Raw genomic sequence first — 115,343 nt, 5'->3', positions numbered from 1 at the left:
GAAGGTGCCCGCACCGCTGCCTGAAAACGAGTGCGAAACCATACCCCCGGGTTCTGTTAGTCGAGGCGTGAGTACGTTTCCTCACCCCTTGACGACCTGTTGATGGCCCCAAGTCGGCCTAAATGGGACAAAAATACCGTCCCAACGGTCCAGTGATTCCGTACCGTCCGGTTTCTTATTGACATGCCGCGCGGTCTCTTTTCTAATCGTCCAGGGTCATCCCGCGCACAGACACTGAGGGGGCAAGGTGGACGTCCGGATCCTGGGGGGACTGTCGGTCAGCGAGAACGGGGTGTCGGTCACCCCGACCGCCGCCGCGCCACGACAGCTCCTCGCACTGCTCGCCGCCTGCGCCGACCAGGTCGTGCCGGTCTCCGTCCTGATGGACGAGATCTGGCCGTCCGGCGCGCCGCGCGGCGCGCGCGCCGAACTCCACTCGCACATCCTCGGGCTGCGCGCGCTGATCGCCGCCGCCCTGCCGGAGGCCCAGGACCGGACCGCCGGTGCCGCCGGGACCGCCGGTGCCGCCGGGACCGCCGGTGCCGCCGGGACCGCCGGTGCCGACGGGCCCGACGGGTCTGACGGGGGCGCCGGCCGTACGCCGGAGACCGTGCTCTCCGCCCAGTCCGGCGGCTACCGCCTGGACACCGGCGGCGGTTCCCACGACGTCTGGCAGTTCGAGCGGGCGGCCGGTGCCGGATACCGCGCCATGGAGGCGGGCGACCTCGCCCGCGCCGCGCTCCGGCTCGGCGAGGCGCTGGCGCTCTGGCGCGGCGAGCCCTACGCGGGCGTCGACGCCGGACCCCGGCTGCGCACCGAGGCCGAGCGTCTGGAGATTTCCCGGCTGAGCGTGCTCGACCAGTGGGTGGAGGCCCAACTGGGCCTCGGCCGCCATGCCGAGATGGTCCCCGAGCTGGCCGTGCTCGCCGCCCGGCACCCGCTCAACGAGTCGATCCACGCCCAGTTCATGGTGGCCCTGCTGCGCTGCGGCCGCACCGACGACGCGCTCCTCGCTCACCAGCGGCTCTGCGCCGCGCTGCGCGCGGACGGCGGCCGGGAGCCCTCGGCCCGGCTGCGCCGACTGCACCGTTCGCTGCTGACCGTACGGGACTCGGCGCGGCCCCGGGTTCCGGCGCAGGCGCAGGGCTCGCGGCCCCGTACCGCCCCCCGTCCGGCGTCCCACCCCCAGGCCCAGGCCCCGACCCAGATGCAGCCCCAGACCCAGGCCCAGGCTCAGCCGGTCTCGCTGCCTCCGGTGGCCCCGTACCGCCCGTCGGCGCCGAGGCCGGCCCTCGCGGGCGCGGCGGCCGTCGGTGCGGCGGTCTGAGCCGCCCGCCGGACGGCGGAGCGGCGACCGGACCGGGCACCCCGAGGTCGGCGCTCCCGGGGTACCCGGAAGCGGACACCGCGACCCGGTTCTGACGCACCGTCGGACGAGTCCCGGCCCACGCTCACGCCTCCACCCCGCGATGGGCAAGGTGCCCGCGGCACTGTGTGACCCGCTCCGGGCGGTGGCCCCGGCACACTGGCCGGGTACGGATGCGGCAGAAGGGGCGCGAAGGGTCATGAAGTGGTCGATCTCACCGTTGACCGCCGTGCCCGGCGGATCTAGGTTCGGCGTGCGGTCCGGATGCCCACGGCGGCGTCCGGCACTGCTCGGCAGCGGGGGTTGAGGCATGTCCAGGTACGGCGCGGACGAGAGCGACGGCGCGGACATGGACGCCCTCGCCGTCCTGGAACTGCTCGCCCGGCAGGCGCCGCCCGAGCACTTCGCCGAACTCCTCGCCGGTGCCGAGGCGGCCGGCCGGACCCCCGAGGCACTCGCGCGGCTCGCACGCGCGGTGCACCTCGCGACCGGTGTCAGCCAGTCGCTCGCCCGCCGCGAGCAGCGCGAGGCGGGACTCGACGCCCTCGCCGACACCGCCCGCGACCTCACCCACCCCTATGAACTCGACGACCTGCTCCGGCTGATCGTCCGCCGGGCCCGCCGCCTCCTCGATCTCGACCTGGCCTGCGTCACCCTGCGGGACGCCTTCGGCGTCCGGGTGCTGCACCACGCGGACGGCGGACTCGGCGTCTTCGACCCGCCCGAGCGCGCGGCCGAAGCCACCGGCATGGGCATCGACATGGGTACGGGCATGGGTACGGGTCCGGGTACGGGTCCGGGTACGGGTACGGGGACGGACCTCGGTACGGGGATGGACCTGGGCGCCGGTACGGGCATGGGGCGGCCGGAAGCCGCCCCGCACCCGGAGGGCCTGGGCGCCCTGGTGCACACCCTCGGCGGGCCGGTGTGGACCGAGGACTATCTGACCGACGAGCGCTTCCCGCACCTCGCCGACGTCGACGCGGCCGTCCGCGAGGAGGGGCTGCGCGGCGCGCTCGCCGTACCGCTGCGGGTCGGCGACACCGTCATCGGCCTGCTCTACGGCGCCGACCGCAGGACCCGCCGGTTCAGCGACGGCGAGGCGGGACTCCTCGCCTCGCTCGCCGATCTCGCGGCCGTCGCCACCGAGAAGGCCGGACTCCTCGACCAGACCAGGGCCGAGGTCACCGAACTCGAACAGGACAGTTCGCGCGCCCGCACCGCGCTCACCCGGATGCGGTACATCGGCGAGGCGCACCGCCGGATCATGAACCTGGTGCTGTCCGGCGGCGATCTGCTCGGCGTCGCCAAGGCCGCCGGGGACGCCCTGGACGCCTGCGTCGTCATCCGCGACCCGGGCGGCCGTACCCTCGCCGCCACCGGCACGCTGCCCGGACTCGACGAGGACGCGGTCGCGAAGGCATCGCTCGACGCCCACGCGGGCCGCCGCCCGGTCCGCACCCCCGCCGCCCCGGCGACCCGCCGGTACCAGGCGGGGGAACCGTACGAGGCGGGGGAACCGTACGGCACCGGAGGCATGGCGGGCACCGGCGACGCGTACCCGGCCGGTCTCGCCGGTGGTGTCGTCGGCGGTGTCGTCGGCGGTCTTACGCCCGGCCCCGGGTACGGGATCGGCGGTGCACTCGGCGGCGGGATCGGCAACGGGCCCGTCGGCGGACTCGACCGTGGCCCCGGGGACGAGGACCGGACCTGGGTCGCGCCCGTCATCGCGGGCCCCGAGGACCTCGGCGTGCTCGTGGTCCGCGCCGCGACCCCGCTCACCGGCGAGGACGAGCGACTGCTCGAACTCGCCGCCCAGTCCGTCGCCTTCCTGCTCCTGATGCAGCGTTCCACCGCCGTCGCCGAGGGCCCGGTCCGCGACGACCTGCTCGACGACCTGCTCGCCGAGCCGCAGCACGCCCCGCAGCAGATCGCCCAGCGCACCCGCCGCCTCGGCATCGATCTGCGCAAGCCGCACGTCCTGGTGGTGGCCCGGCCGGAGGGCGGCGAGCAGGGCCGGGCCGTGGTGTGGGCCTCCTCGTACGCGTACCGGCTGGGCGGTCTGAAGACCGTGCAGGGCGACTCCGTCGTCCTGCTGCTGCCGGGCGTCGAGGCGTCGGCCGCCGCCAAGGCGGTGTCCGGCGAACTCGCCCCGCTGCTCGGCCATCCCGTCTCGGTCGGCGCGGCCGGACCCGGCTGGAGTCCGGACAGTGTGAGCCGCCTCTACCAGGAGGCCATGCGCTGCCTGGACGCGATGAGCGCGCTCGGCGGCACGGGCGCGGCGGCGTCGGCCGAGGACCTGGGGTTCCTGGGGCTGCTGCTCTCCGACGACCATGACGTGGACGGCTTCATCGAGACGGCCATCGGGCCCGTACTGGACTACGACGCCGAGCGGTTCACCGATCTCACCCGCACCCTGGAGGCGTACTTCGCCTCCGGCGGCAGCCCCACGAACGCGGCCGAGGCGCTGCACGTCCACCCCAACACGGTCTCGCGCCGTCTTGAGCGGATCAGCGAACTCCTCGGTCCGGAATGGCAGAAGCCCGGCCAGGTCCTGGAGGTCCAGCTGGCGCTCCGGCTCCAGCGCACCCGGGAGGTCCTGGTCCGCCGCCGCGCCGCACTCGGCGCCGACCCGAAGGAAGCCCCCTGAAAGGAAGCTCCCTGAAGGGACGCTTCCTGAGGGTCGGCCCACCGGCTGATATGCGGCCGGTATCCGGCCAATGCGCCACCAGTGCGCCACCGATGCGCCGCCAGTACGTAGCCGGTACGCCGTCATCACGCGGGTACGCCGTCGGTACGCCTTCGGTACGTCGCCGATGCACAGTTCGTACGCACCCGATGCGTGGCCAGTACGACAGGCGGCAAAGGGCAGAAGTACGGGGTCCGGGAGCCCCAACTCCCAGACCCCGGTCCATGGGGCCCCGCCTCAGCCCGCCGCCGGCGGGCGGGGCGTCAGCTCGCCGAGCGGGCGATCGGCACCGTCGCCCCGGCGTACGGGACGATCTCCCGGTCCGCCGCGAGCACCGTCGCCGCGTGCGCGGCCGAGGCCAGCGTGATGTGCCGGTGCCAGCCGCGGAACGAGCGGCCCACGAAGTCCCGCAGGCCCGCGCCCTCGCCCACCGCGCGGAAGTCGCGCTCCACCCGCCGGGACAGCTTGGTCAGCCGCAGCAGCGGGCCGACCGCCGAACCGGTCAGGTCGGTGATCCACAGCCGGGAGGGGGAGCGGCGCGGGTCGTCCCACTCGCCGAGCAGCAGCAGCGGACGCTGCCGCTCGCCCGCCGGGACGGGCAGCGTGACCCGTACCGCCGTCGCGAGCGAGGTGCGCGACGTACGCATCCCGGCCGCCGAGTCCACCCAGCTGACCGGGCGGCGCAGCCCCTTGAGGGACTCCAGGATCTGCTGCGCGGTCAGCGGGCCCGAGCCGAAGCCGGGCAGCGAGCGGTCCGCGACCGTCAGCCGGCAGCCCGCGCCGATCCGCGCCACCACCGGGACCCCGGCGAGCGCGAGCCGGTGCAGGGCGGCCCGCCCGGCGCCGCCGCGGATGTCGAGGAGCAGCGGCTTGCGGGCCACGTCGGGCCAGCGGGCCGCGTCGAGCGCCGCGTTGACCGCGCACTCCTCCATGGTCTCCTCGGCCGCGCCCTCCGGCACCTCGGCGCGGTCGCGCCGGGTGCGGTCCTTGACCCACGGATCGGGCAGGAACAGCCGCCAGTTGACCGGGACGCTGGTCTCCTCCGACGCGAACCAGACACCGAACGCCTGCTGGCCGCGGAACACCTGGCCGCGCTCGGGGTCGAAGCGCCGGTCGACGCCGACCGAGTGCTGACCGGCCTTCGGTATCGGCATCGGGCGCACCACCCACGCCTGCGGCGTGCTGGTCCGCTGCAGATAGCGGGCCAGCTCGGCACGCATCGGCCGCCAGTCCCAGGTGGAGCTGGAGATGAAGTGGTGCAGGCTCTGCTCGGCGGCCGGGCCGCCGATCTGCGCGGCGATGTTCCGGATGGACTTGCGGCCCTGGGCGGTCAGCAGACCGCGCAGATACTGCTCTGCCTTCAGTCGCTGGTCGCGGCGCGGGAAGCCGGAGAACAGCGCGGCGCAGAGTTCGCCGTACACGTCCTCGCTGGCGGTGTCCCGGTGCTCGGCGACGGTCCTGAACCTGGTTGCGACGGATGTACTCACGACACTCACGACACTCCTGCCCTACGAGGTGCGCAGCTCCCTCCCGCTGCACCTCCACGGTCCCGCGTCGCGGCCGCCAGGAGGAGGTGTACCCGGCACCCGTCTGGGCCGAATGATGGTGGCCGGACCACACCCCTCCCCGCCGCGCGCCCCTGACATGCCCCAAAGGCGTTGCGGCGACCGGCTCGTGGCCGGTTCCGATATACCCCGAGGGGGGATCTGACAGACTCGCCGGACGGACTTTGACCGGTGCGTGGCGGCGATCGGAACATCAGGGCGAGGCAGCACGGGCCGGACTCCGGTTAATGCCCCAGGCCGGGGTCCGCGCCTGTGCGCCTCGTCCCGTCCGCCGCCCGGCCGGTTCCGTTCCGGGCGCGGCCCGACCTCGTACCCTGGGCGCATGTCCCAGCGGTCCCAGGCATTCCGCGCGCAGCTCCCCGTCGTCGGGGCGGTCGCCGCGGGCGGCGCCCTGGGTGCGGCGGCGCGCTACGCGGCGGTCCTCGCCTGGCCGACCCCGGCCGGTGCCTTCCCCTGGACGATCCTCACGGTCAACGCGGTGGGCTGCGCCCTGCTCGGCGCGCTGCTGGTGCCACTGACCGAGACCTGGCCCTGGCCCCGTTCCTGGCCCGGGCCGCCCTGGCCCCGGCCCGGTGCCCGTACCGCCGTGGAACCCGACGAGGGCGAGGGCGCCGCCCCGCACCCCCTGCTCCGCCCCTTCCTCGGCACCGGCGTCTGCGGCGGCTTCACCACCTTCTCCACCTACGCGCTCGACACCCAGCGGCTGCTCGCCGACGGCGAGACCGCCCGCGCGCTCCTCTACCTCGGCGGCACCGCCGTCACCGCCCTCGCCGCGGTGTGGACGGGCGTCGCCCTGGCCCGCCGCGCGGTCCGGGCCGCCACCGGCGCCGACGTACGGGACCGGGGGCCGCGCCGGTGAACTGGCTGCTCGTCGTCCTGGGCGCCGCCGTCGGCGCGCCGCTGCGCCACCTCACCGACCGGGCCGTCAAGGCCCGCCTCGGGGACGGCTTCCCCTGGGGCACCTTCACCGTCAACGTCGTCGGGTCGTTCGTGCTCGGGCTGCTCACCGGAGTGACCTCGGCCCGCGCCGGACTGCTGCTCGGCACCGGCCTGTGCGGCGCCCTCACCACGTACTCCACCTTCTCCTTCGAGACCCTGAAGCTGTACGAGTCGGGGGCCAGGGCCCGGGCGGTCGGCAACGTCCTGGGGAGCATCGCCGCCGGGCTCGGCGCGGTCTGGCTCGGCGTCGAGGCGGCGGGCCTGCTCTGACGGGGCCGGGCGTCGCCGCTCCACCCCTTCTCCACCCGTTCGTCCCGTCCCCCGTCAAGATCGCGTCAGGACGGCCGCTCTTTGCGTCAAGACGGCGGGAGGAACGCACGGCCCTGGCCGGATCCCACCCCACGCTGGGGCAGTCCTGCCGAGAACCGCCGTGAAAGGGACCGGAACACCCATGGCCGTCCACCACCTCACCCAGCGCGAACCCGCCGCCGAGGAGCCCCCGGAACCCTCGCGATCCCCGGAGCCCCCGGGCGCCGACGCCGCCGGGTCCCGGCACCGCCTCACCGCGCTCCAGGGGCTCGCCGCCCTCTCCCTCGACGCGATGGCGTCGGTCGCGTACGGGCCCGAGGCCATCGTCCTGGTCCTGGCCGCCGCCGGGGCGCACGGGCTCGGCTTCACGCTGCCCGTCACGCTCGCCATCGCGGGCCTGCTGGCCGTGCTCGTCGCCTCCTACCGCCAGGTCATCGCGGCCTTCCCGGACGGCGGCGGCTCCTACGCGGTGGCCAAGGCCCATCTCGGCCGCCGGGCCGGGCTGGTGGCCGCCGCCTCGCTCGTCCTCGACTACGTGCTGAACGTGGCCGTCGCCGTCACGGCCGGTGTCGCCGCGCTGACCTCGGCCTTCCCCGCGCTGTACGACGACCGGCTGGTGATCTGCCTGGGCGTGCTCGTCCTCGTCACGGCCGTGAACCTGCGCGGGATCGTCGACTCCGCCCGCGCCTTCCTGCTGCCGACCGCCGTGTTCGTGGGCGCGATCCTCGCCCTGGTCGTGGTCGGCCTGTTCCGGGACGCGCCGGTGTCCACCGCCGCCTCCGCCGGGCATGCCTCCGTCCTCGCCGACAACGCCACCACGGTCGGCGCGATGCTGCTGCTCAAGGCGTTCGCCTCCGGCTGCTCCGCGCTGACCGGGGTCGAGGCCATCGCCAACGCGGTGCCGTCGTTCCGCGCCCCGGCCGCCCGCCGCGCCCAGCGCGCGGAGCTCGCCCTCGGCGCGCTGCTCGGCGTCATGCTGATCGGCCTGTCCGTGCTCATCTCGCGCTTCGGCCTCCAGCCGGTCGAGGGCGTCACCGTCCTCGCCCAGCTCGCCGACGCGTCCTTCGGGCACAACGCGGCCTTCTACGTCGTCCAGTTCGCCACCATGGTGCTGCTCGCGCTGTCCGCCAACACGTCCTTCGGTGGACTCCCGGTGCTCCTGAAGCTGCTGGCCAGGGACAACTACGTGCCGCACGTCTTCGGGCTCAAGGCGGACCGGCAGGTGCACCGGCACGGGGTGCTCTGGCTGGCCGTCGTCTCCGCCGCGCTGCTGGTGTTCTCCGGCGGCGACACCAACGCGCTCGTGCCGCTGTTCGCGATCGGCGTGTTCGTCGGCTTCACCCTCGCCCAGACCGGCATGGTCCGGCACTGGGCGGTCCGCGGGCAGTGGGGCAGGGCCGCGCTGAACGGTTTCGGCGCGCTGCTCACCGGGGTGTCGGCGGTGGTCGTCACCGCCACGAAGTTCCACGACGGCGCCTGGCTGATCGTCCTCGCGCTGCCGCTGCTCGTCGCCCTGTTCGAGGCGGTCCACCGGGCGTACGGGCGGATCGGCGAGCGGCTCGGTGTCGGCCGGGTCCCGGAGCCCCCGCACCGCGCCCGCTCCCTCGTCCTGGTGCCGGTCTCCTCGCTGACGCGCGTCACCAGCGAGGCCCTGACCGCCGCCGTCTCGCTCGGCGACGAGGTCCGCGCGGTCACCGTCTGCCACCCCGACCCCGAGGACCTGGCCACGACCGAGGCCCTGGAACGCGACTGGGCCCTGTGGGACCCGGGCGTCCCGCTGGTCCGGCTCACCGCCGAGCGCCGCTCGCTGGGCCGTCCGATCACCGCGTACGTACGGGAGGTGGGCGCCGAACTGCCCGGCGTACGGGTCACCGTGCTCATCCCGGAGGCGGAGCCGGAGCGCCTGTGGCAGCGGCTGCTGCAGAACCAGCGGGGCGCGGTGGTCGCGCACGCGGTGCGCCGGGACACGGACGCGGCGGTGTGCCGGCTGCGGCTGCGGGTCTGAGACCGGGCGCGGGCCCGACACCGACGCCGACACCGACACCGAGGTGCCGCCCCTCCGGGAGGAGGAGCGGCACCTTTCCCGTGTCCGGGGCGGAGGGGAACTCAGAGGCCGGAGACCTTGAACACGTTCTCGGCGGTCTCCCGGTCGATGCGCTGCCGCACCTGCTTCAGGGCGGTGCCGCCGCAGAGCAGCGAGCCGCGCTCGTCCGAGACGCGGGCGGCGGCGTCGACGAGCCGCCACAGCGGCGGGTTGGCGACCAGGACCCGCGGGTCGAGCTCGACGTGCCCGCCGTCCGCGTCGCGCAGCACGAGGTGCTGCGCGACGCCGTTCGACCAGCGGACCGACACCAGCCGGTCGGTCCGTACCGAGCGCCGGGCCCACAGGCCGCGGACGGTGAGCCGGTCGGGACCGGCGCTGACCCGGGCGGGCAGCAGGATCACGAAGAGCAGCGCGGCGAGCCCGATCCAGCCCACGGCGCCGAGGGGGGTGGTGCCGCCGTCGGCCGTGTCCACCGCCAGGGCGACCGCCAACAGCAGCGCGGCGCAGCCGGCGGCGGCCCGCGCCTCGCCGGGCCAGGCCATGTCGTGGACTTCGGTGATTCCGGCTCCGGCTCGGGCTCCGGCTCCGGCACGGGCGTGACCGGCGTCCGGGGCGTCGGGGGGTTCGGCGGGCTCGTGGGTCTCGGCACGTTCCGTCATGCGCTTCATGCAACGGACGCTAGGACCGCGCGGGCTCCCCGACGTGCCCTCCATATGCACCGTTTACGCCGCGTACGGCAACCTTGACGCCCGGCTGACGGGCCCCGTCACGTAGTGCGTGTACTCACGGGCGAGCCGGAATCCGGCCGTCCAGGCGAGCAGCCTGCTGGGCCGGTTGTCGCGGGAGCAGCACCAGCTGGCGGTCCTGCCACGGGCCCGGATGTCGGCGGTGAGGCCGACGACGCAGGCGAGCGCGAGACGGCGGCGGCGCTCCGCGGGATGGGTCACGCAGGCCACGTCCTCGTACGCGCTGCCGGTGAACCGGCCGCAGGCGAGGGCGAGGACCCGCCCCTTGTGGAAGGCGCCCCAGGCGTGCCCGGACCCGGCGAGCCCGGCCGGGCCGCCCCAGCTGGCGTGGATCCAGGCCATGCCGGGGTCGAGGGCGCCGAGCGCGGGCGCGTCGGCGGCCTCGACGGGCCGTACGGTCACGCCCCACGGCGGGGCGGGCGCGGTGGCCTCGACCCGCTGCACGTACAGCATCCGTTCCCACGGGGTCAGCCGTGGGAACGCGGCGCCGAGCGCGGGCAGGAAACGGTCGGCGGCCTCCACGCACTGCCCGGCGAACGGGGCGAGCGCGCCGGGGACGATCGCCGTCGGGTCGCCCGCGAGCAGGGTGTGTCCCGCGCAGGAGACGGCGACGACGCGGGGGCGTTCGGCCCGGTCGCTCCACCAGTGGCCGTGCCCGGTGCCGAGCACGTGCTCGGCGAGGGCGGCGGTGCCGGCGGCGGCGGGGAACACCCGGGCGGGGGCGGGCGGTTGGTCGGCGGGGTGCTGGATCATCAGGGTCTCCGGGGCGACGGGGGTCTGGGCCGTGCTGGGCTCTCGGGACGGGTGGCTCAGGTGGTGGTGCCGACCAGGACGTCGGCGAGCCGGGCGAGGCGCCTGACCGTGCGCTCCTCGGTCGCCGCCGCGGCCGGGGCGACCCGCCGGTCGCGGTCGTAGTAGGCGCCGTTGACGATCTCGACGGCCGGGTCGCAGAGCCGTACGACGTGGGCGGCGCCCTCGGCCGGGGCGGTGCCCTCGTGCGCGTACAGCGGCAGCAGGCTGGTCGCGCAGATGCCGGGGTGCACGGAGACGGCGGTGACGCGCGGGTCGGCGGCGAACACGGTCAGGGCCAGCTGCGACTGGGCGTAGGCGGCGAGCCGCGAGTAGCGGCGGGCGCGCTGGGGGTCGGCCCACTGGATGGAACCGGACCGGTGCAGCGAGGAGGACACGTTGACGACCCGGCCGCCCCGGTCGCCGGAAAGGGCGGGCTCCAGGAGGTGGGTGAGCAGGTAGTGGGCGAGGAAGTTGACCTGGAAGGCGATCTCGTTGCCGTCGGCGGTGACCGTGTGCCGCTCGGGCGCGGCCATGCCCGCGTTGTTCACGAGCACGTCCAGGCGGGGGTGGTCGGCGATGACCCGGACGGCGAGCCGTTCGACCTCTTCCAGGCGGGTGAAGTCGGCCCCGTACCCGCACAGCCGCTCGGCGGGCACCCCGGCGAGCGTGACGAGCCGGTCGACGGCCGCGTGCGCCTCCTCGGTGGTGCGGCCGTGCACGAGGACGGTCGCCCCGCGCTCGGCGAGCAGCCGCGCGGTCTGGTGGCCGATGCCGGACGTGGCACCGGTGACGAGGACGGTACGGCCGCCCAGGTCCGACGCGGGCGGCAGCGGCGCGGACGCCGACGTGGACGCGGAAGCGGACGACGGCAGGGCGGACGGGAGTACGGACATGGCTCCTCCAGGGAGCGGTGGGGCGGTGGGAAGGCCGGGCCGAGGGCCGAGGCCGGAAGGTGGTGCGGAGAAGCCGAAGGGGCGCCGGACCTCGATGGTCACGGCGCCCCGTACGGCGGAGTGCGGGCGGACGTCAGCGCGGGGCGGACGCGCCCGGGCAGCGGGGCGTGCGACACGGCGACGCCTGATGAGGCGGCCGGTCGAGCAGGAGCCACGCGCTGTTCACATCGCTGATCGAACCCCGGTCCTGGGCCCCCGGCAAGATCCTCGGGCTTTCCCTGATGCCGCCCTGATGCCGCCCTGATGTCGTCCTGACACCGCTCTCACACCGCTCGCGCACCGCTCTGACACCGCTCTGACGACGGGGTGCGGCCCCGGTCGGCCGCCCGCTCCCGCCCCCCTCGCGGGGTCCCGGTCCCTCACTGGCCGGATCCGGCGTAGAGGAAGCGTCAAGACGGATCCCTCCGGCGTTAGGGGAGCGTCAACGGCGGCGGTGACCTGGCCGGAAAGCGGTTTGCTCGATCACGTCAGAGAATCCGCTCGTTGTCAGGAGCTCACGATGGCCGACGTGGCCTTCGTCGTCACCACGATCGCGATCTTCGCGCTGGTGGCCTTCATCGCCAAGGGGGTGGCGAAGCTGTGAACGCAGAGAACATCGTCGGCCTCGTCGTGGCCGTCGCCCTCCTCGGGTACCTCGTCCTCGCCCTCCTCAAGCCGGAGAGGTTCTGAGCCCCGACATGAGTCCCGTCCTCGCCGGCGCCCTTCAGCTCCTCGCCCTCGTCGTCGCCCTCGGCCTGTCGTACCGGCCGCTCGGTGACCACATGGCGAAGGTCTACTCCTCGGAGAAGCACTACAAGCCCGAGAAGTGGATCTACAAGGCGATCGGCGCCAACCCCGACACCGAGATGCGGTGGCCCGCCTATCTGCGCGGGGTGCTCGCCTTCTCCGTGGCCGGCGTCCTCTTCCTCTATCTGCTCCAGCGCGTCCAGGGTTCGCTGCCCGGCTCGCTCGGCTTCGTCTCGATCGACCCGGACCAGGCGTTCAACACCGCCGCGTCCTTCGTCGCCAACACCAACTGGCAGTCGTACTACGGCGAGCAGGCCATGGGCCACGTCGTGCAGACCGGCGGCCTCGCGGTGCAGAACTTCGTCTCGGCGGCCGTCGGCATCGCCGTCGCCGTCGCGCTCGTCCGCGGCTTCGCCCGGTCCCGTACCGGCGAACTCGGCAACTTCTGGGCCGACCTGGTCCGCGGCTGCCTGCGGATCCTGCTGCCGATCTCGGTGGTCGGCGCGCTCGTCCTGGTCGCCTGCGGCGCCATCCAGAACTTCGCCGGGATCCACGAGGTCGGCCAGTTCATGGGCGGCACCCAGCAGTGGAACGGCGGCGCCGTCGCCTCCCAGGAGGTCATCAAGGAGCTGGGCACCAACGGCGGCGGTTACTTCAACGCCAACTCGGCCCACCCCTTCGAGAACCCCAACGGGCTCTCCAACCTCTTCGAGATCTATCTGATCCTGGTCATCCCCTTCGCGCTCACCCGCACCTTCGGCCGCATGGTCGGCTCGCTCAAGCAGGGGTACGCGATCCTCGCCACGATGGTCACCATCTGGCTGGCCTTCACCGCCCTGATGATGTGGACCGAGTTCGCGGGCAAGGGCCCGGCGTTCGAGCTCGCGGGCGGCGCGATGGAGGGCAAGGAGACCCGCTTCGGCATCGGCGCGTCCGCGATCTTCTCGGTCGCCACCACGCTGACCTCGACCGGCGCGGTGAACTCCTTCCACTCCTCCAACACGGCCTTCGGCGGCGGCATCGACCTGCTCGGGATGCAGCTCGGCGAGATCGCGCCCGGCGGCGTCGGCTCCGGCCTCTACGGCATGCTGATCATGGCGGTCATCGCCGTGTTCATCGCCGGTCTGATGGTCGGCCGCACCCCGGAGTACCTGGGCAAGAAGATCGGCACGCGGGAGATCAAGTTCGCCGCCTGCTACATCCTGGTCACCCCGGCGCTCGTGCTCTGCTTCACCGCGGCCTCGTTCATGCTGGACACCCCGGCGCACTCGATGACCAACTCCGGCGCGCACGGCTTCTCCGAGATCCTGTACGCCTACACCTCGGGCGCCAACAACAACGGCTCCGCCTTCGCCGGGCTGAACGCCGACACCCAGTGGTTCAACTCGACGATCGGCATCGCGATGCTGCTCGGCCGGTTCCTGCCCATGGTGTTCGTGCTCGCGCTGGCCGGCTCGCTCGCCGAGCAGAAGCCCGTCCCCGAGACCGCGGGCACCCTGCGCACCGAGAAGCCGCTGTTCACCGGCCTCCTCGTCGGCACCATCCTGATCATCACCGGTCTCACCTACTTCCCGGCCCTGGCCCTTGGCCCGCTCGCCGAAGGACTCGCAGCATGAGCACCCTCACTCCCACCCGGGCGCCCCACCCGGACGCACCCACGGGGCACGAGCCCGAGGCGGCCACCCGCGTCGGCGGCGGACTGTTCGACCCGAAGCAGCTGGTCAAGTCGCTGCCGGACGCCCTGCGCAAGCTCGATCCGCGCGTGATGGTCAAGTCGCCGGTGATGTTCGTGGTGCTGGTGGGTTCGGTGGTCACCACCGGGCTCGCGATCAAGAACCCGGGCGACTGGTTCGGCTGGGCGATCACCGTCTGGCTGTGGCTCACCACGATCTTCGCCAACCTGGCGGAGGCCGTCGCCGAGGGCCGCGGCAAGGCGCAGGCCGACACCCTGCGCAAGGCCAAGACCGACACCGTCGCCCGCCGCCTCACGAAGGACGGCGAGGGCGAGGAGCAGGTGCCCGGCACCGAGCTGCGGATCGGCGACCTGGTGGTCTGCGAGGCCGGGGACGTCATCCCCGGCGACGGCGACGTCGTCGAGGGCGTGGCCTCCGTCGACGAGTCCGCCATCACCGGCGAGTCCGCGCCGGTCATCCGCGAGTCCGGCGGCGACCGTTCGGCCGTCACCGGCGGTACGAAGGTGCTGTCCGACCGGATCGTCATCAAGATCACGACGAAGCCCGGCGAGACCTTCATCGACCGGATGATCAACCTGGTCGAGGGCGCCGCCCGGCAGAAGACCCCCAACGAGATCGCCCTCAACATCCTGCTGGCGTCCCTCACCATCGTCTTCCTGCTGGCCGTCGTCACCCTGAAGCCCTTCGCGATCTACGCGGGCGCCGACAAGCAGACCTCGATGATCGTGCTGACCGCGCTGCTCGTCTGCCTGATCCCGACCACCATCGGCGCCCTGCTCTCCGCCATCGGCATCGCGGGCATGGACCGGCTGGTGCAGCGCAACGTCCTCGCGATGTCCGGCCGCGCCGTCGAGGCCGCCGGTGACGTCTCCACCCTGCTGCTCGACAAGACCGGCACCATCACCCTCGGCAACCGCCAGGCCGCCGAGTTCGTGCCGGTCAAGGGCACCACGGCGGCCGAACTCGCCGACGCCGCCCAGCTGTCCTCGCTGGCCGACGAGACCCCCGAGGGCCGCTCGGTCGTCGTCCTCGCCAAGGAGAAGTACGGGCTGCGCGAGCGCCACCAGGGCGAACTCGCCCACGCCCACTGGATCGAGTTCACCGCCCAGACCCGGATGTCGGGCGTGGACGTGGACGGCAAGCAGACCCGCAAGGGCGCCACCGGTTCCGTCATCACCTGGGTCGAGGAGCAGGGCGGCACGGTCGCCCCCGACGCCCGGGAGCTGACCGACACGATCTCCCAGGCGGGCGGCACCCCGCTGCTCGTCGCCGTCAAGGACGGCAAGGGGGCCCGGGTCCTCGGCGTCATCCACCTCAAGGACGTCGTCAAGGAGGGCATGCGCGAGCGGTTCGAGGAACTGCGCCGCATGGGCATCAGGACGGTCATGATCACGGGCGACAACCCGCTGACCGCCAAGGCCATCGCCGAGGAGGCGGGCGTCGACGACTTCCTCGCCGAGGCCACCCCCGAGGACAAGATGGCCCTCATCAAGCGCGAGCAGGCGGGCGGCAAGCTGGTCGCGATGACCGGCGACGGGACCAACGACGCCCCGGCGCTCGCCCAGGCCGACGTCGGCGTGGCGATGAACACGGGCACGTCGGCCGCCAAGGAGGCCGGCAACATGGTCGACCTCGACTCCAACCCGACCAAGCTCATCGAGATCGTCGAGATCGGCAAGCAACTCCTCATCACCCGAGGGGCCCTGACCACCTTCTCGATCGCCAACGACGTGGCGAAGTACTTCGCGATCATCCCCGCGATGTTCGCCGTCGCCTACCCGGGCCTGGACACCCTCAACATCATGCGGCTGGCCTCGCCCGAGTCCGCGATCCTGTCCGCCGTCGTCTTCAACGCGCTGATCATCGTCGCGCTCGTGCCGCTCGCCCTCAAGGGCGTGCGCTACCGCCCGAGCAGCGCCGACAAGATGCTCCGCCGCAACCTCGCGGTGTACGGCCTCGGCGGCCTGATCGCCCCGTTCGTCGGCATCAAGATCATCGACCTGCTCCTCTCCCTCATCCCCGGCCTGAGCTGACCCGGAAAGCTGCTGACGACCATGAACAACTCTGTGGGAAACGCCGGACGACTGCTCGGCGCCGGCCTGCGCGCCCTGCTCGTCCTCACCGTGGTGCTCGGCGTGCTCTACCCGCTCGCCGTCACCGGCCTCGCCCAACTCGCCTTCCCCGGCAGGGCCAACGGCTCCGAGGTCAAGGACGCGAGCGGCCAGGTCGTCGGCTCCGAGCTCATCGGCCAGCGCTACGACCTGCCCCTGAAGGACGGCCAGGAGACGCCGAGCCCGGACCTCAAGTGGTTCCAGCCGCGCCCCTCCAACGGCCTCGGCGCCAACTCGGTCAACACCCAGTACAAGATCATCCTGTCCGGCGCCACCAACCGCTCCGGCGACAACGCCGACCTGATCAAGTGGGTCACCGACGCCAAGGCCGCCGTCGTCAAGGACAACTCCACCGCCGGGTACACCGTGCGGCCGTCGGACGTCCCCGCCGACGCCGTCACCTCCTCCGGCTCCGGCCTCGACCCGCACATCTCCCCGGCGTACGCGAAGCTCCAGGTCCACCGGATCGCCGAGCGCAACGGGCTGACCGTCGCCCAGGTGGAGCAGCTGGTCGCCGACCACACCGACGGCCGGATCCTCGGCTTCGTCGGCGAGCCCCGGGTCAACGTCCTCCAGCTCAACCTCGCCCTGAAGAACCTCGTGGCGGCGAAGGGCTGATGGCCTTACGGCACCCGCTGGACGAGTCCAGGGGGCACGGGAGCCGGCGGACCGGGAACGCCCCGGCCGCCGGCTCCCGGCACGCACCCGACGCCATGCCCGCGACGGGCGACGAAGGAAGGAAGGCGGAAAGCCGATGACCCGGGTACTGGTCGTGGAGGACGACCCCCGACTGGCGCGGGCGCTGGTCATCAACCTCCAGGCACGGTCGTACGAGGTCGACGCCGCGCCCGACGGGGCGACCGCCCTGCGGCTGGCCGCCGACCGCCGCCCCGACGTCGTGCTGCTCGACCTCGGGCTGCCCGACATGGACGGCACCGACGTCATCACCGGACTGCGCGGCTGGAGCCGGGTCCCCGTCCTGGTGCTCTCCGCCCGCGCCGCCTCCGAGGAGAAGGTCCGGGCCCTCGACGCGGGCGCGGACGACTACATGACCAAGCCCTTCAGCATGGACGAACTCCTCGCCCGGCTCAGGGCCGCCGCCCGCCGCCGCGAGACCGGCACCGGCACCGGCACGGGTACGGGCACCGAGATCACCGTCGTCGAGACGCCGGACTTCACCGTCGACCTGGTCGCGAAGCGGGTCCGCCGCGACGGCCGCGACGTGCGCCTCACCCCGACCGAATGGCACCTCCTCGACATCCTGGTCCGCCACCCCGGACACCTCGTCGCCGGGCGCCACCTCCTGGCGGAGGTGTGGGGCCCGGGCTACCGCGGCAACAGCAACTACCTGCGCGTGTACATGGCCCAGCTGCGCCGCAAACTGGAGCCGGACCCCTCGCACCCGCGCTACCTCGTCACCGAACCCGGCATGGGCTACCGCTTCGAGCAGCCCGAGCAGCCCGAGCAGCCCGAGCAGCCGGAGCAGTCGGAGCGGTCGGAGCGGTCGGAGCAGCCTGATCGGCCTGATCGGCCTGATCGGCCTGATCGGCCTGATCGGCCCGAGGCCGCCCGTGGCTAGGCGCGGGACGCTCCGGATCTATCTCGGTGCCGCGCCCGGCGTCGGCAAGACGTACGCGATGCTCTCCGAGGGCCACCGCAGGGTCGAGCGGGGCACGGACGTCGTCGTCGCGTTCGTCGAGCACCACCACCGCCCCCGTACCGAGGTGATGCTGCACGGCCTGGAGGTCGTACCGCGCCGCGAGATCGCGTACCGGGACACCGTCTTCACCGAGATGGACGTCGACGCCGTTCTGGCCCGCCGCCCCGCCGTCGCCCTCGTGGACGAGCTCCCGCACACCAACGTGCCGGGCTCGCGGCACGCGAAGCGCTGGCAGGACGTGGAGGAGCTGCTCGCCGCCGGGATCGATGTCGTCTCGACCGTCAACATCCAGCACCTGGAGTCGCTCGGCGACGTCGTCGAGTCCATCACCGGCGTCCGGCAGCGCGAGACCGTGCCCGACGAAGTGGTGCGCCGCGCCGACCAGATCGAGCTCGTCGACATGTCGCCGCAGGCCCTGCGCCGCCGCATGGCGCACGGCAACATCTACCAGCCCGACAAGGTCGACGCCGCCCTCGCCAACTACTTCCGCCCCGGCAACCTCACCGCGCTGCGCGAGCTGGCGCTGCTGTGGACCGCCGACCGCGTCGACGACCACCTCAACGCCTACCGCAGCGAGCACCGGGTCTCGGCCATCTGGGCCTCGCGCGAGCGGATCGTCGTCGGCATCACCGGCGGCCCCGAGGGCCACACCCTGATCCGGCGGGCCGCCCGGCTCGCCGAGAAGGGCGCGGGCGGCGAGGTGCTCGCCGTGTACGTCTCCCGCAGCGACGGCCTCACCTCGGCCTCGCCCAAGGAACTCGCCGTCCAGCGCACCCTGGTGGAGGACCTCGGCGGCACCTTCCACCATGTCGTCGGCGACGACGTGCCCACCGCGCTGCTGTCGTTCGCGCGGGGCGTCAACGCCACCCAGATCGTGCTCGGCGTCAGCCGCCGCAGGACCTGGCAGTCGCTGCTCACCCCCGGCGTCAGCGCCACCGTGGCCCGCGAGTCGGGCCCCGACCTCGACGTCCACATCGTCACCCACGACGCCATGGCCAAGGGCCGCGGCCTGCCCGGCGTCCGGGGCGGTCGGCTCAGCCGGGTCCGGATCGCCTGGGGCTGGCTGATCGGCGTCGTCGGCCCGCTGCCGCTCGCGCTGCTGCTCGGCACGGTCGCCCCCGGCATGGGCCTCGCCAACGACATGCTGCTGTTCCTCGCCCTGACGGTGGCGGCGGCACTGGTCGGCGGACTCCTCCCGGCGCTCGCCTCGGCGGCCGTCGGCTCGCTCGTCCTCAACTGGTTCTTCACCCCGCCGATCGGGCGGCTCACCATCGCCGACCCGGAGAACGTGGTCGCCCTCGCCATATTCGCCGGCGTCGGCGCGTCCGTCGCCTCCGTGGTCAGCCTGGCCGCCCGCCGCACCCACCAGGCCGCCCGGCTGCGCGCGGAGGCGGAGACCCTGTCCTTCCTCGCGGGCAGCGTGCTGCGCGGCGAGACCGGGCTCGACGCCCTGCTCGAACGGGTCAGGGAGACCTTCGCGATGGACTCCGTCGCCCTCCTGGAGCGGGCCGCCGACGGCGGTCCGTGGAGCTGTACGGCGAGCGTGGGCGCCGCCGCCCCGGTGGCCAGGCCCGAGGACGCCGACGTCGGCCTGCCGGTCGGCGACCGGCTCGCGCTCGCCCTCACCGGCCGGGTGCTGCCCGCCGAGGACCGCCGGGTGCTCGGTGCCTTCGCCGCCCAGGCGGCCGTGGTCCTGGAGCGGCAACGCCTGGTCGGCGCGGCCGGGGAGGCCCGCAAGCTCGCCGAGGGCAACAAGATCCGCACCGCCCTGCTGGCCGCCGTCAGCCACGACCTGCGCACCCCGCTGGCCAGCATCAAGGCATCCGTCAGCTCGCTCCGCTCCGACGACGTCGAATGGTCCGACGAGGACCGGGAACTCCTCCTGGAGGGCATCGAGGAGGGCGCCGACCGGCTCGACCACCTGGTGGGCAACCTGCTCGACATGTCCCGGCTCGACACCGGCACGGTCACCCCGGTGATCCGTGAGACCGACCTGGACGAGGTGGTGCCGAGGGCGCTCGGCGGGGTGCCCGAGGGCAGCGTGGTCCTGGACATCCCGGAGACCCTGCCGATGGTCGCCGTCGACCGGGGCCTCCTGGAGCGGGCCGTCGCCAACATCGTCGAGAACGCGGTCAAGTACAGCCCCGCCGCCGTCCCGGTGCTCGTCTCGGCGGGCGCCCTCGCGGGCGAGGTGCAGATCCGGGTCGTCGACCGGGGCCCGGGCGTCCCCGACGAGGCGAAGGACCGCATCTTCGCGCCCTTCCAGCGGTACGGCGACGCCCCGCGCGGCGCGGGCGTGGGCCTCGGCCTCGCGGTCGCCCGCGGCTTCGTGGAGGCGATGGGCGGCACCATCACCGCCGAGGACACCCCCGGCGGCGGCCTCTCGATGGCGATCACCCTGCCCCGCACCCCGGCCCCTTCACCCGAGCCCCCGGCCCCGGACACGGCCACTTCGCCCCCGGCCCCGGACACGGCCACTTCGCCCACGGACACGGACACGGACACTTCGCCCACGGACACGGCCCCGGACCCCGCGCCGTCGAGCGCGTAGGGCCGGGGCCGTCGGGGGCGGTCGGCATGATCGGGGGCGGGTCGGGCCTCCGGTCGCCGGTCGCCGGTTGCCGGTCAGGCGGCGGTACGGGCCGGGCGGCCCGGCAGGAACAGCGCGGGCACGACCGCCAGGGCGAGCAGCAGGGCGGCGACCCCGTACCCGAGCCGGAAGCCCTCGGGGCCGGTGCCCGCGGCGGCGAGCAGCACCGAGCACAGGGCCGTGCCGACCGAGGCGCCGACCTGCGAGGTGATGCTCAGCGCGGTGCTCGCCGAGGGCAGCCGCTCCTTGGCCAGGTTCCGGCTCGCGGTCGTCATCGTCGGCATCATCACCATGCCGACGCCCACGCCCATCACCAGGGCCGCGCCCACCACCCGCCACGGCGCCACGTCGGGCGTGCCGGTCTGCAGCGCGCCCAGGCCCATGCCGAGCGCGGCGAGCAGCACCCCGGCCGGGATCAGTCGGCGCGGCGAGCTGGTGTCGATCCGGCGGGCGGCGATCTGCATGGTGGTGCCGACCACCAGACCGATCGGCGCGGAGAGCAGTCCCGCGGTGCTCGCGGTGAACCCGCGCGCCTCCTGCCAGTACACCGGGCCGAGCAGCATCGAGCCGAAGTAGCCGCAGGTGAACAGGGCGAGGGTGCCGATGCCCGCGGCGAACGTGCGGTCGCGCAGCAGCCGCAGGTCGAGCAGCGGCTCACGGGCTGTCAGGGCCCGCCGGACGAACCCGGCGACGAGCAGCAGGCCCGCCACCGTCGGCAGCAGCGCCCCGGGCGCCGTGAACCCCTCGCCGGGGCCGCCGCCCGCGCCCTCGCCGCCGCGCGCCAGGCCGTACAGGAGCAGGGCGAGGCCGGGGGAGAGCATCAGCAGTCCCGGCACGTCGAGGCGCGGGGCCGGGCCGCCGGGGCGCGGGGCGTCCGGGCGGAGCAGCCGCCAGGCGAGCAGCAGCGCGAGTCCGCCGAGCGGCAGGTTGACCAGGAAGATCCAGTGCCAGGACGCGACGTCGACGAGCCAGCCGCCGAGGGTGGGCCCGAGCACCGGGCCGATCAGGACGGGCAGTCCGCCGACGGCCATGGCCCGCCCCATCCGGGCCGGGTCGGCGGCCCGCATGGTCATCGTCATGCCGACCGGCATGAGCAGTCCGCCGCCGAGCCCCTGCACGGCCCGGAAGGCGATGAGGCTGGTCGCGTCCCAGGCGAGCGCGGCGAGCAGCGAGCCGAGGGTGAACAGGACGAGCGCGGTGAGGTACGTGCGCTTGGCGCCGATCCGGCTCATCGCCCAGGCGGCGGTGGGGATCACGGCGGCGAGCGCGAGGGTGTAGGCGGTCGCGGTCCACTGGATGGTGGTCAGCGGCGCCTGGAAGGCGTCGGAGAGGCTGCGCAGGGCGACATTGACGATGGTCATGTCGAGGACGGACATCATCGAGCCGAGCACGACGACGGTGAGGACGGCGCCGAGGGGTGTGGCGGAGCTTTTCGCGCCGGGCCCGGTGGCGGGGGTTGCGGTGGTGGGGCTTGCGGTGGCGGGGCTTCCGGGGGCGGCGGTGGCCGCGGTCTCCCGGGTGGCGCGGTGCGGGGCGGTGGTCATGACGGAGTTCCCCTCAGCCCTGGTACGGCAGGGTGGTCCGGGCGTCGCGCAGCACCCGTCCCCACCACAGGAGCTGGCCCAGCATCCCCTTGGCCGCGCCCTCGGCGACCGCCCGGTCCCGCGGCCGGCCGGCCTCGTCGAGCCCGGACCAGGGGCCGTGCAGGCTGACCGAGTCGCGCACGGTGGTCGCGTGCAGCTCGGCGAAGACCAGCCGGAGCTGCTCCACCGCGCGCAGGCCGCCGCCGAGACCGCCGTACGAGACGAAGCCGACGGGCTTGGCGTGCCACTCGGCGCGGTGCCAGTCGAGGAGGTTCTTCAGGACGGCCGGGAAGCTGTGGTTGTACTCGGGCGTGATGACTATGAAGGCGTCGGCGGCGGCGAGCCGCGGCGAGACCTCGGCGAGCGCGGCGGTGGCGCGCGGGTCGGGGGTGCCGCCCCAGCCGGGCATGACCAGCGGCAGGTCGACGTCGGCGAGGTCGATCACGTCGAGCGCGAGGCCGCCGTGCCGGTCCGCGAGTCCGGTGAACCAGTCGGTGACGGCGGTGGCCTGGCGCCCTTCGCGGACGCTGCCGACGAGGACGGCGACGCGCAGCGGCGCCCCGGCGGCCGTGGCGGTGTCGCTCGTGGCCTCGGCCGTCGTGTCGGTGCTCGTGGCGGTGGTCGCGGTGCTGCTCGCGGACATGGCGGATCCCCCTCAGGAAGGGGCCGGGACGCCCGGTGCGTCCGGCCCGGGCAACAAAGTACAACGCTCGTTGTAGAAAGTGCAACGTGCGTTGTACTTCGAGGGGTGCGGGGACGTAGGCTGCGGTCATGAGCAGCCTCACCAACGACTCCTGGATGGAGCGGGCCCGCCGCGAGGTCCCGCCCCGCAAGCTGGCGAAACAGCTCGCGATCGTCCGCGCCGCATGCGGGGTCTTCGGCCGCGAGGGCTACACCCGCGCCCCGGTCGACGCCATCGCCGCGGCCGCCGGTGTCTCCACCCGCACGCTCTACAACCACTTCCCCGGCGGCAAGGCCCTGGTCTTCCGCACGGTCATCACCTGGACCGCGAACGAGGTGCGCGAGGCGCAACTGGAGCGGCTGCGCGCCGTCCTGGACCCCGAACGGCCACCGCACCCGGACACCCTGGAACGCGATCTGGTCGCGCTCGCCCGGGCGTTCGCGGCCCTGGTCGCCGACTACCCGGACCACTTCGCGCTCGTCCGGCACATCCACGCCGAGGTCGAGCACCTGCCGGAGGAGACCCTCACCGCCTGGCAGGAGGCCGGACCGCTCCCGGTCGCCACCGCGCTCACCGCCGCCTTCGCCGAGCTGGAGAAGGGCGACGGACTGCTCGACCTGCACGGCGACCCGGCGCTCGCCGCCGTCCACTTCGTCGCCCTGACCTCGGCGACCATCGTCCAGCGCTCCCACTACGGGGTGCGGCCGCTGCCCGAGGCCGAGAACGACCGGCTGCTGCGCGGCGGCGTCGCCGCCTTCCTGCGCGCCTACCGCCGCACGGGGGGCAGATAGACCCGGGGCGCGGGCGGCGGGGTGCCGTCCGCCGCCGGGGCGAGCGTGACGGCGAAGCCGTGGTTGGCGGCGACCGAGCGCACGTACGCGGCGGACAGCGAACCCTGCCGCTCAAGAGTCAGCGCGGGCAGCCCCGACCGGCCCCGCCCGGCCGCCCGGTCGAAGGACAGGATGCTCACCGACACGGGCGCGTGGTGCGGATGGCGCCGCCGCGCCGCCTCGTCGTCCGGGTGCGCGAGGACCCGGACACCGGGCTCCGCGTGGAAGTCGCGCAGCGCGGCCCCGCCGCGCCAGTGCGGGAGTTCGCCCGGGCGGTTCGCCGAGGTGACGAAGAGGTACGCGGCGCCGGTACGGTCCAGGGCGGCGGCCAGGAACGCGTTGGACGGGCAGTGCCGGCCGGGCGCGACCACCTGCACCGACCGCCCGCCGGACCCGGACGGGGATCCGGCGGGTGTTCCCTGGCCCGCTCCCGGTGCCGTCAGATGCTCCGGTACGGCCGGGGCGGCCGGGCCGCGGAAGCCGAACGGGCCGAGCTCGTACAGCTCCGCCATCAGCGACCAGATCTGGCGGCGCGGCAGTTCGGCGGGCAGCCGGGTCCAGTCGAAGAGCGCGGAGAGGCCGGACGGCACGGTGACGACGCTCCCGGTCCACCCGTCCGGGCGGCCCTTGAGCCGGTTGACCCGCGTCACGGTCTCCCGGTCGGCGCGCGCGGTCAGCGCGTAGAAGTTGGCGAACCCGTGCACCACCGCGCACCCCTCGGCGAGCGCGTCGGCGGCCCGCCGCACCGCCTCGGGATCCCCGAGGACCTCCGTCGCCCCGGTCGTCCCGCTGGTGACGGCCGTTCCGCCCGTCCCGGCCGCCTCGGTGAGCCCCGTCGCCGCCCCCGTCAGCAACGCCGTCCGCTCGTCTCCCACCGCGTACCTCCATTGATCGTTTACGGCGTGCAACGAGCCCGGCACCTTCCGGTCACCGTGCTCCGCCCCCGGTCGGGAACACCGCCGTGCGGAATGCGTCGCGCAGCCGGGTGACCGGACCCGTCTCGCGCGTGAAGTAGAGCTTGTTGGTGAGCAGCACCGCCCAACACCCGTGCGCGGGGCTGACCCACATACCGGTGCCGGTGAAGCCGTAGTGCACCCAGATGTCGTCGGCGGCCGTGGTGCCCGGCGCGAGATGCCAGAACAGGCCGCGGGGCGGATCGAGTCCACCGGTCCGCACGCGCAGCGAGTCCGCCACCCAGGCCGCGCCGAACGGTGCCGGGCCCTGAGCGGCCCCGAGCGGGTCGGGCGGTGCGGGCGGGGCGGGCAGCAGACGGCGCAGAAAGCGCCCGAGGTCGTCGGCGGTGGCGAAGGTCCCCGAGATCCCGCACGCCCCGCCCAGCAGCCGGGTCGAGAAGTCGTGCACGGTGCCGCGCAGATGACGGCCGGTCTCCTCGTCGTACTCGGTCGGCGCCGCCCGCGCCGCCAGCGGGCCGGTCAGCGGCCCGTACCGCGTCTCGGTCATCCCGAACGGGCCCCAGACCCACTCCTCGGCCAGTGCCCGCAGCGGCCTGCCGGTCAGGAACTCGGCGAGGTAGCCGAGGACGAGCGCGGCCCGGTCGGTGTACTCGACGGCCTCGCCGGGACGCCGCCGCAGCCGCTCGCGCAGCACCCCGTCCCGTACGTCCTGCGGATCCGTGCCGTACGAGGCACGGAGGTTGGCCCGCAGCGGCAGGCCCGCGGTGTGGGTGAGCAGCTGGAGCGGGGTGACGTCGCCCAGCGGATGCCCGGCGGCCTCCGGCCAGAAGCCGCCGAGCGGCGCGTCGAGCGTCAGCTTGCCGCGCGCCACGAGCGCCCCGATCACCGGCCACACCACGATCACCTTGGTGAGGCTCGCCAGGTCGAACAGCGTGTCGGGCGTGGCCGGTTCACCGCCCGGCGTCCGACTGCCCACGCCCCCGCCCGCCAGCCCGCCGGCCGCGTCGCCGACCGCCCAGACCGCGCCCGGGCACACCCGGGCCCGCACGCCGTCCTGGAGGAGCCGCTCGACCCGGGAGGCGGCGCGGGTGGTGTCCACAACGGCTGTGTACCCGCGCCACGCCCGTCCCGACCGCGGAGGCGGCCAGTCCGGCGGGAAGGTCTCGGGAGGGCCCGGGGAAGGCCGGGGGAACGGCGGGGGAACGCGGGACTCCGCTCGTTCTCCTGGCCCCTCGCGCCCTCGTGCCCGCGCACAATGCCCTCATGGACCCCGACAGGAACACCGCCCCTGTGGAATCGGAATCCGAACCGGCATCGGAATCCGAACCGGCATCGGAATCGGCATCGGAATCCGAACCGGAACCGGAATCCACCGACCTGCTCGTGCTCGGCGGCGGCCCCGCCGGGTGCGCCGCCGTGCGGATGGCGGCCGGGCTCGGGATGCGCACGGTCCTCGTCGAGCCGGACGCCCTGTGCCGCAACCTGCGGCGCATCCCCGCCCTGGAGAACGTGCTCGGCGGCCACACCAGCGGGATCGCGCTCGCCGAGGCCGTCGAGGCCGAGCTCACCGCCACCCCGTCCTGCCGTCTGCTGCTCGGCCGCCGGGCGGTCGGCCTGCGGGCCGGGGCCACCGGCGAGGGAGCCACCGACGAGCGGGTCACCGTCACCCTGGACGACGGGACCCGGCTGACCGCCCCGTACGCGGTCGTGGCCACCGGCGTCGGCCCGCAACAGCCGTCCGACGTGCCCTGGATCGACGCACCCGGCCGCCTCGAACTCCCGCCGCTGTGGCGGGCGGACGGGGCGGCGGCCGAGGGCCGCACCCTGCTGGTGCTCGGCGGCGACCGCCCGATCGGCACCTTCCTGCGCGCCCACCCGGAGACGGCGACCCGGCTGCTCGTGGCGTACCCGGCGGCCGACGCGTACAAGGTGGTGGAGATCGCCGACGACCCGCGCGTGACGCTGCTGCCGGTCGCGCGGGTGGCTCTCGCGCGGGTGGTCCTCGCGGGCGGCGGCGAGGGCTGGTCGGCCGAGCTGACGGGCCCGGACGGCACCCGCCGTACGGTCACGGTGGCGGCGGACGCCGCGTACGTCAGCATCGGCAACGCCCCGACCGCCCCGCCGGGCGACCTCGCCCACGGCCCCGACGGCTACTGCCCGCCGCCCGAGCAGCACCCCCGCGTCCTGATCGCGGGTGATCTGCGCTCGGCCCGCTACCAGCGGATCATGACGGCCATGGGTTCGGGCGCGGAGGCGGCGCTGCGCGCGTACTACGCGACGCGCTCGTAGAGCGTCACCCGCCGTCCGCGCGTCTCGGTGTCCGAGAGGGGGGTGAAGTACCGCTCCAGTACGGCGTACTTGACCCGGTCCCGTTCGCCCGCCGCGCCGCCGCGCGGTCCCGCGTCCGTGACGAGCACGATCCGGCGGCGGGCCAGCATCGCGGCCCGGATGCGGGCCGGGCTCGCCTCCACGCCCTTGAGGGTCGCGGACCGGGTCGGACTCGTGGCGAGCGCGAGGTCGGTGAGGCCGGTGAAGGCGTCGGGGGAGACCAGGCCGGTGTCCCGGCGGGCGGCGGGGACGTAGACCACACCGTCCCCGTCCCGCGCGACCCGCCGCACCTCGTCGGCCGCTGAGAGGACGTCGTCCACCCGGGCGGCCGGGGTCCGCGCGGCCAGCGCCCCCGGCAGCAGCGCGAGCCCGGCCGCCGTGAGCACGGCCGGGGTCAGCCAGCGGGCCGCCCGGGGGTGGCGCGGCCGGACGGCCCGTACCGCCGCGTCGGCCAGCGCGCCCAGGAGCAGCGCCAGACCCAGCTGGCTGAACAGCACATAGCGCTCCTGGAACACCGGCCGCACGAGCGAGAGCCCGATGAGCCCGAGCTGTGGCACGGCGAGCAGCGGCAGCCCGACGGCCGCCACCGACAGCCCCCGCCGGCCGGAGTCCGGTCCGAGAGAGCTTCGCGCCCCGGCCGCCCCGGCCGCCTCAGCCGCCTCAGCCGCCCCAGCCGCCCCGGCCGCCTCAGCCGCTCCGCCCGCTGGGCCCGCCCCGCGCGAGGCGAGTGCTCCGAGGGCGCCGATCACGAGCAGCACCGCGGGCCCGATCAGCTTCCCCGGCGTCAGCGGCGGGATCCAGTCGATCTGCCCGGACTGCCCCTGGCTGTAGCGGACCAGCGGCGCGACCCCGACGACGGCGACCCCCGCGACCGCCGCCCACCCCCGCCACACCGCGCGCCCGGGCCGCACCCACAGCAGGGTCACCAGATGCGCGGCGAGCAGCAGCAGCGACAGCCAGTTGAGCAGTCCGCAGAGCAGGACGGTCGTCCCGTACGCGAGCCACGGACCCCGACGCGGCTCGGGGCGGCCCAGCTCGCGCACGAGCAGCAGGGTGGCGACCGCCGCCCCCGCCGCGACCAGCGCGAACGACCGCCCCTCCTGGAGCTGGAACTGCACCGCGGGCAACAGCCCGAGCAGCAGCCCCGCCACCAGCCCGATCCGCGCCCCCGACCCTGCCCCTGTCCTTGCCCCTGTCCCTGTCCCGCCGAGCCGCTGCCCGAGGACGGTCACACAGCCCGCGGCGACCGCCGTGGCGAGCACCGACGGCAGCCGGAGGGTGCCGAGGCCGGGCCCGAAGGCCATGAACAGGCCGTGCATGAACAGGTAATGCACGCCGTGCACGACATCGCCGTGCTCAAGGAGCCGCAGGATGTCCCCGGTCGACCGCCGCGCCACCTCCCAGGTCACCGCCTCGTCCCGCCACATGCTGCGCTCCCGCGACAGCCCCCACGCGCCGAGCCCGAGGGTCCACACCACCGGGACGAGGAACAGCGGGGGACGGCGCGGGCGGCGTAACGGCATGGGGGTGTCCTGGGTCTGCGTACGCGTACATACGGTCATGCGTACATACGTACGGGGGCGGGGGCGGCACAAAGGCCCCTCCCGGGGGAGGGGCCCAAGTCCGGCCGGTTTATTGGCGCGTTGTGTGTGCCGTCGGGCGCCGGGCGCCGGGCGCCGGTCGGCGGTCAGTCGGTGATCTCGATCTTTCCGTGAGAGCCGTTCGCGGCTGCGGCCGGGGCGGCCTTCCCCGTGAGGCCCTGGAGCATCGTGGACAGGTCGACACCCGTGGTGGAGCTGAGGAGTTCCATGCCCTGGGCGACGTTGTCGGCGACCGTGCGGGGCAGCCGGCCGGCGCCGTCCGTGGAGATCACGGTCATCTTGTCGATGGCCGCGAGCGGTTCGGCGGCCTTGCCGACGACCTGCGGCAGCACCTCGACGAGCATCTGGAGCCGCGCCGCGTCCCCGTACCGCTCGAACGCCTCGGCCCGCTTGCGCATGGCCTCCGCCTCCGCCGTGCCCTTCGCGGCGATCGCGTCGGCCTCGGCGTCACCCTCCAGGCGCACCGCCTCGGCGATCGCGGCCCGGCGGGCCCGCTCGGCCTCACCGCGCTTGGCGCCCTCGATGGCCTCCGCCTCGGCCAGCGCCTGACGGCGCTGCTTCTCGCCCTCACCGGTCAGCCGGGAGCGCTCCGCCTCCGCCTCGGCGGCGGCGATCGCGGCCAGCCGCTCGGCCTCGGCCTGCTTCACCCGGGCGGTGCGCTGCGCCTCGGCCTGCTGCTCCGCCTCGTAGCGGCGGGCGTCGGCGGGCTTGCGGACCTCGGTGTCGAGCTGCCGGTCCGTCAGGGCGGCCTGCCGGGTGGCGACCTTCTCCTGCTCGGTGAGGATGTCCTGCTGGCGGGCGGCCTCGGCGAGCGGGCCCGCCGCGTTCGCCTGGGCGGCGGCCTCGTCCGTCTGCGCCTTGATCTCGGCCTGCTTCAGGTACAGGGTCCGCTGCGCGACGGCTATCTCCTCCTCCGCCTTCAGGCGCGCCTGCTCGGCGGCCCGCCGGGCGACGGCCTCGGCGATGTCCGCCTCCTGCTTGGCCCGGGCGGCCTCGGGGCGGCCCAGGTCCTCCAGGTAGGAGCCCTCGGTGGTGATGTCCTGGATCTGGAACGCGTCGAGCACCAGGCCCTGCCCGGACAGGCTGGCCTCCGCCTCCTCCGCGACCTGCCCGGCGAACGCCGCACGGTCCCGGATGATGTCCTCCACCGACATCCGGCCCACGATCGAGCGCAGCGCGCCGGAGAGCACTTCCTGGGTGAAGCCGACGATGCCCTGCTGCTGCATCAGGAAACGCTGGGCGGCGGCCCTGATGGAGTCCTCGGTGCCGCCGACCTTGACGATCGCGACACCCTCCAGGTTCGCCTTCACACCGCGCAGCGTGACGGCGCCGCGGACCGCGATCGGGATGTGGCGGCTCGACAGGTCGAGGCTGAACTTCTGCTGCACGAACGGCACGACGAAGACTCCGCCGCCCACGACGACCTTCTGACCGCTGTTGTCGGTGTAGACGCGGCCGGTGTCTGGATCGGTGGTCTTCTTGCCGCGACGGCCGGTGATGATGAACGCCTCACTGGGACCGGCGACCTTGTAGCGCGTGACGACGACGAGACCGAGCAGGACGAACAGGACGACGACGCCGACGACGGCGATGAGAACAGGGCTCATGACGAGACCCCCTTTGGTCGAGAAGAAGGTTGATCGAGAAGAACGTTGGTCGAGAAGAGCGGAAGAAGAGCGGAAGAAGAGTGCGCGGGGCGCGGGGCGTGAGGCGCGGGGTGGGGGACGGCGGCCCGGTTCTGGGCGCCGGGCCTCAGCGGTCGACCGCGCGGACGGCGACCGAGGTGGGCGAGAGCACGGCCTCGACCCACACCTCCGCGCCGTGCGGCACCGGGCCGGTGGCCCGTGCCGCGTACTTCACCGGCTGGCCGCCGAGGTACAGGAGCACCTCGCCGTAGCCGCCGCCGGCCGGGATCGCGGTGACCACGGAGCCGGAACTGCCGGTCAGATCACCGCTGCGCGGTGCGGGTGCGGCGTCGTCGCGCATCAGCGCCCGGCTGGCCTTCCAGGTCAGCCAGGCCACGACGACCCCCGCCGCCGCCCCCGCACCGGTGGCGGCACCGGCCCCCGCACCGGTGACCCCCGTGGTGATCGCCCCGGTGAACCCGAGGGCCGACACGAATCCGGCGATCACCGGCAACGACAGAAGCCCGTCCAGTCCCCCGAGCATTCCCCCGAACAGTCCCTCCAGGGCCCCCTCCCACACCCCGTCCAGGACCAGGCTCAGGACGAGCAGCACGAGCCCGACGATGCCGAGACCGAGAAACCACGTCATGTCCCCGTCCCTTCGGGCGTGCTGTGCCATCTGCCGTCGAGACGATCGTGCCACCGGGGGGTACGCGTTTTCATTGCCGGACTCCGGCAGTCTTTACGCGTTCTTGATGCCGGGCAGGGCTGCGAAGTCCCGACTCCCGGCGCGGAGCCACCGGGACGCCGGGTCGCGGAGACGCCGGGTCGCCGGGTCGCGGGCCCGGCGACCGTCCCGCGTCAGAGCTCGGCGTCCGGCCAGCCGAGCAGGCGGGCGCCGATGACGGCGGTCTGCAAGGTGTAGCGCTGCGTGGGGTCGCCGGGGTCCGCGCCGGTCAGCCGGTGGATGCGGTCGAGCCGGTACGTCATGGCCCGCACGCTCAGGGCCAGCCGGCGGGCCGCCTCGGTGGTGACGCACCCGGCGTCGAAGTACGCGGTGAGGGTGTCGAGCAGCGGCCGGGCGCCGCCCCGGGCGCCACGCAGCGGATCGAGCACCGTCCGCACCAGATCGGCCATCGCCTGCCGGTCCCGCAGCAGCACCGGGAACACCATCAGGTCGGCGGCGTACAGGACCGGCCCGTCCAGGTTCATCCGGCCCGCCAGGTCGAGGGCGTTGAGGGCTTCCTCGTACGAGTGAACGACGCCGCCCGCACCGGCATGCGGGCGCCCGATCGCGACGAGGCCGCCGTCGGTCGCCGCGTACGCCCGCTTGGCGAAGTGGCTGAGCACCTCGGGCTCGTCGGCGGGCGCGATGCAGATCAGCCGCCCGTCCTTGGTGGTGAGCAGGATCCGGCGGGCGCCGAACCGGGCGAGCAACGATGCCTCCACGTCCCGGGAGACCGGGAACCCGTCCCCGTACGGCTCCGGGCCCTGCGCCACGGCCACGGCGTGCGCGTGCGACAGGAGCAGCCCGAACCGCTCGGCCCGCTGCGCGAGCCGCCCGAGGTCGCTCCGCCCGTACAGCAGGTCGTCGATGAACTCCCGCCGCATCGCCTCTTCCTGACGGACCGCCAGGCGCTGGGCCCGCTCGTGCCCGGCAGCGAACGCGTCGACCGCCTGCTCGACGGCGGCCAGCACGTGCCGCTGCCGCTCCCGGGGCAGCTCGCCCTGCACCTCGCGCGCGGCGGACAGCTGGGCCCGCACCAGCTCGCGCAGCCCGATCCCGGCCTCGGCCGCCCGCTCGCCCCGGTCGCGCAGCCCGTCCAGCTCGGCGCGGGTCAGCCGCCGCCCGGTGGCGCACACGGTGGACAGGATCTCGGCGTACCCGTCGAGGTACCCCTCGCCGCCGCCGCTCTCCCGGCCCCGGCCGCGTCCCTGCTCCCGCTCCATCGCTCCTCGCCCGTCGTCGACCGACTGTCGAACACCACATTGTCCCAGCCGACCGGCGGGGGTGCTCCCGACCTTCGGCCGGTGCCGGGACGACGCCCCCGCGGCCTTTCATGGGAGCGCACCACCCAGCACCACTCGCACTCTCGATTCAGGAAAACCGCACCATGAAGATCTCTTCCCGCGTTCCCTCCCGCGTTCCCTTTCTCCTCCACTCCCTCGTTCCCTCCCGCGTCCACGCCGTCGGTCTGACCGTCGCCGCGCTCGCCGCCACCCCGCTCCTCGCCCTCGCCGCCGCTTCCCCGGCCGCCGCGGGCGCCTGTGACATGGGCGGCGGTGTGGGCGGCAGCTGCAGCTCCCGGTTCGAGCCGACCGCCTCCAACTGCGAGGGGATCTACGGCTACCTGCGGTCCCACGGCGGCAACCTCGGCAAGATGAACAGCACCTTCCAGACCGAGTGGCGCCAGTGCGCCGCGGGCCCGATCGCGGGCGGCTTCGGCAAGGGCTGACGGGAGCCGTCCCGCGCCGCACCGACCCGCCGGTCCCGGACGTAGCGGGGAGCGCCCAACGGGTCCGGCGGGTCAGTGCGGCGCGGGGAGGGCGCTGATGGCGCCGATGGCGTGGAACGCGCGGGCGACGGTCGCGTCGTTCCCGCCGACCGGCGCCACGTAGTCGAGGACGTCGCGCGCCGCGTCCGTCCCCAGCGTCCGGGCGATCACCCAGGCCCCCAGGTACTGCGACGACAGGCACCCGCCCGCCGTGGCGATGCCGCCCTCCTCGTGGAACGGCTCGTCGAGCACCTCGATCCCGTACTCCGCCAGGTACGGACGGGTCTTCCGATCCGTGCACGCGGGCATCCCGGCGAGCAGCCCGAGCCGCGCGAGCACCAGCGCGCCGGAACACTGCGCGCCGATCAGCTGCCGGGCCGGATCGAGCGCGCCCGCGAACCGCGCGACGAGCCCGTCGTCCGCGACCACCTCGCGGGTCCGTACGCCGCTGCCGACCAGGACCACATCGGCCTCGGCCACGAACTCCATGGGCCGCTGGCCGCCGACCTCGACGCCGTTCATCGAGGTGACGCGGGGTGTGGGCGTGGTGATGAAGGCTTCGAGACCGTCCGCGCGGCAGCGGTTGATCAGCGCCGACGCGATGAAGCTGTCGAGCTCGTTGAACCCGTCGAAGGTGACCACGGCGACCTGCATCGGCGTACTCCTCGTCGTCCTCGTCGTCCTCGTCGTCCTTATGACGTCGTCCTCGGGACCAGCCTCGCCGCCGGGCGCCACCCTGGCCAGGGCCAATCCCCCCGCAATGGCCGGTCGGCTCCAGTACGGTGTCGGAGACCTGAGCTGACCTGGTCGGTGTTCGCGGAGGTGGTGTCCCATGGGCGATCAGCACGAACCGCACGAACCGCATGAGCCGGACCAGCCGGGTGGACCGGAACAGCCGTCCTCGGACGTGGTGCCCGATCCCCGTACCGAGGTCAGCAACAGCGCCACCGGTGAGGGCCCGATCACCCAGGCGGGTGTCGTGCACGGCGACATCACCGTCAACTACCACGCGGCGCCGTCGCCCGAGGGCCCGGCGGCCCTCCTGAAGCACCGCCCCGACCAGGTGCCGCGCCCGCCCGTCTGCTTCGTCGACCGGCACGCCCCGCTCGCCGCACTTGACGAACTCGTCGCCGCGACGGCCGGCACGTCCGGCTGCCCGATCGGCGTCTTCAACGGACTGCCGGGCATCGGCAAGTCCGCCGCCGTGAGCCAGTGGGCGCACCGCAACCAGCACCAGTTCCCGGGCGGCGAGCTGTTCGTCGACTTCGCCGGGCTGCGCCCGGGCGGCGCCGTGGGAACCATCGGTACGGGATCGGGTACGGGATCGGGCACCGGCCCGGGTGCGGGATCGGGCACCGGCCCGGGTGCGGGCTCGGCCTCCGCAGCGGTACCCGCACCCGCACCGGGCGGCGACGTGTCGGAGGCGCTCGGGCAGGTGCTCAGGTCCCTCGGGGTCCTCGACGCGTTCCTGCCCGCCGCGGTGGCCGACCGGACCACCCTCTTCCGCACCCTGTCCGCCGAGCGGGGCGCGATGCTGGTGGTCCTGGACGACGTCACCCAGCGGGCCCAGGTCATGAGCCTGGTGCCGCAGGGGGCCGGCAGCGTGCTGCTCGCGACCAGCGCACGGCGGCTCGGCGAGCTGGCGCTCGACGACGTGGCCCTGCTCCAGCTCGACGTCCTCGACCGGGACAGCGCCCTCGAACTCCTCGTCGCGCTCTGCGGGCAGCACCGGATCGACGCCGAACCCGACGCCGCCCGGCGCCTGGTGGAGCTGTGCGCGGGCCTGCCGATCGCGCTCCGGCTCTGCGCCGCCCGCCTGATCACCCGCCGCCGCCTGACCGTCGGCGCCCTCGTCGCCGAACTCTCCGACGAACAGAGCCGCCTGAGCCGTATCTCCGTGTCCTCCGCCCCAGAGGAGCGCACCATGTCCGCCGCTCTCGAACTGGCCTACCGCGACCTCCCCGAGGCCGCCGCCCGGATGTACCGCGCGCTCGGCCATGTGCCGGGCCCCAGCTTCGACGCCGAGGTGGCGGCGGTGGCCGCCGACATCACCCCGGCGGACGCCGACGAACTCCTCGCCGTCCTCGACGACGCCAGCCTCCTCACCGTCCTGCCCGACGGGCGCCACGGCCTGCACAGCCTGGTCCGGCTGCACGCGCGCGCGACGTCGTCGGCGTACGACCCGGCCGGGACCGACCGGGAGACGGTCGGCCGGATCCTCGACCACTACCGCCGCCAGGTGGTACTGGCGGACCTCGCCGTCCGCGAGGACCGGCTGCGGATCCTCGACCCGGCGCAGGCCGCGGGGCCGGAGACGCTCTCCGGCCGGTTCGGTGAGGGTTTCGGCGAGGGTTTCGGTGAGGGTGGGGAAGCGGACCGGAAGGCGGCCCGGAAGGCGGCGGCGCTGGCCTGGCTGGAGGCGGAGCGGACGAACGTGCTCGCCGTGCTGCGGGCCGGGGTCGTGCTGGGTTTCGACCGCCGGGTCTGGGAGACGGCGGAGTCGTTCACGGTCCTGTTCCTCCACCACCGCCACCTCGCCGAGTGGCGCGAGTCGCTGGAACTGGGCATCGACGCGGCCGTGCGCGATGGCGCCGGTGCCGCCGAGGCCAGGCTGCGCAGCCTGCTGTCCCGGCCGCTGCTCGACCTCGGGCAGGACGAACGGGCCGCCGAACAGCTCGGCCTCGCCGAGCGTCTCGCGGTCGAGTCGGGGCACGTCGTGCTCCAGGCGTCGGTGCAGGAGTTCCTCGGCCGCTACTGGGACCGGCACGACCCGGCGCGGGCGATCGACGCCTACCGGGCGTCCCTCGCGCTCAACGCCGAGGCGGGCGAGGCCAGGGGAGAGGCACTGGCCCGGTACTTCCTCGGCTGCGCCCAGCGGGCGACCGGTGAGCCGCACCGGGCGCTGACCACGCTCGTACAGGCGCATGCCGAACTGCTCACCCTGAACGACGCGCGGATGGCGGCCAGAACCCTCGCCGACATCGGCAGGACCCGGGCGCTGCTCGGCGACCGGGCGGCGGCGACCGCCGACCTGACCCGGGCGGTCGACCTCTTGAAGCAGGCCGACGCGTCCCACTACAAGGCGCGGGCCCTGGAGGACCTGGCGGACCTCCGGACGGACCCGGCGGAGGTCAGGGACGCGCTGCGCCGGGCGCTGGAGATCTACGAGGCGGGCGGCAGCCCGCGCGCGTCCGTGGTGCTCGCCCGGCTGACCGACTCGGCCGGACCCGCCAGGGACTGAGCGGTCGGTCGTACGGTCAGCTCCCGGCGCCGCTCACCGACCTGGAGCACGGCGGTGGCGCCCGGCACGGGTACACCGTGCCGGAGCAGGGCGTAGACGAGGGCGGCGCCGAGCCCGGGTTCGAGGGGTTCGGGCCCGCCGCCGACACGGAAGACCGATGTCGTACGACGCCCGCGCACGGCGACGACACACTCACCGTCACCGTCACCGTCACCGGGCAGGGCGGCGATCAGGGCGCCCGGGTGGTCGGCGAGCAGCCGTTCCAGGGTGTCGGCGGCCGTTCCGCCGTCGGACCAGATGACGGAGGCGCTCTCGGCCATCCGGGTGTCGGGTTCGTCGAGGTGGCAGGCGAGGTGCCCGTACGTGGCCGGGCCGCCGTCCGGCACCGGCCCAGCGGTCTCCGCGGTCTCGGCGGTCTCCACGATCTCCGGGGCGAGGAGGGCCGGCAACCGGCGTACTCGTACGACGAGGGTCCCCGTGGCGTCCCGCTCGACCACGACCCGCACCTGGAGGGCGGTGGCGCGGTGGGTCGCGGGTGGCGGCGGGGGGAGGGCCAGCGGGCCGCGCGGGGCGCCCGTGGCGGCGGTGGACTTGTGGGGCGGGAGGTCGAGGAGCTGGTACGCCAGGTCGCGCAGCCGGGAGGTGGCGGCGCCGGGCTCGGCGAAGGCGGCCTCGGTGACGGCCGCGAACCGGTCGGTACGGTGCCCGGTCAGGGCGGTGTGGAGCTGCGCGGCGAGCGGCCGGTCGGGGTGCAGCGGGTCGGCGGCCGAACGGAGGGCGTGGCCGGCCGTCCCGGGCACGGCCTCGGAACCGAAGGCGCCGAGCAGCACGGGCCGCCCGAGCGCGGCCCCGTACAGGGTGACGGACCCGTGGTCGCCGATGACCAGGTCGGCGGCGACCAGGGCCTGCTGCCAGCCGTCGGTGGGGTCGACCAGGACCAGCCCGGCGTCGAGGGCGGACCGCTGGATGACCCGCACCTGGAAGGTGCCGTGGGCGGACCAGACGTTCGGGTGAAGCACGAGGGCGACCCGGAACTCGTCGACGGGCAGCTGCGCGAGCAGGTCCCCGGGCAGCGCGGGCCACCGCCCGGCCAGCGACTCGCCGCCCCAGGTCGAACTGACCAGGACGAGCCGCTGCCCGGCGCGCACACCGAGCGCAGCCCGGTAGCCGTCCCGCCGCCGGGGCCCGGCGCTGACCCGCAGCCGGTCCAGACACGGATCCCCGACCAGCACCGTCCGCCCCACCGTCCCGGGGTGCGCGGCGCCCAGCTGCGCGGCCTGATCCGGATGCGACACGGCGAGCCAGGCCCGGCGCGCGGCCAGCAGCTCATCGGGCACGAGCCCGGAGAGCCGGGTCCCGGCGCCCTCGGAATCGGGCACCAGCTTGTGGAAGCCGACCCCGTGCGGCAGCACGAGCACGGGGTAGTCGCCCGGCGGGACCTTGATGTTCTCGGAGGCGGAGATCAACAGGTCGGGGGAGACCTCGGGGAGCTGCGACCAGGGCATGGTGCGGCAGCCGCGGGCCCTGAGGAGGTCGAGGACGCCGTCACTGAAGGCGGAGGTCGGGTCGTACGCGAAGACCACGGTGACGCGCGGGTCGTCGCGGAAGAGGTCGGGGACGACATCGAGGACGCGTACGAGCGAGGTGACGGTCCTGGCGGCCACGACGAGCGTCCGCTCGCCCTCGAAGGTCCGCCAGCGCCCGGCATCGGGTCCTACCGGAACGAGGATGCGTCCGTCGGATTCCATGGTGCACCTCCGCCTGACGGCAGGATCGCACATCCCCTCATCCCCGGCTCCCGGCTCCCGGCTCCCGGCTCCCGGCTCCCGGCTCCCGGCTCCCGGCGATTTAGCATAATCATTCGGGCTTGGCAACCGGCCCACCGCCTTCTCTCCGGTGGAGAGGCTACTGTCCGCCCCCTCGATCGACCAACGCGCGACCAATGCGCGACGGACGCACGGCGGGCGCCCGCCAAGCGGGCGACCCGCCAGGGTCCATGGCGAACCGTCAGTTCGAGGGTCCGTCGCGCCGCCACGGCTGCCACCACCGCCGCCGCCCGGCAGGCCGCGCCGCCGTGCCCGACCGGCCGAGAGCGGGCGCTTCGGCCTCCCTCGACCTCGGCAGGAACAGCTCAAGGCGCACCCGCTCGGCGGCCACCACCTCCTGCTGCTCGTTGTATCCGACGGTCAGCGAGAAGTCGTGGAAGGCGGAGCGGTCCGAGGCGATCGCGACGAGGAAGCGGTCGGCCTCGCCGCTGCGGATGAACTGGGAGAGGGGCACCGCGACGCGGTAGTCACGGCCGGTGGCGGGAAGGACCGTCGAGTACCGGTGAGCGGGCGGCAGGTAGCCCCCGATCCTGGGCCGGCCGTCGTCGGTCAGGCCCAGGCACCCCCGTACCGGGTTCGCCGCGCGGACCGGAGCGCCGTCCGGGCCCGGGTGGGTGTATTCGAGCCGCCCCACGAGGAATGCCTCGCCCCGCCAGGCGAAGGGGCCGAGTGCGGCGTCCAGGAGCGCCCGGTTCGGGGCCGGATACCGCGCCTGGCCGACCGCGCTTCTGACCGCCACCGGGTCGGCGCCGCAGGCGCGCAGCGCGTCGGCCATCGGCCACTGCTCCTCGGGTCGCCCGCCCGGACCCTCGCCCTGGACGAGATCGGCGGAGCGCAGCACGAACGGACCGCCGACCGGCCGGGCCGACGGTTCGGGGGAGGCGTGGAGTGTGAACGTGAGGGTGCAGTCGTCCAGCTGCCCCCAGCCGTCGTTCTGGAGAGCGACGGCCATGCTGCGGCCGAGGACGATCGGGACGGCCCGCAGGTCCGGCTCGGAGGAGCTGACGTGGAGGACCGCCTCGTGGAGCAGCACCGCCTCCGCGGTGTTGTTGACCACCTTGACGTCCAGGACCGGCCACCGGTGGGACCCGGGGGCGCCTTCCAGCGGTCCGCCCGCGCGCAGGCGGTCCAGGTAGTCGTCGGACGGGCGGATCTCGCGGCCCCGCGCCGGTCCCGACATCTCGTAGGCCATCGTGAACAGGGGAGCCCCGTCCGGGGTGATGCCCAGGACCACGGTCGGCCGGGCGGGCCCGGGTGGGTCGGACGCGAGGTGGATGCCACCGTGGACCGTGGTGGCGTTGATGATGACGGGGCCGGTTGTCCCGGAGCGGTTCAGCCCTGTGTCCGCTCCGGCGGGGGAGGGGGGTTGATCACGGCGCCCCCGTTGATCACCCCGGCCGCGATCGAGCCCGGCATGCTGTGGAAGGTGATGTCACCGCCCGCGGACAGACCGCCGTCGCCGCTGGAGGTGCCGCTGCCGCCGGGCGGGGTGCCGCCGAGCAGTGCCCGCAACTCCTCCGCCGCCCGCTCGCGCTGGACGGCGTCCCGTACCGCTTCCAGCGCGTCCGCGAACCGGACCCGCCAGAGGGCCTCGTGATGCGCGGCGACCTCGGCGAGCTGGTCGGGCGCCGCCGCTCCGAGCGACCGCGCGGTCTCGTCCAGGAGCTCGAGCTCGCCCGGCACCCGCGAGTCGTCCGAGCGGCCGAGCCATCCGGCGACCCGTTCCCTGGTGCCGGTCCAGGCGTCGGTGGCGGCGGCCTGCACCACCGCCGTACCCCCGGCGGCGGCCAACGCCGCCAAAGCCTCCGTCAGCATCCGTCCCCCTTCGAGCCGTCCGATCGACTGTTCACGGACGGATCATAGGACGGCCTGCTTCGCCAACTCCCGTTCCCTGTCTCGTGGTTGGCGACTGATGGCTGATCGTCGATGGCTGGCGGTCTGAAGCCCGGGTCGCGGGCGGCGGGTGCCGGGAGACGGTCGGCCTCAGCGGCGGCACCGAGCCATCGCTTCCCGAATCCGAATCCCGAATCCACGAGGGAACGAAGAGAGCGCGGGGCCGGATTCACCCGGACAGATCCAGCCATCCGAGTGGTTGTCCCGGCGCCCCCGCCACCGTCCGAAAAGAGCCATCGACCAGCAAAAAGACCCTCCCGAAGGAGGGTCCCGGTACTGCGCCCCCGGCAGGACTCGAACCTGCGGCCAAGTGCTTAGAAGGCACTTGGTGGGTGGGGATGTGGGGCGGCTCTGAACTGTGGGAATAGGCCCAGATGCCTGCCACTCTCCGGAAGATCGGGCGTTTTCGGGACGATGAGGTGTCTAGCTGAGCGCCGGTGGCAACCGACTCGACGTGCGTAGGTCCCAGCCACCCCGTGGCTGGGACCTACGTTGCGCTGTGCGGTTGATGCGATGGCGAGCGCGGAGCGTGGGAGACTCCTGCTCTACGAGGGAAGCAGATGTTCGTCGAGGCTGGGCGCCGATCGGGCGGCGGGCGGCCCCCAGGTTCGGAGGCGGTTGCTGCGGCGCCCCGTGTTGTAGATGACCCTGATGACCTGGTCGACGCCTTGCGTTACCGTGCACCCGGTGGCAGTTCGGAATCCCCGTCCCTTGCCCAGCAAGCTCGACACGCCGCCGTCGTGGCCAGCCAACTTCTTGACGAGTGAAGGCACGTTGACGTTCGGGGAGTCGTTCAAGACGGATGCCAGACCTTGGAGAACGTTCGCGTTGACTGCCTCTGGCGTGTGCCCCCAAGCGTTTGTGGCGACTGAAAGAGTCAGACGCAGGGTCGCTCCTGGGTGGTGGGACGAGCGGTAGATGGCGCTCAAGGCGGAGACTGCGTGGATGCTGGCTGCGGCGCCGTCCGACACGGACCAGCCGAACTCCTTCGCGATCTGCTTAATCTCCAGCGCCTCTGGCCGACCCGCTGTTACTTCCGCCAGGAACTTGTACATGGGGGCGACGCGGCGATTGTCGTTGAGACCCAGGAAAAGCTCCGCTTCCTCGCCCAGCGTCAGCCCTCGGAAGACTTTCATGTGGATCTTTTGGCCGCCTACGCCTGCCTTCGTTGACAGTGCGCCGCGATTCTGGCCGTCAAGCCATACGATCGTCCCGTCGGAGCGCATTGAGACGGTTGGAACTCCCACCCGATTTTCATCGTATCCAGCCTTGAGCTTTCGGGAGACCCATGCTGTGTCCACCGGCCTCGTGTTAACTCGTGAATCCGTAGTTACAGCGTCCGGTGCGATCAGTTCTACGCTTGCGGTGTGCGGATAGTTCTTCATCGAGTCCCTCCGGGAAGGCTTCTGAGCATCTGGCGGATCATTTTCTGGCTCTGCTTGAGTTGCTTCATCATGTGTTCGGCGTCCTCGCCTGTGGGGAGATTCTGATACATGAGACTTTCGAGTCCGGTCAGCGCCCCAGAGATGATGTCTACGCCCTTTCTGAACTCGGCTGACGTCCTCCGGCGAGGATGGGATGGATTCATGCTTTCGATAGTTCCGGGTTGATAGGGGATGACCCTCTCGTTAGGGGTTCTCTTGCCCTTCGGGAGTTCGATATCGAGTAGAGATCCGGGAACGTCTCCGTGATGGCTGAGGGTGTGGTGAAGATGTTCGATGACCCGACTTGGCGAGTGCTCCTCGGCGGGGGCATCGATTGCCTGCAGCATCAGCTTTAGGGCCTGGCGAGCTCTGATCGAGTTCGCGTCCGGAGCCGTGTCCCTTTCGTTTGCCTTGGCTAGTGTGGAGCGAAGGCGCCAAAGGGTTCGCGAGGAAAATCCGATGGACGGTGCAACATGTTTGTCGTGAGAGAAGCTCTGGTGGGAGAACTCTGCTGGTCGAGGTAGGGATCCGATCAGCAATGCCAGTTCGAGTCGTTCCCTGGAGTTCATGGGAATCGCGTACATCGAATCGGGGGTTGTGACGTGCTCTCCAAGTTCCGAGCATGCTTCCAGGACGTCGCTCGGGAAGCAAACTCGAACCATGCGCATTCCGGATTCTTTACAGGCGTAGTACCGGCGATTCCCGCTGATGATTTCGAAGCTTGCCGGGTTTACCATCAACGGCTCTCGTAGTCCGAGGCTCTTGTAAGAGACGACCAAGGGTCGAATGTTGCGAGTGCGGGCCGTCTGCGGTGCCGGCTTGATGTCGTCGAGCTTGATCGTCTTATTCATCGATAGTATCTTCCGCGAACCGGCTGGATGAACCTTCGGTGATGCGGGAGACTATTCATATGTGCCTGGAGTTTCAAGGCGGCTCATATCTGGAGGGTGTCTCTCTCGGTTTGTAGCTCGATTGGCGGGGTTGTATTAGTGATTCTTCTACTGGTGGTGAGTGCTTCAGATTATTAATTGCCGCACCGTGGAAACGTTTCCCCGGCTTACTCTCTAGCGGATACGCCTATGTGATCGGTGAGTGGGCTCGGGCTTGTGCGTCCTGCTTGGGCGCAATCTGCTTGGTCGCAGGCAGGGAAGCGGGTGTATGGGGCCTCGGCGGTCGGTACTCTGGTGGGCATGTCTCCCACCGCCCCTGTTCGCGTTCGTTTCGCCCCGTCCCCGACCGGCATGTTCCATGTCGGTGGTGCGCGGTCCGCTCTCTATAACTGGGCCGTGGCGCGACAGTCCGGCGGCACGTTCGTCCTGCGGATCGAGGACACCGACGCGGCCCGGAACCAGCCGGAGTGGATCGACGGGATCATCAACGCGCTCGCGGCGATCGGCATCCACGGCGAGGACGCGGCCTTCGAAGGGCCGTACTTTCAGTCGCACAACGCCGACCGGCACCGTGAGGCGGGTCTGCAGCTTTTCGTGGCCGGGCGGGCGTACTACTGCGACTGCACCCGGGACCAGCTGAAGGAGCGCACCGGGTCGGATCACCTCGGGTACGACGGCTTCTGCCGGGAGCGGGGGCTGGCCTTCGAGGAGGGTCGGGCGCTGCGGTTCCGGACGCCGGATGAGGGCGAGACCGTCGTGGTCGACCTCATTCGTGGGGAGCCGGCGTTCCCGAACAGTGCGATCGAGGACTTCGTGATCGCCCGCGGTGACGGGTCTCCGGTCTTCCTGATCGCGAACGTCGTCGACGACCTGGACGAGGGAATCACGCAGGTCGTCCGTGGTGAGGAGCACCTGTCGAACACGCCGAAGCAGCAGCTGCTGTGGGAGGCGCTCGGCGCGAAGCCGCCGGTGTGGGCGCATCTGCCAGTGATCGTGAACGAGAAGCGGCAGAAGCTGTCCAAGCGCCGTGACAAGGTCGCGCTGGAGGACTACCTCGCCGAGGGCTTCCTGCCCGAGGCGATGGTGAACTACCTCATGCTCCTCGGCTGGGGCCCTGGTGACGACCGCGAGATCATGCCTTACGAGGAGCTGGAGCAGCTCTTCCGGATCGAGGACGTCAACACCGCGCCGGCGTTCTTCGACGTGAAGAAGCTGACGGCGTTCAACGGCGACTACATCCGGGCCCTGGCGCCGGAGCAGTTTGCCGCCGCCTGTGCCCCGTGGCTCGTCGCCCCATACGCGCCGTGGGCCCCGGAGGCGTTCGACACGGACCTGTTCGAGGTGGCGGCCCCGCTGGCGCAGACCCGACTGGCCCTGCTGTCGGAAATCACCAACTACGTGGACTTCCTGTTCCTCGACGAGCCGGTCGAGGACGAGGCGTCGTGGAACAAGGCGATGAAGGCCAGCGCCGGCGACATCCTGTCCGACGCCCGTGCCGAGCTGGCCACCGTCGCGGAGTGGAAGGCGGACGACCTGAAGGCCGTGATCCTCGCCGTCGGCGAGAAGCACGGTCTCAAGCTGGGCAAGGCCCAGGCGCCCATCCGGGTCGCGGTCACCGGCCGCACGATCGGACTCCCGCTGTTCGAGTCCATGGAGCTGCTCGGCCGGGACCGCGTGCTGGCCCGTCTGGACGCGGCGGCCAAGAAGCTGGCCGCCGCGGACGCGTAGCTGCCGGTCAGGCGACCTTCGCGAGAAGGTCGCCCCAGGCGTTGCCGAAGTAGTTCAGATCGAACCGGGCCAGGGCCTCGTACGCTGCCTTGGCCTCGGTCTGGCGTGCCGTCGAGCGTTCCCGGACCTGCGCCGGAAGGCAGCCGAGGTCCGGGGCTGGCTGGCCGGTCAGCGCGGCGAGGTCGCCCAGGCCGGCCACCGGACGGATCAGGCAGGGCATGCCGAGGAGCAGGGCCTCGGCCGCGCAGCGGCTCCATCCCTCCCGCATACGCGGGAGGAAGAGGCCGACGTCGCATGCGCAGAGCAGCCGCAGGTACCGCTCACGGTCGACGTCGTAGTGGGCACCGTCGAAGCCGATGGTGTTGCTGCCGCTCGTGATCACCCGCAGCTCGGGGTTGCTGGCCAGGGCTGCCGAGACCTCCTCGGTTCCCTTCCAGTGCACGGCCTTGCCCGCGTACACGCCGATCACGTCCGGCGACAGACCGAACTCCGCGCGGCACTCGGTCCGGTCGAAGCCGCGGGCCCGCTCGACCTCCGTCATGTCGAAGGCGTTGTAGATCACCCGTACGTTGCCCACACCTCGGGCCCGGAGGAAGTCGGCCCAGTAGGGGGCGACGCAGACCACGGCGGCACACTGGGGCAGTACGCGGAACAGGTGCTCCCAGAGCATGGCCTCGACGGGGGCGGAGTCGTGCTGCAACGGCTCGTAATGGTGGAGGAGGAACACCGTGCGGGCCCGCATCTCGGGCGTGAAGAGCAACAGGCTCAGGTCGTCCCACACGAAGGTGCCGTTGGCGCTGTCGAGCGCCCGGACCGTCGGTGCCAGACGGGCGAGGTGGCGCAGCTTGCGCCAGCGGCGGACGCGGTAGGTGCGCTTGTGGTCCGGGACCGTGCGCCATTCCACGTCGTCGGCCGTCGCCTCGTGGAGCATCCGTAGGTAGACCCGGCCGCCGGTCCGGCCGACCGGCTCCATCGAGTAGACGACCCGCTTCACGGACGCACCTCCTGTTGGTGCCGGACGTACTCGGCGCGGAGCAGCGAACGCATGGCTTCCAGGTGGGGGCTGCGGCCGCGGGCGGCGTCGGCGAGCGGGAGGTAGAAGTCCTCCAGGCTCCGGAGGAACCGTCGGCGCCGGTCGGCGTTGGGCGAGGCGGCGACATCGCGCAGATTGTGGACGCGGTCGGCGAGCCGGACGAGGAGGTCCTCGGGAGGGAGCGCGGCCTGCTTGAAGCGCCAGCGGGTCTCGTCGCCGGCGGCTTTGGGGCGCCGTTCGAGGCGGTGGTCGGCCGTCATCGCACGCAGGCGGCCGGTGAACGGGCCGCCGAGGTGCTGGACGAGCAGCGCCTCCGATTCGGGGGCAACCTCCAATGCGTCATGGAGGAGGGCGACGAGCAGGGTCTCGACGTGGCTGACCCTGATCTCCGTGGCGAGCAGCGTGATGATGGTGAGCGGATGTTCCAGATAGGGGGTGCCCTGATCGCGGGTGTGGCCGTCGTAGATGGTGAGGGCGAGGGCGCCGGCGACGCGGGCACGGGACTGCTCGTCCGTGCTCCACGCGGCGGCGCCGAGCACGGACAGGACGTGGTCCAGGTCGATGCGGTTCATCCGACTCACCTCGTACGAGAAGTCGTAGCGCGGGGGTCGGGCACGTGGTCGGCGAGGAGCAGGGTCTCGCCGACCGCCAAGGCGTCAAGGCCCAAAACGTCAGTGGCTGACACTGCCTGCCCGGCGGTCCGCAGGATCGGGGTGCCCTTGCAGTTGAAGGAGGTGTTCAGCAGCAGCGGGAGACCGGTGCGGTTGTGGAACTGCTCCAGGAGCTCGCGCAGGCCCTGGTGGTCGGCGGCTACGGACTGGACGCGGGCGGTGCCGTCGTGATGGGTGACCGCGGCGATGCGGTCCGCTCGGCATCGGCGGACGCGGGCGACACGGTTCATGAAGGGGTCGCCTGCCGACATGAACCACTTCGTGGCGTGCTCGGTGAGGACGGCCGGGGCGAAGGGGCGGTAGGTGGCTCGCTTCTTGATCGTGTTGAGCCGGTCTCGCGTGGCGGCGTGGCCGGGGTGGGCGAGGATCGAGCGATGCCCGAGGGCTCGCGGGCCGAATTCGAGCTGTCCCTGCACCCAGCCGACGATGTGGTGATCGGCGAGCAGCGCGGCCACCGCGGGCGCCAGCCCCGGCCCCAGGCCGGTCAGGGCGCGGTACCCGGACGGCACCCGCGTCGCCGGCAGCGAGCCCGGGTGTGGGCCCCAGGCCGCGTCGGTCGGCTCCGGAAGGCGCTCCTGCCCGAGCTGGTAGTGCCAGCCGTACAGCGCGGCACCGACTGCGGTGCCGGCGTCGTGCGGGGCCGGGGCCACGAAGAGAGTGTCGAAGCCGCTGTCGGCTGCCAGCTGGCCGTTCAGGTGGGAGTTCAGGGCGCACCCGCCCGAGAACACCAACGCCGAGGCCCTCGTGAGCCGTTGCAGGTGGCGGGCGATGTGGACGACCGATTCGGCGAAGACCTCCTGGACGGCCGCGGCCAGGTCGGCCCGCTCGTGCTCCGGCTGCTCCGCGATGTTGTCGGCGGTCCAGACGCGGCCACCGAGCGGCAGCGGTGTGCTGCTGTCCGCCGAGCCCCAGGGAGGAACGATGCGGACCTCGCCGTCGTCACCGAGCCGGACCAGCTCGCGGACCTGCGCTCCGTAGCGCTGGGGATCGCCGAAGGCCGCGAGCGCCATCATGCTGCCCTCCGGCTCGTCGCCCGGCAGGATCACCCGCCGAGCGAGGTTTCGGTAGAAGTGCCCGAGGGAGGAATGGACGCGCCGGGGTCCGGCCGGGCTGGGCACGACGGTCGGCATGCCCTGGTGGAGGCGGTCGATGCGATCGGGCCGCAGTTCGTACCCGGTGATGCGCTCGCGTCCCGGGCCGAAGTCGGAGCCGAGGGAGGAGCCGCCGGCGTCGATGACGAGGCCCGCCGCGTGCTCGTGGCCGGAGAGCAGGTAGCCGGAGAGCACGTGGGCTGTGTGGTGGGAGAGGAGACGGAGGTGTTCGCCGAGCGGGGCGGGCAGGAGAGCGGCGAGTTCGTCTCGCTCCTCGGCCAGCCACCAGCCGGCGGCCGGGTTGGGACGCATGGAGGCGGCCCAGACGGCGTCGACGTCCTGCGGTGCGAGGCCGGCAGCCTCCAGGCACCACTGGAGCGCGCGGGTCGGGGCGGTGAGCGTGCCCTTACGGGCGGGGTGGTTGTGCTTGACACCGCTCCAGCGTTCCTCCTCGGCCGCGTAAAGGCGGCCGTCGACGACTAAGGCGGCGCTGGTGTCGTGATGAAAGTTCAGTCCGAGGACTGCGGACATGGTCGTGTACCTCCGGTCTGGGGTCAGACGGTGAGGGCCGGGGAGGGGAGGAGGGCGGCGCCGGAGTCGGTGTACTCGTGGCAGCGCAGGCAGAACCGGAAGTGTTGGCCTCGGGGCTCGAACACCTTGGCCGCGAAGTCCTCGTCCCAGATGCTGAATTCGCTGTCGTCCTTCGCCATGGCGTTGAAGCAGCGGTAGCAGGAACCGTCCATCTCGATCATCAGGTGCTGGTCGAGGTAGCGGTCGCAGATGCCGCGCAGCTCGTTCGTCGGCTGGCCGACGTCGACGTGGTGCACGTGGTTGGTGACGTGGGTGGCGCCGTACGTGTCGCACAGCCTCGCGAGCTGCGCGAGACGGGTGGAACTGATGCCCTCCAGGACGCTGTTGACGACCACGGTCTTGCCGGCCTCGCGGAGACGGGGCACGACGGCGTGGACCTCGTCGTAGTTCTCGTGCTCGTCGTCGCAGCCGATGAGGACCTGGTCGTACGAGCGGAGGGTGGCCTCCATGATCCGCTCGTTGCGGGCCAAGGTGATGGCGTTCGTGCCCAGGACCATGACCTTGTCCGGCAGGCGGGTGCGGGCCGTCTCGCTGAGGGCGGGGAAGTCCCGGTGCACGGTGGGCTCGCCGCCGTTGATGTGAAGCTGCTGGAAGGGGATGGTCTCCAGCCGGGCCAGGATGGTCGAGAACAGCTCCTGGGACATGTTCTCGCCCTGGGCGCCGTCGGCGAAGATGCAGAAGTCGCAGGACCGGTTGCACTTTGTCGTGATCTTGATCTTCGCCGTCTTCAGGGCGCGGGGCAGGGGCGCACGCGCGGGCATGGCGGGACTCCTTGTGTCAGGGGTGGACGTCACCGGGGGCGAGGCTGAGGAAGTCCTGCACGGTGGACTTCTGCCGGTGCCAGAGCGAGAGGGTCGTGCGCAGGCTGTCGGCGGTGGTCGGTCCGGTGGGGATCAGCGCCGCCATCCGAGCGGCCAGACGCTGGGCGGGGGTGGCTTTGTCTGCCGCGAGCGTGTTCAGGGTCTGTGCGGCTGCTCGGAGCTCCTTCGCCTCGCGCCGGATCAGGTACTCGGTCGCGACACCGGGCGGCGGGGCGAGGTAGTACAGCCAGCGGGCGACGCGTACACGGAGCATTCCGGCAGTCATCACCCAGTCGGTACGGACGTCCTTGTCGCACCGGCCGGCGGGGCGGTTCGCGTCGGGGACGCGGCGCATCGCCGACTCCAGGGCGACGTGGGCTGTGCGGAGTAGGTGACGCGGATTCAGCGGACGGGCATCGGGTCGATCTTCGGCGTGCCCGAGGAACAGTTCGGCGTACCCGTCCAGCCCGTCCGGCCGCCACTGGGTGAGGGCGGCAGTCTTGCCGGGACAGCGGGTCCGTGTCGCGAGCGCGGCTGCGGCGAACCAGCACGGGGCGAGGTAGTGCCACGCCACGCAGTGGCGCCGGTACGCGGCGATGTCCTCCACCACGTTGTCGGTGCTGTCCGCCGCCAGCTCGTACCGGCCGCCCAGCCGCCCCTGGAGGATTCCCCGGTAGAACCGCTCGTCGACCTCGCACCACGGCGCCATCTGGGCCCGGGACTTCCAGCGCTGGAAGTCCCGGGCGCTCCCGCTCATCAGCGACCAGGTCGCCAGCTCGGGCGCGGAGACGAGCCGCCCGTCCGCCTCGGCCACGGTGAACGCGAAGCCGGGCGGATGCTCCAGGAGGCGTCGGTGGGGGACCTTCCGGCTGACCGCGGCGGCGTGCGCGGCGGCCAGCCGGTGGTTCCACTCCTCCCAGTCCGCCGGGGGCCGGGGGAGGAGAACTCGCACGTCGATGTCGGAGTGGGGAGCCAGCAGGTCGGTCGGCTGCCACTTGTGGGTGAGCATCACCGCACCGACGCCGTGGGCGTCCAGCTCGCGTTCGTACAGCGCTCCGAGTCCCGAGTAGAAGGGCGGAGCTTCGACCACCGCCATCAGCGATCCCTCGTGGAGGCGCGGGTGCAGACGGGCTGTGCCGCGTCCGTGGTCAGGAGCGGGAGCAGGGGCAGGACCGGGGTGCCTTCGGGGCGCTCCAACCGGTCCCAGCGCAGGTCGTAGTCGACGTAGTGGAAGCCCTGCCAGGCGTCGTTGGTGTTGCGGTCGAGCATGGACTGGAAGAGGTGGGCGAAAGCGTCGCCGAGAGTGCCTTCGGCGAGGTGGGGCCTCAAAGGGATGTCGCGGTTGTGGAGGATGCACGGGCGGGCCACACCGGTGGGTGTGATCTTGATGCGGTTGGCGTCGGAGCAGGTGGCGCAGCTGGAGTTGGAGATGAAGCCGATCGAGCCCGCCCAACCGTCGGGGCGGAGGTACTGCCCGGGGCTGCGGACGCCGAGTTCGTCCCTGCGGACCTCGCCGGCGTTCGCGAACCACTCGTGGAGACGGTCTCGGACCTCCGCCTCGCTGATGAACTCGGTGTCGAAGAGCGCCTGCGCAGGGCCGATGTTCTGGAGTTCGATCAGCCGGACGGCGACGGGCAGGTCGCGGGCGAGTTCGGCCACGGCGAAGGCGTCGTCCAGGTAGGTGCGCTGGAGGACGCAGTTGATTTTCACGCGCAGGCCGAGGGAGAGGGCGGTGTCGAGGGTGCGCCGGGTGATGCGCGGGTCGCCGCCGCCCATGATCTCGGCGGACCGGGCGGGGTCGAGGCTGTGGAGGCTGAGGTTGAGGTACGTCAGGCCGGCGCGGTGGAGCTTCTCGACGCTCAAGCCGCGGCGCAGGTTGCCGTGGCTGGTCATGCCGATCGCGGCGTCGGGACCGAGGCCGTCGGCGAGCCCCGCGATCACGTCGAGGATGTCCGCTCGCAGAGTCGGCTCACCGCCGGAGCAGTGCGCCTTCCTGATCTTCCAGGCACCGGCCTCGGCGGCGATGGCCGCGTAGTCGGAGGCGGTCAGGGGACGGTCCTTGTGCCCGTAGTCCGGCATGCAGCGGGGCTTGCAGAACACGCAGGCCAGGTTGCAGAGCGAGTTCAGGGTGAAGGCCAGGTAGGGGTGGTTGCGGCCGGTCGCAGCGAAGGCGGCGGCCAGGTCGCGCTGGGGTGCGGTGGGCATCGGTCAGCCTCCTACGAAGGGAAAGCGGGCAGCGGGCACCTCGGCCAGGCCGTTGAGCGGCTGGTCGGTGAGGTAGCAACGCAGGTTGTCGGCGAAGAACGCGACCGCCTCGTTCATGTACGTGCGGCTGAGCGTGGAGCTCTTCGGCGTGAGGACGACTCGGGGGTGGAGCCGCAGGGGATGGCGGGCGGGCAGCGGCTTCGGGTCGAAGACGTCCAGGGCGGCGCCTCGAAGGCGGCCGGCGTTGAGGGCGGCCAGGAGAGCCGCCTGGTCGACGGTCGCGGCGCGGCCGAGGTTGAGGAATAGGGACCTGGGCTTGAACGCCGTGAAGAGACCGCGGTCGAAGAAGCGGTCCGTGGTCCGGGTGGCGGGCAGCAGATCGACCACGACGTCGGCGACGGAGACCGCTTGGTGAGCCGCCGACGGGTGCATCCACGTGATCCCACCTGCGGCAGTCACCGGCGGCGTCCGACGTACGCCGATGACGTCCATTCCGAAGGCGCGGGCCGCACGGGCGAGGTGTTCTCCGATGCTGCCGCAGCCGACGATGGTCATCGTCGCCCCTCCCAGGTCGAAGAACTCCTCCGCCAGGTCGTCCTTCCACCAGGTCCGGTTCCGCTGGGCGAGCTGGCTCATGAACAACCCGCGGGAGAAGCCCAGGACCATCCCCATGGCGTGCTCAGCCATGGGTCTGCCGTGGAACCCGGACGAGCGGGTCAGAGCCACCCCGACGGAGTGGGCCTCGGCGACGGGCAGATGGTCGGTGCCGGCGGCCGGGGACGCGATCCACCTCAGATGAGGCGCACCGAACAGCCACGACGGCTTGAACGTCCAGCCGAAATAGACGTGCGCCTCGGCCAGCTGGTGCGGCACGGACTCCTCGCTCGCCGTACGGAACTCGACACCGGGGAAGGCGGCGGACAGCGCCCGCTCGTGCTCGCTGGACAGCCGCCAGAAGGAGTGCGGGGACTCCAGGCTGATCAACACCACCGGCTGGTTCATCGCGTTCGGCCCTCCGCGTTGGACGCCGGCACCAGAGCCCAAGGGGCGAGGCGTTCGATGACGGAGCCGATGCTGGCTTCGTAGTCGTGGCGCGAGCGCACCAGGGCCGCCCCGGCGCTCCGGAGCCGGTCGCGTTCGCGGGGCAGGACAGTCAGGGCGCGGTGGAGCGCGGAGGCCAGGGACCTGGCGTCGCGTGGTGCGGCGGTGAAGCCGGTCTCGCCCTCGACGACGGTCTGGGCCAGCCCGCCGGCGGTGGTCGCCACCACCGGGCCCGCTCCAGCTGCGAACGCCTCCAGGGGGATGCGCCCGAAGGGCTCCTCTCGGGAAGGAACGACGACCGCCCGCAGGGCAGGGTTGTGCAGCCAGGCGCGGATCGCGGGGGTGAAGCGCGTGATCAGAGTCGCGTCCAGGCCGTACGCGCGGATGCGCGCCGCCAGGTCCTCCTGGTACGAGGTAGGGCGCTCGTGGTCGTCCGAGGTCACGGCCGCCAGCACCAGGTGCGGGGCGCGGACCCCGCGCTCCTTGAGGAGGTGCAGCGCCTCCAGGAGGTCATCGAAGCCCTTCGTCGGCACGGCACGGCCCATGGCGAGAAGGAATCCGGCGCGGGCCTTGAAGGGCAGGGGCGGCGCGCTCGTCGGCCGGGCCATCTCCTCCTGGATCAGCCCGTTCGGGACGCTCACGATGCTTCCCCGAGGAACGGCGTAGCTGACGACGAGGTGGCCCCGCATGTGGGAGGAGATGGCGCCGATCCGCCCGCCTCGGACGGTCGCCGCCCGCAGGGCGTCCCGCTCCCAGCGGACGCGGGACATGTCCTTGGGCCGCGTCAGCGCAGTCGTCGAGCGGGGTACGAGCAGCAGATCCGTGGTCGGCGACGTGTAGGGGGCCAGCCCGAGGAACGGGATGTCGAGGCCGATGAGAAGGCACCGGCTCGCGTGGTCGGCGATGCGTACGGCCGCCTCGCCTGCCAGATCGCACAGCTGCACGGAGCCGTGGATCGAGTCCGGCGCCGCCTGGACCTCCGGGATCGTGATGACGTCGGCCTCGGCATGTCGCAGCATCTGCTGGACCTCGCCAGCCCACCGTCGGTCGTGCGCTCCTGCCGTCTCCGGCACGTGCGGCGTGATCACGACAAGGCGGCCCGGTGGCAGCAGGCGGGCCAGCGCCGTGAGGAAGGCGCGATTGCTGAAGCCGGTGCCTGACGCAGCGCCGTAGAAGCCCTCGTGGAGGGCGACAACAACACGGGGCCGGCGGACCACCTCCGGTATGGCCGTGGGCGGGGGTGGTGGAGTCGCATGGTCGATGCGCACCGTGTGGTGCCTCCTTCGAAGACGGGATATCGCGGGAGTGGGCTTCAGGTGTTGGCGGTCGAAGGGCGGACCCCGCGGGTGAGCCGGCACCAGGCGCGGGTGCCGTGGGCGGCGGTCGTCAGCGACCAGGCATCGGCCAGGGCCTCGACGATGACCAGCCCTCGTCCCGATTCGGCCTCCTCCTCGGCAGCTGGAGGAGAGGACGGCGGGCGGTGGGAGCAGCCGCCGTCCGTAACGGTGATCTCGACCTCCAGACCGCCAGTGGTCGGTGTCGTGCGGTCGACGCACAGGACAAGGGGCGGGCTGCCCGAGGCGAACGCGTTCGTCGCGAGCTCGGACGTGATCAGCCGGGCGTCATCGAGGAGGTCCGCCTCGGTGCCATGGAGTGCGACCGTCACGGCCTTCCGGGCGACCTCGGCCGCGTTCGGCCCGTACGGCAGATCCGTGATCAGCGAGGTCGCGCGGGCGGCGCCGGCGTCGGTCTGCCCGGCTATGGGGGCCGGCCGTCCGACGCTGCGCTCCAGCACGCTGCCCGGACGGGCTCGGGAGGTGCTCGTGCGGTGTCTCAAGGCCCACCCCTTTCTCCGTCGGCACCGAAGGCGGCGCCTTCCGCCGGGATCCAAGAACACCGGAGGAGGCCGGTCGCGCAGGACCCGATCAACGGGTCAACTCAGTCAACTTCCTTGAGGAGGAGGTGAATCAGCCGCCAGAGGGCGTCACCATGAGGGAGCGCGAGAAGTGATGGACGAACCACTGGGGCAAGAGGTGGTCGAACGTGGCACCGCAGGCAGGGGAACCCAACGCCGTACTGGCAGGGTGCCTCGACGAACTCGGGTGGAGCCCGAAAGCGCTCGCTCGCAAGCTCAACAGGGTGTTCGGAGCGGGGACGGTGGCCGAGTCGGCGCCGTACCACTGGCGGGACGCCGGTTCGCTGCCGCGCTCGCCGTTACCGATGATGGCCGCCTACGTGCTCTCCCAGGAACTGGGTAGACCTGTCTCGGTGGCCGAACTCTGGCAGGGCCGCGTGGGCGACTCCTCGGCGCTCTTGCCGGCCGATACGGATCTCGCACGGCCCTGGACCGTGCAGGGCATGGAGGCGATCGTGGAGGACTGGGTGATGGGAGGGCTCGTCGACCGACGCCGGTTCCTCGCGATCTCGGGCGCGGGGCTCCTCGCGATCGTCGCCCAGTACCTCGACGGCACTGCGGGGCGTGGCCAGTACGCGCCTCGGATCACGCCGTCCCTGGGCGCCGATCCACTCGTGGACCAAGTCGAACAGCACCTGCCCATGCTCTCCGCGCTCGACGACGAGCACGGTGGAGCACGTCATCTCCCGTACGTGGGTGCCCAGTTCCGTGCGGTTGGTCTGCTGATCCGCGAAGGCGGTCATGCTCCCGCCGTCGCGAGCCGCCTCATCCGCGCGCTCGCGGAGATCGGCCAGCTGGCCGGCTGGATGGCCTTCGACGCCGCCGACCACGGTCTGGCGCAGCGCTACTTCGCCACGGCGCTGCGGGCGGCGCATCAGGTCAACGACCTGCCCCTGTGTGCCCACATCCTCGGCGACCTCTCCTTCCAGGCCGCGAGCAGGGGACACCCGGCAGACGCCATCGCTCTCGGCGAGGCCGCCCGCCGCGCCAGCGACGCCGCCCCGCCGGTCGTACGGGCATCCGTCCTGTCCCGGCTCGCGTACGCGTACGCCGCTGCCGGCCGTGACAACGACTTCGCCCACACCCGCGGGGCCGCCCGCGAACTGATCGCCAGCCGGGACGGCGGCCAAGAGGAACCCCGCTGGATGTACTTCCTCACCGACAACCACCTGGACTGCCAAGCCGGTTACGGCCTCATTCAGATGGGCCGCGCCCAGCTGAAGGCGGATGGCGGCGCGAGGGGACGGCGCTTCCTCGCCCAGGGGTCGCAGATGCTCCGATCCGGGGCGTACGACGTCCCGCGCGGCGACCCCAGCCAGCGCAGGGCCATGTTCGAAGGGGCCTGGCTGGCCCTGGGCCACAGCGGTCATGGTGATCTGGAGGCCGCCTGCGAGGTCGGCCAGATCGTCGCTGACCGCCTCGATGTCGTGCGCTCGCCTCGCAGCGCGGCCCTGCTCCACCAGCTCGCCGCAGACCTGCGCCGCCGACAGCGCAACGCCCACGTGCGCAGCTTCCTGCCAGCCCTGGAGCACGCCCTCGCCGAACACGCCCCGTCGACGCCGCCTGGCCGTTAGGGTCGGGATCATGACCGCAGGGGAGCGCGTTGTCGTTGTCGGGGCTGGGGTGGCAGGGCTCACCAGCGCCGTCGTTCTCGCCGAGGCCGGTGCCTCGGTGCACGTGATCGCCGAGCAGGTGCCGGGCGCCACGTCGCTGGCTGCGGGGGCGATGTGGGGGCCGTACCTGGTCGAACCGAAGGAGAAGGTCGACCGGTGGGGGCAGCGGTCCCTGGAGGTCTTCCGCGAGCTGGCCGAGGACTCGACCACGGGCGTCCGGCTCACCAGCGGCATCGAGGCGTCCCGCACGGCCGAGGCACCACCGGACTGGGCCACCACCCTGCCCGGCTTCCGGCTGTGTGAGCCGGCCGAACTGCCGACCGGGTTCTCGGCCGGCTACCGGTTCACGGTGCCGCTGATCGACATGCCCACCTACCTCGAATACCTCCTGCGTCGGCTCGAAGCTGCAGGGGGAACGGTCGAGCGGCGTCGCCTGGCTTCGCTTGCGGATGCCGAACCTGCTCCAGTGATCGTCAACTGCACGGGGCTGGGAGCCCAGGAGCTGGTCCCTGACCCTGACCTTCGGCCCATCCGCGGACAGCACGTCGTCGTCACCAACCCGGGACTGACCGAGTTCTTCTCCGAGGACACCGGTCTCTCGCCGGAGCTGCTGTGCTTCTACCCCCACGGCGACACCGTCGTCCTGGGCGGTACGGCCATCGACGGTGAAGGCGACCTCAACACCGACGGCAAGGCGGTAGTCGGAATCCTCTCTCGCTGTGCCGAGGTTGAACCCCGTCTCGCAGAGGCCCGCGTCCTGGAGCACCGGATTGGCGCCCGGCCGACCCGTGCCGCAGTCCGCGTGGAGGCGGAGCGGCGGGAGGACGGCACCTTGGTGCTGCACAACTACGGGCACGGAGGCGCCGGCGTCACGCTCTCCTGGGGCTGTGCCGAAGAGGCCGCGAACCTCCTGGCTGCCGACGGGGGAGACCGGGCGGGAACGAACTGCCGACGAAGCCCTTCCTCGACGTAGTTGTCTGTGCCGCCGGTATCGCGGGCGACGCCCACCAGCTGATCACTAGGGTGAAGACGTCGGCGCCGAGGTAGGTATCGGTTTCGGGCATGGGTGCTCGCCTCACATGGTGGGGTGGGTGCTGATAGGTCCACGGTGCGGAGAATCCCCGGTTAGGTTAACCGGGGATTCTCGGCTATGTGTCGCCGTCCGACCTGCGGCTTAGCCCCGTCGCCGGGGCCTGTTTGAGGCGTTGATTCCCAGTGCCTCGGTTGTCCGTGGCGCAGCGAGATCACGCTTGTGTCCGGCGGCAGCCACGTACTCGGGATACGGGTGGGCGGGCAGATTGGCCATGCGTCGTACGCGCCACATCAGCACGTCGCTGACTGACTCTGCGGTGCTCAGCTCGCGGCGTCCTGCCACGTCGGCGAGAACGCTGACAGAGGTGTCACCGGCGGCCTCGGCGTCAGCGAGTGTGGCGGCGAGGGCTGGCCAGCCGGGCTCGGCCATGACCTGCTCAGCCAGCTCGGGGATTGCCGCCCGTACGACGTCGGCCTGTCGCTGCAGAAGTGGGCGTGCGAGGTTCCGGCCGCGCTGGTGGAGGACGGCGAGCGGCTCCTCGGCGGCGACGCGGTAGGCGACGCGCAGGTGCTCGGAGGCCCGGTGAGCTGCTTCGGCCTGCTGGGCGTGGCCCTTCCTGGCGTGCCAGTGGACGGCGGCGGTGATCAGGAAGAACAGCATGTCGATCGCCATCGCCGTGGTGGCACCGTCCTCCCCGCGGCCGAGGGCCGGCCCGCCGCGGACGAGCTCGCGGGCGGCCTGTCGCAGGGCACGGTCGTGTCCGCGGGTGCGGATGTGGGAGCGGGTGGCGCGCTCGAACGCCCGGGCAGCTTCTTGTAGTTCGTGGCGGGTATGGGCGGCGGAGGTCTTGGCGAGCGCGTCGAGTACCTCTCCGGTGGCGGCGATGTGGGCGGCGGCGACCGCGTCCTCGCCGCTGCGGATGACGAGGATCGCTTCCGAGAGCGCAGCCGCCGCACGCCGACGTGCGGCAGCCGGTGCCGTCGGCCCGGCAGGCGGCGGAGGCTCGGGCTGGTCCATGGACCAGCGTTCGCGGATGCGGGGCAGGGAGAGGTCGGGGGCGAGGCGGGCGCCGGGGTAGTAGACCGGCTCGCCCTGGGCGTTGCGGTCGTCGGGCAGCGCGACCTTGTAACCCAGGAGGTCACCGGAAGGGGCGACGCGTTTCTTGACCAGGAGGCCGGCGGCGGTCAGGCGGCTGAAGAACTCGTCGTCGGTGACCGCGCCGGCCGCGGCTCGTCGTACGGTCTCGCGGAGTTCTTCGCGGGCGGTGCGCTCGCGGCCGTGGCGTCCGGCCTTGTGGCGTTCGGCGCTGGTGGGGCGCTGGGCGGCGGTGCCGTCGCCGGGTGCGACCTGGTGCAGGCCGAGCTCCTGCTCGATGATCCGGTCCTCGGCCTGGGCGCGCTTGCCGGAGCGGAAGTCGTCGGGCCGGGTGCCGTCCTCGCACACGAGCGTGGCGACGATGTGGATGTGGTCGTCCGCGTGGCGTACGGCGGCCCAGCGGCAGCCGGGCTGCCCTTCACCGGGGTCGATGCCGGTGGCGGCGACGATCCGGCGGGCCACCTCGGCCCATTCCTCGTCGGACAGCGTCCGGTCGCCGGGTGCGGTGCGGACGGAGGTGTGCCAGACGTGCTTGGTGGGACGGGCGTGTTCCGGCAGTGCCTGGACGGGCTGGTCGAGGAGCTGCTGGAGGGCCTTCAGCGTGGCGTTCGGGTCGCGGCCGGGGTCGGGGGCCATGCCGTCGAACGAGGCGACGAGGTGCGGGTCGACGTGCTCCTCGTGCTTGCCGGGGCCGTAGAGGTAGGCGAGCAGGCCGATGGTCCGGTCGCCGGCCGGGTTGATGCTGGGGATCACGCCGCCTGCTGTCGTTCGAGGATGCTGGTCGCGGCGGCGTGCACGGCGTCGGCGGCACGCCGGACCGCCGCGGCGGTGGCGTCCAGCTGAGGTGCGTCCGCGCCGGAGTTGAGGGCCTTCACGGCCTGGTTGAGGTTGCTGCCGGCCCAGCCGAGCTTGCGCCGGCTGTCGAACAGCGCGGTGAGCATGTCGCGCTCGGTGGCGATCTCGGCACTGGTGCGGCCGAGGTCACGGGCTGCGGCGAGGGCGGCACGGGCGAGGAAGCCGCCGACGGTCAGGTGGCACTGGGCGGCGGCGGTGACGACGAGCGCGTACTCGTCGTCGTTGAAGCGGGTCGAGTGCTGGTGACGGCGCTTCTTCTCAGGCGGCTGACGTGGACGCTGGCGGACACGACGCTCACGACGGCGAGGCTTCGGCTTCTTCTCGTTCCCCGGCTCCGATCCGCCCCCGGTCGAAGCCTTCCGGACCTGCGCCCCCTGGTGCAGGCCCTCTCCCGTCCCCGCGGGGACGGGCACGGCGGAAGCACTGCTTCCGCCCCAACTTGCTCCGCTGTGGACAGGACTGACGGGCTTTGGGGACCGTGGGGGCTGTCCGGTCGGCTGAGGCGGCAACGTCGTGGCAGGGGTGGGGTGCTGCGGGTCGGGTGTCATGTGGGAAACCTTCTGTAGGACGGCGTGGAGGGATCTCCGTGCTTCGTGGACTCCTCGCTGGGGACGGAGGGTGTCCGGAAATACGGAGGGGACGGGCTGGTCGGTCCTGACCGGTGTGGTCCGGACCGACCGGAAGGCGCGTGACCTGCGGCTATTTCCGGTCAGTCGTCCTTGGGGGTTTCGGACGGGCGATCGGGGACCGTCCCGTCGAGGAGGTCTCGGAGCTCCGTGATGCGGTCGTTGCTGATGGTGTGGCCGGCCGCGCGGAGGGTTTCCCGGATGGCCTTTCGGGTTTGATCGCCCTCCATCTGCTTGACGATCGGGACGAACTCGTCGAGGTCTCCGGTCGTGGGACGGCCGACCTTGCGCGGACGTGCCTGAAGCTCCTCGTCGACGGCTGTCGGCGAGCTGCTGCCCGTGTGCGCGGATGCGGCCTGGACAGGGGTCGGGTGCGGGCGGGAACGGTCCCCTTCGCGCGGGTGCTCCGGGACGGCAGGGCTTGTGGCCCGGCGCTGATCGGTCCGGGGCTCACGGTTCGGTTGCGCGAGGTGCTGGTGGATCTGGCGCATGAGGACGCCGAAGGCGAGGAGTGCTGCGGTCGGGGGTACGGCGGCGACGACGTAGTCGAGGACGGGGACGTCGGCGGGGTCGCGGGTGCCGGTGACGCCGGCGACGTTGAGGGCGATGGAGCCGAGGGAGCCGGTGGTGGTGAGGGCGATGGCCCAGCCGTCGGGCCGTCGGCGCAGGCTGGCTCGGAGCATGAGGAGTTCGCCGGCGACGATGAAGGCGTCGAGGGTGGCGGGCCAGGCCCACATGCGGGCGGGGGAGTTGCCGAGGCCGTGGTCTCCGGCGACCTCGGCCAGGTGGGCGTAGGAGAGCCAGAAACCTGCGGCGGTGAGGGTGAGGATCACGGCGCCGGCGGCGAGGAGGGTGTACCGGTCGACGGGGTGAGGGGCAGGTGAAGGAGTGGTCAAGAGGGGAAGCTCCAGGGCAGGGCGTAGTGGCGAGGCGTCCGTTGCGATAGGACCGGATGGCCCGGGAGAGGGTCTGCGGTGTAGCGGCGAGCGTCAGGCGGCACGTCTGGGACGGCGGCGGTCGGGGCCGTCGAGGGTGACGCGTTCGGTCATCTGGGCCAGGCGGGAGGAGACTCGGTCGCCGAGGGCCGTGCGCAGGGCGTCGGTGGTGAGGTTGCTGGTGATCAGGGTGGGGCGCAGGTGCTCGTACCTGTGGTTGATCAGCCGGTAGGTGACCTCCTCGGTCCACTCGCTGGTCTTCGTCGCGCCGAGGTCGTCCAGGAGCAGCAGCGGACAGCGCATCAGGCTCTGCAGGTCGCGTTCGTTCTCGAACCCGGGCCGTGGGCGCAGGCGGGCGTACAGGTCGGCGGCGGTGACGGCTTCCCAGCGCAGGCGGACCCCGGCGGCCAGCAGGCTGCGGATGGCGCCGTACGCCTGGTGGGTCTTGCCCGTGCCGGTCGGGCCGACGATCCGCAGCGAGGGGCCCTCCGCGATGCCCGGCGCGCCGGCGGGGCCGGGGCGTCCGGCGCGGGCGATCGTCTTCGCCCAAGCGGTGACCTGGGGGTGGTCGGCGAGGGCGTGCCGGAAGCGGGCGGGTATACGGGCCTCGGCCAGCTCCAGCGCGGTGACCGGCTCGGCCACCGGCTCCTGCGCCGTGGCCTCGGGGGCGATGCCACGCTGGACCAGGATGTCGCCGAGCCGGCCGGTGATCCGGGCGGGCTGCTGCCGAGCGCGGGTGAGGGCGGCGGTCAGAGTTCACCTCCGTAGGCGGCAGCCACGTCAGTGGGGTTGGTCCACGGCCGGTGGGGAGCGGTGGCGGCCGGGACGGCGTTCATGGCCTCGTGCACGAGGCTGGGCAGGAGGCTCGCGTGCAGGCCCTTGACGCGGTGGCGGTCGAGGCCGGCGCGGATGTGGTCCGGGGCGATGCCCTCGGCCAGGAGCTTCTTCACCTCGCGGCCGAGATGGCCGAGCACGTCCTGCGGCGGGCGATGCGGGCATCCGGCGGCGTACTCGCCGATCAGGTCCTTCGTCGAGACCGAGTCCGAGACCGAGTCCGAGCCGGGTGCGGGGGCGCTTGCGCCCCCCAACGGGGTAGATCCTAGATCCCTGTTCCTAGGTCCTAGATCCGGACAGGGAGGGCTCACGGAGGGCTCGGTGAGCCCTCCGTGCGGCTGCGGTGAGTGTTCACGGAACCGGCTCTGACCTGCGGATTCGTCGTTCACGGAGGGCTCCGTGAGTCCTCCCGGACGATTCGCGGAGGACTCCACGAGAGCTCCCTGCGCCAGCGGTGAGGGCTCGTGCGGAATGACGAGGTCGTGGTGCGGGCACGGCGGAGTGCGGACGCCGCTGGGCCGGTTGATCTTCTGGTGCTGGGCGAAGGTCACGATGTGCAGGTACCGCTTGCCGTCCTCGCCCTCGTAGCGGCAGATCAGCCCGGCGTCGTCGAGCTGGATCAGGTCGTCCTCGACCGCCTCCGGGCCGTGCTCGCGGCGCAGCGACCACAGCTGGCCGGCGATGACGGCTGCCTGGTCGCGGAACCGGCCTTGGTCGTCGGCCTGGGTGAGCAGCCCGAAGAAGGTCCGCTCGGCGGACAGGGACACCGCCGCGAGGGACTCGGACGAGAAGGCCTCGGGCTTGATGGTGCGGATACGGGCGATGGCGACCGACCACCTTTCGGGAGAGGGGCTGGGGAATCCGGCGCTGCCGGGGTGCGTGGCCAACACAGCCACACCTGGGGCGCAGAAGTCCAGACTTTGCTCAGGAATTCCGCACAACTCGTCGGCATATCGCGTCGGCGAGTCCGGTCACTGTAGGGCCGGATTCCCGGTCGCCGAAATCACCGCAGAAAAGCGCGGCGCGATCCGCATCGCTCACGGCAGACAGGAATGCCCTTCCGGACCGGCCGGCGCGCAAGCTGCAACACCACTCATGCCGCCACGCCCCCTCGCCATCGGACCCGCCGGACACGCCGCCGCCCACGCCATCGAACGCACCCGCACCGCCCGCGGCTACTCCCAGCGTCAGCTTGCCGCCCGGGTCACCGCACTGGGCCGGCCCATGACCTTCACCGCGCTCTCCCGCATCGAACGTACCGTCCGCCGCTGCGACATCGACGACCTCGTCGCCATCGCCGCAGCCCTCGGAATCGCCCCGCAGGCCCTCCTTGCCGGTCCCCGCACACCCCCAGGGGCGGTCGGGGCGGGCGAAATATAGCCGACGATCCCCGGTTAGCGAAACCGGGGATTCTCCGGATCATTGTGGATCCCGGAACGCCCGTCGCGCCGGTCCCCGCCAGAGCCATGCCCGTTTCCCGAAAGAGACACCTTGCGTCGATCCCCGATATCCGCCACCCGCCGCTCCGAAGAAAAGCTCACCGTCGACGAGCTTTGCGAAGAGCTGCGGATTTCCCGGTCGACCTTCTACGACTGGCGCCAGAAAGGACGCGCGCCCCGCTGCGTGAAACTCCCGAACGGCAGCCTGCGCGTCCGCCGCAGCGACCTGGAGAACTGGCTCACCGACTGTGAGGCCGCCGCGTGACCAACCGGTCCTACAAGGTCCGGTTCCGTACGACCGAGGTCTACAAAGGAAAGCGCGGCACCACCTACACCGTCCGCTGGTCCGTCGACGGTCATCGCCACGGAGAGACCTTCAAGACGACCGCTGCCGCAGACTCCTTCTGCGCCACCCTGCTCGTCGCCGCCAACAACGGCGAGCCCTTCGACCAGAGCACCGGCCGGCCGGTCTCCCACGCGGCGTCGGCGGCTGGGATCACCTGGTACGACTTCGCCCTGCAGTACGTCGACATGAAGTGGTCCCGCATTTCGGCGAACAACCGCATCAGCACTGCCAAGGCCCTGACCAAGGCCACGCTCGCACTCCTGCGGACCGAGCCCGTCCAGTACGAGGGTGTCGATGTCCGCAAGGCGCTGCGCGAGTACGCCTTCAACAAGAACCGCCGGGATGAAGCCCCGCCCGAGTACCGGGCGATCCTGGCGTGGATCCGGCGCCACTCGTTGCCGATGAACGCCTGGGAGGACAGCAAGCACGTCGACGCCGTGCTCCACGCGCTCGACACCATGCTCGACGGCACACCGTCCGCTGCCAGCTCGGCCAAGCGCTACCGCCGGATCCTGAACGTCGTCCTCAACTACGCCGTCCGCCAGAACATCCTCCAGTCCAACCCCATGCCCAAGGGCAAAGGCGAGAGCACCGCCCCGAAGACGTCCGGCGCCGTCGACAAGCGCTCCCTCCTCAACCCGCACCAAGTGGCCGCCCTGCTCACCTGGATCGCCGCCCGCCCCCGCACCGGCCATCGGCTCATGGCATTCTTCGCGACTCTCTACTACGCAGGGCTGCGCCCCGAGGAAGCGGTCGCGCTACGAGTCGAGGACGCGGTCCTTTCCGGAGACCGGCTGGGGTGAGCTCCGTGTCCACACGGCCGAGCCCGAGGTCGGCAGTCACTGGACCGACGACGGTGAGGTCCATGAGACCCGCGACCTCAAGGGCCGGGCGGCCGGTGACACGAGGACAGTCCCCGTGCACCCCGCCCTGGTCGCGATCCTTCGTGCCCTCGTCGCCCGCGACGAACTCAAGCCCGGCGATCTCCTCTTCCCCGGGGAGAAGGGCGGTCTCCTCGCCGGCTCCGTCTACCGGCGGGCCTGGGGCAAGGCGCGTGAGGCCGTCCTGCCCGCGCACGAGTTCACGTCGCCCGTCGGCAAGCGCGTGTACGACCTCCGCCACACCTGCCTGACGACCTGGCTCAACAACGGCATCCCGCCCGCCCAGGTCGCCGAATGGGCCGGCAACAGCGTCCCCGTCCTACTCTCCACCTACGCTCGCTGCATCACCGGGCAGATCGCCGAACTCCAGCAGCGCATCGAGGGGCCCCAGACGCTCCCAGCGGTGGCCGCGCCGTCAGGCCCTGCGGGTTCGTGCCCTCCAGCGAGGCCGCACCGCGCTTGGTGAATGCGGGCGGGTGCTCAGGCGATGCTGAGCTGGCCAGGCGGCAGCTTGCCGGGTCCGTTGCGTTCAAGCTGCTGGCGGACCAAGAGCTTGTTCCCTAGCGCAGTTGAGCGCGACGAGGTCCAGCGATCGCCGGACATGGGCGCCTTCAGGGAGGTAAGAAGTGTTAGGAATGTCGAACACTTCTTAAGGGTGGCCGGTCATGGACATGGATGACGAGCTCAAGAAGCTCAAGCTGCGCCGACTCAAGGCGCTCACCGTCTACTACGAGGCCGAGACCGAACTGCGCCGCCAACTCGATGGGCAGCTCGCCGAGATTGAATCTGAGACGGCCCGATTGCTGGACACGAACTATGCGCTCCCCTGCCTCGTCCGCAAGACTCAGGGGCCAGATCACACCGTCTATCACTCTGCGGATGCCCCCTGCGGTCGGGTTCGCGACCGCCGCAACTTCAAGACGGTGGGCGAGTGGACGGCCATGGAAGAAGGGGACTACCAGTATCTCCTGAATCGATGCACTGCCTGTGATTGGAAGAAGGCGGCGCGGGTTAAGGCGCAGCAAGAGCAGCGGTGACTCCGTGCGGGCGACCATAGGCCGCGCCGGACAGGGAGCGCGGCCTAGGTCGGCGTGGCTGGACTGCCCGTGGGTGCGTGGCGACGACATAGAGCGGGGGCTCGGCTGATGCCGGGCCCCTCTGCTGTGCCAGTTCGCCGGAGGCAGACGCGGAAGAAGCCCGAGAGACTGGAGGCATCCCCGTGACCATGCCAACGTAGACGCCCCCGGAACCTCAGCCGCTTGGAGGCGCTCTGTACCTGCATCATCACGACGATTCCTCCCGCCCAGACCCGGTGTACTGGGTCACCCCTCGCCACCTGGCGGGCGACGACGAGGCTCTCGCTGACCAGGTGGGCGCGGCCCTCTCGTCCGCAGGCTGGCGGATGTGGCCGACCGCCCGCGATACCTTCCTCTATACGAGCCCCAACGGGCTGTGCGGCGCCGAGTGGACACGCGCCGCCTGCTCCTTCGAACTGGGAGACCTTCCGGTTGCTTGGCAGGTCTCGGTCCGGCCCCGTCCGGATAGCGCCTTGGTGGAGTGGAACGCGTACTTCACTGCCGGCCTCCCCCATGAGGCGCTGATCGACTTCCTTCTCGCCCTCGACGCCCGCACGGAACCTGCGTTTTCCTTCAGCAGCCCCGAAGCCGTCGTGGCGGCGGTCTGCGCCCAGGGATGGGCTCGCGACATCGATCGTCCGCACGCGGCCGCTCTCGCTCCTGGACTCTCGGCCGGCATCTCCTTGGAGGAGGTGCCTCCGCTCGTTCGCGACGCCGATCCGCGACCCGGACGGTTCGGCTGGCAGGCGTGGGCAGAGCCCGTCGTCGGAGACCAATACCTGTGGTGTGCCAGCTTCAGCAGCAGCGTGCCGCATGATCTGGTTGCGACCTTCGCTTCCTCGCTCGCCTCGCCGCATCCCGTGCAGCGTTCCTGTCTGCCCGCCGGAGTCGAGGGCCGGCTGACGGTCGTCCGGCCGGGGATCGACCGGCAGAGAAGGGCGCGTGGGCCGGAGTGAGGCGGGCAGTGGGCGGCCCGAAACTTCGGGCCGTTTTCGGGCCGAACGGCCGCCAGAGGTCGCCCCCGACCGGATTCACCCGGACAGATCCAGCCATCCGAGTGGTTGTCCCGGCGCCCCCGCCACCGTCCGAAAAGAGCCATCGACCAGCAAAAAGACCCTCCCGAAGGAGGGTCCCGGTACTGCGCCCCCGGCAGGACTCGAACCTGCGGCCAAGTGCTTAGAAGGCACCTGCTCTATCCGCTGAGCTACGGGGGCCGGTGGTGGTGCGGGTCAAGGATAGGGGTCCTGTCGGGTCGGCCCGGTTGCTTCACCTGCGTGGCACGATGTGGAGGTTCGGTGAAGCGGTCCGATAATCGCAGGCAGGTGCGATTCGTGCAGCGCTTTTCGCGCCACTCGGGCCGGGTGTTGTGCAGTCGTTATGCCCGGGGTCCCCGGCTACATCCGTTCGGTCGGCGCGCGCAGCGGCAATACGCTTCAAAAAGGCTCCAAAATTGGGCATTCTTCGCATGTGGTGACCTTGGACGAACGGCCTCAGCTGATCGACGCACTCTCCGCCCTGCGCGACCGTGTCGCCGCCGTGCGTCTCCCTCTCCCCCTCCCCGGCGCACCGCGGGCCCGGCAGACCAGAGCCGAGCTGCTGGCACAGCTCGACGACTATCTCGTGCCCAGGCTCAAAGATCCCGACGCCCCGCTGCTCGCCGTCGTCGGCGGGTCCACCGGGGCCGGGAAGTCCACGCTGGTCAACTCCCTGGTGGGGCGGCGGGTCAGCGAGGCCGGAGTGCTGCGGCCCACCACCCGGACCCCCGTCCTGGTCTGCCACCCCGAGGACCACCACTGGTTCGCCGGGATGCGCGTCCTCCCGCAGCTCACCCGGGTCTGGCTGCCCCAGCAGGACGAGGACCACCCGGTCGAGGAACCCCAGGAGGACAACGCCCTCCGGGTCGAGACCGCCGCCGGGCTGCCCCGCGGCCTCGCCCTCCTCGACGCCCCCGACATCGACTCCCTCGTCGTCGAGAACCGGCTGCTCGCCGCCGAGTTGATCTGCGCCGCCGACATCTGGGTCATGGTCACCACCGCGTCCCGCTACGCCGACGCCGTGCCCTGGCATCTGCTCCGTACCGCGAAGGAGTACGACGCCACCCTCGTCACCGTCCTCGACCGGGTGCCCCACCAGGTCATCACCGAGGTCTCCCGGCAGTACGAGGCCCTGCTCGACAAGGCCGGGTTCGGCGACCTGCCCCGCTTCACCATCCCCGAGCTGCCCGAGTCCACCGCCGTCGGCAGCGGACTGCTCCCCGACAACGCCGTCGCCCCGCTGCGCGGCTGGCTCGCGCACTGCGCCCAGGACCCCGCCGCCCGCCAGCAGGCCGTCGGCAGGACCGCCGCCGGGGTGATCGACTCGCTCGACACCCGGATGCCCGAACTCGCCGGGGCCGTCGCCGCCCAGTACGCCGCCGCGGTACGGCTCGGCGGCGCCGTCGAGGCCGCGTACGAGGAGCAGGGCCGCCGGGTCCGCGAACAGGTCCGGCGCGGCGCCGTGCTCGCCGGGGACGCCCGGACCCGCTGGCGCGGCTACCCCCGCGACAGCTCCGCCGACGAACTCCTCGACGCCCTCGTCGAGTCGCTGGCCGCGCTCGTCCAGTGCGCCGTCGCCGCCGCCGACGAGCGGGTCCGGGACGCCTGGCGCCGCGAACCCGCCGCCGGGGCCCTCGCCCCGGGGAACCCCGTACCACCCCGTTCCCCCGCCGCGAACGGGGAGCAGGGGCGGGACGCGGGGGAGCGGATCGCGATGACCGTACGGCGCTGGCGGCGCGTCCTGGAGGAGATGGTCGAGGAGGAGGTACGGGACATGGAACGCCCGGCCGCCGCCCGGGGCTCCAAGCGTGCCGCGGCGGCCGCCGCCCCCGACACCGAGACCCTCACCGCCCTCCTCGCCGCCGTCCTGCTCGGCGGCCGCCGCACCCGCGCCGCCGGGGACCGGCTGGCCGAACTCCTCGGCGCCCAGGGCGCCCTCCGGCTCCGCGACAAGGGCGGCGACCTGATCGCCGGGTATCTCGACCGGGCCCTGCACACCGAACGCGACCGGCGTCTCGCGCCCCTCGACGCCCTCGACGTGACCCCCGAGCCGCAGGCCGAACTGATCGCCGCGCTCTCCGTACTGCAGAAGGAGAAGTGACCTCTTGGACGCAGTGGATGCCGCAGGCGTGCGGGACGACTCCGGCTCGGTGGACGACGCCATCGACGAGGCCATCGACGGCGCCATCGGTGACGCGAAGGCGTCGGCGGCGGGCGTGCGCTGGGACGACGGGCTGATCGCCCGCCGCGCCGCCGAGCGCGCCGCGCCCGCCGCCGACGGGACGGCGGTCGGAGAGGGCGAGGGACAGGGCGAGGAACAGGGCGAAGGTGAGGGCGACGACGGCCTCCCCCTCCTCGGCGGCAGCTACGGCGGCGCCCTGCGCACCCGGCTCGACGCCCTCCACGAGCTCGTCGGGCTGTCCCGCACCCGGGTCGAGAGCACCGCGCTCGCCGAGGCCGGTCGGGTGCTCGACGAGGCCGCGGCCCGGCAGCGGCTGTCCGCCCGGCACACCGTCGTCGCGATCGCGGGCGCCACCGGCAGCGGCAAGTCCTCGCTGTTCAACGCGCTGGCCGGGGTGCCCGTCTCGGAGACCGGGCTGCGCCGCCCCACCACGGCCGCGCCGATCGCGCTCAGCTGGTCGGAGGGGGCCGCGGGGCTGCTCGACCGGCTCGGGATCCCCGGGCGGCTGCGCCGCAGGCCGCTGGCGGGCGGCGCGGGCGACACCGGCCTTCAGGGGCTCGTGCTCATCGACCTGCCCGACCACGACTCGGCCGTCACCGCGCACCGCGACCAGGTGGACCGGCTGCTCGGTCTCGTCGACGCGGTGATCTGGGTGGTCGACCCGGAGAAGTACGCCGACGCGGCCCTGCACGAGCGCTATCTGCGGCCGCTGGCCGGACACGCCGAGATCACCTTCGTCGTGCTCAACCAGATCGACCGGCTCGGCACCGAGGCCGCCGACCTGGTCCTGGACGATCTGCGCCGCCTGCTCGACGAGGACGGCATGGCGCTCGGCGAGCACGGCGAGCCCGGCGCGACCGTGCTGCCGCTGTCCGCGCTCACCGGGGAGGGCGTGCCCGAACTTCGGGAGTGTCTGGGCAGGTTCGTCCAGGAACGCACCGCGCCCGAACGGCGGCTCGCCGCCGACGTGGACGCCGCCACGGCCCGGCTGCGGGCCGAGTTCGTCGCGGACGGGCGGCCGGGTCTCGACGAACGGGCCAGGGAGGAGTTCGCCGACCGGCTCGCGGGCGCGGTCGGCGCGCGGGCGGCGGGCGAGGCCGCCGAGCGGGTCTGGCGGCGCGGTGCGATCCGCGCCTGCGGGACCCCGTGGCTGCGGCTCTACCGCTGGTACGAGCGGGTGCGGGCGCACGGCACCGGCACCGATCCGCGTCTGACGGCCCCGGCCGAGGACGAGCTGACGGCGCGTCAGCGGGTGGAGCAGGCGGTCCGGATCGTCGCGGACGAGGCCGCGCGCGGGCTGCCGGGGCCGTGGGCGACGGCGGTCCGGGAGGCGGCGCTGCGCGGGGCGGACGGGCTGCCGGAGGCGCTGGACGAACTGACCGCGACGATGGGCGACCCGGCCGCCCGGCCGCCCCGCCCGGCCTGGTGGCCGGCCGCGGTCCTTGCGCAGGTGGTGATGACGTTCCTGCAGCTGTTCGGCGCGCTGTGGCTGGTCGGTCAGATCGTGGGGGTGCTCGAACCGCTGCTCTGGCCGCCGGTGTTGATCATGGTGGGCGGCATCGTCGGCGGCCCGCTGGTGGAGTGGGCGTGCGCGGCGGCGGTACGGGGACCGGCCCGGCGGTACGGGCAGGAGGCCGAGCGCAAGCTGCGCGAGGCGTCGGGAACCTGCGGCCGGGCCCGGGTGCTCGACCCGATCGCGGCGGAGCTGATGCGCTACCGGGAGGTGCGCGAGCAGTACGTGACGGCCTCGGGCGCGACCCGGATGGCGAGCCGGGCGGCGGCCGGGGCCGGGGGCCGGTTCGGCGGCACCCGGTTCGGCCCGACGCGGGCGGGGGCGGGCCGGGTCCGGTGAGGGCGGGGACGGGGGCGTGCCCGGGTCCGGTGAGGGCGGGGACGGGGGCGTGCCCGGGTCCGGTGAAGCGGAACCGCTCGATCGGGTGGGCGAGTTGTCCACAAGTCGCAGCTTGTCCACAGGCTTGAGCGGATTTCTCCGAGGTGTCCCAGTCTGGATCTCGGGAGGGCGAACGGCCCTCCGCGGCACCGGAGATCCGAAAGAGGCGTGGGCATATGAACGAGACGACTGTGACGCTGGTGGGCAACGTGGCGACGAACGTCGAGTACCGCGAGACGGCCTCGGGCGGGGTCGCCCGATTCCGCTTCGCGGTCACCGCGCGGCGCTGGGACCGTGAGCGGGCGGTCTGGACGGACGGTCCCACCAGCTTCTACACGGTGTCCGCCTGGCGCACCCTCGGTGCCCACCTCGCGGCTTCCGTGTCCGTGGGTGAACCCCTCGTCGTGCACGGCCGTTTGAAGATCAGGGAAGAGGAGCACGAGGGGCGCCGGAAGACCTTCGTCGATGTCGCGGCGGTCGCGGCCGGACACGACCTGACCCGCGGTACGGCGGCGTTCCGCCGCGCCGCCCGGCAGCACCCGGAGGCGCCCGCACCGGCCTCCGGCGCCGCTCCCGGTACCGGCTCCGGCTCCGGGGCGGGGTCCGGGGCGGACTCCGACGCGGATCCCTGGGCGACCCCGCCGCCCACGCCCGGGGGAGCGGCGGGCAACGCCTTGGTGACTGTTCCCTGACCGCTCGTTGACGCTCCGTCGTGGGGATTTGTCGATACCGTGACCTGCGGGTTCATTCTCAACTCCGAGAGCTGATAACGATTTCGAGTCGGTATGGTTATCGGATCGCCTGACGGGTCACGAGGGCCTTTCCCCGTCCCTAGGATTCCGGTTACTCATGAGGCGCTTGCTTCCAGTGGGTCAGTGAGTCTTGCAGGCGGGTGTGCTCCCCCCACGCGTATCGATCGACGACGCGGAGCAGCCCGACCGGAGGGGAAATCCATGTTTTCTGTACAGAGGCGCGGCCTTGCCCGCCTTGCCGCCACGGCCGCGGTCTCGGGTCTCGTCGTGGCGGGTTCGATAGCCGGCGCCGGTGCGGCGATGGCGGACCAGGCGGGCCAGGGCGGCGCCACGGCGACGCTCGGCGACCTGCGGGTCTACGACTACGTGACGATCGAGGAGAACGGCTGGCGGGTGCGGGCCGGCCTCTTCGACATGCAGGTCAAGTCCGGCGGCTCCGTCCAGACCTACTGCATCGACTTCCACACCGATGCCATCAAGGGCCAGGACTACGACGAGGTCGGCTGGGGTGAGTCGTCGCTCCACAACAACCCGAACGCGGGCAAGATCCGCTGGATCCTGCAGAACTCCTACCCGCAGGTGAACGACCTCGACGACCTGGCCAAGAAGGCCGGTGCCACCAAGCTCAGCGCGAAGAACGCCGCCGCCGCCACCCAGGCCGCGATCTGGCACTTCTCGGACAAGCTCACCGCGACGCCGGTCAACGCCGACGCCGCGAAGCTGACCGACTACCTGGAGAAGAGCGCCAAGGACCTCGAGGAGCCGAAGCCCTCCCTCGGTCTGAAGCCGACCTCCGTCGCGGGCAAGGCCGGTGGCCGCATCGGTCCGGTCACCGTCGACACCACCGCCGACAGCGCGTCCGTCGCGCTGGCCCCCGGCGCGCCCGCGGGCGTCAAGATCGTCGACGAGGGTGGCAAGGTCGTCAGCTCCGTCACCAAGGGTGAGAGCAAGATCTACTTCGACGTTCCGGCCGGCACCCCCGACGGCAAGGCCGAGGTCGTCGTCCAGGGCCAGACGCTGGTCCCGATCGGCCGCGCCTTCGTCAGCAAGCGGGTCAAGAGCCAGACGCTGATCCTGGCCGGCACCAGCACCTCCACCGTCTCCGCCAAGGCCTCCGCGAGCTGGGCGAAGCAGGGCGCGGTTCCCGCCGTCACGGCGATGAAGAACTGCGCCAAGGGCGGCGTCGACATCACCCTCTCCAACAAGGGTGACGAGGCGTGGGACGTGGACCTCAAGGGCGTGAAGTACTCGATCGCCGCCGGCGAGTCCAAGACGGTCACCGTCCCGGTCGCCGAGGACGAGGCGTACAAGTTCACCATCACCGGCCCGAACAAGTTCGAGCAGGTCATCGAGGGCGTCCTCGACTGCAAGACCGCGACCCCCGGCCCGAAGCCGTCCGAGACCCCCTCGGGCACCCCTTCCCCGTCCGAGACCCCGGCCACCGGTGGCACCACCGGTGACACCACCGGCGGCTCCACCACCGGCTCCACCACGGGCGGCGGTGACCTGGCCGAGACCGGTGGGTCCAGCGCCACCCCGATGATCGCCGGTGTCGCCGTCGCGCTCGTCGTGGTCGGCGGCGGCGCGGTCTTCTTCCTCCGCCGGAAGAAGGCTGCCGGTCAGTGACCGCGCGGACCGCGCACGGCCGGTGCCACCGGATGACACCCGGTAGCACCCCGTAGCGGTCGCGGCACCCGCAGTACCCAGGACGGCCCCGTCGCGCACCGCGCGACGGGGCCGTTCCGCGTTCCACGGGCCGAAACCCGGCCCCGGGCCCCTACTGGTTTCCGCCGACGGGGCTCGGTCAGGCAAGATGGGTCTATCTGCCCACTCACTCCTTGCCGGACGGTTTCTCTTGGCTGAGTACATCTACACGATGCGCAAGACGCGCAAGGCGCACGGCGACAAGGTCATCCTCGATGACGTGACGCTGAGCTTCCTGCCCGGCGCGAAGATCGGTGTGGTCGGCCCGAACGGTGCCGGTAAGTCCACCGTGCTGAAGATCATGGCCGGTCTTGAGCAGCCGTCCAACGGTGACGCGTTCCTGGCCCCCGGCTACTCCGTCGGCATCCTCATGCAGGAGCCGAAGCTGGACGAGTCCAAGACCGTCCTGGAGAACGTCGAGGACGGCGTGGCCGTCATCAAGGGCAAGCTCGACCGGTTCAACGCCATCGCCGAGGAGATGGCCACGAACTACACCGACGAGCTGATGACCGAGATGGGCAAGCTCCAGGACGACCTGGACCACGCCAACGCGTGGGACCTGGACGCCCAGCTGGAGCAGGCCATGGACGCCCTGGGCTGCCCGCCCGGCGACTGGCCGGTCAACAACCTCTCCGGTGGCGAGAAGCGCCGGGTGGCGCTCTGCAAGCTGCTCCTTGAGGCCCCCGACCTGCTCCTCCTCGACGAGCCCACCAACCACCTCGACGCCGAGTCGGTGAACTGGCTGGAGCAGCACCTCGCCCAGTACAAGGGCACCGTCGTCGCCATCACCCACGACCGGTACTTCCTCGACAACGTGGCCGAGTGGATCCTCGAGCTCGACCGCGGCCGGGCCATCCCGTACGAGGGCAACTACTCGACCTACCTCACCAAGAAGTCCGAGCGGCTCAAGGTCGAGGGCAAGAAGGACGAGAAGCGCGCCAAGCGCCTCAAGGAAGAGCTCGAGTGGGTGCGGTCCAACGCCAAGGGGCGTCAGGCCAAGTCCAAGGCGCGTCTGGCGCGCTACGAGGAGATGGCGGCCGAGGCCGACAAGATGCGGAAGCTGGACTTCGAGGAGATCCAGATCCCGCCGGGCCCGCGTCTGGGCTCGATCGTCGTCGAGGTCTCCAACCTCTCCAAGGCGTTCGGTGACAAGGTCCTCATCGACGACCTCAGCTTCACCCTGCCCCGCAACGGCATCGTCGGCGTGATCGGCCCGAACGGCGCCGGCAAGACCACGCTCTTCAAGATGATCCAGGGCCTGGAGACGCCGGACTCCGGCGAGATCAAGGTCGGCGACACCGTCAAGATCTCGTACGTGGACCAGTCCCGCGCCAACATCGACCCCAAGAAGACGCTGTGGGCCGTCGTCTCCGACGAGCTGGACTACATCAACGTCGGCCAGGTCGAGATGCCGTCCCGCGCCTACGTCTCCGCGTTCGGCTTCAAGGGCCCGGACCAGCAGAAGCCGGCCGGTGTGCTCTCCGGCGGTGAGCGCAACCGCCTCAACCTCGCGCTCACCCTCAAGCAGGGCGGCAACCTGCTGCTCCTCGACGAGCCGACCAACGACCTCGACGTCGAGACCCTGTCCTCGCTGGAGAACGCGCTCCTGGAGTTCCCGGGTGCCGCGGTGGTCGTCTCCCACGACCGCTGGTTCCTGGACCGGGTCGCCACCCACATCCTCGCCTACGAGGGCGAGTCCAAGTGGTTCTGGTTCGAGGGCAACTTCGAGTCGTACGAGAAGAACAAGATCGAGCGGCTCGGCCCGGACGCGACCCGTCCGCACCGCGCCACCTACAAGAAGCTGACCCGAGGCTGATCAGCCGATGGCCCGTCATCTCTACTCCTGCCCCCTGCGCTGGTCGGACATGGACGCCTTCGGCCACGTGAACAACGTGGTCTTCCTCCGCTACCTGGAGGAGGCGCGGATCGACTTCATGTTCCGGCTGGCGCCGGGGGACGGCAGCCCGTCGTTCTCCGGCGGGTCCGTCGTGGCCCGGCACGAGATCGACTACCTGCGGCCGCTGGTCCACCGGCACGAGCCGGTGACCATCGAGTCCTGGGTCACCAAGATGACCGCGGCGTCGCTCACGATCGCGTACGAGATCAAGGACCCGGACGTCACCTACGTACGGGCCTCGACCGTCGTCGTGCCGTTCGACCTCGCGGCGCAGCGCCCGCGGCGCATCTCCGACGAGGAGCGGGCGTTCCTGAAGGAGTACATGGACGACGGGATGAACTCCGCCGCATGACCGCCATCGCGCCGCTGCACTTCGCCGATCCGCGGGAGGCGGCGGGTCTCGCCGCCTTCCTGCGCAGGCTGCTGCACTACGACCGCGCCGCCGCCGTCCGGATCCAGGCCGGGGGCGGCGCGCTCGCCGTGTTCGGACGGCCGCCGTCGTTCGAGGTGATCGCGATCCGTACGGCCCGGCTCGTCGACGACACCGACCTGGACGTCACCGTCTCCGCCGGTGAACTCCTCGAAGGCATCGAGGAGTCGGCGGGCAAGGCCGTCGTGCCCGACTCCGTCACCGGCCCGCCGTGGGCCGGGGTGCTGCCGCCGCGCGGCGGCTGGCGGCCGGTCACCGGGCTGCCCCCGGTCGCCGGGATGCGCGGCGCGGTCGGCGCGGCCGTCACCGAGTTCCGGACCAGGGACGAGGCGCTCCCCGAGGAGCACCGCACCCGGGCCGAGCGGGACCGGATCGGCCGCGAGATCTGGTCCAGGACCCTCGGTGACACCGGCCTCCCGCTGCGCGCCGTGCACGCCGCGCAGTCCCTCGGCTTCCTGCCGGACCTGCCCGACGCGGACCTGCCGGTCGCGCTGTACGCGGCGGGGCCCTGGCTCCGGCTGCGCACGGCGTACGGATCGGTCGCGCTGCGCACGGTCGCCACGGCGTTCCCGGTCACCCCCGGCCACCCCGCCCGATGACCCCGGAGCACCACATGAACCAGACCCCGGACCCGGATCCGGCTTCCGCCTCGGCCACGGACCCGGTCCCCGCGACGGCCCCCGCCACCGCCCCGGCGCTCGACCCCGCCCCGGACCTCACCGTCGACGCGCCGCTCACCGGCGCCGAACTCAACGTCCTCTTCCGGGCCTCCTGGCCCGGGCACACCGAGGCCGACTTCGCGCCGGTGTTCGCCCGGCGGCTGCTGCACGTCACCGCCCGCCGCGACGGCCGTCTCGTCGGCTATGTGAACGTGGTCGGGGACGGCGGCGCGCACGCCTTCCTGCTCGACACCACGGTCCACCCCGACGAACGCCGCCACGGCCTCGGTGTCGCGCTGGTCCGCGCGGCCGCCGCCGCGGCCCGCGCGCGCGGCGCCCACTGGCTGCACGTCGACTTCGAGCCCCACCTCACCACGTTCTACGAGCGCTGCGGCTTCCGCCCCACGGCGGCGGGCCTCCTCGCCCTCCAGGACTGACCCCGCCCGCACCGGTCATGACGCGTCGGCCGGGTCCCGCCCCGGCCGCCCCTCCCGTACCAGCGTCACCACCGTCAGCAGCGCCGCGAGCGACAGCACGACCGTCGGGATCACCGGGGAGCCGATGGCCTTGTTGTCGCGGGCAAGCACCGGATCGAGACGGCGGTCCGGGTCGATCGCGATCCGGGTCTTCGTGCCGTCGTCGCCGATCTTCTCCTCCGCCGCGAAATCCCGTGGATAGCCGCCGACGCAGTCCAGGGTGTGGTGGAACAGGGTCTTGGACTCCGGGGCGCCGTCGCCGAACGTCGGGTGCTCGGTCACCGTGACCTTGCCGACCACCACACAGTCGACGACCTCGGGACGTACCCGCGCGTCCCGCGCCTCCACCCACACCGAGGCGAGCCCGAGGAACAGCAGGACCAGCGCGAAGATGCTGCCGGACGCCCGGAACAGCACCCCCAGCGCGAGCAGCGCGACCACCGTGAGCGCCAGGCCGACCGCGATCGAGACGAACGTGGGCACGGCGGAGCTGTGCATGCTCCAGGTCGCCCACCGGTACAGCAGCCACCCCGACCCGAACGGCACCAGCAGTGCCCCCGGGTACGCCAGCATCCTCGGCATCGTCCCTCACCCCCGGTGTGGGACGCCCGAACCGCCCGACGGGTTCCGGAGCCGGGCCGACGAAGGCCCGGACCACGGCGGGAGGCGTCAGTCCTTCTCCTCGGCCGCCTCGTCCGGCCACACCCCGATGTGGTCCTGCTCCAGTTCGAGTGCCACCCGGTGCCGCATCCCCAGCGTCTCGGTGTACTCGGCGGGCAGCTGGAGCCGCCCCGCCCGGTCGAGCATCGCGTACTCGCGGGCCACCAGCGACTCCTGGCCCGCCTCGTCGACCTCGGTGCGGCGCAGCACCTCCGAGGAGGTGCGGCCGTCGCGGATCGCGACCGTGCGGCGCACCTCGGAGGCCACCGCCTGGTCGTGGGTGACGATCACGATCGTGGTGCCCAGCTCCTCGTTGGCCCGCCGGAACGCGGCGAACACCTGCTCACCGGTGGCCGAGTCCAGCTCACCGGTCGGCTCGTCGGCGAGCAGCACCGAGGGATGGTTGGCGAGCGCCACCGCGATGGCCACCCGCTGCTGCTGGCCGCCGGACAGCTGGTGCGGGCGCCGGTCGGCGTGCTCCGTCATGCCGAGCATCGCCAGGAGTTCCTCCGCGCGCCGCGCCTTGGCCCGCGCGCCGCCCTTCCGGCCGTCCTTCAACTGCATGGGCAGCGCCACGTTCTGAGCTGCCGTCAGATAAGGCAGCAGATTGCGGGCGGTCTGCTGCCAGACGAAGCCGACGACCTCGCGGCGGTAGCGCAGCCGGGCCTTGCCGTCCATGGCGAGCAGATCGCAGCCCGCGACCTTCGCCGCGCCCGCCGTCGGCACGTCGAGCCCGGCCAGGATGTTCATCAGGGTCGACTTGCCGGAGCCGGAGGCGCCGACCAGGGCCATCAACTCGCCGTCCTGCACCAGCAGATCGAGCCCCTGCAGGGCCTGCACCTCCACCCCGTCGGTGCTGAAGATGCGGACCAGCCGGTCGCAGGCGATCAGTGCGTCGTGCCCGTACGAGGGCCGGTCGCGGTGCGCGGTGGCCCGCCGCTCCAGCTCCTCCAAGGTGGTCTCGGCGGTCATGGCGGCGCCGGGGGTTGTCGTCATCGTGCGTCTCCTGCCCTGAGTTCCTTGATCGAGCCGCTGCGGGCCACCCACCACGCCTGGATCCCGGCCACCGCGGCGGTCAGCAGGACCACCGCGAGGGCCGGGGTCGCGAGCGACAGGCCGTCGGCCCGCAGCACCGTGCCGAGCGCCATCGCCTCGTCCGGCGCGGCGGCCAGCGCGAGCCGGGTCAGATCGATGCCCGGCGAGAGCAGGGCGATCGTCGCCCAGCCCACCAGGGCACCGCCGCCCGCCGCGAGCAGCGCCTGCGGCAGGGCTTCGAGGCCGAGCAGCCGCCGGCCCTGCCGCCGGGTCAGTCCCATGGTCCGCAGCCGGGCGAGCAGCGTGGTCCGCTCCGGCGCGGTCTGCAGCAGCGAAAGCAGCACGGCGAGGACCGCGAAGCCCGCGCCCGCGCCGATCGCCGCCTGGTACATGCCCTCGGCGCCGTTCTGCAGCGGCGAGTCGACATAGGTGGCACGCGCCTCGGTGCGCAGCAGCACCTTGGTGTTCTTGGCCTTCGCGGTGACCGCGGCGCGCAGCGCCGGGCCGTCCAGCGCCCGGTCCCCGCCGCCGCTGACGAGCAGGGCGGTCGCGGACCGGTTGGTCAGGTCGTCGCCGTTGACGACGAGGAACTCGGCGTCCGGCAGGGCGGGGGTGACGTCGCGGACGGCCACCACCTTCACATGGAACCGCCCGGCCGCCGCGGTGATCTCCATCGGCCGGCCGCCGAGCCGTTCGGCGACCTTCGGCGAGGCGATCGCGGGGATCACCCGGGCGTTGTCGCCGACGTGGGCGGGACCGCCGGTGCCGGTGGACGCGAGCAGCCCGGCGGGGAAGGCGCCGAAGCCGGTACGGGCGGCCAGCGCCGCGTACGAGCCGGGTTCGACGCCGATCAGCGGGGCGCTCATGCTGCGCTCGGAGGTGCCGAGCGGGGAGGGGAGCAGGACGCCGTACTCGATCTGCAGCGGTGACACCTCGCGTACCCCGGCCGTCTTCCGCACCATGTCGGCGAGTCCGGCGGGCAGCGGCGCCGAGTCGAGCTCGGCGGCCACCCGGGCGTCGGCGCCGACGGCGAGGATCGCGGCCCGGTCGCGGACGTCGGAGACGCCGCTGAGCACCGAGCCGCCGAACGCGGCCGTGGTCAGGGCGAGCATCAGGGCGAGCAGCGGCAGCGCGCCCGACGTCGAGGACCGGCCGGCCCGGGCGAGGGACAGGAAGCCCAGGGCGCCGCGCAGCCTGCGGGCGGGCCGGGCCGCCCAGCGCAGCGGCAGCGGGTAGACCCGGATCAGCACGAACGCGGCGATCAGCGCGACGAGCACCGGCGCGGCGCTGATCAGATGGTCACCGGCGTCCCCGGCGCCCCGGCGGCGCAGCGCGGTGACCGCGCCCACGGCGAGGATCAGCAGGGTGAGTTCGGCGATGGTGCGGCGGGCCGTCGGGCGGGTGGTGACCAGGTCGTCGCGGGCGCCGTGGGCCTGCGGCCTGCGGTGCTGGAGCACCGCGCGCAGCGGCAGCACGAGTGCGGAGACCAGGGCGACGGCGGCGGCGCCCAGGCAGGCGGGCCACAGCCGGGCGCCGTGGTCGCCGGTCACCGTGAGGGCGAGGAGCAGGCCGAGCGCGGCGGCGGGGACCGCGACCACCGAGGTCTCGCCGAGCAGGCGCAGTCCGATGCCGGTCAGGGAGCCGCCGCGGGCCCGCAGCAGGGCGAGTTCGGCCCGTCGCCGGGCCAGGAACAGGCCGCTGGTCATGGCGATGACGACGGCCGCGACGGCGCCGATGCCGAAGGTGGCGACGGCGACGACGGCGGAGACGGCGTCACGGGTGCCGCGGTATCCGGCGACGGTCTCGTCCAGGCCGGTGTTGAAGCCGCCGGTCTCGCCGAGGGCGTCGCGCAGGGCGACCAGGCCGGGGCCGCTGCTCATCGCGTCGAGGGCGGTGCTGAGCCGGTCGGTGTCGCGGGCGGTCAGGTGCCGGACGTCGGGCCCGAAGCTCCAGTACCGCTCGGGTTCGCCGAGGGTCGCCACCATCGTGGGGGCGCTCTCCGGCGCGACGAGCACCGCGGCGCCCCAGTACCAGACGGGGTCGGGGCCGCCGTTGCTCTTGTCGCCGAGGAACGGGGTGTGCAGGACCGGGTCGGCCGACCAGTAGCCGCCGGCGAGGTCCCGCGGTTCGACGATGCCGGTGATCGTGATCGGCTTGGGCACGGCGTCGGTGCCCGGCACGTGGATCACCGAACCGGGCTTCAGGTTCATGGTCCTGGCCGTCTTGGCGGTGACCGCGCCCTCCATGGCGCCGTTCTTGCCGGCCTTGGGGGCCCGGCCCGCGATGAGCGTGGAGTGCGCGGCCAGGGCGTCGGGCGCGGCGAGGAAGAAGTCCGGCGGCACCCGGCGGTCCACCCGGGTCAGGAACGGGTCGTCGGCGGGCAGCGGCTTGGTGGTGCGCGCCCCGTACGAGGACTGGCCCTGGTCGCTGCGCAGCGGCGCCTTCAGCAGGCCGAGCAGCGCGTCGCGCCGGGAGCGCAGTTTCTCCGGCGCGAGCTCGGACGCCCGCGCCGCCGCGTTCAGGTTGAGCGGGACCTCGGAGGTGAACACCATGGCGGTGTGCCGGGGTTCGGCGGTGTCGACCGCGTGCCACAGGCCCTCGGTCTCGTAGGTGTCGACGGCGCGCGGCAGGGCCGCCGCGAGGAACGCCGTCACCAGGACGAGCAGGCCGAACGCGACGGCCGCGCTCCGGTGGGTGCGCAGCCGGGTGCGGACCCAGGGGGCCACCGTGCGGGCGGGCGTGCGGGACATGGCGGTCGCCTTTCCGCGGGCGGGGGTGGACGGCGGCTGGGGTGCGCGGGCCGGGGAGGTGGTCACTGTTCCCCCTGGATGCGCAGGGTGACGGCCGGGTCGGTGCGGCGCAGCGCGATCGCCGCGACGATCACGAGCGGCAGTACGGCGACCCCGGCGAGCAGCAACGCCACATGGCCGACGGGGAGTTCGACGAGGACGGCGGGCAGTGGCCGTTCCGCCTGCCCGGTGAGCACGATCAGCGGCACGACCGCCCGGGTGAGCACGGTGCCGATGACGACGCCGACGAGCAGTCCGATGCCGACCAGCAGGCCCTGTTCGGCGGCGAGCAGCCGGGCGAGCCGGCGGCGCGGCGCGCCGAGCGCCCGCAGCACGCTGAACTCCCGCTCGCGTTCGCGCAGCGAGCCCGCGGAGGAGACCGCGAAGCCGACGGCGGCGAGCGCGGCGGCGGCCGCCGCGACCGCCATCAGGGCGGAGTTGGGGCCCGCGCCGAGCGGATCGCCGAGGAGTTCGGTGGCGGTCTCGTCCCGTACGAGGACCAGCGCGGGGTCGGCGTCGGGGCGGGCCCGCAGGGCCTTGGCGACGTCGGCGGTCCGGCCGGGGGCGGTGGTGAGCCACCATTCGGTGGGGGCGAGCGAGGCGGTGGCGTCGGTGGCGAGCGCCCGGTTGGCGGTGGCGAGGTCGATCAGGACCGCGCCGCCGTCCGCGCGGGCGGCGTCCGCCGCGCCCGGGGCCACGGACCGGGCGCCGGGCCCGGTGGTGGGCAGCTCGCGGACGGTGGCGACGATCGTGACCCGCAGGGTGTGGCCGCCGAAGGCGACGCTCACCTGGTCGCCGGTCTTCGCCCCGGCGGCGGTCAGGAACGCGTCGCTGGCCAGGGCCGGGACCACGGCGGGCCGGGCCGGGCGGGGCGCCTTGAGGCTCACCGTGTAGCCGTCGGTGCTGTATCCGGCGTGTTCGGGGGAGACCACGAACGGCTGGGTGAGCGCGGCCGCGGTGGCCGGGCGGCTGTTCAGCACCGCCGTGACCTCCTCGCCGGTCATGGTGACGGCGGTCAGGTAGTCGCCGGTCCAGGTGGCGAGCGCGCCGCGCGCGTCGAGCGGCCGGGCGGCGGCCGCCGAGGCGCCCGCGAGCAGCCGCTCGACGGTGAGCGTGCGGGCCCCGCCGAGGTCGGCGTCGTTGCGCCCGTCGACCTCCAGGCCGGTGAGGACGAGGTGCTGACCGCCCTCGGAGGCGGGCAGGGTGACATCGAGCCGGTGCGGCCGTCCGTCGGCGGGCAGCGCGCCGAGCAGTCTGCGGTACGGGACCCCGTAGGTGTCCTCGAAGGTGGCGGTCACCTGGGTGGGGGTGGTGCCGGGCGGCGCCGTGTCGCGCAGCTCGACGCCGAACGACCGGGCACCGGCGGGCAGCGCCACCCCGGGGCGCGGGGTCAGCTTCGGCTGGATCGCGGCCAGCTTCCCGGCCGGGGAGCCGTCGGCGAGATCGGCGCGCATCAGCATTCCGGCGGCGGCCCGCCGGGTGTCCATGGCGAGAGCGGTGGCGGTCCGTTCGTTGAGATCGGCCTCGCCGCGGAACACCGGGGCCGCCTGCCGGACGCCCGGCACGGTGGCGAGGCGCTCGGTCTCGGCGAGTTCGCCGGGGCCCGCGCCGAGCACCCGGATGTTCGCGCCGGTCGCGAAGTCGGCCTGGTCGCGCTGCGAACGCTCCCAGGAGTCGCGCTGGCCGATCGCCAGCATGCCCATGGCGACGGCGAGCACGAGCAGCAGCACCGGGCCCGCGCCGCGCAGCGGGCGGCGGCTGAACTGCCAGCCGGCAAGCGCCGCGGGCAGCCCCCGGCCACCGGCCGCGCGCCGCTCCGCGAGCCGGGCGGCGGGCGGCAGCAGCCGCAGGGTCAGCACGGTGCCGGCGAGCAGCGCGAGGGCGGGCGCGGCGACCAGCAGCGGGTCGACGCCGAGGGTGCCGGAGCGGTCCCCGGCGAGCGCGCCGCCGCCGCTGCCGGTCTGCCGGTCCAACTGCCAGTAGGCGACGCCCGCGAGCAGCAGCAGACCGATGTCCGCACCGGCCTTGACCGGTCCGGGCAGCGCGGCGGAGCGGCCCTTGCGCAGCGAGATCGCGGCGCCGTCGCCGGTGGCGAGCGCCGGGGCGACCACGGCGGCGGCGCAGCACAGCGCGACCGCGGCGGCCACCAGCCAGACCGTGCCCGCGGGGGCGGCGCCGAGCCCGGCGTCCAGCGCGTCCAGGGTGGAGCGGTCGGCGACAAGACGGGTCAGCGGCCCGGCGAGCAGCGGGGCGGCGACGGCGGCGGGCAGCGCGAGCAGCAGCGCCTCGACGGTGGCGAGCCCGGCGATCCGGCGCCGCGAGGCACCGCGGGCGCGCAGCAGATCGGTCTCGCCGGAACGCTCGGTGCTCAGCAGCCGGGCCACCAGGAGCAGCGCGTACGCGGCGAGCAGCACCAGCTGCACCGCCACGATCGACAGCGTGGAACGGGCCACGAGCAGCGCCCGGCCGGTGTGTTCCAGGACGGTCGGCAGCGCGGTGGTCGCGTCGACGGTGGTGCCGAAGGCGGACGAGTCGGCGAGCAGCGCCTTCGGGGCCTCGGTGGCGGCGGCGCGCAGCGAGTCCATCCCGTCGGTGGTCAGCCCGGTGTAGTCGGCGCTGCCCAGCCAGGAGGTGTCACCGGCGGCGACCCGCCCGGAGCCGAGCACGGCCGGGTCGGTGACCAGCGGCCCGTACGTGGTGAAGACCAGGGTCTTCACACCGCGCCCGGCCGCCGGGTCGAGCTGCCAGTACGGATCGGCCAGGTCGTTGGGGCGGTAGAGGCCGGTGATGCGGGTGGTGACCGTCTTCGACGTGAGCCGGTCGGTGAGGGTGAGGACGGTGCCGGGGCCGACCTTCAGGAGCCGGGCGGCCTCCTCGGGCAGGGCGCTCTCCACCGGACCGCCCTTGCCGCCCGCCGCCGTCGGCCAGGCGCCGCGCACCAGGCTGATCCGGGACCGGTCGAGCGCGGCGAACCGGGTCAGGTCGGGCTCGCCGGACCGGGCGGCCGGGGCCTGGAGCTGGCGCGGCAGCGCGTAGGGACCCGAGGTCTCCAGCTTCCGCACGGTCACCGGCAGCCCGTCGAAGGCGCGCTGCGCCCCGGCCCGTACGGCGGCGTCGGCACTGGCCCGTTTGTCGGCCGGGACCGCGCCGGTGACCCGCAGGGTGGCGGCCGCCGCGGAGCGGCCGGTCAGCGTGGACTGCAGGGCGGCGTCACCGATGGAGCCGGAGAACGCGGCGAGGGTCGCGAGCACGCAGGTGGTGAGGAGGACGGACAACAGCGCTGCGGCGAGCAGCAGCCGATGCGCCCTGACCCGCAGAAGAACAAAACCCGTCACCCGTTTCCCCCCTGAAAACCCGGGATCGTTCACAATCGAACGTTTCCCGGATGCTTTCAGAGGGTCATGGGGTCTGGAAACCGCTTGCGGTCCGACCTTGATCCGATCGTGACCGTTATTCGGCGGACGGTCACCGGAATGTGTTCATCCGCGAGCGGGCGGTCAGCCCGCCGTACCGTGACCGCCCCACCATGACGGTCGTGAGTCGACCGCCGTCAGTCGGCGGCGTTCACCATCGAGGCGGCGGCGTACGTCAGGTACTTCCACAGCTGCTGCTCGTGCTCCGGCGCGAGCCCCAGCTCGTCCACCGCGTCCCGCATGTGCCGCAGCCACGCGTCGTGCGCCGCCCGGTCCACCGTGAACGGCGCGTGCCGCATCCGCAGCCGCGGGTGCCCCCGGTTGTCGCTGTAGGTGCGCGGACCGCCCCAGTACTGCATGAGGAAGAGCACCAGCCGCTCCTCGGCGGGACCGAGGTCCTCCTCCGGGTACATCGGCCGCAGCAGCGGGTCCTCCGCGACGCCCTGGTAGAAGCGGTGCACCAGGCGACGGAAGGTCTCCTCGCCGCCCACCTGCTCGTAGAAGGTCTGCTCCTGGACCGTGCCGCGCGGAATCTCGTTCACCGTTCCATCGTCTCAGATGACCCGGCGGAGGACCTGAGGTCTAGGACCTCGGATCCTCCGCCGGGTTCGAAGCGGTGCGGAGCGGTGCGGTGCGCGCGTGCGGTCGTACGGTACGGGTCAGCCGCGCCGTACGGTGATCGTCGTCCAGGCACCCACGTGCACCTGGTCGCCGTCCTGGAGCTGCACCGGCACGTACGGCTGGATCGGGTCGGGCGAACCGTTGATCGTGGTGCCGTTGGTGGAGTTCTGGTCCACCACCGCCCACGAACCGTCCGGCTGCGCCACGAGGACCGCGTGCTGGTGCGAGACGCCCGGGTCCTCCGGCGGCACCGACAGGTCGATGTCGGGCGACTCACCGGTGGAGTGCCGACGGCGGCCGATGCTGACCTGGCTGCCCTGGAGCGGGATGTGCTGCTCGGGGGAGTACGCGGGCAGGTTGAGCCCCGACGCCTCGGGACCGCTGCGCTGCATCATCGCCATGAAGTACGCCCGGTCCGGGCCGATCACGGCGCTCCAGCCGAGCTGCTGCTGAGGCGGCTGCGGCTGCTGGGGCTGCTGCGGAGCCTGCTGCTGGAAGTGCTGCTGCTGTTGCTGAGGGGGCTGCGGCTGCTGGGGCGCCTGCTGCTGGAAGTGCTGCGGCGGGCCCTGCGGCGGCGGTGCCTGGTGCTGCTGGTGCGATGGCGGCGGCAGCATCCAGTCGTCGTCCGCGCGCGGCTGCGGCGGGGCGGGCGGCGCGGGCTGCTGCGGCGGCGCCGGGGCGTACCCCTGCGGCGCGTGCATCTGCCGCGGCGGAGGCGGCGGCCCCTGGGGCGCCTGCATCGGCGGCCGCTGCGGCGGAGCCTGGTGGTGGGTCGGGTCGGCGCCCAGCGGCTCGGCCGGACGGTTCACCTGCGAGGGCCGCGAACCCTGGTACTCGTACGGGTCGGCGTGCTGCGGCTGCGGCTGGGGGTGCTGCGGCTGGGGCGGCTGCGGCGCGGCGGGCGGCGACTGGAAGCCCGGCGGCAGGTTGAGCCCGGGCTGCGGGCCCTGCGGACCGGGGTGGTGCGGGCCCTGCGGACCGGGCCCGGGGCCCATGCCCTGGCCCATGCCCGGGGCCGGCGGGCGGGGGGCGCCCGGCGGGGCGATCGGGGTGTAGGAGGTCGCCGTGTTCGTGAGGAAGTTCCAGCGGCACTCCTCGCAGAACGGCGCCATGTGCTCGCGCGGCGTCCGGCACTGCGGGCACAGCTCGGCGTGCGCCGTCGCGTTCGGGTCGTACCCGGAGTGCGGCGGCGGGGGCGGCGGGCCCTGCGGTCCCGGACCGGCCGGGCCGCCGGGGCCCGGGTAGCCGTAGGCGGGAGGCGGCGGCGGGGGAGGCGGCGGTACGGCACCCGTCGGCGCACCCGCCCCGGCCGCCATGCGGTGGCCGCAGACCTCGCACCAGTCGTCGGAGACCGACTGGTGTCCGTTCGGGCAGGTCGGCATGTCGGTGCTTCCCCCTCTCCTCATCCTCTTACTTCTTCACGCGAACGGTCTTGGTGGAGCGGGTCTCGAGAGTCATCTCGTCCGCTTCCGCGACCTTCGCCTTCAACCGCACAGTACCCGTCGCCGCGTCGACCACGTCCACCACCTTCGAAAGGAGTTTCGCCGTATCGGCGTTGCCGGAGGCGGCCGCGAGCTGCACGGCCCGGCCGAGCTTCGCGGTCGCACCGTCCTCGTCGCCCGATTTGCGCGCGTCCAGACCCTGCTGGATGACGTCGGCGAGCTCGGCCTGCCCGGTGTAGTGGGCGACCTGGGCGTTGATCGCGGTCGACACCACCAGGTCGTCGGTCCACACCGCGCGGACCAGGCCCTGGGACAGCGCCACCGGGTCGCCGCCGGCCGGTCCCGGCGCGATCAGCGAGACCCGGGCGGCCAGCATCTCCTGGCCGATCGCGGCCTCCGGGACCCGGACCGACACGTGGTAGTCGCGGGACTCGTCGCCCCAGGAGCCGGTCGGATAGTCCCCGGCCCGCGGCCCCGCCACGACCCGGCGCCCGGACAGGTCCTCCACGCTCGGCGCGACCTGCTTCACGAAGCCGATCTCCACGCCGACCGGGGTCCACAGCCGCAGCACCACGTCCGCGACCGCCTTGCCCATGGCGCCTTCCATCATGGTGGTGAAGTCGGCGGCGAGCCCGGCCGGGTCGGCGACGATGTCGGCGGTGCCGAGCAGCGCCCGGGCGATGCCCCGGACCTCGTCGACCTCCCAGTCGGTGCCGACCCCGCGCGCGTCGCAGGTGAAGCGGCCCGCGCAGGAGTCGAGGGCGGCCCGCAGTTCCTCCGGGGCCTCGTGCTCGTTGCGCCCGTCGGTGAGCAGGATGCCGTGGCGTATCGAGGCGTCGGACGCGGCGAGCAGCCGGTCGGCGAGCCGCAGCCAGGTGCCGATGGCGGTGCCGCCGCCCGCGCTGAGCGCCCGCAGCGCGTCCTTGGCCTGCGCGCGGGTACGGGCGTCGGCGACCGCGAGCCGCCCGGCGCCCGGGTAGACCTCGCGGGCCACATGGGTCCCGGCGATCACGGCGAACGCGGTGCCGTCCCGCAGCGTGTCGATGGCGGCGGCGGTCGCCTCGCGGGCGCCGCGCATCTTGGTCGCGGGGTAGTCCATCGAACCCGAGCAGTCCAGCATCAGGACCACGGCGGCACCGCCCGGCACGGCGTCGCCGACCGCGTCGGCGGGACCGGACCCGGCACCGGACCCGGTGGCGGCCCCGGTGGCGGTGACCGTGACGATGGCGTTCACGTCCCGCCCGCCCTCCGGCAGGAACTCGTTCTGATAGACGTCCACCGAGAACTGCGGCCCGGTGGGTTTGGCGAAGTTGGCCATGGCGGTGCGGCTCCTTGCGGCTCCTCGGCTCACGAGAAGTAGAGAGAGAAAGAAAGTAGGAGAGAGAAGGAAGGACGAGACGGTGGGGGAGCGGGCGGGGAGGACGGCGGCGGCTAGGCCGATCCTGCCCCGGCGGGCGGAAGGGCGAACGGCAGCAGCGCGACCGTGATGTTGTCGTGGCCGCCGCCGTCGAGCGCGTGCCCGACGAGCGTCTGCGCCGCGTGCAGCGGCTGCCCCGACGCGTCCCGCGGCAGCACCCGCGCCATGTCCTCGGCGGACTCGGCGTAGTTCCACAGACCGTCGGTGCAGACCACCACGACACCCGGCCGGTCCGGCTTGAACGCGGCGGTGTGCGGTTCCAGTTCGTACGCGTCGGCGCCGAGCCAGCCGGTGATGGCGTGGGCCCGCTCGTCCGCGTACGCCTGCGCCTCGGTCATCAGCCCGGCGGCGACCATCTGCGCCGCCCAGGAGTCGTCCTCGGTGAGCCGGGCGGGCGGAGTGGCCCGGTCGTCCGGCACCCAGTAGGCGCGGCTGTCGCCGACCCAGCCGATGATCAGCAGGCCGTCGACGACGACCGAACCGACGATGGTGCAGGCCGGGGAGTTCTGGTGCTCCCGCTCCGGCGACGGCGGCTCGGCCAGCGCGTTCACCGCGTCGGCCGCGGCCACGATCGCCTCCTGCATGGCCTGCTGCGGGTGGGTGCCCCGGGGCAGCGCGGTCACCAGGGCGGTCCGCGCGGCCGACGCGGCGGCGGCCGACGCCTCGTCCGGGCGGGTCGCCGAGGAGACGCCGTCGCAGACCACGGCGAGCGCGGCGGGCGAACCGTCCGGCAGCGCGGTCGCGGCGACCGCGAAGGAGTCCTCGTTGCGGTGGTGGCGCAGCCCGCGGTCGCTGACGGCGGCCACCGACGGCAGCTCCTCCTCCATGTGGTCGCGGTCGCGCGGCTGGGCGTGCCCGCAGTGCTCGCAGTAGCCGTCGGCGTCGACGTGCCCGGTCCGGCAGGCCACGCACAGCTTCCGCGGCCCGGCCCCGGCCGCCGCCGGACGCGGTTCGGGCGCGGGCAGCGTGAAGTCCCCGTCGGCATCCGTGCCTTCGGCCACCGGCCCGGCCCCGGCCCCGGGGGCCTCCGGCACCCCGTCTGTCCGCGCCTCCGGCACCCCGTCCGTCCGCATCTCGACGGTCGGCAGGTCACGCCCGCCCGAGTCGGTGCCCGGCAGGTCGCCGGGGTGCTGGGTGGCCGTGGACAGCGACCGGGTGTCCCGGGGCGGTGCCTCCGGCCACTCCACCGGCAGCGCGATCGGCACCGTCGGCCGGTCCGGGACCGGGACGGCCGACAGGTCGAAGCCGCACGCGCCGCAGTACCGGTCACCGGACTCGAGCGGCTCGTGGCAGTCGGGGCAGGTGCCCAGCGGATGCGGGCTCTTGGGCTTCAGCGACATGATCACACCCACGTCCTGGGGCGGAAACGGTTGGCCCGCTCCACCAGTTCGATCCTCTCCTCGCCCCGCTGGGCGAGCCGGGCGAGCACCCGGTACGAGCGTTCGAGGCCGAAGCGCAGTCCGCGCTCGTCCAGTGCGCTGCCGAGCAGCACCGTGCCGGGGGGACCCGCGCCGGGGCTGCCGGACAGCACCCAGTCGAGCGCCGTGCCCAGCACCTCCGTCGAGAGCCGTTCCCGGCGCACCGCGTCGAGCCCGAACCCGCGCAGCGCCGACACCTGGGCCGCGGCCGCCGTCAGATCGGCGCCCAGCGGCTCGTTGGCCGGACGGCGGCGCAGCCTGGCCCGTACCGCGGCGACCCGGGCCGCCGTGTAGTGGATGGACGACTCCGGCACCGATTCGAGCGTACGCACCGCGCCCGCCCGGTCGCCCGCCGCGAGCCGCACCCGGGCCAGCCCGAAGGCGGCGCTGACATAGCTCGGGTCGGTCGCCCACACCAGGTGGTAGTAGTCGGCGGCGTTGTCCAGCTGGTCGAGGAGTTCGGCGCACACGCCGAGCGCCAGCTTGGGCGCGGGCTCGCCGGGGAAGGCGTCGTAGATCGCGTCGAAGGCGAGCGCCGCGCTCTCCCGGTCGCCGCCGATCAGCGAGGCCACACCCCGGTACCAGACCACCCGCCAGTCGTCGCCGTACCCCTGCTCCAGACCGTCAAGCGCCCGCCCCGCCGCCACCAGGTCGCCCATCTCCAGGCGGGCCCGCAGCTCGCGCAGCCGCAGTTCCAGGGAGGCGACCGGCGCCGCGTGCAGCGCGGTGATCAGCTCGGCGGGCGCGGCGGCCAGCAGTCCGGCGAGGAAACCGGCGTTGGGGTCGGCGGGGTCCACCCGGGGCACCGGGAGCGCGAGCGCCGTCGCGGGCACGTCGAGCAGCCGCAGGAAGCTCCCGGCCCGTCCCGGCAGCGCGGTCGGCAGCCCGCGCCGCCGCCGGCCGGTCGCCCGCGCGCCGAGCACCGACACGTCCTCGGTGAGCTCGTCGAACAGCTCGGAGTCGGTGACCCGGGTCTCGGCGCCGAACTGCGCGGACAGGGCCGGGCGGGGCCGCCCCGACTGGAGCGCGACGACCTCCCGCAGCACCCCGGTCAGCTGCTCCGCCATCTCCTGCGCGGAGCCGAACCGGCGCGCCGGGTCCGGGTCGGTGGCCCGCACCAGGAACCGGTAGAAGGACTCGTAGGCCCGGAACACCTCGATGCCGTCCGGGGCGGGCAGCGCGTCCGCGTAGACGGTGGTGTAGCCCTGGAAGTCGAAGGTGAGCACGGCGAGGGTACGGGCCACCGTGTAGAGGTCGCTGGCCACCGAGGGCCCCACCTCGGCGACCTCGGGCGCCTGGTAGCCGACCGTGCCGTAGATCGCCGACTCGTCGTCGTCCATCCGCCGGACCGCGCCCATGTCGATGAGCTTCAGCTGGTCCTCGGTCTGGATCGCGTTGTCGACCTTGAAGTCGCAGTAGAGCAGGTTGCGGCTGTGCAGATGGCCGAGCGCCTCCAGGGCCTCGATGCCGTACGCGCACGCCTGCTCGACCGGCAGCGGGTCGCGGCGGCCGTCCGGGGTGCGCCGCTCGTTGGCGATCTCCTTGAGCGACTTGCCGCCGACGTACTCCATGACGATGTAGCCGTCGAGGGAGCCGGTGCGCGGGTCGAGGTGCTCCACGAAGTTGTAGATGCGGACGATGTTGGCGTGCTCGATCTCGGCGAGGAAGCGCCGCTCGGAGATCGCCGCGGCCATCGCGTCCTGGTCACCGGTGTCGAGCAGGCCCTTGAGCACCACCCAGCGGTCCGCCACCGCCCGGTCGACGGCGAGGTAGATCCAGCCGAGGCCGCCGTGCGCCAGACAGCCGGCCACCTCGTACTGCCCGTGCACCACGTCGCCGCCGCGCAGCTTCGGCACGAAGGAGTACGGGTGCCCGCACTTGGTGCAGAAACCCTCGGTGCGACCCGCCCGGTCGCCGCGCGAACGGCCCACCGCGGCGCCGCAGTCGGAACGCGAGCAGAATCGCTTCCTCTCGGGCACCTCGGGGTGCGCCATCACCGCCGCGCGCGGGTCAGGACGCGGCACCTCCGGCACCGTGACCAGGCCCACGCCGAGCCGCCCGCGCCCCGAGGAGGCACTGGCCGAGCCGGAACTGCGCACCGACACCGAGCGGGCCGAACCCGCCCCGGACAGCGCACGCGACAGCCGACCGGACACCGAACGCCGGGACGCCGAGGACCGCGCCGACCCCGCCGACGTCCGGGCCGAACTCCGCGCGGAGGCCGCCGAACCCGCGCCCGACCGGCCCGAGTCGGCACCCGCGCCGGACCCCGGGCCCGCGCCCGCGCTCGTACCGGACGCACCGGCGCCGCCGGTCACCGCCGTGGTGCGCGGCGAGCCCAGCGGGGCGCCCGGCGCCACCACCGGGGCGAGCCCGCAGGTGTCGCAGTACAGCTCACCGCCGCCCATGTCCTCGTACGCGCCGTCGCACGCCGGGCGCTGGCAGCTCCCGCCCGCTCCGCTCACCACTCACATCCCCCTGTGATCGTCCGCGGCGCGCTCGCCCCGCGGCGCCAGCGTCTCCGCCGCCGCCCGCTGATAGCGCAGCACCGCCTGCTCGGCGGCCCGCAGATCGCACGGGGCGCTCCACAGCATCCGGCGCGCCTGGTCGTACCGCTCGATGAGCAGCGGGTCCTCCGCGCCGCCGAGCCTGGCCACCTTCGCCTTGTACGCGTCGAGCCGGCCGCGCAGCTCCGCGCGGACCGCGAGCGGCGCGGTCACCGCCGTCAACGACTCGCGGGCGCGAAGCAGTTCGTCCTCCGCCTCCCGTTCGAGGGCGTCCAGGAGCGGCGAAAGCCGGTGCCAGCGGGCGTGCCTGCGGTGCTCGGCCGCCGCCGCCAGACGTTCCTGGAGGGCGAGCGGCGGGCCGCTGACCGCCGGGACCTCGGACGCGGCGATCTTCGCGAGCACCTCACCGCGCGCCGAACGGGCCTCGGTCAGGGTGCGGTCGGCCCGGGACAGCACGTCCCGCAGCCGCAGCAGCCGCTCCTCGGAGTCCTGCCGGACCTGGAGCACCGCCTCGATCTCCCGCCGTACGTCTTCGAGGGCGCGGGCCGCCGTGTCGTACCGCGTGGTGTCCGGGCGCCCGCCGCCGGGCGCCGAACTGCCCTGCGCGGGGCGCCAGAAGGCCAGCGGGTCGGAGATCACCTGGGCCCGCAGCCCGGTCAGCTCGGCGGTGATCGACTCCAGTTCGTCCCCGGCCGGGTGTTCGCCGGGGCGGACGCCCACCGAGTGGGCGAGCGAGCGGGTCCGGCCCAGCTCGGCCGCGAGCAGGTCTATCCGGGCGGGCAGCGCCGACCAGACGGCGTCGGCGGTGACCACCACGTCGAGGGAGGCGGCGTACAGCTCGTTCATCCGGCGGACCAGGCCGTCCAGGGTGAAGCGCTCGGTGAGCGCGGCCCCCTCGCGGGCGCCGCCGGGCAGCTGCACCCGCTCGCCGCGCAGCCGGTCGGTCAGCTCGACGAGCTCGTCGCGGCCCGGCCAGCGGCTGCGCGAGCGCAGCTCACGGGTGGCGCGCAGGGCGTCGGTGTACACGTCGAAGCAGGTCCAGAGCAGGGTGATGGTCCGCTCGGCGGACGCCCAGCGGTCCTGGGTGGTGCCGGTCAGCTCGGCGCCCTCCAGGAGTCTGCGGCCCGCGTGGTCCTGGAGCGCGAGGAGCGAGTCCTCGACCGCCTTGTGCTCCGCGCCGAGGCGCGCCAGCGCACGGTCCACCTCGTCCCGGTCCATCACCGGACCGGGGGGTCCCGTGACGCCCATCGCTCACCTCTCGTCCTGTCGGTTTCCCGCGTACCTCGCGTGGCTCACGTGTCCCGTGTGCCTCACGTGCCCTGGCGTCCCTCGTACCCCGCGCGCCTGCCGTATCTCTCCTACCCCTCGTATGCCCCGTACCTCTCGTACCTCTCGTACCTCTCGTACCTCTCGAACCTCTCGAACCTCTCGAACCTCTTGGGCTACTTGTACTTCGGGGGCGGTGGTGCCGTGATGCCCGGCAGGTCCGCCTTCAGCCACTTCTCGTACGCCCGCTGCCACGGTCCCTGCCGGTACTCGACGAGCACCTGGTTGACCCGGCGCACCAGATCGTCGTCGCCCAGTTTCGCGGCCACACCGTAGTACTCGGTGGTGAAGGGCCTGCCCTTGAGCTCCACCGCCGGATCCTGCGCGGCCTGACCCGCCGCGAGGGCGTTGTCGGTGACCACCGCGTCCACCTCGCCCAGCTGCAACCGGGCCAGACAGTCCAGCTGGTTGGGCACGGTCAGCAGGTCCTGGTCGTCCTTGGTGCCGTCACCGGCGTCCTTGTAGACGGCGCCGAACGAGCGGTCCGCCAGGGCCTCGTAGGCCGTGGAGCCCTCCGCCGTGCACACCCGCTTGCCCTTCAGCGAGGCGTCGTAGCCGGTGATCGCCGACGACCTGGGCGCGAGCACCTGCTGACCGGCCTGGAAGTAGGCGGTGGAGAAGGCGACCTGCTGGATCCGCTTGCAGTTGATCGTCATGGTGCGCACCACCAGGTCGACCCGGCCGCTCTCCAGGGCCGCGATCCGCTGGTTGGTCGGGATGGTGCGGAAGATGACCGCGTCCTCGTCGCCGAGGATGCCCTTGGCGATGGCCTTCGCCAGGTCGATGTCGAAGCCCTCCAGCTCGCCGGGGGTCTGCTTGACCGAGCCGTCGGGCTGCCGGGCGAGCGTCGGCGGGGTGCGGAACCCCCACTTGTAGCTGGACTGGTCGACGCCCACGACGAGCTTGCCGCGCCGCTTGATCCGGGCGACGGCGGGCCCCTCCGCGGTGGACGGGGTCAGCGAGGCGTCCGGGTCGCGGCAGGTGTCGGCGCTCTCCGCGGTCTCGGCCCGCACCTGCACGCCCTCGCCCACCCCGGGGCCGGGGCCGGGACCGGGGCCCGGGTCGGCGACGGCGCCGCTGCGGGGCAGCGCGAACAGCGCGAGGGAGGCGGTGAGTCCACAGGCCACCGCCATCGCGGCGACCCCGCCCCAGCCGCGCAGCCGGGGCGCGCGGCGGGCCCGCGCGGGGCGGGCGGCCCCGGCGGGCCCGTGGCCCGCGCCCGGAGTCGGCTCGGCGCTGTGCGTCATCTCGTGCCCGCCCCCTCTCACCGGTACTCCGACAGTCTGCGGTTGACGCCTGCCACCGCGCAGCCCGCGCCGAGCACGGCGAGCACGGCGACCCCGTACGGCAGCGCGGACAGCGCGTCCCGGCCGCGCACGGCGGCCCGGGTGAACTCGTCCTGCTCGTGCGCGAGGGCGCTGCCGAGGGCCGCGTCGACCTCGTCGAACGACTGGCCGGTCGAGCCCCGGCTGCCGACGATCCGCTCCATGGCGCCGGTGAAGTCGCCCGCGTCGTCGCGCTCACGGGCCGCCGTGTGCCGCTCGCGCCACTCGACGGCGTGCGTCCTGGCCGCGGTCACCGGGCCGCGGCCGCGGTCGTCGTCGGCGAGCCGGGCGGCGGAGTCGAGCGCGGCGGTCAGCGCCTTGAAGCTCGCGGCATAGTCGACCTCGTACTTGTCGCTCTTGCCGTCGTCGGCGAGCACGGCGCCCCGGTTGACCACCGCCAGGTTCTCGTTGGCGCGGGCCTTCAGGGAGCTGATCCGGGCCTCGTTGAGCACCTGGAGCGACGCCTGGCCGTGCGAGCGGGCCTCGGCGAGCCCGGACCTGGCGAGCGCGTGCCCGGAGGCCAGCCAGAGGAGCGCGATCAGACAGCAGGCACCGGCGGCGAGCAGCCCCGGGTTGAACACCCGGTGGGTGCGCCGGTAGTTGCGGAGCTGCGCGGCGACGAGCAGGCCGAGGGCGAGCAGCCCGAGCGCGATCGACGGGTACGGCCAGGAGCGCGCCTCGGTGTCGTCCCGCCGCAGCCGCTCGGTCTCCGCCGCGTACAGCCGCTCGGCGGCGGGCAGCAGCTGGCTGCTCATGGTCAGGTTGGCGTAGCGCAGATAGGCGCCGCCGAGCGGCAGGCCCTGCCGGTTGGCGGCCCTGGCCCGCTCGATCAGGCCGGTGTAGCGGGGCAGGTGCTCGCTGAGGGTGGCGATCTCGTGGGCCGCGGCTCCGTCGGTGTCGGTGCTGGCGGCGGCCCGTACGAGCAGCCGGGAGGCGGTGGTGATGTCGTCCGCGTACCGCTTGCGCAGCTCGGCGGACTCCTGCGGGCCCGCGAGGAAGCCGCTGGCGGCGGTGGCGTCGGCGTCGGCGAGCGAGCGGTAGATGTCGGCGGCGTCGGCGCTCAGCGGCTGACTGCGGCCGACGACGTCGTCGGCGTACGAGGTGCGGTCGACGACCTGGTAGGCGGTGACGGCACCGAAGGCGACGACGAGCAGCGCGAGCACGGCGCCCAGCACCCGCAGCCGGCCGGGCTCGGTGGTGGTGGTCCTGCGCAGCACCTCACGGGCCTCGGCCCAGGCGCCCGGCGGCCGTTCGGTGGCTCCCTGGCCGCCGCCAGGGGCCGCTCCGGGTCCGGATCCGGGGGAGACCGGGCCGGGCTGGCCGGGCACGCCGGTGTCCGGCCGCGCGGCGGCGGCGGTGCCGTGCGCCGCCGGGGCGGGCGCGTTCGGCGGGTGTGTCACGTGACCTCCCCCTCGGTCTCGGACGTCGGCCCGTCCGGTCGTCGGCCCGTCCGGTCGGCGGGTCGGCTGGTCGGTGGCGTCGTGCGTGGCGTCTTCAGGCCAGCAGTATGGCCGCAGCGGCCGCCCCGCACACCGGGATTGACTCGATCTTGTGCCTATCGTGCCGCATGACCCGAAGCGCCCGGTGGCCGAACCCCCCTTCGGCCGCCCCTTCGTCACCCCTTCCCCTTGAATACGCCCGCGGCGCGGATTCGGTTCCGCCCAGGGCCGCCCCGAACGGGGAGACCGCCCCGAACGGGTGAGACGGCCGCGGGGCGCTCCCGGAGGGACGCCCCGCACCTGTCACAACCCGAAAGGCCCGCCCGGGGCAGGCGGTGTCAGGCGGTGTAGTGGGCGCGCAGCCGCGCCGCCGCCCCGGGTCCGGCCGCCGCGTCGTCCAGGACGAGCAGCCCGGCACCGAGCACCGGCGGCGCCGACACCACGCCGATCACCGCCTTCGGCGCCTTCGCGGCCAGGAGTTCGGCGATCCGCGAGTCGAGCCGCTCGTGCCGGGCGGCGAGCACGCTGCCGCCGAGCATCACCGGCGCCTCCTCGTCGAGCAGGTCCAGCCGCCCGAGGGCGACCGTGGCGAGCGCCACCACCTCGTCGGCCTGCCGGTCCACCAGCGACTGCGCGATCAGGTCGCCCTCCGCCGCCGTCCGGAACAGCACCGGCGTCAGCTCGTGCTTGCGGTGCTGGTCGAGCCGCCCCAGGTGCAGCGCCTCGATCAGCGCGTACATCGTGGGCAGCCCGAAGTGCGCGGGCAGCGTGCGGGCCAGCGCCGTCGGCTCGCCCCGGCCGTCCTCGGCGCGGGCGGCGAACCACAGGGCCTCGTCGGCGAGTCCGCCGCCACCGCCCCAGTCGCCGGATATCTTGCCGATCGCCGGGAACCGGGCGGTCCGCCCGTCCGGCGTCATGCCGACGCAGTTGATGCCCGCGCCGCACACCACGGCCACCCCGCGCGGCTCGTCGAGCCCGGCCCGCAGGACCGCGAAGGTGTCGTTGAGGACCCGGACCGTACGGCTCCAGCCGCGCGCCTCCAGGGCCGCCTTCAACTCCTCCTCCTCGACCGGCAGATCGGCGTTGGCGAGACAGGCGGTGATCCGCGCGAACACGGGCGGCAGGTCGCCGCCGCCGGCCGCGGCCCAGGCCCGCCCGATGATCTCGGCGAGGGTGTCGACGGCCGTGGTGACGCCGACCACGGGCGGCTGGAACCCGCCGCCGCGCGCCTCACCGAGGACCGAGCCGTCCGCGGCGATCACGGCGACGTCGGTCTTGCTGTTCCCCGCGTCGACGGCGAGGAGTGCTCCGTTCAGGCCCACGCCAGGTGCTCCCGGTTGTGCGCGACGAGCCGGTCGGTGAGCCCGTCGGCCAGGTCGATCTGTCCCACCAGCGGATGCGCGAGCAGGGCCTTGAACACCCGGTCACGGCCGCCGCGCAGGGCGGCGTCGAGGGCCAGGTCCTCATAGGCGGTGACGTGCGAGATCAGGCCCGCGTACAGCGGGTCGAGCGGCGCCACCGGCAGCGGCACCGGACCCTGCGCGCCGACCGCGGCCTGCACCTCGATCACGGCGTCGTCCGCCAGGAACGGCAGCGTGCCGTTGTTGCGGGTGTTGACCACCTGGTACGGCGAACCGCCGCCGCCCAGCAGCGAGGCGGCCAGGTCCACGGCGGCCTCCGAGTAGAAGGCGCCGCCGCGCTTGGCGAGCAGCTCCGGCTTCTCGTCGAGCGCCGGGTCGCCGTACATCTCCAGGAGCTGCTTCTCCATCGCGGCGACCTCGGCCGCCCGCGAGGGCTTGGTGCGCAGCTCGTCGACGACCGTGTCGTGGGCGTAGAAGTAGCGCAGGTAGTACGAGGGGACCACGCCGAGCCGGTCGACGACCGAGCGCGGCAGGCTGAGGTCGTCGGCGATGGCGTCGCCGTGCTCGGCGATCAGCCGGGGCAGCACGTCCTCGCCCTCGGGGCCGCCGATCCGTACCCCGGTCTCCCAGGTCAGGTGGTTGAGCCCGACGTGGTCGAGGTGGACGTCGGCCGGGGCCAGGTCGAGCAGCGCGGCGAACTTCCGCTGGAAGCCGATGGCCACGTTGCACAGGCCGACGGCCTTGTGCCCGGCCTGGAGCAGCGCCCGGGTCACGATGCCGACCGGGTTGGTGAAGTCGATGATCCAGGCGTTCGGGTTGGTACGGCGGACCCGCTCGGCGATGTCCAGGACCACCGGCACGGTGCGCAGCGCCTTGGCGAGACCACCGGCGCCGGTGGTCTCCTGGCCGACGCAGCCGCATTCGAGCGGCCACGTCTCGTCGCGCTCCCGGGCGGCCTGGCCGCCGACCCGCAGCTGGAGCAGGACGGCGTCGGCGCCCGCCACCCCGGCGTCGAGGTCGGTGGTGGTGACGATCCGGCCCGGGTGGCCCTGCTTGGCGAAGATCCGGCGGGCGAGCCCGCCGACCAGGTCAAGGCGGCCGGCGGCCGGGTCGACGAGGACGAGTTCGGTGATGGGCAGGGTGTCGCGCAACCGCGCGAACCCGTCGATCAGTTCGGGGGTGTAGGTGGAGCCGCCCCCCACGACAGCGAGCTTCATAACGTCGGCTAGCCCTTCACTCCGGTCAGTGTGACGCCCTCGACGAATGCCTTCTGGGCGAAGAAGAAGACGAGGATCACGGGGGCCATGACCAGTACGGTCGCGGCCATGGTCAGATTCCAGTCGGTGTGGTGCGCGCCCTTGAAGGACTCCAGGCCGTAGCTCAGCGTCCACGCGGCCGGATTCTCCGAGGCGTAGATCTGCGGTCCGAAGTAGTCGTTCCAGCAGTAGAAGAACTGGAACAGGGCCACGGCGGCGATGCCCGGCTTGGCCATCGGCAGCACGATCCGCAGCAGGGTGCGCAGTTCGCCGCAGCCGTCGATCCTGGCCGCCTCGATGTACTCGTTCGGGATGGTCAGCAGGAACTGGCGCAGCAGGAAGATCGCGAAGGCGTCACCGAACGCCATCGGGATGATCAGGGGCCACAGCGAGCCGGACAGGTCCAGCTGCTTGGCCCAGAACAGGTACATCGGGATGATGATGACCTGCGGCGGCAGCATCATCATCGAGATGACGAGCAGCAGCGACAGGTGCCGGCCGCGGAAGCGGAACTTGGCGAGCGCGTACGCCACGGGCACCGACGACACCACCACGAGGACGGTGCCGAGGCCCGCGTACAGCAGCGAGTTGCGCCACCAGGTGAGGAAGCCGGGGGTGTCGAACACCCGGGTGTAGTTCTCGAAGTGCCAGGAGTTCGGGGTCAGGTCGCGGGTCAGCGCCTGCTGGTCGCTCATCAGCGAGGTGAGCACCACGAAGACGAACGGCAGCACGAAGAACAGCGCGGCGGCGATGCCGAGCGAGTGCACGGCGATCCACTGCAGCAGCGCGCGGCGCCGGGCGGCGCGGGCCGCCGGGCCGCCGGAGCGGCTCGCGGCCGGGGCGTCCGCCGGGGTCTTGGCGGGGGCGACGGGGGAGGTCACAGGGGTGGTCATGGGTCAGTCACCCGAGCCGATCAGGCCGCCGCGCCGGCGCATGAGCAGCGCGGTGCAGGCCATGGAGAGGGCGAACAGGACGAGCGCCACGACGCAGGCGGCGCCGTAGTCGAAGCGGCCGAAGCCGAGGCTGTAGACGAGCTGCGGCAGGGTGAGCGTCGAGTCGTCCGGGTAGCCGGGGTCGAAGGTCTGGCCCGAGCCGCCCATCACCCCCGACGCGACCTTCGCGGCCACGATCGGCTGGGTGTAGTACTGCATCGCGCCGATGATGCCGGTGACGACCGCGAACAGGATGATCGGCGAGATGTTCGGCAGCGTGACGAAGCGGAACCGCTGCCAGGCGGACGCGCCGTCCAGCTCGGCCGCCTCGTACTGCTCCTTCGGCACGTCGAGCAGCGCGGCCATGAAGATGACCATCAGGTCCCCGACGCCCCACACGGCGAGGACGGTGAGGGCCGGCTTGGCCCAGGCGGCGTCGTTGAACCAGGAGGGCGCGGGGATGCCGACGAACTCCAGGAACGCGTTGACCGGTCCGGTGCCGGGGTTGAGCAGGAAGACGAAGGCCAGCGTCGCGGCCACCGGCGGGGCCAGGTAGGGCAGGTAGAAGAGGGTGCGGAAGATGCCCGCACCGGTCTTGATCTTGGTGATGAGCATGCCGATGCCGAGGCCGAACACGACCCGGCAGGTCACCATCACGACGGCCAGCCACAGGGTGTTCTGCATGGCGGGCCAGAACTTCGGCATGTCGGCGAGGACGTACGTCCAGTTGTCCAGGCCCCGCCACTCGGGCGGGTTGATGCCGTCGTACTTCATCAGCGAGAAGTAGACGGTGGACACCAGGGGGTACGCGAAGAAGACGCCGAAACCGATCAGCCAGGGCGACATGAACGCCGCGGTGCGAAGCGCGCTCCGTACGCGCTTCGACCGCAGCGCCGCCTGACGCCCCTCGATTTCCAGGGTGTCGGAGGACATGAGGTACCGGTCCCGTTCGCTTACTTCGCCTGCGCGATGTCGCGGTCGATCTGGGCGGCGGTCTCCTCGAGACCCTTCTTCAGGTCCGGGATCTGGCCCTTCTCGTACTTCTGGGCGAAGTCCTGGAAGGTGTCCTGGTACGCCGAGCCGTTCACCGCGCCGTCCGAGGTGGTGGACTTGGGGTGCTGGGCGATGTCCAGGAAGACCTTGAAGCGCTCGTCGAACTTCAGGTTCGGCGACTTCAGGGCGTCGAGCGTGGAGGGGACGTTGCCGATGGCGTTGGCGAAGTTCACCACGGCCTCGGTGTCCATGGTCATGTACTTGGCCAGCTCCCAGGCCGCGTTCTGCTTCTTGCTCTGCGGAGCGATGCCGATGATGGTGCCGGACAGGTAGCCCTTGCCGTAGTCGGCGACCTCGTCGTCCGCGACCGGCAGCGGCGCCACGCCCACCTCGAAGGGGACCTTGGCGTCCTTGATGAAGTTCAGCCGCCACTCGCCGTCCAGCTGCATGGCCACCTGGCCGGTCTGGAACGGGTGCTTGGCGCCCCACTCGTCACCGAAGGTGGTGCGGTACTTGTCGAGCTTGGCGAACCCGCCCAGGCCGTCGACCAGCGACTTCTGGTACGTCAGCATCTCCGCGAACCCCGGGTCCTTGGCGATGTTGGACTTGCCCTGCTCGTCGAAGTACTTGTGGTCCCACTGCGACATGTAGTGGCTCGGGACGGTCTCGTAGCCGAGGTAGTTCGGCATGAAGCCGAGCTGCTCGAAGCTGTCGCCCTTGGTCTTGGTCAGCTTCTTCGCGACGGTGGCGAACTCCGACCAGGTCTTCGGCGGGGCGGTGATGCCGGCCGCCTTGAAGGCGTCCTTGTTGTAGTAGAGCCCGTACGCGTCCGACAGCAGCGGCAGCGAACAGCGCTTGCCCTCGAACTGGGTGTAGTCCTGGAGGACCTTCGAGAAGGTCTTGTCCAGGTCGACCTTGTCCTTGTCCAGGAACGGCTTCAGGTCGGCCAGCGCGCCGGAGGAGCAGAACTTGCCCACGTTGGAGGTGGTGAAGGAGGCGGCCACGTCCGGACCGTTGGAACCGCCCGCGCGCAGCGCCTGGTTGAGCTTGTCGTCGTTGATGTTGCCGACGACCTTCACCGTGATGTTCGGGTGAGCCTTCTCGAACCGGTCGACGTTGTCCTGGATCGCCTTGACCTCGGAGGGCGCCGACCAGCCGTGCCAGAAGGTGATGGTGGTCTTCGCGTTGGGGTCGTCGGCCGCCTTGTCGCTCGGCGAGCCGGTGCACGCCGAGGCGAACAGGGCTATGGAGGCGGAGGCGGCGAGCGCGGCGGCGATTCTTCCGGAACGGCGTGCGGGCATGGCGGTATCTCCCTGGGACGGGTGGGTGACGGGGGAGCTGCTTCGGGGGGAGGACAGGTACGCGGGTGGTACGGGTACGCGGGTGGTACGGGTACGGGGGTGGTGCGTACGTGGTGCGGGGTGATCCGGGGGTCAGCGGGACGTGTCGAAGACTTCGTCGCGGGTGGCGGCGAGGGCGGATTCGAGTGCCCCGCGCAGCACGGGGTGCCCGTCGACCGCGGCGAGCACGAGCCGTGGTCGGGAGGCGGCGAGATCGGCGAGCTGCTCCTGGATCCGGGCGCGCAGCGGTTCGCCGCCGGCGGTGATGGCCGAGCCGGAGAGCACCAGGAGTTCGGGGTCGAGCACCGCGACGAGCGAGGCGAGACCGGTCGCGAGCCGCTCGGCGTAGGCGTCGAGCAGCCGGGCGTACGCCGGGTCCGCCGCGTGCCGCTCGGCGGCCTCGGTGAGCAGCCGGGCGGCGACCTCCTCGTACGGCTGCTCGGGGGTGTCGATCCCGGCGGCCAGGGCGAGCCTGGGCACCGTCTGCACCCCGGCGAGCTCCTGGAAGCCGCCGGAGTTGGCCCGGGTGACCTGGCGCACCAGCGGGGTGCCGGGCACCGGGAGGAAGCCGACCTCGCCGGCGCCGCCGGTGAAGCCGCGGTGCAGCCGTCCGCCGAGGACGAGGGCGGCGCCGAGGCCGGTCTCGTTCCACAGCAGGACGAAGTTCTGGTGGTCGCGGGCGGCGCCGAGCCGCTGCTCGGCGATGGCGACCAGGTTGACGTCGTTCTCGTACTCGAACGGCATCGGGAGGGCGGCGGCCAGCTCGTCGAGCAGCGTGGGCGAGTGCCAGCCGGGCAGGTGGGAGGCGTAGCGCAGCCGCCCGGTGGCCGGGTCGAAGGCGCCGGGGGTGCCGATGACCAGCCTGCGGACGTCCCCGAGGGCGAGCCCGGCGGCCCTGACGGCGCCGTCGAGCGCGTCCACGACCTGCTGGACGACGCCCTCGTCGGCGCGCCCGGCGGTCTCCAGCTCGAACTCGCCGACCACGGCGCCGGTGATGTCGGCGACGGCGGCGCGGATGAGCTCGGGGGTCACGTCGAGCCCGGCGGCGTGCGCGGCCCGCGGGTTGACCCCGTACAGCTGCGCGTTCGGCCCCGGCCGCCCCTCGGTGGTCCCGGTGGCGACGACGAGCCCGGCCGATTCGAGCCGCGCGAGCAGCTGCGAGGCGGTCGGCTTGGACAGCCCGGTCAGCTTCCCGATCCGGGTCCGCGACAGCGGCCCGTGTTCGAGCAGCAGCCCGAGCGCGGCCCGGTCGTTCATGGCCCGCAGCACCCGCGGGGTGCCGGGAGTCCCGGGGGTCCCCGGAGTCGTACCGGCCATGACGTTCCACCTGCCTGACTGCCCTGCGGCTGCGTGCCTCACTGCACTGTTAGGAAAGTTTCCTATTGGGTTGGGAGGACGGTAAGGCGGCGGTCAGCGGGGCGTCAATACCCTGGGCTCCCCGGATCTCCAAGAAGCGTCACACGCCACACTGTGACGCATTCCAGCCACAGCCTGTCCAGAGGTGTGACGAGAGCGACGCCGTACGAGCGGGCGCGCGCAGCACACAGGGGGCGCCCCGCCGTCACCGGCGGTGCGCCCCCCTGCGGAGCCTTGGGCCTGCGGAGCCTTGGGCCTGCGAGGCCCTGGGCCTGCGGAGCCCGGGCCGTTACTTGGTCAGATCCGTCCTCGGCAGCGGCGTCGCCGCCGCCGACTGCGGGGAGGCCGGGGAGGCGAACGCCGACGGGGCCGCCACGCCCGCGCTGGGATCGGGCGCCGGGGCGTCCTCCAGCTGCGGCGGGATGCCGCCGACGATCCGGATGCCCGCCGCGTCCAGGGCCCGCTTGATCCGCCAGCGGACCTCGCGCTCCACGCCCAGCTTCTTGCCCGGCATCGTCTTCGCCGAGACCCGCACCGTCATCGAGTCGAGCAGCACCTCGGTCAGGCCGAGCACCTCCACCGGACCCCACAGCCGCTCGTTCCACGGCTCGTCCTTCGACATCTCCTCGGTCGCCTCGGTGATCACCTCGCGGACCCGGTCCAGGTCCTCCGACGGCCGCACCGTCACGTCCACCGCCGCCGTGGCCCAGCCCTGGCTGAGGTTGCCGATCCGCTTGATCTCGCCGTTGCGGACGTACCAGATCTCGCCGTCGACCCCGCGCAGCTTCGTCACCCGCAGGCCCACCTCGACCACCTCGCCGGAGGCCACCCCCGCGTCGATCGAGTCACCCACGCCGTACTGGTCCTCCAGGATCATGAAGACACCGGAGAGGAAGTCCGTCACCAGGTTCCGCGCGCCGAAACCGATCGCCACACCCGCCACACCGGCCGACGCGAGCAGCGGCGCCAGGTCGATCTTGAAGGCGCCGAGCACCATCAGCCCGGCCGTGCCCAGGATCAGGAACGACGCCACCGAGCGCAGCACCGAGCCGATCGCCTCCGAGCGCTGCCGCCGCCGCTCCGCGTTGACCAGCAGACCGCCGAGCGCGGTGCCCTCGACCGCCTGCGCCGACCGGTTCATCCGGTCTATCAGCTTGGTCAGGGCCTTCCTGATCAGCATCCGCAGGGTGAAGGCCACCACCAGGATGAGCAGGATCTTCAGACCCGTGTTCAGCCAGGTGGCCCAGTTCTCCTCCACCCAGCCCGCGGCGTTCGTCGCCTTCTCCGCGGCCTCGTCCAGGGTCACCGGAACGGACGTCGGATCGTCGGTGGTCGGCGGGGCTGACCAGAACACGGGGGAACCTCCAGGCAGGTGTTCGCGATCCGTCCACACTAACGGGGGACGGGCGGTGGCCCGGATTCCGCGACTCCGGACGCACACCGGGAGAGACGGCCCGCGGCCGGGGAAGACTCCCGTACCGGCGCCGATGTGGTCGAGAACACCTCAGGCCCGTTACCTCCACGTAGTGGCGCGCGCGGCGGGCGGGAGGAGAGACTGGGAGCAGTTTCGTCCCGGCGCGAGCCACGCGCCGCCGGCGTCATAGGAGGCATACGTGCCGCATGTCCTGGTCCTCAACGCGTCGTACGAGCCGCTCGGCGTCGTACCGCTCCGCCGCGCGCTCGTCCTCGTCCTGGAGAAGAAGGCACTCTGCCTCGAGGAGTCCGGCGCCTTCCTGCACAGTGAGAGCCGTGTCGTCGCCGCGCCCAGTGTGGTGCGGCTCAAACGGTTCGTGCGGGTCCCCTACCGGGGGCCCGTTCCCTTGACCCGCAGAGCCCTGTTCGCCCGCGACGGCGGACGCTGCGTGTACTGCGGTGGCGTCGCAACCAGCGTCGACCACGTCATTCCGCGCAGCCGCGGGGGGACGCACGCCTGGGAGAACGTCGTGGCGGCCTGCCGCCGCTGCAACCACGTCAAAGCCGACCGGCATCTGCGGGAGCTGGGCTGGCGGCTGCGCCATCAACCCGCCCCACCGACCGGCCTCGCCTGGCGGATCATCGGCACCGGCCATCGGGACCCACAATGGCTGCCGTACCTCCAGCCGTACGGCGCGGACGACGTCCTGGCCCGGATCGACTCCGTCGCCACCGCCTCCCCAGTGGAGGCCGTGACGACGGGTTGAGCCGGGCCTTTCGCGTGTGGTCCCCGCACGGCGGGCCGCCGCGCACGGGCCGTCGGATCACCGGGAGCCGGACGCGGTGCCGTCCGGCTCCTTCTCGCGCGCGCCACCGGGCTCCGGCGGCCCTGTCGGCTCCTGGACCACCGCGTACGTCTCCACCGACCACAGCGAATAGCCGTACTCGGTCGCCCGCGCGTCGCCCTGCATCCGGACGAACCGGGTCCCGGCCGCGTCCATCCGCACCGACTCCCGGCCGCCCCGCCCGTCCCGCACGGTGGCGGCCGTCCGCCACCGCCGCCCGTCCGCCGACACCTGGATCCGGTAGCGGGCCGCGTAGGCGTCCTGCCAGTGCAGCACCACCCGCCCTATCCGGGCCGGTTCGGCCAGCTCCAGCTGCCACCAGGCGCCGTCCTGGACCGGCGAGGACCAGCGGGTCGCCGGATCGCCGTCGACCGCGAACGCCGCCGGGAAGTCGGGCGTCTCGTCGCCGGACGACGAGGCGGTGGCGGTACGGGCCAGATCGGGGCCGCCGGTCCGCGGGAAGGCCCGCACCGTGAGCACCCGCTCGGCGCCCGCGAACGCCACCGTCACCGGATACGCGCCGGGCGCCGCGTCCGGCGCCACCGACACGTCGAGCGGCACCGTGGTCCGGGTGCCGCGCGGCACCACCGCCTCCTTCGCGGCCCCCGGCGGCACCCGCACGGTCACCCCCTTCGGCGCCCGTACGGTCAGCGGCCCGCGCACCTCGGCCGCGCGCCGCCCGGTCAGCGTCACGTCCGCCCGCAGCGCCGGGCCGCCGATCTCCGCGTCGGTCTCCGGGCGGGCCAGACCGAGCGCGGCGCGCGGCTCGTCCGCGAACCACGGCACCAGCGACCGCACCCGGGGCCGCGGCCCGTCCCCGCGCCACACGATCCGCACCGCGTCCGCGCGCAGCCCCTTCAGATCCGCCTGGGTCCACCCGGACCCGGCCGGCGCGCCGATCCGCCGCCAGCCCTCGCCCGGCACATGCGCCTCAAGGACCCCGGTGGTCCCTTCGGCACCGCCGGGCGCCGGGTCCGTCATCACCGTCACCGTCTCCACCGGCCGCGGCCGGTCCAGCCGCACCGTGTACGCGTCCGCCGACTCCTCCGCCCGCGGCGGTACGGCAGGACCCGCACCCGATGTCCCGTCCGGCGTCCCGCCCGCCGTCCGGCCCGGCGCACGGTCCGCGCCCGTCCAGGCCGCCGACTCCGCCACCGCCCGGTCCAGGAAGGCGTCCAGGACTCCCTGGCCGACCGTCACCCCGCCCCTGCCGCCTCCGCCCCCGGCCCCGCTCTCGCCGGACCGCAGCGCCGCCCGGCGCCGCTCCAGGTCCAGCTCGGCCCGCCAGGCCCCGCCGCCGTCGCCGCGCGCCTGCGCGGCCAGCATGTCCACCGCGCTCTCGCCCGCCGCCCCGTACCGGGAAAGCCGGTCCAGCCACGGCCCCGCCTCGGCGCCGAGCGCGCCGTCCGCGACCCCTCGCAGCCGCTCCGGGGCCTCTCGCATCACCGTGAACGCGGCCCGCAGCTCGCGCGCAGCCCGCTCCCGCGCGGCCGGACCTGCGGCGGCCGGGCCGGACCTGCCCGCCCAGAACGCGGCCGTCAGCGGGCGCAGATACGCCGACTCGCCGTCCGGCGCGAGCAGCGAGGAGGCGCCGTTCCCGGCGAGCGCCGCGAGCGCCTCGCGGGCCGCCGGATCGGGCCCCGCGACCTCGGCCACGGCCGCCCGCCAGGACGCCTCCGGCACATACGCCTTCGGGTTCCAGGCGTAGTCGGCGGTGGTGAACAGCGGCACCCGGGACGGCGCCGCCTGCTCCATCGCGGTGGCGAGGAAACCCGCCGAACCCGCCGCCACCGCCGGTTCCCGGCCGGTCGCGGGACCGAGGAACAGCCGGTCCTGCGCGTAGTCGTTGACCGGATAGCTGTCCATGGTGACCAGCGGATGCCGCAGCGCCGCCCTGGCCCCCGCCAGATCCCGCCCGGTGATGGCCTTCGGCACCGCCCCGACCCCCGTCCAGGCCACCTCCACGCGCGCGTGGAGCTCACCGGCGAGCGCGGTGCGGTAGTCGGTGGCGCCGTCCTGGAAGTACTCGGTCGGCAGCACGGACAGCGGCGCCGCGCCCGGATGACGCTCCGCCAGGTGCACGGCGACCGCGTTCGCCACGCGCGCGTGCGCCCCGGCCGCCGCCCGCGGCCCCCGCCCGAAGGCGTCGGCGTCGTCGTCGCACGGCCATTCGCTGTAACTGACGTCCTGGAACTGCAGCTGGAACGCCCGCACCCCGAGCGCCCACATCGCGTCCAGCTTGCGGTTCAGCGCCGCCACATCGCGGTCCGACGACAGACACATGCCCTGGCCGGGCGCGACCGCCCAGGCGAGCGTCACATGGTTCGCGGCGGCCCGGGCGGCCAGCTCCCGGAACGCGGCCCGCTCGGCCGCCGGGTACGGCTCGCGCCACAGCGCCCTGCGGTACGGGTCGTCACCGGGCGCGTACAGATAGCGGTTCTGCTTGGTGCGGCCCATGAACTCGATCTGCGCGAGCCGGTCGGCGGGCGACCACGGCTCCCCGTAGAACCCCTCGGTCAGACCGCGCACCGGGGTCGTCGGCCAGTCCCGGACCACCACGGCGGGCAGCAGGACGCCGCCACGGGGTCCGGCTGCGCGCGCCTCCCGTTCGGACGACCCGATCGGTTCGCGTCCGTCGACCCCCGCGAGTTGACGAAGTGTCTGCACCGCGTGGAAGAGACCGTCCGGGCCGACGCCGTCGAGCACCACGGTGTCCCGGCCGGCCGCCCGGCCGGTCGCCAGCCGGTAGCCGCCGGACGGCAGATCGCCCCGCTCCGGCACCTTCAGGGCGCGCAGCGCGGCTTCCGCTTCCGTACCGCCGCCGACCAGGACCAGCGGCCCGCCGCCGGACGCCCGCTCGTGCACGGTGCGCACCCCGGCCGCCGCGAGGACCCCGCGCAGGGCGGCGACGGCGTACGGATCGGCGCCGGGCGCGGCGAGCAGCGTGACCTCGGTGCCGAGCGGCACGGCGGGGCCGCCGGTCGCGGTCAGCGACTGGGGGCGGGGCCAGACCGGCGGCACCTCGTCGGCCGTCCGGTCGGGACCGAAGGGGCCGGTGGGTCCGGTGGGGCCGGTCGGTCCGGTGGCGGTGGGGCCGGTGGCGGGGGCGGGCGGCGCGGCCGGGGCGGCCTGCGCGGGGCCCGGCGCGGCGCCGCCGAGGAGTCCGCCGAGCACGGCGGCGGCCACCGCCGTCGCCGTCCGCTTGCTGCGTCCGGGGTGCACGAGGCCCCCTCTTCTCTCGTAGGTCACGATCGCATCACGAGCCCACCACCCGGGCCGACGGGGTGTCAACGCGCGAGGGCGAACTGCCCGGTTTGCCCGTCGAGCTTTCGGCGGGGTGGCACCGTTTCGCCAAAATCCGCCGGTAAAACGGGAATCCGTGGGTAAGGCTCCACCCGTTGTCCTACCTGCTGTCCCACTGCTGTCGTCTTATCTGACGAGACCGAACCGGGAGTTCCCGTGGCCGCGACCGACCAGCTCCGAGCACGGATACGGATCCCTCGGCAGGGCACCGCGCCGCTCACCAGCGAGCCGCCCCTTGCCGACACCGCACCCCTGACCAGCGAACCGCCGCTCATCGACGCGGCGCCCCTCACCAGCGAACCCACTGCCCGTGCCACCGCGGGCGGTTCGGAGTCCCCCGGAGTGTGACGTGACCCTGGCCCGTCTCGCCGCCCTGCACGGCGTCGCCACCGAGTACGCACCGTCCGAAGGCGTCACGGTCACGGTGCCCGAGACCACCGTGGTGGCGGCGCTGCGCGCCCTGGGCGTCGCGGCGGCCACCCCGGAGGCGGCCGCCGAATCCCTGGCGGCGGCGGACCGGGCCACGGCGGAACGGCTGTTGCCGCCGACGGTGGTGGTGTGGCGCGCGGCGGAGCGGCCTGCGCGGTCGGAGGCTCCGGCGGAGGCCGACGCGTGGGCGTTGCCCGCCGGGACCCGGCTCACCGTCGTCACCGAGACCGGCCGGACCGTCCCGCTCCAGGACCGGCGGGACCTGTACGACCAGGGCGGCCCGGAGGCCCCGGACGGTCCGGGTGCGGTGCCGCTCGGCGTGCACCGGCTCACCGCCGCCGCGCCCGACGGCCGCCGCACCACCAGCACCCTGATCGTCGCCCCCGAGCGGGTGCCGGTCCCCGGGGGCCGTGGCTTCGGACTCCTCGTCCAGCTCTACTCGCTGCTCTCCGCCCGCTCCTGGGGCATGGGCGACCTCGGCGACCTGCGGGAGCTCGCCGACTGGGCGGGCCGCACCCACGGCGCCGGATTCGTGCAGGTCAACCCGTTGCACGCGGGCGTGCCCGGAGCGCCGTCCGACCCGTCCCCGTACCGCCCCTCCTCGCGCCGCTTCCCCGACCCGGTCCATCTGCGGATCGAGGACGTGCCCGAGTGGGCGTACGTCGGCCAGGACCGCGCGGAGGCCGCCGAGGCCGTGGAGCGGGTCCTCGCCGACGCCGCCGAACTGCGCGAACAGGTCCTCGGCAAGGGCGCCCTGATCGACCGGGACGCGGTGTGGGAGGTCAAGCGGCGGGCCCTGGAGCTCGTGCACGGCGTCGAGCTCGGCCCGGGCCGCCGGGCCGACTACCGCGACTTCCTGGCCGAGCGCGGCCGGGCCCTGGAGGACCACGCCACCTACCAGGCGCTCGCCGAGCGGCACGGCCACCACTGGCGCCGCTGGCCCGCCGCCCTTCGCACCCCGGACGGGGCGGCGGAGGCGGTCAGGGCGGACGCGCAGCTCGCCGCCCGGGTCGACTTCCACTGCAGGCTCGCCTGGCTGACCGACCGCCAGCTCGCCGAGGCGGCCGCCACCGCCCGGCGGGCCGGCATGGCGGTCGGGATCGTCCACGACCTGGCGGTGGGCGTCCACCCGGACGGCTCCGACGCCTGGGCGCAGCAGGACGTCTTCGCCGCCGGGTTCTCGGTCGGCGCCCCGCCGGACGCCTTCAACGCCCGGGGCCAGGACTGGGGTCTGCCGCCCTGGCGCCCGGACGCGCTGGCCGCCGCGGGCTACGCCCCGTACCGGGGTCTGCTGCGCGAACTCCTGCGGCACGCGGGCGCGCTGCGGATCGACCATGTGATGGGCCTGTTCCGGCTGTGGTGGGTGCCGGAGGGCGCCGAGCCGACCCAGGGCACCTATGTGCGGCACGACGCCGAGGCGATGCTCGCGGTGCTCGTCCTGGAGGCGCACCGGGCGGGCGCCGCCGTGATCGGCGAGGACCTGGGCACGGTCGAGCCGGGGGTGCGGGAGGCGCTGGCCCGGCGCGGGGTGCTCGGCACCTCGGTGCTGTGGTTCGAGCGGGACTGGGCGGGCGGCGGGCGGCCGCTGGACCCGGGCCGGTGGCGGGCCGACTGCGTGGCCACCGCCACCACCCATGACCTGCCGTCCACCGCGGCCCGGCTGTCCGGCGCCCATGTGACGCTGCGCCACCGGCTCGGGCTGCTCGGCGGCGAGCTGGCGCGCGAGCGGGCGGCGGACGCCGCCGAGACCGGTGAGTGGCTCGGCCTGTTCCAGCGGCTCGGGCTGCTGCCGGAGGGTCCTGGCGAGGAGACGGCCGAGGTCCGGGCCGTGCACCGGTTCCTGACGGCCACCCCGGCCCGGCTCGTCGGGGTGTGGCTGCCGGACGCGGTGGGGGACCGGCGGCCGCAGAACCTGCCGGGCACCTGGGACGAGTACCCCAACTGGCGGCTGCCGATGGCCGACCCGGACGGGGTGCCGCTGCCGCTGGAGCGGATCACCGCCTCGCCCCGCGCCCACGACCTGCTGCGGACCCTCGCGGAGCGGCTGACGGAGGGGCTGACGGAGGGGCTGGCGGAGCGGCTGGACCAACGTGACCCGGCGGGCGGCGACGGGGGCGGATGAGCCCGTACGGCACCCCCGGGCGCGCGGCCCGTTCGGGTGTTCGCTACTTTTGCACCGTGGACAAGAAGAACGCCCTGCGCGCCGGCGCCGTCGCGGCCGGTACGACGCTGATGATGCTGCTCATGTCGTCCCCCGCGCTCGCGCTGACCCGCGACGACGGTGACGACCCGGCCCCCAAGCTGGAGGTCATCGAGACCCTCGGTCTGTTCGTGGCAGCCCCGCTGGTGCTGTTCCTGGTCATCGCCGGTCTGGTGATGGTCCTCGACAAGTCCAAGAAGGTCTGAACCCCTCCTCGTACCTGACGAGGGCGCCGCTCGGTCATCCGTACCGCGCGGCGCCTTCGCATGTCCTGACCCGGGGCCCGGGCGCCCGGGCCCCGCGCGGGTGACCTCCGCTCGGACGCTCGGACGCTCGGACGCTCAGACCGAGCTGGCGAGCAGCTTCCGCAGCAGAACGGCCAGCTGCTCGGCCTCCTCGGGGGTGAGCGCCGCCTCGACGGCCGCGTGCTGCTGGGCGAGCCCGGCACCGACGGCCCGGTCGACCAGCTCCCGGCCCTCGTCGGTGAGCGTGACCCGCAGTCCGCGCCGGTCGTTCGGATCGGGGCTGCGGGTGATCAGCCCGCCGCGCTCCAGCTTGTCGAGCCGCCCGGTCATCCCGCCGGTCGTGATCATCAGCGTGGCGGTCAGCTCGCGCGGTGAGAGGGTGTACGGCTCCCCGGACCGCCGCAGCGTCGCGAGCACGTCGAACTCCCCGAGCGACATCCCGCCGAACGGCGCGTACGCCTTGTCCACCTTGCCGCGCATCGCGTTGGCCAGCCGGTAGATCCGCCCGAAGACGGCCATCGGCAGGGTGTCCAGATCGGGTCTGACCGTGGCCCACTGGTCCGTGATGGCGTCGACCGCGTCGTGATTCTCCATGCCCCCAGTCTCCCTCTTCGGTGAGTGACTTTCAAGAAAGCCACTTGCAAGTAAGTAGCTTAGTGCTAAGTTAATTACCGCCAAGCAAGTCCGGCGGCCGGTCCACGGTCGTCCGGCCGCCGTCCGCCGCCCGTCGTCCGCAGGGGGAGTCCCGCCATGTCCCGCAAGGCCGCCACCATCGCCCTGACCGCCCTCGCCCCGATCTCCTGGGGCTCCACCTACTTCGTCACGACCGAGTTCCTGCCGCCCGACCGGCCGCTCTTCACCGGTCTGATGCGGGCCCTGCCGGCCGGCCTCGTGCTCCTCGCGCTGACCCGCAAGCTGCCCAGCGGGGCCTGGTGGTGGAAGGCCGCGGTGCTCGGCGCGCTCAACATCGGGGCCTTCTTCCCGCTGCTCTTCCTGGCCGCCTACCGGCTGCCCGGCGGCGTCGCCGCCGTCGTCGGCTCGGTCGGCCCGCTCTTCGTCGTCGGCCTCGCCGCCCTCCTGCTGGGGGACAAGCCGACCGTACGGAGCATGCTCACCGCGATCGCCGCCGCCTTCGGCGTCAGCCTCGTGGTGCTCAAGGCGGGCGCCGCGTTCGACACCGTCGGCGTGGTCGCCGGACTGCTCTCCTCGCTCTCGATGTCCGCGGGCACCGTCCTCACCAAGCGCTGGGGCCGCCCCGAGGGCGTCGGCGCCCTCGCCCTCACCGGCTGGCAGCTGGCCTCCGGCGGTCTGATCCTGCTGCCCGTCGCCCTCCTGGTCGAAGGCGCGCCGCCCGCGCTCACCGGCACCCACCTCGCGGGCTACGCCTACCTGGCCTTCGGCAACACCGCGATCTCCTACTTCCTCTGGTTCCGCGGCATCGAGCGGCTGAGCGCCTCCTCGGTCACCCTGCTCGGCCCGCTCTCGCCGATCACCGCCGCCGTCATCGGCTGGGCCGCGCTCGGCCAGGCGCTCGGCCCGGTGCAGCTGATCGGCATGACGGTGGCGTTCGGGGCGACCCTGTTCGGCCAGCTGAACCCGGTGCCGAAGCGGGCGAAGGAGACGAAGGTGGTCGCGACCGCCGCCCCGGTGAGCGGATCGTTCAGCTCTGCTGAAAAGAACGATCAGGAAGTTTCGATGGACCTGGACGGTCGGGCGGTGCGACGGTAGGCCGCATGACCCCCACCACCGCCCGCCACCCCACCGCCCCCACCCCTCCCGACGCTCCCGAGAGAACCGAACAGCCCACCACCGGACGGCCGGTGCCCGCGAGTCCGCTCGCCCGAGGCACCGGCCTCGGTGTGCTCCTGGCCCTGCTCGCCACCGTCGTCTGGTCCGGCAGCTTCGTCGCCACCCGCGACATGGCCGACTCGATCCCGCCCGTCCAGGCCGTGTTCTGGCGCTGGGTCATCGCCCTGCTCGCCGTCGCGCCGCTCGCCGCCCGCCCGTTCTGGCGCCAGCGGGCGCTGATCCGCCGCCACCTCGGCCATCTCGCCCTCGCTTCGCTGTTCGGCGTCACCCTCTACAACACCCTGGTCCACCAGGCCGGACTGACCACCTCCGCCGCCAACATGGGCATGATCATGGCCGCCTCGCCCGTCCTGATGGCGGTCTACGCCCGGCTCGGCGGCGAACGGCTCGGCGCCCGGCGACTCCTTGGCATGCTGATCGCGGTCTGCGGGGTGCTGCTCCTGGTCGGCAAGGGCTCGCTCGCCCTCGACCTCGCCCCCGGCGACCTGTGGATGTTCGCGGCGGCCCTGTCCTTCGCCTCGTACAGCGCGCTGCTCCGGCGCAGGCCCGCCGAGCTCGGCCAACTCGCCTTCCTGTTCACCACCTTCCTGCTCGGCACCCTGATGCTGGCCCCCGCCTACGCCGTCTCGCTCACCCTCCAGGGCGGCTTCCCGGCGACGCCCGGCACCGTCGGACCGCTGCTCTACGTCGGCGTCTGCTCCTCCGCCGTCGCCTTCTTCGCCTGGAACAAGGCGATCTCGCTGATCGGCGCCGCCCGCGCCGGAGTCGTCTACTACCTCCAGCCCGTCTGCGTCGCCCTGCTCTCGTACGCCCTGCTCGGCGAGCGCGTCGACGTCCTCGGCGGCGTCTGCATGGCCCTCATCCTCGGCGGCGTCGCCCTCGCCTCCGCCGCGCGTGCCCCCCGCGCACCCCGCTGAGCGCCCCCGTCCGGGCGCCTTCAGTAGATTGCGGCCCATGACCGAGTGGGACATCAAGAAGCTCCAGATCCTCCGCACCCTGCGCGACCGCGGCACCGTCACCGCGACCGCGGAGGCGCTGCTCATGACCCCCTCGGCCGTCTCCCAGCAGCTCTCCAACCTGGCCAGACAGCTCGGCGTGCAGCTCCTCGAGGCGCACGGACGGCGGGTCCGGCTCACCGACGCAGCCCATCTGGTGCTGCGGCACGCCGAGGCGGTGTTCGCGCAGCTGGAGCGGGCCGAGGCGGAGCTCGACGCCCATCTGCGCGGCGAGGCGGGGCGGGTGCGGGTCGCCGCGTTCTCCACCGCCGTGCCCGCGCTCGTCGTCCCCGCCGTCCAGGCGCTGCGCCCGGCCCACCCCGGGCTCGACGTCCGGGTCCGCGAGGCCGAGGCGGCGGAGGCGTACGAACTCCTCGGCGCGGGCGAGGTCGAGCTCGCCCTCTCGCTCGCCGCCCACGCGCCGACCGCCCGCGACCCCAAGTTCAGCCGGGTCCCGCTGCTCGCCGACCCGCTCGACGTCGCCCTGCCCGCCGGGCACCCGCTCGCCGACGCGCCGGGCCTGCGGCTCGCCGACCTGTCCGCCGAGGCATGGATCTTCGGCGGCTCCGGGCCCTGGTCCGAGATCACCACCGCCGCCTGCGAGGCTGCCGGGTTCGTGCCCGAACAGGCGCACAGCGCGGCCGGCTGGACCGCCATCCTCGCCATGGTCGAGGCCGGCATGGGCGTCGCCCTGGTGCCCCGGATGGCCGCCGCCGAACGCCGCCCCGGCGTCGCCATGCGGGTGCTCACCGCCGACCAGCCGCGCCGTCATGTGGTCGCGGCGGTACGGCGCGGGGCGGAGGAGGGCCCGGCCGTCGCCCGGGTCCTCGGCGCGCTGCGCCAGGCGGCGCTGCGACGCGAGACGGTCTGAGACGGCCCCCCGTATCCCGCCGGACCATTCAGGTCAGCTGAACAGACCTGTCGAAAACATTCGATGGACCTGGGGTCGTGGCGGCGGCACAGTCGATCCCATGAGCCTCGACCACGACACCGCCACCGCCGCCGAAGACCTCGACCCGCACGCCAACGACGCCGCCCCCTACTCCGGCGGCGACCCGTACGCCGACTACCGCTCCGGCGACTTCCCCTTCACCGAGCTCGTCGACCTCGCAGACCGCCGCCTCGGCGCCGGAGTGGTCGCCGCCAACGACGAGTTCTTCGCCGAGCGGGAGAACCTGCTGGTGCGCGAGGCGGCCGTGTTCGACCCCGAGCACTTCGGCCACAAGGGCAAGATCATGGACGGCTGGGAGACCCGCCGCCGCCGCGGCGCCGACGCCGAGCACCCCTTCCCGGCCCCCGAGGACCACGACTGGGCCATCGTCCGGCTCGGCGCGCCCGGCGTGATCCGCGGCATCGTCGTCGACACCGCCCACTTCCGCGGCAACTACCCGCAGCGCGTCAGCGTCCAGGCCACCGCCGTCGAGGGCACCCCCAGCCCGGCCGAACTCCTCGAAGCGAAGTGGGAGGAGCTGGTCCCGCCCACCCCGGTGCGCGGCCACGCCGCCAACGGCTTCCCCGTCGACGCCGAGCGCCGCTACACCCACGTACGGCTCTGCCAGCACCCCGACGGCGGCGTCGCCCGGCTCCGGGTGCACGGCGAGGTCGTCCCCGACCCCGAGTGGCTCGACGTGCTCGGCGGCCTCGACCTCGTCGCCGTCGTGAACGGCGGCGTGTACGAGGACGCCTCCGACCGCTTCTACTCCTCGCCCACCCAGATCATCCTGCCCGGCACCTCCCGCAAGATGGACGACGGCTGGGAGAACCGCCGCCGCCGGGTGCGCGGCACCAACGACTGGGTGCGCTTCCGGCTCGCCGCCCAGGGCGCGGTCCGCGCGGTCGAGATCGACACCGCCTACCTCAAGGGCAACTCGGCGGGCTGGATCGCCCTCCAGGGCCGCAACGGCGAGACGGGCGAGTGGTTCGAGATCATCCCCCGCACCCGCCTCCAGCCCGACACCCTGCACCGCTTCCGGCTCCCCGCCACCGCGATCGTCACCCACGTCCGGCTCGACGCCTTCCCGGACGGCGGCGTCGCCCGGATGCGCCTGCACGGCAACCTCACCGACGACGGCGCCGCCGAACTCCGCGCCCGCTACGCCCGACTGACCGACTGACCGACTGACCGGCCGACTGACGTGGGTGGCCGGCTGACGTGCGGGCCGGCCACCCACGGGCCTTCTGACAGGTGCACGAAAAGGATGATTAGTCTCTCGTCCCGTGAGACTTTTCCAGAGACTTTTCCCGAGGGCGCTCGCCACCCTCCTCCTGCTGGCCTCCGCGGTCCTCACGACCGCGGGGCCGGCCGCCGCCGAGGACGTGGTCGAACCCGCCTCCGCGCCGCCGGTCCGCGTCATCTCGTACAACGTCTGCGGCGCCTCCACCTGTCAGAGCGCCCTCGACCTGCCGGCCTGGACCGCCAAGGTCAAGGAACAGACCCTCGCCTGGGACGCGGACGCCCTGATGCTCCAGGAACTCTGCTACACCCAGTGGACCTCGCTGCGCACCGCCCTGGCCGACGCCGGGTACACCGCCGTCTGGGGCTTCGCCACGAAGACCGGCGGCTGCGCCCACTGGGGCGGCACCGACAACGGCTTCGGCCTCGGCGTCTTCGTCAAGGCGTCCGCGGTCGACCGCTACACGGCCAACCTGACCACCCCGGGCCCCGAGCCGCGCCCGATGCTCTGCGCCCGCGGCCCGGTCGACGGCCGGACCACGCTGATCTGCAACGTCCACCTCGACCGGAAGATCACCCCCGACAACGGCTCCGCCGAGGCCCTGGCCCACGCGGACACCTGGGCGGCCGGACTCCCGGTGATCCTCGGCGGCGACTTCAACGCCGGTACGGAACCGGTGTACGACCCCATGCTCGACCCGGTCCGCCGGGGCCTGCCCGGCACCGGCCCGTTCGTCGAGGCCGACGAGAACGACGCCGACTTCTTCACCCAGGAATGCGCGGACGGCGGCGCCACCGCCTGCCACTCGGGCGAGCCCACCGTCGCCTCCGGCAAGAAGTTCGACCATGTCTTCCTCACCGCCCGTGACTTCCGCGCGGGCACGGTCCGCGCCGACGCCCTCGAACCCGAGCCCGCCCCGGCCGCCCCGCTCTCCGACCACAAGCTGCTGCG

At 73.1% G+C, this 115,343-nt stretch carries 94 protein-coding genes, 1 tRNA gene and 1 pseudogene (1 of these 96 running past the window's edge); 42 read left to right on the top strand and 54 right to left on the bottom strand.

Features of this window, described 5'->3' with window-relative positions:
* The first annotated feature begins 247 nt into the window (after positions 1 to 247).
* Positions 248 to 1,327, top strand: coding sequence for a BTAD domain-containing putative transcriptional regulator (locus ACIPXM_RS29900; RefSeq protein ID WP_401661825.1), 1,080 nt, complete (start codon positions 248 to 250; stop codon positions 1,325 to 1,327).
* A gap of 349 nt (positions 1,328 to 1,676) precedes the next feature.
* Positions 1,677 to 4,016: a helix-turn-helix domain-containing protein gene (locus ACIPXM_RS29895; protein ID WP_401661823.1), complete on the top strand. Its 2,340-nt coding sequence runs from the start codon at positions 1,677 to 1,679 to the stop codon at positions 4,014 to 4,016.
* A gap of 302 nt (positions 4,017 to 4,318) precedes the next feature.
* On the opposite strand, the gene ACIPXM_RS29890 is transcribed toward ACIPXM_RS29895, so the two are convergent.
* Positions 4,319 to 5,542, bottom strand: coding sequence for an IS701 family transposase (locus tag ACIPXM_RS29890; protein ID WP_401661820.1), 1,224 nt, complete (start codon positions 5,540 to 5,542; stop codon positions 4,319 to 4,321).
* A 400-nt stretch (positions 5,543 to 5,942) separates the two neighbouring features.
* Here ACIPXM_RS29890 and ACIPXM_RS29885 point away from each other — a divergent pair, with 400 nt between their 5' ends.
* The 3 genes from ACIPXM_RS29885 (at position 5,943) to ACIPXM_RS29875 (ending at position 8,873) form a co-directional block, all read left to right on the top strand.
* Complete coding sequence (locus ACIPXM_RS29885) at positions 5,943 to 6,479, top strand: fluoride efflux transporter FluC (protein ID WP_401661817.1); 537 nt, start codon at positions 5,943 to 5,945, stop codon at positions 6,477 to 6,479.
* Positions 6,476 to 6,829, top strand: coding sequence for a fluoride efflux transporter CrcB (gene crcB, locus ACIPXM_RS29880; protein WP_401661814.1), 354 nt, complete (start codon positions 6,476 to 6,478; stop codon positions 6,827 to 6,829). The genes ACIPXM_RS29885 and crcB overlap by 4 nt, the downstream gene beginning before the upstream one ends.
* A gap of 181 nt (positions 6,830 to 7,010) precedes the next feature.
* Positions 7,011 to 8,873 (top strand): APC family permease, encoded by a 1,863-nt coding sequence (locus ACIPXM_RS29875; protein ID WP_401661811.1) that lies wholly within the window; start codon positions 7,011 to 7,013, stop codon positions 8,871 to 8,873.
* Positions 8,874 to 8,974: 101 nt separating this feature from the next.
* Here ACIPXM_RS29875 and ACIPXM_RS29870 read toward each other — a convergent pair whose 3' ends face one another.
* The 3 genes from ACIPXM_RS29870 to ACIPXM_RS29860 are packed head-to-tail and all read right to left on the bottom strand — an operon-like array spanning position 8,975 to position 11,343.
* On the bottom strand, positions 8,975 to 9,580 hold the full coding sequence (locus ACIPXM_RS29870; protein ID WP_401661808.1) for a hypothetical protein: 606 nt from the start codon (positions 9,578 to 9,580) through the stop codon (positions 8,975 to 8,977).
* A 54-nt stretch (positions 9,581 to 9,634) separates the two neighbouring features.
* Positions 9,635 to 10,411, bottom strand: a complete 777-nt coding sequence (locus ACIPXM_RS29865) for a GNAT family N-acetyltransferase (protein ID WP_401661806.1) — start codon at positions 10,409 to 10,411, stop codon at positions 9,635 to 9,637.
* Between the two features lie 56 nt (positions 10,412 to 10,467).
* Positions 10,468 to 11,343, bottom strand: coding sequence for an SDR family NAD(P)-dependent oxidoreductase (locus tag ACIPXM_RS29860; RefSeq protein WP_401661803.1), 876 nt, complete (start codon positions 11,341 to 11,343; stop codon positions 10,468 to 10,470).
* A gap of 514 nt (positions 11,344 to 11,857) precedes the next feature.
* On the opposite strand from ACIPXM_RS29860, the gene ACIPXM_RS29855 reads away from it, so the two are divergent.
* The 7 genes and pseudogenes from ACIPXM_RS29855 to ACIPXM_RS29825 all read left to right on the top strand — a co-directional run bounded on the left by ACIPXM_RS29855 (position 11,858) and on the right by ACIPXM_RS29825 (position 20,145).
* Positions 11,858 to 11,986, top strand: coding sequence for a hypothetical protein (locus tag ACIPXM_RS29855; protein ID WP_401661801.1), 129 nt, complete (start codon positions 11,858 to 11,860; stop codon positions 11,984 to 11,986).
* Positions 11,983 to 12,072 carry a K(+)-transporting ATPase subunit F gene (gene kdpF, locus ACIPXM_RS29850; RefSeq protein WP_401661798.1) on the top strand — a complete coding sequence of 30 codons (90 nt, stop codon included), beginning with the start codon at positions 11,983 to 11,985 and terminating at the stop codon, positions 12,070 to 12,072. The genes ACIPXM_RS29855 and kdpF overlap by 4 nt, the downstream gene beginning before the upstream one ends.
* Positions 12,073 to 12,080: 8 nt before the next feature.
* The gene (gene kdpA, locus ACIPXM_RS29845; RefSeq protein WP_401661796.1) at positions 12,081 to 13,745 is read left to right on the top strand and encodes a potassium-transporting ATPase subunit KdpA; all 1,665 of its coding nucleotides are present in this window, start codon (positions 12,081 to 12,083) and stop codon (positions 13,743 to 13,745) included.
* Complete coding sequence (kdpB, locus tag ACIPXM_RS29840; protein ID WP_401661793.1) at positions 13,742 to 15,856, top strand: potassium-transporting ATPase subunit KdpB; 2,115 nt, start codon at positions 13,742 to 13,744, stop codon at positions 15,854 to 15,856. Before kdpA ends, kdpB begins: the two co-directional genes overlap by 4 nt.
* 21 nt (positions 15,857 to 15,877) lie before the next feature.
* Positions 15,878 to 16,552: a potassium-transporting ATPase subunit C gene (locus tag ACIPXM_RS29835; RefSeq protein ID WP_401661790.1), complete on the top strand. Its 675-nt coding sequence runs from the start codon at positions 15,878 to 15,880 to the stop codon at positions 16,550 to 16,552.
* Positions 16,553 to 16,688: 136 nt separating this feature from the next.
* A pseudogene (locus tag ACIPXM_RS29830) lies at positions 16,689 to 17,384 on the top strand (response regulator); the annotation flags it as partial.
* Positions 17,385 to 17,505: 121 nt separating this feature from the next.
* A complete protein-coding gene (locus tag ACIPXM_RS29825; RefSeq protein WP_401661787.1) occupies positions 17,506 to 20,145 on the top strand; it encodes an ATP-binding protein in 2,640 nt (879 codons plus the stop codon).
* Positions 20,146 to 20,219: 74 nt separating this feature from the next.
* Here ACIPXM_RS29825 and ACIPXM_RS29820 read toward each other — a convergent pair whose 3' ends face one another.
* The gene (locus ACIPXM_RS29820; RefSeq protein WP_401661784.1) at positions 20,220 to 21,728 is read right to left on the bottom strand and encodes a DHA2 family efflux MFS transporter permease subunit; all 1,509 of its coding nucleotides are present in this window, start codon (positions 21,726 to 21,728) and stop codon (positions 20,220 to 20,222) included.
* 13 nt (positions 21,729 to 21,741) lie between these two features.
* Positions 21,742 to 22,410 carry an NADPH-dependent FMN reductase gene (locus ACIPXM_RS29815; RefSeq protein ID WP_401661781.1) on the bottom strand — a complete coding sequence of 223 codons (669 nt, stop codon included), beginning with the start codon at positions 22,408 to 22,410 and terminating at the stop codon, positions 21,742 to 21,744.
* Between the two features lie 128 nt (positions 22,411 to 22,538).
* On the opposite strand from ACIPXM_RS29815, the gene ACIPXM_RS29810 reads away from it, so the two are divergent.
* Positions 22,539 to 23,240, top strand: a complete 702-nt coding sequence (locus tag ACIPXM_RS29810; protein WP_401661778.1) for a TetR/AcrR family transcriptional regulator — start codon at positions 22,539 to 22,541, stop codon at positions 23,238 to 23,240.
* Here the strand turns inward: ACIPXM_RS29810 and ACIPXM_RS29805 are convergent.
* The gene (locus ACIPXM_RS29805) at positions 23,216 to 24,154 is read right to left on the bottom strand and encodes an L-threonylcarbamoyladenylate synthase (RefSeq protein WP_401661776.1); all 939 of its coding nucleotides are present in this window, start codon (positions 24,152 to 24,154) and stop codon (positions 23,216 to 23,218) included. The genes ACIPXM_RS29810 and ACIPXM_RS29805 overlap by 25 nt on opposite strands.
* A 52-nt stretch (positions 24,155 to 24,206) precedes the next feature.
* Positions 24,207 to 25,292 carry a serine hydrolase domain-containing protein gene (locus ACIPXM_RS29800; RefSeq protein WP_401661773.1) on the bottom strand — a complete coding sequence of 362 codons (1,086 nt, stop codon included), beginning with the start codon at positions 25,290 to 25,292 and terminating at the stop codon, positions 24,207 to 24,209.
* Between the two features lie 323 nt (positions 25,293 to 25,615).
* Between ACIPXM_RS29800 and ACIPXM_RS29795 the strand changes: the two genes are divergently transcribed.
* Positions 25,616 to 26,482 carry a pyridine nucleotide-disulfide oxidoreductase gene (locus ACIPXM_RS29795; RefSeq protein WP_401661903.1) on the top strand — a complete coding sequence of 289 codons (867 nt, stop codon included), beginning with the start codon at positions 25,616 to 25,618 and terminating at the stop codon, positions 26,480 to 26,482.
* On the opposite strand, the gene ACIPXM_RS29790 is transcribed toward ACIPXM_RS29795, so the two are convergent.
* The 4 genes from ACIPXM_RS29790 to ACIPXM_RS29775 all read right to left on the bottom strand — a co-directional run bounded on the left by ACIPXM_RS29790 (position 26,464) and on the right by ACIPXM_RS29775 (position 31,697).
* The gene (locus ACIPXM_RS29790; RefSeq protein ID WP_401661770.1) at positions 26,464 to 28,083 is read right to left on the bottom strand and encodes a hypothetical protein; all 1,620 of its coding nucleotides are present in this window, start codon (positions 28,081 to 28,083) and stop codon (positions 26,464 to 26,466) included. The genes ACIPXM_RS29795 and ACIPXM_RS29790 overlap by 19 nt on opposite strands.
* Before the next feature lie 125 nt (positions 28,084 to 28,208).
* The gene (locus ACIPXM_RS29785) at positions 28,209 to 29,729 is read right to left on the bottom strand and encodes a flotillin family protein (RefSeq protein WP_401661767.1); all 1,521 of its coding nucleotides are present in this window, start codon (positions 29,727 to 29,729) and stop codon (positions 28,209 to 28,211) included.
* A gap of 145 nt (positions 29,730 to 29,874) precedes the next feature.
* Positions 29,875 to 30,396, bottom strand: coding sequence for a hypothetical protein (locus ACIPXM_RS29780; protein WP_401661764.1), 522 nt, complete (start codon positions 30,394 to 30,396; stop codon positions 29,875 to 29,877).
* 212 nt (positions 30,397 to 30,608) lie between these two features.
* On the bottom strand, positions 30,609 to 31,697 hold the full coding sequence (locus ACIPXM_RS29775; protein WP_401661762.1) for a PucR family transcriptional regulator: 1,089 nt from the start codon (positions 31,695 to 31,697) through the stop codon (positions 30,609 to 30,611).
* A gap of 164 nt (positions 31,698 to 31,861) precedes the next feature.
* Here ACIPXM_RS29775 and ACIPXM_RS29770 point away from each other — a divergent pair, with 164 nt between their 5' ends.
* On the top strand, positions 31,862 to 32,203 hold the full coding sequence (locus tag ACIPXM_RS29770) for a hypothetical protein (protein ID WP_401661759.1): 342 nt from the start codon (positions 31,862 to 31,864) through the stop codon (positions 32,201 to 32,203).
* A gap of 72 nt (positions 32,204 to 32,275) precedes the next feature.
* On the opposite strand, the gene ACIPXM_RS29765 is transcribed toward ACIPXM_RS29770, so the two are convergent.
* Positions 32,276 to 32,896, bottom strand: coding sequence for a DJ-1/PfpI family protein (locus ACIPXM_RS29765; protein ID WP_401661756.1), 621 nt, complete (start codon positions 32,894 to 32,896; stop codon positions 32,276 to 32,278).
* 178 nt (positions 32,897 to 33,074) lie between these two features.
* Here ACIPXM_RS29765 and ACIPXM_RS29760 point away from each other — a divergent pair, with 178 nt between their 5' ends.
* Positions 33,075 to 35,483, top strand: a complete 2,409-nt coding sequence (locus tag ACIPXM_RS29760) for an NB-ARC domain-containing protein (protein WP_401661754.1) — start codon at positions 33,075 to 33,077, stop codon at positions 35,481 to 35,483.
* On the opposite strand, the gene ACIPXM_RS29755 is transcribed toward ACIPXM_RS29760, so the two are convergent.
* From ACIPXM_RS29755 to ACIPXM_RS29735, 5 genes are all read right to left on the bottom strand, one after another.
* The gene (locus ACIPXM_RS29755; RefSeq protein WP_401661753.1) at positions 35,405 to 37,231 is read right to left on the bottom strand and encodes a hypothetical protein; all 1,827 of its coding nucleotides are present in this window, start codon (positions 37,229 to 37,231) and stop codon (positions 35,405 to 35,407) included. The genes ACIPXM_RS29760 and ACIPXM_RS29755 overlap by 79 nt on opposite strands.
* Positions 37,232 to 37,490: 259 nt before the next feature.
* On the bottom strand, positions 37,491 to 38,501 hold the full coding sequence (locus ACIPXM_RS29750; RefSeq protein ID WP_401661750.1) for a hypothetical protein: 1,011 nt from the start codon (positions 38,499 to 38,501) through the stop codon (positions 37,491 to 37,493).
* A 140-nt stretch (positions 38,502 to 38,641) separates the two neighbouring features.
* Positions 38,642 to 39,124, bottom strand: coding sequence for a hypothetical protein (locus ACIPXM_RS29745; protein WP_401661747.1), 483 nt, complete (start codon positions 39,122 to 39,124; stop codon positions 38,642 to 38,644).
* Positions 39,125 to 39,747: 623 nt separating this feature from the next.
* Entirely contained in the window at positions 39,748 to 40,503 is a 756-nt protein-coding gene (locus ACIPXM_RS29740) for a DUF6551 family protein (protein ID WP_401661744.1), read from the bottom strand.
* Positions 40,504 to 40,583: 80 nt separating this feature from the next.
* Complete coding sequence (locus ACIPXM_RS29735) at positions 40,584 to 41,477, bottom strand: ParB/RepB/Spo0J family partition protein (RefSeq protein ID WP_401661742.1); 894 nt, start codon at positions 41,475 to 41,477, stop codon at positions 40,584 to 40,586.
* Between the two features lie 390 nt (positions 41,478 to 41,867).
* Here ACIPXM_RS29735 and gltX point away from each other — a divergent pair, with 390 nt between their 5' ends.
* A complete protein-coding gene (gene gltX, locus ACIPXM_RS29730) occupies positions 41,868 to 43,244 on the top strand; it encodes a glutamate--tRNA ligase (protein WP_401661900.1) in 1,377 nt (458 codons plus the stop codon).
* Positions 43,245 to 43,251: 7 nt separating this feature from the next.
* On the opposite strand, the gene ACIPXM_RS29725 is transcribed toward gltX, so the two are convergent.
* Genes ACIPXM_RS29725 through ACIPXM_RS29685 form a run of 9 tightly spaced genes read right to left on the bottom strand, consistent with a single transcriptional unit; the run spans position 43,252 to position 52,513 of the window.
* Complete coding sequence (locus ACIPXM_RS29725; protein WP_401661740.1) at positions 43,252 to 44,238, bottom strand: glycosyltransferase; 987 nt, start codon at positions 44,236 to 44,238, stop codon at positions 43,252 to 43,254.
* On the bottom strand, positions 44,235 to 44,849 hold the full coding sequence (locus ACIPXM_RS29720; RefSeq protein WP_401661737.1) for an HD domain-containing protein: 615 nt from the start codon (positions 44,847 to 44,849) through the stop codon (positions 44,235 to 44,237). Before ACIPXM_RS29720 ends, ACIPXM_RS29725 begins: the two co-directional genes overlap by 4 nt.
* 5 nt (positions 44,850 to 44,854) lie before the next feature.
* Positions 44,855 to 46,570 (bottom strand): carbamoyltransferase C-terminal domain-containing protein, encoded by a 1,716-nt coding sequence (locus tag ACIPXM_RS29715; RefSeq protein ID WP_401661734.1) that lies wholly within the window; start codon positions 46,568 to 46,570, stop codon positions 44,855 to 44,857.
* Positions 46,571 to 46,593: 23 nt separating this feature from the next.
* Positions 46,594 to 47,391 carry a radical SAM protein gene (locus ACIPXM_RS29710; RefSeq protein WP_401661732.1) on the bottom strand — a complete coding sequence of 266 codons (798 nt, stop codon included), beginning with the start codon at positions 47,389 to 47,391 and terminating at the stop codon, positions 46,594 to 46,596.
* A gap of 16 nt (positions 47,392 to 47,407) precedes the next feature.
* Entirely contained in the window at positions 47,408 to 48,526 is a 1,119-nt protein-coding gene (locus tag ACIPXM_RS29705) for a hypothetical protein (protein ID WP_401661729.1), read from the bottom strand.
* Entirely contained in the window at positions 48,526 to 49,635 is a 1,110-nt protein-coding gene (locus tag ACIPXM_RS29700) for a radical SAM protein (RefSeq protein ID WP_401661726.1), read from the bottom strand. Before ACIPXM_RS29700 ends, ACIPXM_RS29705 begins: the two co-directional genes overlap by 1 nt.
* A 3-nt stretch (positions 49,636 to 49,638) precedes the next feature.
* Positions 49,639 to 50,637 carry a D-2-hydroxyacid dehydrogenase gene (locus tag ACIPXM_RS29695; RefSeq protein ID WP_401661724.1) on the bottom strand — a complete coding sequence of 333 codons (999 nt, stop codon included), beginning with the start codon at positions 50,635 to 50,637 and terminating at the stop codon, positions 49,639 to 49,641.
* On the bottom strand, positions 50,634 to 51,944 hold the full coding sequence (locus tag ACIPXM_RS29690) for a glycosyltransferase family 4 protein (protein WP_401661721.1): 1,311 nt from the start codon (positions 51,942 to 51,944) through the stop codon (positions 50,634 to 50,636). Before ACIPXM_RS29690 ends, ACIPXM_RS29695 begins: the two co-directional genes overlap by 4 nt.
* Before the next feature lie 44 nt (positions 51,945 to 51,988).
* On the bottom strand, positions 51,989 to 52,513 hold the full coding sequence (locus tag ACIPXM_RS29685) for an ATP-binding protein (RefSeq protein ID WP_401661719.1): 525 nt from the start codon (positions 52,511 to 52,513) through the stop codon (positions 51,989 to 51,991).
* A gap of 206 nt (positions 52,514 to 52,719) precedes the next feature.
* Between ACIPXM_RS29685 and ACIPXM_RS29680 the strand changes: the two genes are divergently transcribed.
* Complete coding sequence (locus tag ACIPXM_RS29680) at positions 52,720 to 54,165, top strand: carph-isopro domain-containing protein (RefSeq protein ID WP_401661716.1); 1,446 nt, start codon at positions 52,720 to 52,722, stop codon at positions 54,163 to 54,165.
* A gap of 10 nt (positions 54,166 to 54,175) precedes the next feature.
* Complete coding sequence (locus ACIPXM_RS29675) at positions 54,176 to 55,177, top strand: FAD-dependent oxidoreductase (protein WP_401661713.1); 1,002 nt, start codon at positions 54,176 to 54,178, stop codon at positions 55,175 to 55,177.
* 201 nt (positions 55,178 to 55,378) lie between these two features.
* On the opposite strand, the gene ACIPXM_RS29670 is transcribed toward ACIPXM_RS29675, so the two are convergent.
* The 5 genes from ACIPXM_RS29670 to ACIPXM_RS29650 form a co-directional block, all read right to left on the bottom strand.
* Positions 55,379 to 57,085, bottom strand: a complete 1,707-nt coding sequence (locus ACIPXM_RS29670; protein ID WP_401661710.1) for a mobilization protein — start codon at positions 57,083 to 57,085, stop codon at positions 55,379 to 55,381.
* A complete protein-coding gene (locus ACIPXM_RS29665; protein ID WP_401661708.1) occupies positions 57,082 to 57,600 on the bottom strand; it encodes a hypothetical protein in 519 nt (172 codons plus the stop codon). The genes ACIPXM_RS29670 and ACIPXM_RS29665 overlap by 4 nt, the downstream gene beginning before the upstream one ends.
* Before the next feature lie 296 nt (positions 57,601 to 57,896).
* Complete coding sequence (locus ACIPXM_RS29660) at positions 57,897 to 58,709, bottom strand: DUF2637 domain-containing protein (RefSeq protein WP_401661705.1); 813 nt, start codon at positions 58,707 to 58,709, stop codon at positions 57,897 to 57,899.
* Positions 58,710 to 58,802: 93 nt separating this feature from the next.
* On the bottom strand, positions 58,803 to 59,501 hold the full coding sequence (locus ACIPXM_RS29655) for an ATP-binding protein (protein ID WP_401661897.1): 699 nt from the start codon (positions 59,499 to 59,501) through the stop codon (positions 58,803 to 58,805).
* On the bottom strand, positions 59,498 to 60,406 hold the full coding sequence (locus ACIPXM_RS29650) for a hypothetical protein (protein ID WP_401661894.1): 909 nt from the start codon (positions 60,404 to 60,406) through the stop codon (positions 59,498 to 59,500). The genes ACIPXM_RS29655 and ACIPXM_RS29650 overlap by 4 nt, the downstream gene beginning before the upstream one ends.
* Positions 60,407 to 60,677: 271 nt before the next feature.
* Between ACIPXM_RS29650 and ACIPXM_RS29645 the strand changes: the two genes are divergently transcribed.
* The 6 genes from ACIPXM_RS29645 to ACIPXM_RS29620 all read left to right on the top strand — a co-directional run bounded on the left by ACIPXM_RS29645 (position 60,678) and on the right by ACIPXM_RS29620 (position 64,280).
* On the top strand, positions 60,678 to 60,962 hold the full coding sequence (locus tag ACIPXM_RS29645) for a helix-turn-helix domain-containing protein (RefSeq protein WP_401661702.1): 285 nt from the start codon (positions 60,678 to 60,680) through the stop codon (positions 60,960 to 60,962).
* 111 nt (positions 60,963 to 61,073) lie between these two features.
* Complete coding sequence (locus tag ACIPXM_RS29640; RefSeq protein WP_385203979.1) at positions 61,074 to 61,286, top strand: helix-turn-helix transcriptional regulator; 213 nt, start codon at positions 61,074 to 61,076, stop codon at positions 61,284 to 61,286.
* Positions 61,283 to 62,170, top strand: a complete 888-nt coding sequence (locus ACIPXM_RS29635) for a hypothetical protein (protein WP_401661698.1) — start codon at positions 61,283 to 61,285, stop codon at positions 62,168 to 62,170. Before ACIPXM_RS29640 ends, ACIPXM_RS29635 begins: the two co-directional genes overlap by 4 nt.
* A gap of 115 nt (positions 62,171 to 62,285) precedes the next feature.
* The gene (locus ACIPXM_RS29630) at positions 62,286 to 62,714 is read left to right on the top strand and encodes a hypothetical protein (protein ID WP_401661695.1); all 429 of its coding nucleotides are present in this window, start codon (positions 62,286 to 62,288) and stop codon (positions 62,712 to 62,714) included.
* A gap of 199 nt (positions 62,715 to 62,913) precedes the next feature.
* On the top strand, positions 62,914 to 63,285 hold the full coding sequence (locus tag ACIPXM_RS29625; RefSeq protein ID WP_401661692.1) for a hypothetical protein: 372 nt from the start codon (positions 62,914 to 62,916) through the stop codon (positions 63,283 to 63,285).
* A 275-nt stretch (positions 63,286 to 63,560) separates the two neighbouring features.
* On the top strand, positions 63,561 to 64,280 hold the full coding sequence (locus ACIPXM_RS29620) for a DUF317 domain-containing protein (protein ID WP_401661689.1): 720 nt from the start codon (positions 63,561 to 63,563) through the stop codon (positions 64,278 to 64,280).
* Positions 64,281 to 64,465: 185 nt separating this feature from the next.
* Here ACIPXM_RS29620 and ACIPXM_RS29615 read toward each other — a convergent pair.
* Positions 64,466 to 64,538: transfer RNA gene (locus ACIPXM_RS29615), tRNA-Arg, on the bottom strand.
* 262 nt (positions 64,539 to 64,800) lie between these two features.
* Between ACIPXM_RS29615 and ACIPXM_RS29610 the strand changes: the two genes are divergently transcribed.
* The 8 genes from ACIPXM_RS29610 to ACIPXM_RS29575 all read left to right on the top strand — a co-directional run bounded on the left by ACIPXM_RS29610 (position 64,801) and on the right by ACIPXM_RS29575 (position 74,310).
* Entirely contained in the window at positions 64,801 to 66,459 is a 1,659-nt protein-coding gene (locus tag ACIPXM_RS29610; protein ID WP_401661686.1) for a dynamin family protein, read from the top strand.
* Between the two features lie 61 nt (positions 66,460 to 66,520).
* The gene (locus tag ACIPXM_RS29605) at positions 66,521 to 68,392 is read left to right on the top strand and encodes a GTPase (protein ID WP_401661892.1); all 1,872 of its coding nucleotides are present in this window, start codon (positions 66,521 to 66,523) and stop codon (positions 68,390 to 68,392) included.
* A 215-nt stretch (positions 68,393 to 68,607) separates the two neighbouring features.
* Entirely contained in the window at positions 68,608 to 69,123 is a 516-nt protein-coding gene (locus ACIPXM_RS29600) for a single-stranded DNA-binding protein (protein WP_401661683.1), read from the top strand.
* 261 nt (positions 69,124 to 69,384) lie between these two features.
* Entirely contained in the window at positions 69,385 to 70,809 is a 1,425-nt protein-coding gene (locus ACIPXM_RS29595) for a Cys-Gln thioester bond-forming surface protein (protein ID WP_401661680.1), read from the top strand.
* A 229-nt stretch (positions 70,810 to 71,038) separates the two neighbouring features.
* Positions 71,039 to 72,703 carry an energy-dependent translational throttle protein EttA gene (gene ettA, locus ACIPXM_RS29590; protein WP_401661678.1) on the top strand — a complete coding sequence of 555 codons (1,665 nt, stop codon included), beginning with the start codon at positions 71,039 to 71,041 and terminating at the stop codon, positions 72,701 to 72,703.
* Positions 72,704 to 72,710: 7 nt separating this feature from the next.
* Positions 72,711 to 73,136 (top strand): acyl-CoA thioesterase, encoded by a 426-nt coding sequence (locus tag ACIPXM_RS29585; RefSeq protein ID WP_401661675.1) that lies wholly within the window; start codon positions 72,711 to 72,713, stop codon positions 73,134 to 73,136.
* Positions 73,133 to 73,813, top strand: a complete 681-nt coding sequence (locus tag ACIPXM_RS29580; protein WP_401661672.1) for a hypothetical protein — start codon at positions 73,133 to 73,135, stop codon at positions 73,811 to 73,813. Before ACIPXM_RS29585 ends, ACIPXM_RS29580 begins: the two co-directional genes overlap by 4 nt.
* 14 nt (positions 73,814 to 73,827) lie before the next feature.
* Entirely contained in the window at positions 73,828 to 74,310 is a 483-nt protein-coding gene (locus ACIPXM_RS29575) for a GNAT family N-acetyltransferase (protein WP_401661669.1), read from the top strand.
* Between the two features lie 15 nt (positions 74,311 to 74,325).
* On the opposite strand, the gene ACIPXM_RS29570 is transcribed toward ACIPXM_RS29575, so the two are convergent.
* The 19 genes from ACIPXM_RS29570 to ACIPXM_RS29480 form a co-directional block, all read right to left on the bottom strand.
* Positions 74,326 to 74,922 carry a hypothetical protein gene (locus tag ACIPXM_RS29570; protein WP_401661667.1) on the bottom strand — a complete coding sequence of 199 codons (597 nt, stop codon included), beginning with the start codon at positions 74,920 to 74,922 and terminating at the stop codon, positions 74,326 to 74,328.
* 96 nt (positions 74,923 to 75,018) lie between these two features.
* Positions 75,019 to 76,005 (bottom strand): ABC transporter ATP-binding protein, encoded by a 987-nt coding sequence (locus ACIPXM_RS29565; protein ID WP_401661664.1) that lies wholly within the window; start codon positions 76,003 to 76,005, stop codon positions 75,019 to 75,021.
* Positions 76,002 to 78,794 (bottom strand): ABC transporter permease, encoded by a 2,793-nt coding sequence (locus ACIPXM_RS29560; RefSeq protein WP_401661662.1) that lies wholly within the window; start codon positions 78,792 to 78,794, stop codon positions 76,002 to 76,004. The genes ACIPXM_RS29565 and ACIPXM_RS29560 overlap by 4 nt, the downstream gene beginning before the upstream one ends.
* A gap of 62 nt (positions 78,795 to 78,856) precedes the next feature.
* Positions 78,857 to 82,168, bottom strand: coding sequence for an FtsX-like permease family protein (locus tag ACIPXM_RS29555; RefSeq protein ID WP_401661660.1), 3,312 nt, complete (start codon positions 82,166 to 82,168; stop codon positions 78,857 to 78,859).
* Between the two features lie 215 nt (positions 82,169 to 82,383).
* Positions 82,384 to 82,788: a globin gene (locus tag ACIPXM_RS29550; RefSeq protein WP_401661658.1), complete on the bottom strand. Its 405-nt coding sequence runs from the start codon at positions 82,786 to 82,788 to the stop codon at positions 82,384 to 82,386.
* Positions 82,789 to 82,905: 117 nt separating this feature from the next.
* Positions 82,906 to 84,249 (bottom strand): FHA domain-containing protein, encoded by a 1,344-nt coding sequence (locus ACIPXM_RS29545; protein ID WP_401661655.1) that lies wholly within the window; start codon positions 84,247 to 84,249, stop codon positions 82,906 to 82,908.
* Positions 84,250 to 84,277: 28 nt separating this feature from the next.
* A complete protein-coding gene (locus tag ACIPXM_RS29540; RefSeq protein ID WP_401661653.1) occupies positions 84,278 to 85,627 on the bottom strand; it encodes a VWA domain-containing protein in 1,350 nt (449 codons plus the stop codon).
* A gap of 113 nt (positions 85,628 to 85,740) precedes the next feature.
* Entirely contained in the window at positions 85,741 to 87,066 is a 1,326-nt protein-coding gene (locus ACIPXM_RS29535) for a protein phosphatase 2C domain-containing protein (protein ID WP_401661650.1), read from the bottom strand.
* Positions 87,067 to 87,068: 2 nt separating this feature from the next.
* Positions 87,069 to 89,552 carry a tetratricopeptide repeat protein gene (locus ACIPXM_RS29530; protein ID WP_401661890.1) on the bottom strand — a complete coding sequence of 828 codons (2,484 nt, stop codon included), beginning with the start codon at positions 89,550 to 89,552 and terminating at the stop codon, positions 87,069 to 87,071.
* Between the two features lie 60 nt (positions 89,553 to 89,612).
* Complete coding sequence (locus tag ACIPXM_RS29525; protein ID WP_401661648.1) at positions 89,613 to 90,899, bottom strand: hypothetical protein; 1,287 nt, start codon at positions 90,897 to 90,899, stop codon at positions 89,613 to 89,615.
* Positions 90,900 to 91,093: 194 nt separating this feature from the next.
* Entirely contained in the window at positions 91,094 to 92,224 is a 1,131-nt protein-coding gene (locus ACIPXM_RS29520) for a glutamate ABC transporter substrate-binding protein (protein ID WP_401661645.1), read from the bottom strand.
* 17 nt (positions 92,225 to 92,241) lie between these two features.
* Complete coding sequence (locus ACIPXM_RS29515; RefSeq protein ID WP_401661642.1) at positions 92,242 to 93,702, bottom strand: hypothetical protein; 1,461 nt, start codon at positions 93,700 to 93,702, stop codon at positions 92,242 to 92,244.
* A gap of 377 nt (positions 93,703 to 94,079) precedes the next feature.
* Positions 94,080 to 95,063 carry an N-acetylglucosamine kinase gene (locus ACIPXM_RS29510; RefSeq protein WP_401661639.1) on the bottom strand — a complete coding sequence of 328 codons (984 nt, stop codon included), beginning with the start codon at positions 95,061 to 95,063 and terminating at the stop codon, positions 94,080 to 94,082.
* Positions 95,054 to 96,319 carry a 6-phospho-beta-glucosidase gene (locus ACIPXM_RS29505; RefSeq protein ID WP_401661636.1) on the bottom strand — a complete coding sequence of 422 codons (1,266 nt, stop codon included), beginning with the start codon at positions 96,317 to 96,319 and terminating at the stop codon, positions 95,054 to 95,056. Before ACIPXM_RS29505 ends, ACIPXM_RS29510 begins: the two co-directional genes overlap by 10 nt.
* 8 nt (positions 96,320 to 96,327) lie before the next feature.
* Entirely contained in the window at positions 96,328 to 97,251 is a 924-nt protein-coding gene (locus tag ACIPXM_RS29500; protein WP_401661633.1) for a carbohydrate ABC transporter permease, read from the bottom strand.
* Between the two features lie 3 nt (positions 97,252 to 97,254).
* Entirely contained in the window at positions 97,255 to 98,223 is a 969-nt protein-coding gene (locus ACIPXM_RS29495) for a carbohydrate ABC transporter permease (protein WP_401661630.1), read from the bottom strand.
* Positions 98,224 to 98,243: 20 nt separating this feature from the next.
* Complete coding sequence (locus ACIPXM_RS29490) at positions 98,244 to 99,584, bottom strand: ABC transporter substrate-binding protein (protein ID WP_401661628.1); 1,341 nt, start codon at positions 99,582 to 99,584, stop codon at positions 98,244 to 98,246.
* 132 nt (positions 99,585 to 99,716) lie between these two features.
* On the bottom strand, positions 99,717 to 100,940 hold the full coding sequence (locus tag ACIPXM_RS29485; RefSeq protein ID WP_401661625.1) for an ROK family protein: 1,224 nt from the start codon (positions 100,938 to 100,940) through the stop codon (positions 99,717 to 99,719).
* 328 nt (positions 100,941 to 101,268) lie between these two features.
* The gene (locus ACIPXM_RS29480) at positions 101,269 to 102,333 is read right to left on the bottom strand and encodes a mechanosensitive ion channel family protein (RefSeq protein WP_401661622.1); all 1,065 of its coding nucleotides are present in this window, start codon (positions 102,331 to 102,333) and stop codon (positions 101,269 to 101,271) included.
* A gap of 259 nt (positions 102,334 to 102,592) precedes the next feature.
* On the opposite strand from ACIPXM_RS29480, the gene ACIPXM_RS29475 reads away from it, so the two are divergent.
* The gene (locus ACIPXM_RS29475) at positions 102,593 to 103,159 is read left to right on the top strand and encodes an HNH endonuclease (RefSeq protein WP_401661619.1); all 567 of its coding nucleotides are present in this window, start codon (positions 102,593 to 102,595) and stop codon (positions 103,157 to 103,159) included.
* Between the two features lie 57 nt (positions 103,160 to 103,216).
* Here the strand turns inward: ACIPXM_RS29475 and ACIPXM_RS29470 are convergent, their stop codons facing one another.
* A complete protein-coding gene (locus ACIPXM_RS29470) occupies positions 103,217 to 106,459 on the bottom strand; it encodes a beta-N-acetylglucosaminidase domain-containing protein (protein WP_401661616.1) in 3,243 nt (1,080 codons plus the stop codon).
* A gap of 237 nt (positions 106,460 to 106,696) precedes the next feature.
* Here ACIPXM_RS29470 and ACIPXM_RS29465 point away from each other — a divergent pair, with 237 nt between their 5' ends.
* The 3 genes from ACIPXM_RS29465 to ACIPXM_RS29455 are packed head-to-tail and all read left to right on the top strand — an operon-like array spanning position 106,697 to position 109,375.
* On the top strand, positions 106,697 to 106,888 hold the full coding sequence (locus tag ACIPXM_RS29465; RefSeq protein WP_401661906.1) for a hypothetical protein: 192 nt from the start codon (positions 106,697 to 106,699) through the stop codon (positions 106,886 to 106,888).
* 1 nt (position 106,889) lies between these two features.
* Positions 106,890 to 109,091, top strand: coding sequence for a 4-alpha-glucanotransferase (gene malQ, locus ACIPXM_RS29460; protein WP_401661613.1), 2,202 nt, complete (start codon positions 106,890 to 106,892; stop codon positions 109,089 to 109,091).
* A 56-nt stretch (positions 109,092 to 109,147) separates the two neighbouring features.
* Positions 109,148 to 109,375 carry a hypothetical protein gene (locus ACIPXM_RS29455; protein WP_401661611.1) on the top strand — a complete coding sequence of 76 codons (228 nt, stop codon included), beginning with the start codon at positions 109,148 to 109,150 and terminating at the stop codon, positions 109,373 to 109,375.
* Between the two features lie 135 nt (positions 109,376 to 109,510).
* On the opposite strand, the gene ACIPXM_RS29450 is transcribed toward ACIPXM_RS29455, so the two are convergent.
* On the bottom strand, positions 109,511 to 110,008 hold the full coding sequence (locus ACIPXM_RS29450; protein ID WP_401661608.1) for a MarR family winged helix-turn-helix transcriptional regulator: 498 nt from the start codon (positions 110,006 to 110,008) through the stop codon (positions 109,511 to 109,513).
* Positions 110,009 to 110,164: 156 nt separating this feature from the next.
* Between ACIPXM_RS29450 and ACIPXM_RS29445 the strand changes: the two genes are divergently transcribed.
* The 5 genes from ACIPXM_RS29445 to ACIPXM_RS29425 all read left to right on the top strand — a co-directional run.
* Positions 110,165 to 111,142, top strand: coding sequence for an EamA family transporter (locus ACIPXM_RS29445; protein ID WP_401661605.1), 978 nt, complete (start codon positions 110,165 to 110,167; stop codon positions 111,140 to 111,142).
* Positions 111,143 to 111,147: 5 nt separating this feature from the next.
* A complete protein-coding gene (locus ACIPXM_RS29440) occupies positions 111,148 to 112,140 on the top strand; it encodes a DMT family transporter (protein ID WP_401661602.1) in 993 nt (330 codons plus the stop codon).
* 37 nt (positions 112,141 to 112,177) lie between these two features.
* Positions 112,178 to 113,089: a LysR family transcriptional regulator gene (locus tag ACIPXM_RS29435; RefSeq protein ID WP_401661599.1), complete on the top strand. Its 912-nt coding sequence runs from the start codon at positions 112,178 to 112,180 to the stop codon at positions 113,087 to 113,089.
* 100 nt (positions 113,090 to 113,189) lie between these two features.
* Positions 113,190 to 114,332 (top strand): allantoicase, encoded by a 1,143-nt coding sequence (gene alc / locus ACIPXM_RS29430; RefSeq protein ID WP_401661597.1) that lies wholly within the window; start codon positions 113,190 to 113,192, stop codon positions 114,330 to 114,332.
* 103 nt (positions 114,333 to 114,435) lie between these two features.
* Positions 114,436 to 115,343 carry the 5' portion of an FG-GAP-like repeat-containing protein gene (locus ACIPXM_RS29425; protein WP_401661595.1) on the top strand. The gene runs 820 nt beyond the window's last position, so 908 of the gene's 1,728 nt are visible here — the first part of the coding sequence; the start codon lies at positions 114,436 to 114,438; its stop codon lies off the right edge, out of view.

Origin of the sequence: Streptomyces sp. NPDC090025, from assembly GCF_044748125.1 — a bacterium.
Lineage (GTDB): Bacteria > Actinomycetota > Actinomycetes > Streptomycetales > Streptomycetaceae > Streptomyces.
This window is presented reverse-complemented; position numbering and strand designations above follow the sequence as displayed.

Coding starts and splice junctions, on each gene's coding strand:
- ACIPXM_RS29875 (WP_401661811.1), top strand. CDS start 7,011: ATGGCCGTCCACCACCTCACCCAGCGCGAACCCGCCGCCGAGGAGCCC.
- alc (WP_401661597.1), top strand. CDS start 113,190: ATGAGCCTCGACCACGACACCGCCACCGCCGCCGAAGACCTCGACCCG.
- ACIPXM_RS29485 (WP_401661625.1), bottom strand. CDS start 100,940: ATGGCCGGTACGACTCCGGGGACCCCCGGGACTCCCGGCACCCCGCGG.
- ACIPXM_RS29750 (WP_401661750.1), bottom strand. CDS start 38,501: ATGGCCTACGAGATGTCGGGACCGGCGCGGGGCCGCGAGATCCGCCCG.
- ACIPXM_RS29710 (WP_401661732.1), bottom strand. CDS start 47,391: ATGCCCGCGCGTGCGCCCCTGCCCCGCGCCCTGAAGACGGCGAAGATC.
- kdpA (WP_401661796.1), top strand. CDS start 12,081: ATGAGTCCCGTCCTCGCCGGCGCCCTTCAGCTCCTCGCCCTCGTCGTC.
- ACIPXM_RS29810 (WP_401661778.1), top strand. CDS start 22,539: ATGAGCAGCCTCACCAACGACTCCTGGATGGAGCGGGCCCGCCGCGAG.
- ACIPXM_RS29565 (WP_401661664.1), bottom strand. CDS start 76,005: ATGACGACAACCCCCGGCGCCGCCATGACCGCCGAGACCACCTTGGAG.
- ACIPXM_RS29790 (WP_401661770.1), bottom strand. CDS start 28,083: ATGACCGTATGTACGCGTACGCAGACCCAGGACACCCCCATGCCGTTA.
- ACIPXM_RS29570 (WP_401661667.1), bottom strand. CDS start 74,922: ATGCTGGCGTACCCGGGGGCACTGCTGGTGCCGTTCGGGTCGGGGTGG.
- ACIPXM_RS29625 (WP_401661692.1), top strand. CDS start 62,914: ATGGACATGGATGACGAGCTCAAGAAGCTCAAGCTGCGCCGACTCAAG.
- ACIPXM_RS29490 (WP_401661628.1), bottom strand. CDS start 99,584: ATGCCCGCACGCCGTTCCGGAAGAATCGCCGCCGCGCTCGCCGCCTCC.
- ACIPXM_RS29450 (WP_401661608.1), bottom strand. CDS start 110,008: ATGGAGAATCACGACGCGGTCGACGCCATCACGGACCAGTGGGCCACG.
- ACIPXM_RS29495 (WP_401661630.1), bottom strand. CDS start 98,223: ATGTCCTCCGACACCCTGGAAATCGAGGGGCGTCAGGCGGCGCTGCGG.
- ACIPXM_RS29595 (WP_401661680.1), top strand. CDS start 69,385: ATGTTTTCTGTACAGAGGCGCGGCCTTGCCCGCCTTGCCGCCACGGCC.
- ACIPXM_RS29525 (WP_401661648.1), bottom strand. CDS start 90,899: ATGGGCGTCACGGGACCCCCCGGTCCGGTGATGGACCGGGACGAGGTG.
- ACIPXM_RS29645 (WP_401661702.1), top strand. CDS start 60,678: ATGCCGCCACGCCCCCTCGCCATCGGACCCGCCGGACACGCCGCCGCC.
- ACIPXM_RS29445 (WP_401661605.1), top strand. CDS start 110,165: ATGTCCCGCAAGGCCGCCACCATCGCCCTGACCGCCCTCGCCCCGATC.
- ACIPXM_RS29745 (WP_401661747.1), bottom strand. CDS start 39,124: ATGCTGACGGAGGCTTTGGCGGCGTTGGCCGCCGCCGGGGGTACGGCG.
- ACIPXM_RS29580 (WP_401661672.1), top strand. CDS start 73,133: ATGACCGCCATCGCGCCGCTGCACTTCGCCGATCCGCGGGAGGCGGCG.
- ACIPXM_RS29545 (WP_401661655.1), bottom strand. CDS start 84,249: ATGCCGACCTGCCCGAACGGACACCAGTCGGTCTCCGACGACTGGTGC.
- ACIPXM_RS29835 (WP_401661790.1), top strand. CDS start 15,878: ATGAACAACTCTGTGGGAAACGCCGGACGACTGCTCGGCGCCGGCCTG.
- kdpB (WP_401661793.1), top strand. CDS start 13,742: ATGAGCACCCTCACTCCCACCCGGGCGCCCCACCCGGACGCACCCACG.
- ACIPXM_RS29770 (WP_401661759.1), top strand. CDS start 31,862: ATGAAGATCTCTTCCCGCGTTCCCTCCCGCGTTCCCTTTCTCCTCCAC.
- ACIPXM_RS29885 (WP_401661817.1), top strand. CDS start 5,943: ATGTCCCAGCGGTCCCAGGCATTCCGCGCGCAGCTCCCCGTCGTCGGG.
- ACIPXM_RS29755 (WP_401661753.1), bottom strand. CDS start 37,231: ATGGAATCCGACGGACGCATCCTCGTTCCGGTAGGACCCGATGCCGGG.
- ACIPXM_RS29675 (WP_401661713.1), top strand. CDS start 54,176: ATGACCGCAGGGGAGCGCGTTGTCGTTGTCGGGGCTGGGGTGGCAGGG.
- ACIPXM_RS29705 (WP_401661729.1), bottom strand. CDS start 48,526: ATGGCGGTGGTCGAAGCTCCGCCCTTCTACTCGGGACTCGGAGCGCTG.
- ACIPXM_RS29735 (WP_401661742.1), bottom strand. CDS start 41,477: ATGAATAAGACGATCAAGCTCGACGACATCAAGCCGGCACCGCAGACG.
- ACIPXM_RS29530 (WP_401661890.1), bottom strand. CDS start 89,552: ATGGGCGGCGGTGAGCTGTACTGCGACACCTGCGGGCTCGCCCCGGTG.
- ACIPXM_RS29535 (WP_401661650.1), bottom strand. CDS start 87,066: ATGTCGCTGAAGCCCAAGAGCCCGCATCCGCTGGGCACCTGCCCCGAC.
- ACIPXM_RS29540 (WP_401661653.1), bottom strand. CDS start 85,627: ATGGCCAACTTCGCCAAACCCACCGGGCCGCAGTTCTCGGTGGACGTC.
- ACIPXM_RS29720 (WP_401661737.1), bottom strand. CDS start 44,849: ATGAACCGCATCGACCTGGACCACGTCCTGTCCGTGCTCGGCGCCGCC.
- ACIPXM_RS29820 (WP_401661784.1), bottom strand. CDS start 21,728: ATGACCACCGCCCCGCACCGCGCCACCCGGGAGACCGCGGCCACCGCC.
- ACIPXM_RS29785 (WP_401661767.1), bottom strand. CDS start 29,729: ATGAGCCCTGTTCTCATCGCCGTCGTCGGCGTCGTCGTCCTGTTCGTC.
- ACIPXM_RS29765 (WP_401661756.1), bottom strand. CDS start 32,896: ATGCAGGTCGCCGTGGTCACCTTCGACGGGTTCAACGAGCTCGACAGC.
- ACIPXM_RS29440 (WP_401661602.1), top strand. CDS start 111,148: ATGACCCCCACCACCGCCCGCCACCCCACCGCCCCCACCCCTCCCGAC.
- ACIPXM_RS29760 (WP_401661754.1), top strand. CDS start 33,075: ATGGGCGATCAGCACGAACCGCACGAACCGCATGAGCCGGACCAGCCG.
- ACIPXM_RS29500 (WP_401661633.1), bottom strand. CDS start 97,251: ATGACCACCCCTGTGACCTCCCCCGTCGCCCCCGCCAAGACCCCGGCG.
- ACIPXM_RS29865 (WP_401661806.1), bottom strand. CDS start 10,411: ATGATCCAGCACCCCGCCGACCAACCGCCCGCCCCCGCCCGGGTGTTC.
- ACIPXM_RS29700 (WP_401661726.1), bottom strand. CDS start 49,635: ATGCCCACCGCACCCCAGCGCGACCTGGCCGCCGCCTTCGCTGCGACC.
- ACIPXM_RS29895 (WP_401661823.1), top strand. CDS start 1,677: ATGTCCAGGTACGGCGCGGACGAGAGCGACGGCGCGGACATGGACGCC.
- ACIPXM_RS29520 (WP_401661645.1), bottom strand. CDS start 92,224: ATGACGCACAGCGCCGAGCCGACTCCGGGCGCGGGCCACGGGCCCGCC.
- ACIPXM_RS29435 (WP_401661599.1), top strand. CDS start 112,178: ATGACCGAGTGGGACATCAAGAAGCTCCAGATCCTCCGCACCCTGCGC.
- ACIPXM_RS29860 (WP_401661803.1), bottom strand. CDS start 11,343: ATGTCCGTACTCCCGTCCGCCCTGCCGTCGTCCGCTTCCGCGTCCACG.
- ACIPXM_RS29775 (WP_401661762.1), bottom strand. CDS start 31,697: ATGGAGCGGGAGCAGGGACGCGGCCGGGGCCGGGAGAGCGGCGGCGGC.
- ACIPXM_RS29795 (WP_401661903.1), top strand. CDS start 25,616: ATGGCGGCCGGGCTCGGGATGCGCACGGTCCTCGTCGAGCCGGACGCC.
- ACIPXM_RS29600 (WP_401661683.1), top strand. CDS start 68,608: ATGAACGAGACGACTGTGACGCTGGTGGGCAACGTGGCGACGAACGTC.
- ACIPXM_RS29715 (WP_401661734.1), bottom strand. CDS start 46,570: ATGTCCGCAGTCCTCGGACTGAACTTTCATCACGACACCAGCGCCGCC.
- ACIPXM_RS29695 (WP_401661724.1), bottom strand. CDS start 50,637: ATGAACCAGCCGGTGGTGTTGATCAGCCTGGAGTCCCCGCACTCCTTC.
- ACIPXM_RS29585 (WP_401661675.1), top strand. CDS start 72,711: ATGGCCCGTCATCTCTACTCCTGCCCCCTGCGCTGGTCGGACATGGAC.
- ACIPXM_RS29815 (WP_401661781.1), bottom strand. CDS start 22,410: ATGTCCGCGAGCAGCACCGCGACCACCGCCACGAGCACCGACACGACG.
- ACIPXM_RS29560 (WP_401661662.1), bottom strand. CDS start 78,794: ATGTCCCGCACGCCCGCCCGCACGGTGGCCCCCTGGGTCCGCACCCGG.
- gltX (WP_401661900.1), top strand. CDS start 41,868: ATGTTCCATGTCGGTGGTGCGCGGTCCGCTCTCTATAACTGGGCCGTG.
- ACIPXM_RS29870 (WP_401661808.1), bottom strand. CDS start 9,580: ATGAAGCGCATGACGGAACGTGCCGAGACCCACGAGCCCGCCGAACCC.
- ACIPXM_RS29575 (WP_401661669.1), top strand. CDS start 73,828: ATGAACCAGACCCCGGACCCGGATCCGGCTTCCGCCTCGGCCACGGAC.
- ACIPXM_RS29505 (WP_401661636.1), bottom strand. CDS start 96,319: ATGAAGCTCGCTGTCGTGGGGGGCGGCTCCACCTACACCCCCGAACTG.
- ACIPXM_RS29780 (WP_401661764.1), bottom strand. CDS start 30,396: ATGACGTGGTTTCTCGGTCTCGGCATCGTCGGGCTCGTGCTGCTCGTC.